The 112,645-nt window shown below is 62.3% G+C and carries 114 protein-coding genes, 3 tRNA genes and 1 pseudogene (2 of these 118 cut by a window edge); 61 read left to right on the top strand and 57 right to left on the bottom strand.

Going from position 1 to position 112,645, the window contains the following annotated elements:
* The 8 genes from AB0O87_RS03755 to AB0O87_RS03720 form a co-directional block, all read right to left on the bottom strand.
* On the bottom strand, positions 1–16 hold the start of the coding sequence (locus tag AB0O87_RS03755; protein ID WP_363511859.1) for an ABC transporter permease subunit. Its footprint begins 665 nt before the window's first position; the window shows 16 of its 681 coding nt (coding positions 1–16); its start codon is at positions 14–16; its stop codon lies beyond the left edge, outside the window.
* Positions 13–885, bottom strand: coding sequence for an ATP-binding cassette domain-containing protein (locus tag AB0O87_RS03750; protein ID WP_363511857.1), 873 nt, complete (start codon positions 883–885; stop codon positions 13–15). Before AB0O87_RS03750 ends, AB0O87_RS03755 begins: the two co-directional genes overlap by 4 nt.
* A 42-nt stretch (positions 886–927) precedes the next feature.
* Positions 928–1,230 (bottom strand): DUF427 domain-containing protein, encoded by a 303-nt coding sequence (locus AB0O87_RS03745; protein ID WP_363511855.1) that lies wholly within the window; start codon positions 1,228–1,230, stop codon positions 928–930.
* Positions 1,231–1,368: 138 nt separating this feature from the next.
* On the bottom strand, positions 1,369–2,814 hold the full coding sequence (locus AB0O87_RS03740; RefSeq protein ID WP_363511853.1) for an NAD(P)/FAD-dependent oxidoreductase: 1,446 nt from the start codon (positions 2,812–2,814) through the stop codon (positions 1,369–1,371).
* A 205-nt stretch (positions 2,815–3,019) separates the two neighbouring features.
* Complete coding sequence (locus tag AB0O87_RS03735) at positions 3,020–3,604, bottom strand: biotin transporter BioY (RefSeq protein WP_363511851.1); 585 nt, start codon at positions 3,602–3,604, stop codon at positions 3,020–3,022.
* 102 nt (positions 3,605–3,706) lie between these two features.
* Positions 3,707–4,813 (bottom strand): beta-propeller fold lactonase family protein, encoded by a 1,107-nt coding sequence (locus AB0O87_RS03730; RefSeq protein ID WP_363511849.1) that lies wholly within the window; start codon positions 4,811–4,813, stop codon positions 3,707–3,709.
* 11 nt (positions 4,814–4,824) lie between these two features.
* Complete coding sequence (locus AB0O87_RS03725; protein WP_363511847.1) at positions 4,825–6,111, bottom strand: adenylosuccinate synthase; 1,287 nt, start codon at positions 6,109–6,111, stop codon at positions 4,825–4,827.
* A 208-nt stretch (positions 6,112–6,319) separates the two neighbouring features.
* On the bottom strand, positions 6,320–7,465 hold the full coding sequence (locus tag AB0O87_RS03720) for a hypothetical protein (protein ID WP_363511845.1): 1,146 nt from the start codon (positions 7,463–7,465) through the stop codon (positions 6,320–6,322).
* Positions 7,466–7,600: 135 nt separating this feature from the next.
* Here AB0O87_RS03720 and AB0O87_RS03715 point away from each other — a divergent pair, with 135 nt between their 5' ends.
* On the top strand, positions 7,601–8,533 hold the full coding sequence (locus AB0O87_RS03715) for a DMT family transporter (protein WP_363511843.1): 933 nt from the start codon (positions 7,601–7,603) through the stop codon (positions 8,531–8,533).
* A 26-nt stretch (positions 8,534–8,559) separates the two neighbouring features.
* On the opposite strand, the gene AB0O87_RS03710 is transcribed toward AB0O87_RS03715, so the two are convergent.
* The gene (locus AB0O87_RS03710) at positions 8,560–9,930 is read right to left on the bottom strand and encodes an NAD(P)/FAD-dependent oxidoreductase (RefSeq protein WP_363511841.1); all 1,371 of its coding nucleotides are present in this window, start codon (positions 9,928–9,930) and stop codon (positions 8,560–8,562) included.
* A gap of 365 nt (positions 9,931–10,295) precedes the next feature.
* Between AB0O87_RS03710 and AB0O87_RS03705 the strand changes: the two genes are divergently transcribed.
* The 13 genes from AB0O87_RS03705 (at position 10,296) to AB0O87_RS03645 (ending at position 24,912) form a co-directional block, all read left to right on the top strand.
* The gene (locus tag AB0O87_RS03705; RefSeq protein ID WP_363512911.1) at positions 10,296–11,261 is read left to right on the top strand and encodes a MoxR family ATPase; all 966 of its coding nucleotides are present in this window, start codon (positions 10,296–10,298) and stop codon (positions 11,259–11,261) included.
* A gap of 116 nt (positions 11,262–11,377) precedes the next feature.
* A complete protein-coding gene (locus AB0O87_RS03700) occupies positions 11,378–12,265 on the top strand; it encodes a DUF58 domain-containing protein (RefSeq protein ID WP_363511839.1) in 888 nt (295 codons plus the stop codon).
* Positions 12,252–12,743, top strand: a complete 492-nt coding sequence (locus AB0O87_RS03695) for a hypothetical protein (RefSeq protein ID WP_363511837.1) — start codon at positions 12,252–12,254, stop codon at positions 12,741–12,743. Before AB0O87_RS03700 ends, AB0O87_RS03695 begins: the two co-directional genes overlap by 14 nt.
* On the top strand, positions 12,734–13,720 hold the full coding sequence (locus tag AB0O87_RS03690) for a VWA domain-containing protein (protein ID WP_363511835.1): 987 nt from the start codon (positions 12,734–12,736) through the stop codon (positions 13,718–13,720). Before AB0O87_RS03695 ends, AB0O87_RS03690 begins: the two co-directional genes overlap by 10 nt.
* A complete protein-coding gene (locus AB0O87_RS03685) occupies positions 13,717–14,733 on the top strand; it encodes a VWA domain-containing protein (RefSeq protein WP_363511833.1) in 1,017 nt (338 codons plus the stop codon). Before AB0O87_RS03690 ends, AB0O87_RS03685 begins: the two co-directional genes overlap by 4 nt.
* Complete coding sequence (locus tag AB0O87_RS03680; protein ID WP_363511831.1) at positions 14,730–15,473, top strand: hypothetical protein; 744 nt, start codon at positions 14,730–14,732, stop codon at positions 15,471–15,473. Before AB0O87_RS03685 ends, AB0O87_RS03680 begins: the two co-directional genes overlap by 4 nt.
* Complete coding sequence (locus AB0O87_RS03675) at positions 15,473–16,570, top strand: DUF4064 domain-containing protein (protein ID WP_363511829.1); 1,098 nt, start codon at positions 15,473–15,475, stop codon at positions 16,568–16,570. The genes AB0O87_RS03680 and AB0O87_RS03675 overlap by 1 nt, the downstream gene beginning before the upstream one ends.
* 132 nt (positions 16,571–16,702) lie before the next feature.
* Positions 16,703–18,136, top strand: a complete 1,434-nt coding sequence (gene argG / locus AB0O87_RS03670; RefSeq protein ID WP_363511827.1) for an argininosuccinate synthase — start codon at positions 16,703–16,705, stop codon at positions 18,134–18,136.
* 48 nt (positions 18,137–18,184) lie between these two features.
* Complete coding sequence (locus AB0O87_RS03665) at positions 18,185–18,805, top strand: TetR family transcriptional regulator (protein ID WP_363511825.1); 621 nt, start codon at positions 18,185–18,187, stop codon at positions 18,803–18,805.
* Entirely contained in the window at positions 18,802–19,467 is a 666-nt protein-coding gene (locus AB0O87_RS03660; protein WP_363511823.1) for a hypothetical protein, read from the top strand. The genes AB0O87_RS03665 and AB0O87_RS03660 overlap by 4 nt, the downstream gene beginning before the upstream one ends.
* Positions 19,464–21,299, top strand: a complete 1,836-nt coding sequence (locus AB0O87_RS03655) for a YhgE/Pip family protein (protein WP_363511821.1) — start codon at positions 19,464–19,466, stop codon at positions 21,297–21,299. The genes AB0O87_RS03660 and AB0O87_RS03655 overlap by 4 nt, the downstream gene beginning before the upstream one ends.
* Before the next feature lie 117 nt (positions 21,300–21,416).
* Positions 21,417–24,068 (top strand): penicillin acylase family protein, encoded by a 2,652-nt coding sequence (locus AB0O87_RS03650; RefSeq protein WP_363511819.1) that lies wholly within the window; start codon positions 21,417–21,419, stop codon positions 24,066–24,068.
* A gap of 64 nt (positions 24,069–24,132) precedes the next feature.
* On the top strand, positions 24,133–24,912 hold the full coding sequence (locus tag AB0O87_RS03645; RefSeq protein ID WP_363511817.1) for an alpha/beta hydrolase: 780 nt from the start codon (positions 24,133–24,135) through the stop codon (positions 24,910–24,912).
* Here AB0O87_RS03645 and AB0O87_RS03640 read toward each other — a convergent pair.
* From AB0O87_RS03640 to AB0O87_RS03610, 7 genes are all read right to left on the bottom strand, one after another.
* Positions 24,907–25,377 (bottom strand): DUF559 domain-containing protein, encoded by a 471-nt coding sequence (locus tag AB0O87_RS03640; protein ID WP_363511815.1) that lies wholly within the window; start codon positions 25,375–25,377, stop codon positions 24,907–24,909. The genes AB0O87_RS03645 and AB0O87_RS03640 overlap by 6 nt on opposite strands.
* Positions 25,378–26,077: 700 nt before the next feature.
* Complete coding sequence (gene mnhG / locus AB0O87_RS03635; protein ID WP_363511813.1) at positions 26,078–26,467, bottom strand: monovalent cation/H(+) antiporter subunit G; 390 nt, start codon at positions 26,465–26,467, stop codon at positions 26,078–26,080.
* Positions 26,464–26,733 carry a monovalent cation/H+ antiporter complex subunit F gene (locus AB0O87_RS03630; RefSeq protein WP_363511811.1) on the bottom strand — a complete coding sequence of 90 codons (270 nt, stop codon included), beginning with the start codon at positions 26,731–26,733 and terminating at the stop codon, positions 26,464–26,466. The genes mnhG and AB0O87_RS03630 overlap by 4 nt, the downstream gene beginning before the upstream one ends.
* The gene (locus tag AB0O87_RS03625; protein ID WP_363511809.1) at positions 26,730–27,323 is read right to left on the bottom strand and encodes a Na+/H+ antiporter subunit E; all 594 of its coding nucleotides are present in this window, start codon (positions 27,321–27,323) and stop codon (positions 26,730–26,732) included. Before AB0O87_RS03625 ends, AB0O87_RS03630 begins: the two co-directional genes overlap by 4 nt.
* Positions 27,320–28,873, bottom strand: a complete 1,554-nt coding sequence (locus AB0O87_RS03620; protein ID WP_363511807.1) for a Na+/H+ antiporter subunit D — start codon at positions 28,871–28,873, stop codon at positions 27,320–27,322. Before AB0O87_RS03620 ends, AB0O87_RS03625 begins: the two co-directional genes overlap by 4 nt.
* The gene (locus tag AB0O87_RS03615) at positions 28,870–29,427 is read right to left on the bottom strand and encodes a Na(+)/H(+) antiporter subunit C (protein ID WP_363511805.1); all 558 of its coding nucleotides are present in this window, start codon (positions 29,425–29,427) and stop codon (positions 28,870–28,872) included. The genes AB0O87_RS03620 and AB0O87_RS03615 overlap by 4 nt, the downstream gene beginning before the upstream one ends.
* Positions 29,427–32,396, bottom strand: a complete 2,970-nt coding sequence (locus AB0O87_RS03610) for a Na+/H+ antiporter subunit A (RefSeq protein WP_363511803.1) — start codon at positions 32,394–32,396, stop codon at positions 29,427–29,429. The genes AB0O87_RS03615 and AB0O87_RS03610 overlap by 1 nt, the downstream gene beginning before the upstream one ends.
* A 122-nt stretch (positions 32,397–32,518) precedes the next feature.
* Here AB0O87_RS03610 and AB0O87_RS03605 point away from each other — a divergent pair, with 122 nt between their 5' ends.
* A complete protein-coding gene (locus tag AB0O87_RS03605) occupies positions 32,519–34,018 on the top strand; it encodes a hypothetical protein (RefSeq protein WP_363511802.1) in 1,500 nt (499 codons plus the stop codon).
* A 14-nt stretch (positions 34,019–34,032) separates the two neighbouring features.
* Here the strand turns inward: AB0O87_RS03605 and AB0O87_RS03600 are convergent, their stop codons facing one another.
* Positions 34,033–35,094 carry a LacI family DNA-binding transcriptional regulator gene (locus AB0O87_RS03600; protein ID WP_363511800.1) on the bottom strand — a complete coding sequence of 354 codons (1,062 nt, stop codon included), beginning with the start codon at positions 35,092–35,094 and terminating at the stop codon, positions 34,033–34,035.
* Between the two features lie 60 nt (positions 35,095–35,154).
* Here AB0O87_RS03600 and AB0O87_RS03595 point away from each other — a divergent pair, with 60 nt between their 5' ends.
* Positions 35,155–36,393, top strand: a complete 1,239-nt coding sequence (locus AB0O87_RS03595) for an MFS transporter (RefSeq protein WP_363511798.1) — start codon at positions 35,155–35,157, stop codon at positions 36,391–36,393.
* A 3-nt stretch (positions 36,394–36,396) separates the two neighbouring features.
* Here the strand turns inward: AB0O87_RS03595 and AB0O87_RS03590 are convergent, their stop codons facing one another.
* Both AB0O87_RS03590 and AB0O87_RS03585 read right to left on the bottom strand, forming a co-directional pair.
* Positions 36,397–37,038 carry a response regulator transcription factor gene (locus AB0O87_RS03590; protein ID WP_363511796.1) on the bottom strand — a complete coding sequence of 214 codons (642 nt, stop codon included), beginning with the start codon at positions 37,036–37,038 and terminating at the stop codon, positions 36,397–36,399.
* Positions 37,035–38,231: a histidine kinase gene (locus AB0O87_RS03585; RefSeq protein ID WP_363511794.1), complete on the bottom strand. Its 1,197-nt coding sequence runs from the start codon at positions 38,229–38,231 to the stop codon at positions 37,035–37,037. Before AB0O87_RS03585 ends, AB0O87_RS03590 begins: the two co-directional genes overlap by 4 nt.
* A 115-nt stretch (positions 38,232–38,346) precedes the next feature.
* On the opposite strand from AB0O87_RS03585, the gene AB0O87_RS03580 reads away from it, so the two are divergent.
* Positions 38,347–39,123, top strand: coding sequence for a GAP family protein (locus AB0O87_RS03580; protein ID WP_363511792.1), 777 nt, complete (start codon positions 38,347–38,349; stop codon positions 39,121–39,123).
* A gap of 17 nt (positions 39,124–39,140) precedes the next feature.
* Positions 39,141–39,836: an endonuclease NucS gene (gene nucS / locus AB0O87_RS03575; protein ID WP_363511790.1), complete on the top strand. Its 696-nt coding sequence runs from the start codon at positions 39,141–39,143 to the stop codon at positions 39,834–39,836.
* A 12-nt stretch (positions 39,837–39,848) separates the two neighbouring features.
* On the opposite strand, the gene AB0O87_RS03570 is transcribed toward nucS, so the two are convergent.
* Positions 39,849–40,097: a response regulator gene (locus AB0O87_RS03570; RefSeq protein ID WP_363511788.1), complete on the bottom strand. Its 249-nt coding sequence runs from the start codon at positions 40,095–40,097 to the stop codon at positions 39,849–39,851.
* A 144-nt stretch (positions 40,098–40,241) separates the two neighbouring features.
* Between AB0O87_RS03570 and AB0O87_RS03565 the strand changes: the two genes are divergently transcribed.
* Positions 40,242–40,907, top strand: a complete 666-nt coding sequence (locus AB0O87_RS03565; RefSeq protein WP_363511786.1) for an HAD hydrolase-like protein — start codon at positions 40,242–40,244, stop codon at positions 40,905–40,907.
* An 86-nt stretch (positions 40,908–40,993) separates the two neighbouring features.
* On the opposite strand, the gene AB0O87_RS03560 is transcribed toward AB0O87_RS03565, so the two are convergent.
* Entirely contained in the window at positions 40,994–41,200 is a 207-nt protein-coding gene (locus AB0O87_RS03560; protein ID WP_363511784.1) for a cold-shock protein, read from the bottom strand.
* Between the two features lie 346 nt (positions 41,201–41,546).
* Between AB0O87_RS03560 and AB0O87_RS03555 the strand changes: the two genes are divergently transcribed.
* On the top strand, positions 41,547–42,371 hold the full coding sequence (locus AB0O87_RS03555; RefSeq protein ID WP_363511782.1) for a shikimate 5-dehydrogenase: 825 nt from the start codon (positions 41,547–41,549) through the stop codon (positions 42,369–42,371).
* Here the strand turns inward: AB0O87_RS03555 and AB0O87_RS03550 are convergent.
* On the bottom strand, positions 42,368–42,805 hold the full coding sequence (locus tag AB0O87_RS03550) for an SRPBCC family protein (protein ID WP_363511780.1): 438 nt from the start codon (positions 42,803–42,805) through the stop codon (positions 42,368–42,370). The two genes, AB0O87_RS03555 and AB0O87_RS03550, sit on opposite strands and share 4 nt — an antisense overlap.
* 159 nt (positions 42,806–42,964) lie before the next feature.
* Here AB0O87_RS03550 and AB0O87_RS03545 point away from each other — a divergent pair, with 159 nt between their 5' ends.
* The 5 genes from AB0O87_RS03545 (at position 42,965) to AB0O87_RS03525 (ending at position 47,472) form a co-directional block, all read left to right on the top strand.
* Entirely contained in the window at positions 42,965–44,146 is a 1,182-nt protein-coding gene (locus tag AB0O87_RS03545) for an alcohol dehydrogenase catalytic domain-containing protein (protein ID WP_363511778.1), read from the top strand.
* Positions 44,147–44,524: 378 nt separating this feature from the next.
* Entirely contained in the window at positions 44,525–44,767 is a 243-nt protein-coding gene (locus AB0O87_RS03540; RefSeq protein ID WP_363511776.1) for a hypothetical protein, read from the top strand.
* Positions 44,764–45,753 (top strand): Clp protease N-terminal domain-containing protein, encoded by a 990-nt coding sequence (locus tag AB0O87_RS03535; protein WP_363511775.1) that lies wholly within the window; start codon positions 44,764–44,766, stop codon positions 45,751–45,753. Before AB0O87_RS03540 ends, AB0O87_RS03535 begins: the two co-directional genes overlap by 4 nt.
* Positions 45,754–45,860: 107 nt before the next feature.
* Positions 45,861–47,015, top strand: coding sequence for a calcium:proton antiporter (locus AB0O87_RS03530; RefSeq protein WP_363511773.1), 1,155 nt, complete (start codon positions 45,861–45,863; stop codon positions 47,013–47,015).
* 91 nt (positions 47,016–47,106) lie between these two features.
* Positions 47,107–47,472, top strand: coding sequence for a hypothetical protein (locus AB0O87_RS03525; RefSeq protein WP_363511772.1), 366 nt, complete (start codon positions 47,107–47,109; stop codon positions 47,470–47,472).
* Here the strand turns inward: AB0O87_RS03525 and AB0O87_RS03520 are convergent.
* Positions 47,452–48,405 carry a helix-turn-helix domain-containing protein gene (locus AB0O87_RS03520; RefSeq protein ID WP_363511770.1) on the bottom strand — a complete coding sequence of 318 codons (954 nt, stop codon included), beginning with the start codon at positions 48,403–48,405 and terminating at the stop codon, positions 47,452–47,454. The genes AB0O87_RS03525 and AB0O87_RS03520 overlap by 21 nt on opposite strands.
* Positions 48,406–48,524: 119 nt before the next feature.
* Between AB0O87_RS03520 and AB0O87_RS03515 the strand changes: the two genes are divergently transcribed.
* From AB0O87_RS03515 to AB0O87_RS03505, 3 genes are all read left to right on the top strand, one after another.
* Positions 48,525–49,118: a cysteine hydrolase family protein gene (locus tag AB0O87_RS03515; protein WP_363511768.1), complete on the top strand. Its 594-nt coding sequence runs from the start codon at positions 48,525–48,527 to the stop codon at positions 49,116–49,118.
* Between the two features lie 129 nt (positions 49,119–49,247).
* Positions 49,248–49,517 (top strand): hypothetical protein, encoded by a 270-nt coding sequence (locus AB0O87_RS03510; protein ID WP_363511766.1) that lies wholly within the window; start codon positions 49,248–49,250, stop codon positions 49,515–49,517.
* Between the two features lie 28 nt (positions 49,518–49,545).
* Complete coding sequence (locus tag AB0O87_RS03505) at positions 49,546–49,968, top strand: hypothetical protein (protein WP_363511765.1); 423 nt, start codon at positions 49,546–49,548, stop codon at positions 49,966–49,968.
* A gap of 326 nt (positions 49,969–50,294) precedes the next feature.
* Here the strand turns inward: AB0O87_RS03505 and AB0O87_RS03500 are convergent.
* Positions 50,295–51,257: pseudogene (locus AB0O87_RS03500) on the bottom strand (transposase); the annotation flags it as partial.
* On the opposite strand from AB0O87_RS03500, the gene AB0O87_RS03495 reads away from it, so the two are divergent.
* Complete coding sequence (locus AB0O87_RS03495) at positions 51,162–51,413, top strand: hypothetical protein (RefSeq protein ID WP_363511763.1); 252 nt, start codon at positions 51,162–51,164, stop codon at positions 51,411–51,413. The pseudogene AB0O87_RS03500 and the gene AB0O87_RS03495 overlap by 96 nt on opposite strands.
* A 99-nt stretch (positions 51,414–51,512) precedes the next feature.
* Here AB0O87_RS03495 and AB0O87_RS03490 read toward each other — a convergent pair whose 3' ends face one another.
* Positions 51,513–52,043, bottom strand: a complete 531-nt coding sequence (locus tag AB0O87_RS03490; RefSeq protein ID WP_363511761.1) for a helix-turn-helix domain-containing protein — start codon at positions 52,041–52,043, stop codon at positions 51,513–51,515.
* Positions 52,044–52,310: 267 nt separating this feature from the next.
* On the opposite strand from AB0O87_RS03490, the gene AB0O87_RS03485 reads away from it, so the two are divergent.
* Together AB0O87_RS03485 and AB0O87_RS03480 are read left to right on the top strand one after the other, a co-directional pair.
* Positions 52,311–53,258, top strand: a complete 948-nt coding sequence (locus AB0O87_RS03485) for a hypothetical protein (RefSeq protein WP_363511759.1) — start codon at positions 52,311–52,313, stop codon at positions 53,256–53,258.
* Positions 53,259–54,019: 761 nt separating this feature from the next.
* Positions 54,020–54,301, top strand: coding sequence for a hypothetical protein (locus tag AB0O87_RS03480; RefSeq protein WP_363511757.1), 282 nt, complete (start codon positions 54,020–54,022; stop codon positions 54,299–54,301).
* A gap of 98 nt (positions 54,302–54,399) precedes the next feature.
* Here the strand turns inward: AB0O87_RS03480 and AB0O87_RS03475 are convergent, their stop codons facing one another.
* Genes AB0O87_RS03475 through AB0O87_RS03465 form a run of 3 tightly spaced genes read right to left on the bottom strand, consistent with a single transcriptional unit; the run spans position 54,400 to position 56,176 of the window.
* Positions 54,400–54,975 (bottom strand): hypothetical protein, encoded by a 576-nt coding sequence (locus AB0O87_RS03475; RefSeq protein WP_363511756.1) that lies wholly within the window; start codon positions 54,973–54,975, stop codon positions 54,400–54,402.
* A gap of 8 nt (positions 54,976–54,983) precedes the next feature.
* The gene (locus tag AB0O87_RS03470; protein WP_363511754.1) at positions 54,984–55,415 is read right to left on the bottom strand and encodes a hypothetical protein; all 432 of its coding nucleotides are present in this window, start codon (positions 55,413–55,415) and stop codon (positions 54,984–54,986) included.
* On the bottom strand, positions 55,412–56,176 hold the full coding sequence (locus AB0O87_RS03465) for a TIGR04255 family protein (RefSeq protein WP_363511752.1): 765 nt from the start codon (positions 56,174–56,176) through the stop codon (positions 55,412–55,414). Before AB0O87_RS03465 ends, AB0O87_RS03470 begins: the two co-directional genes overlap by 4 nt.
* A 162-nt stretch (positions 56,177–56,338) precedes the next feature.
* Here AB0O87_RS03465 and AB0O87_RS03460 point away from each other — a divergent pair, with 162 nt between their 5' ends.
* The 3 genes from AB0O87_RS03460 to AB0O87_RS03450 all read left to right on the top strand — a co-directional run bounded on the left by AB0O87_RS03460 (position 56,339) and on the right by AB0O87_RS03450 (position 58,149).
* Positions 56,339–56,791: a hypothetical protein gene (locus tag AB0O87_RS03460; protein ID WP_363511750.1), complete on the top strand. Its 453-nt coding sequence runs from the start codon at positions 56,339–56,341 to the stop codon at positions 56,789–56,791.
* Complete coding sequence (locus AB0O87_RS03455) at positions 56,788–57,012, top strand: hypothetical protein (RefSeq protein ID WP_363511748.1); 225 nt, start codon at positions 56,788–56,790, stop codon at positions 57,010–57,012. Before AB0O87_RS03460 ends, AB0O87_RS03455 begins: the two co-directional genes overlap by 4 nt.
* A 150-nt stretch (positions 57,013–57,162) precedes the next feature.
* Entirely contained in the window at positions 57,163–58,149 is a 987-nt protein-coding gene (locus AB0O87_RS03450; RefSeq protein WP_363511747.1) for a hypothetical protein, read from the top strand.
* A 3-nt stretch (positions 58,150–58,152) separates the two neighbouring features.
* On the opposite strand, the gene AB0O87_RS03445 is transcribed toward AB0O87_RS03450, so the two are convergent.
* Together AB0O87_RS03445 and AB0O87_RS03440 are read right to left on the bottom strand one after the other, a co-directional pair.
* Positions 58,153–59,304: an XRE family transcriptional regulator gene (locus AB0O87_RS03445; RefSeq protein ID WP_363511745.1), complete on the bottom strand. Its 1,152-nt coding sequence runs from the start codon at positions 59,302–59,304 to the stop codon at positions 58,153–58,155.
* Positions 59,297–60,046, bottom strand: coding sequence for a hypothetical protein (locus AB0O87_RS03440; protein WP_363511743.1), 750 nt, complete (start codon positions 60,044–60,046; stop codon positions 59,297–59,299). Before AB0O87_RS03440 ends, AB0O87_RS03445 begins: the two co-directional genes overlap by 8 nt.
* A 211-nt stretch (positions 60,047–60,257) precedes the next feature.
* On the opposite strand from AB0O87_RS03440, the gene AB0O87_RS03435 reads away from it, so the two are divergent.
* Positions 60,258–60,875 (top strand): hypothetical protein, encoded by a 618-nt coding sequence (locus tag AB0O87_RS03435; protein WP_363511742.1) that lies wholly within the window; start codon positions 60,258–60,260, stop codon positions 60,873–60,875.
* 36 nt (positions 60,876–60,911) lie between these two features.
* Positions 60,912–61,169, top strand: a complete 258-nt coding sequence (locus AB0O87_RS03430) for a hypothetical protein (protein ID WP_363511740.1) — start codon at positions 60,912–60,914, stop codon at positions 61,167–61,169.
* A 208-nt stretch (positions 61,170–61,377) separates the two neighbouring features.
* Here AB0O87_RS03430 and AB0O87_RS03425 read toward each other — a convergent pair.
* Positions 61,378–61,460, bottom strand: a tRNA-Leu gene (locus AB0O87_RS03425).
* A 143-nt stretch (positions 61,461–61,603) separates the two neighbouring features.
* On the opposite strand from AB0O87_RS03425, the gene AB0O87_RS03420 reads away from it, so the two are divergent.
* Genes AB0O87_RS03420 through pknB form a run of 7 tightly spaced genes read left to right on the top strand, consistent with a single transcriptional unit; the run spans position 61,604 to position 70,477 of the window.
* Entirely contained in the window at positions 61,604–62,329 is a 726-nt protein-coding gene (locus AB0O87_RS03420; RefSeq protein WP_363511738.1) for a DUF3662 and FHA domain-containing protein, read from the top strand.
* Entirely contained in the window at positions 62,326–62,841 is a 516-nt protein-coding gene (locus tag AB0O87_RS03415; protein WP_363511736.1) for an FHA domain-containing protein, read from the top strand. The genes AB0O87_RS03420 and AB0O87_RS03415 overlap by 4 nt, the downstream gene beginning before the upstream one ends.
* Positions 62,842–62,848: 7 nt before the next feature.
* Positions 62,849–64,177: a PP2C family serine/threonine-protein phosphatase gene (locus AB0O87_RS03410; RefSeq protein ID WP_363511734.1), complete on the top strand. Its 1,329-nt coding sequence runs from the start codon at positions 62,849–62,851 to the stop codon at positions 64,175–64,177.
* On the top strand, positions 64,174–65,559 hold the full coding sequence (locus AB0O87_RS03405; RefSeq protein WP_363511732.1) for an FtsW/RodA/SpoVE family cell cycle protein: 1,386 nt from the start codon (positions 64,174–64,176) through the stop codon (positions 65,557–65,559). Before AB0O87_RS03410 ends, AB0O87_RS03405 begins: the two co-directional genes overlap by 4 nt.
* A 1-nt stretch (position 65,560) precedes the next feature.
* Positions 65,561–67,015, top strand: a complete 1,455-nt coding sequence (locus AB0O87_RS03400; RefSeq protein WP_363511730.1) for a penicillin-binding transpeptidase domain-containing protein — start codon at positions 65,561–65,563, stop codon at positions 67,013–67,015.
* Entirely contained in the window at positions 67,012–68,745 is a 1,734-nt protein-coding gene (locus AB0O87_RS03395; protein WP_363511728.1) for a protein kinase, read from the top strand. Before AB0O87_RS03400 ends, AB0O87_RS03395 begins: the two co-directional genes overlap by 4 nt.
* Before the next feature lie 43 nt (positions 68,746–68,788).
* Entirely contained in the window at positions 68,789–70,477 is a 1,689-nt protein-coding gene (gene pknB, locus AB0O87_RS03390; protein ID WP_363511726.1) for a Stk1 family PASTA domain-containing Ser/Thr kinase, read from the top strand.
* 27 nt (positions 70,478–70,504) lie between these two features.
* Here the strand turns inward: pknB and AB0O87_RS03385 are convergent, their stop codons facing one another.
* The 3 genes from AB0O87_RS03385 to AB0O87_RS03375 are packed head-to-tail and all read right to left on the bottom strand — an operon-like array spanning position 70,505 to position 72,109.
* Entirely contained in the window at positions 70,505–71,134 is a 630-nt protein-coding gene (locus AB0O87_RS03385; protein WP_363511724.1) for a gamma-glutamyl-gamma-aminobutyrate hydrolase family protein, read from the bottom strand.
* A complete protein-coding gene (locus tag AB0O87_RS03380; protein ID WP_363511722.1) occupies positions 71,131–71,286 on the bottom strand; it encodes a hypothetical protein in 156 nt (51 codons plus the stop codon). The genes AB0O87_RS03385 and AB0O87_RS03380 overlap by 4 nt, the downstream gene beginning before the upstream one ends.
* Positions 71,287–71,314: 28 nt before the next feature.
* Complete coding sequence (locus AB0O87_RS03375) at positions 71,315–72,109, bottom strand: class E sortase (protein WP_363511720.1); 795 nt, start codon at positions 72,107–72,109, stop codon at positions 71,315–71,317.
* 103 nt (positions 72,110–72,212) lie between these two features.
* Between AB0O87_RS03375 and AB0O87_RS03370 the strand changes: the two genes are divergently transcribed.
* Complete coding sequence (locus AB0O87_RS03370) at positions 72,213–72,452, top strand: cell division protein CrgA (protein WP_363511718.1); 240 nt, start codon at positions 72,213–72,215, stop codon at positions 72,450–72,452.
* 167 nt (positions 72,453–72,619) lie between these two features.
* On the opposite strand, the gene AB0O87_RS03365 is transcribed toward AB0O87_RS03370, so the two are convergent.
* The gene (locus AB0O87_RS03365) at positions 72,620–73,513 is read right to left on the bottom strand and encodes a rhomboid family intramembrane serine protease (protein WP_363511716.1); all 894 of its coding nucleotides are present in this window, start codon (positions 73,511–73,513) and stop codon (positions 72,620–72,622) included.
* A 21-nt stretch (positions 73,514–73,534) separates the two neighbouring features.
* Positions 73,535–74,092 carry a peptidylprolyl isomerase gene (locus tag AB0O87_RS03360; protein ID WP_363511714.1) on the bottom strand — a complete coding sequence of 186 codons (558 nt, stop codon included), beginning with the start codon at positions 74,090–74,092 and terminating at the stop codon, positions 73,535–73,537.
* 147 nt (positions 74,093–74,239) lie between these two features.
* On the opposite strand from AB0O87_RS03360, the gene AB0O87_RS03355 reads away from it, so the two are divergent.
* Both AB0O87_RS03355 and AB0O87_RS03350 read left to right on the top strand, forming a co-directional pair.
* Entirely contained in the window at positions 74,240–74,737 is a 498-nt protein-coding gene (locus AB0O87_RS03355) for a DNA helicase (RefSeq protein WP_363511713.1), read from the top strand.
* Positions 74,738–74,793: 56 nt separating this feature from the next.
* Entirely contained in the window at positions 74,794–75,249 is a 456-nt protein-coding gene (locus tag AB0O87_RS03350) for a YbaK/EbsC family protein (protein WP_363512908.1), read from the top strand.
* Positions 75,250–75,433: 184 nt separating this feature from the next.
* Here the strand turns inward: AB0O87_RS03350 and AB0O87_RS03345 are convergent, their stop codons facing one another.
* The 5 genes from AB0O87_RS03345 to AB0O87_RS03325 form a co-directional block, all read right to left on the bottom strand.
* Complete coding sequence (locus AB0O87_RS03345) at positions 75,434–75,856, bottom strand: NUDIX hydrolase (protein ID WP_363511711.1); 423 nt, start codon at positions 75,854–75,856, stop codon at positions 75,434–75,436.
* A gap of 72 nt (positions 75,857–75,928) precedes the next feature.
* On the bottom strand, positions 75,929–77,353 hold the full coding sequence (locus tag AB0O87_RS03340) for an aldehyde dehydrogenase family protein (protein WP_363511710.1): 1,425 nt from the start codon (positions 77,351–77,353) through the stop codon (positions 75,929–75,931).
* 143 nt (positions 77,354–77,496) lie between these two features.
* Positions 77,497–78,675: an N-methyl-L-tryptophan oxidase gene (solA, locus tag AB0O87_RS03335; RefSeq protein WP_363511708.1), complete on the bottom strand. Its 1,179-nt coding sequence runs from the start codon at positions 78,673–78,675 to the stop codon at positions 77,497–77,499.
* A gap of 40 nt (positions 78,676–78,715) precedes the next feature.
* On the bottom strand, positions 78,716–79,852 hold the full coding sequence (locus tag AB0O87_RS03330) for a tyramine oxidase subunit B (protein ID WP_363511706.1): 1,137 nt from the start codon (positions 79,850–79,852) through the stop codon (positions 78,716–78,718).
* Between the two features lie 34 nt (positions 79,853–79,886).
* Positions 79,887–81,389, bottom strand: a complete 1,503-nt coding sequence (locus AB0O87_RS03325) for an APC family permease (protein ID WP_363511704.1) — start codon at positions 81,387–81,389, stop codon at positions 79,887–79,889.
* A 157-nt stretch (positions 81,390–81,546) separates the two neighbouring features.
* On the opposite strand from AB0O87_RS03325, the gene AB0O87_RS03320 reads away from it, so the two are divergent.
* Positions 81,547–82,458, top strand: a complete 912-nt coding sequence (locus AB0O87_RS03320) for a helix-turn-helix domain-containing protein (RefSeq protein ID WP_363511702.1) — start codon at positions 81,547–81,549, stop codon at positions 82,456–82,458.
* 38 nt (positions 82,459–82,496) lie between these two features.
* Positions 82,497–82,871 carry an HNH endonuclease signature motif containing protein gene (locus tag AB0O87_RS03315; protein WP_363511700.1) on the top strand — a complete coding sequence of 125 codons (375 nt, stop codon included), beginning with the start codon at positions 82,497–82,499 and terminating at the stop codon, positions 82,869–82,871.
* A gap of 80 nt (positions 82,872–82,951) precedes the next feature.
* Here AB0O87_RS03315 and AB0O87_RS03310 read toward each other — a convergent pair.
* The 12 genes from AB0O87_RS03310 to dnaA form a co-directional block, all read right to left on the bottom strand.
* Positions 82,952–83,024: transfer RNA gene (locus tag AB0O87_RS03310), tRNA-Ala, on the bottom strand.
* Positions 83,025–83,050: 26 nt separating this feature from the next.
* Positions 83,051–83,124 (bottom strand) — tRNA-Ile (locus AB0O87_RS03305).
* An 85-nt stretch (positions 83,125–83,209) separates the two neighbouring features.
* On the bottom strand, positions 83,210–84,142 hold the full coding sequence (locus tag AB0O87_RS03300) for a hypothetical protein (RefSeq protein WP_363511699.1): 933 nt from the start codon (positions 84,140–84,142) through the stop codon (positions 83,210–83,212).
* A complete protein-coding gene (locus AB0O87_RS03295; protein WP_363511697.1) occupies positions 84,139–84,828 on the bottom strand; it encodes a response regulator transcription factor in 690 nt (229 codons plus the stop codon). The genes AB0O87_RS03300 and AB0O87_RS03295 overlap by 4 nt, the downstream gene beginning before the upstream one ends.
* The gene (locus AB0O87_RS03290) at positions 84,816–86,096 is read right to left on the bottom strand and encodes a histidine kinase (protein ID WP_363511695.1); all 1,281 of its coding nucleotides are present in this window, start codon (positions 86,094–86,096) and stop codon (positions 84,816–84,818) included. The genes AB0O87_RS03295 and AB0O87_RS03290 overlap by 13 nt, the downstream gene beginning before the upstream one ends.
* A gap of 140 nt (positions 86,097–86,236) precedes the next feature.
* Positions 86,237–86,641 (bottom strand): DUF3566 domain-containing protein, encoded by a 405-nt coding sequence (locus tag AB0O87_RS03285; protein WP_363511693.1) that lies wholly within the window; start codon positions 86,639–86,641, stop codon positions 86,237–86,239.
* The gene (gene gyrA, locus AB0O87_RS03280) at positions 86,638–89,190 is read right to left on the bottom strand and encodes a DNA gyrase subunit A (protein WP_363511691.1); all 2,553 of its coding nucleotides are present in this window, start codon (positions 89,188–89,190) and stop codon (positions 86,638–86,640) included. Before gyrA ends, AB0O87_RS03285 begins: the two co-directional genes overlap by 4 nt.
* Positions 89,191–89,262: 72 nt before the next feature.
* Positions 89,263–91,323: a DNA topoisomerase (ATP-hydrolyzing) subunit B gene (gyrB, locus tag AB0O87_RS03275; RefSeq protein ID WP_363511689.1), complete on the bottom strand. Its 2,061-nt coding sequence runs from the start codon at positions 91,321–91,323 to the stop codon at positions 89,263–89,265.
* 118 nt (positions 91,324–91,441) lie between these two features.
* Positions 91,442–91,942 carry a DciA family protein gene (locus AB0O87_RS03270; protein ID WP_363511687.1) on the bottom strand — a complete coding sequence of 167 codons (501 nt, stop codon included), beginning with the start codon at positions 91,940–91,942 and terminating at the stop codon, positions 91,442–91,444.
* Positions 91,935–93,140: a DNA replication/repair protein RecF gene (gene recF, locus AB0O87_RS03265; protein WP_363511685.1), complete on the bottom strand. Its 1,206-nt coding sequence runs from the start codon at positions 93,138–93,140 to the stop codon at positions 91,935–91,937. The genes AB0O87_RS03270 and recF overlap by 8 nt, the downstream gene beginning before the upstream one ends.
* 55 nt (positions 93,141–93,195) lie before the next feature.
* Positions 93,196–94,338, bottom strand: a complete 1,143-nt coding sequence (gene dnaN, locus AB0O87_RS03260) for a DNA polymerase III subunit beta (RefSeq protein ID WP_363512905.1) — start codon at positions 94,336–94,338, stop codon at positions 93,196–93,198.
* A gap of 416 nt (positions 94,339–94,754) precedes the next feature.
* Complete coding sequence (dnaA, locus tag AB0O87_RS03255) at positions 94,755–96,146, bottom strand: chromosomal replication initiator protein DnaA (RefSeq protein WP_363511684.1); 1,392 nt, start codon at positions 96,144–96,146, stop codon at positions 94,755–94,757.
* Between the two features lie 316 nt (positions 96,147–96,462).
* Between dnaA and rpmH the strand changes: the two genes are divergently transcribed.
* From rpmH to AB0O87_RS03205, 10 genes are all read left to right on the top strand, one after another.
* Complete coding sequence (rpmH, locus tag AB0O87_RS03250) at positions 96,463–96,600, top strand: 50S ribosomal protein L34 (protein WP_013584598.1); 138 nt, start codon at positions 96,463–96,465, stop codon at positions 96,598–96,600.
* 6 nt (positions 96,601–96,606) lie between these two features.
* Complete coding sequence (gene rnpA, locus AB0O87_RS03245; RefSeq protein ID WP_363511682.1) at positions 96,607–96,963, top strand: ribonuclease P protein component; 357 nt, start codon at positions 96,607–96,609, stop codon at positions 96,961–96,963.
* Positions 96,960–97,310 carry a membrane protein insertion efficiency factor YidD gene (gene yidD, locus AB0O87_RS03240; RefSeq protein ID WP_363511680.1) on the top strand — a complete coding sequence of 117 codons (351 nt, stop codon included), beginning with the start codon at positions 96,960–96,962 and terminating at the stop codon, positions 97,308–97,310. The genes rnpA and yidD overlap by 4 nt, the downstream gene beginning before the upstream one ends.
* 3 nt (positions 97,311–97,313) lie before the next feature.
* The gene (gene yidC / locus AB0O87_RS03235; protein WP_363511679.1) at positions 97,314–98,384 is read left to right on the top strand and encodes a membrane protein insertase YidC; all 1,071 of its coding nucleotides are present in this window, start codon (positions 97,314–97,316) and stop codon (positions 98,382–98,384) included.
* Positions 98,381–98,872 (top strand): R3H domain-containing nucleic acid-binding protein, encoded by a 492-nt coding sequence (locus tag AB0O87_RS03230; protein WP_363511677.1) that lies wholly within the window; start codon positions 98,381–98,383, stop codon positions 98,870–98,872. Before yidC ends, AB0O87_RS03230 begins: the two co-directional genes overlap by 4 nt.
* Positions 98,873–98,909: 37 nt before the next feature.
* Complete coding sequence (rsmG, locus tag AB0O87_RS03225) at positions 98,910–99,533, top strand: 16S rRNA (guanine(527)-N(7))-methyltransferase RsmG (protein ID WP_363511675.1); 624 nt, start codon at positions 98,910–98,912, stop codon at positions 99,531–99,533.
* A gap of 942 nt (positions 99,534–100,475) precedes the next feature.
* Positions 100,476–101,399 carry a ParA family protein gene (locus AB0O87_RS03220; protein WP_363511673.1) on the top strand — a complete coding sequence of 308 codons (924 nt, stop codon included), beginning with the start codon at positions 100,476–100,478 and terminating at the stop codon, positions 101,397–101,399.
* Positions 101,399–102,370 carry a ParB/RepB/Spo0J family partition protein gene (locus AB0O87_RS03215; RefSeq protein ID WP_363511671.1) on the top strand — a complete coding sequence of 324 codons (972 nt, stop codon included), beginning with the start codon at positions 101,399–101,401 and terminating at the stop codon, positions 102,368–102,370. Before AB0O87_RS03220 ends, AB0O87_RS03215 begins: the two co-directional genes overlap by 1 nt.
* A 59-nt stretch (positions 102,371–102,429) precedes the next feature.
* Positions 102,430–103,878: a sugar porter family MFS transporter gene (locus AB0O87_RS03210; RefSeq protein WP_363511669.1), complete on the top strand. Its 1,449-nt coding sequence runs from the start codon at positions 102,430–102,432 to the stop codon at positions 103,876–103,878.
* 9 nt (positions 103,879–103,887) lie between these two features.
* Positions 103,888–104,223 carry a tryptophan synthase subunit alpha gene (locus AB0O87_RS03205; protein WP_363511667.1) on the top strand — a complete coding sequence of 112 codons (336 nt, stop codon included), beginning with the start codon at positions 103,888–103,890 and terminating at the stop codon, positions 104,221–104,223.
* Between the two features lie 60 nt (positions 104,224–104,283).
* Here AB0O87_RS03205 and trxA read toward each other — a convergent pair whose 3' ends face one another.
* The 4 genes from trxA to AB0O87_RS03185 form a co-directional block, all read right to left on the bottom strand.
* A complete protein-coding gene (trxA, locus tag AB0O87_RS03200) occupies positions 104,284–104,607 on the bottom strand; it encodes a thioredoxin (protein WP_363511665.1) in 324 nt (107 codons plus the stop codon).
* A 68-nt stretch (positions 104,608–104,675) separates the two neighbouring features.
* The gene (gene trxB / locus AB0O87_RS03195; RefSeq protein WP_363511663.1) at positions 104,676–105,650 is read right to left on the bottom strand and encodes a thioredoxin-disulfide reductase; all 975 of its coding nucleotides are present in this window, start codon (positions 105,648–105,650) and stop codon (positions 104,676–104,678) included.
* 118 nt (positions 105,651–105,768) lie between these two features.
* A complete protein-coding gene (gene murJ, locus AB0O87_RS03190; RefSeq protein ID WP_363511661.1) occupies positions 105,769–107,385 on the bottom strand; it encodes a murein biosynthesis integral membrane protein MurJ in 1,617 nt (538 codons plus the stop codon).
* Positions 107,378–109,519 (bottom strand): DUF6049 family protein, encoded by a 2,142-nt coding sequence (locus AB0O87_RS03185; protein WP_363511659.1) that lies wholly within the window; start codon positions 109,517–109,519, stop codon positions 107,378–107,380. The genes murJ and AB0O87_RS03185 overlap by 8 nt, the downstream gene beginning before the upstream one ends.
* Before the next feature lie 107 nt (positions 109,520–109,626).
* On the opposite strand from AB0O87_RS03185, the gene AB0O87_RS03180 reads away from it, so the two are divergent.
* The 3 genes in view from AB0O87_RS03180 to AB0O87_RS03170 are tightly spaced (at most 39 nt apart) and all read left to right on the top strand, a layout consistent with a single transcriptional unit that may run on beyond the window.
* Entirely contained in the window at positions 109,627–111,129 is a 1,503-nt protein-coding gene (locus tag AB0O87_RS03180; RefSeq protein ID WP_363511657.1) for a methyltransferase, read from the top strand.
* 28 nt (positions 111,130–111,157) lie between these two features.
* On the top strand, positions 111,158–112,213 hold the full coding sequence (locus AB0O87_RS03175) for an LLM class flavin-dependent oxidoreductase (protein WP_363511655.1): 1,056 nt from the start codon (positions 111,158–111,160) through the stop codon (positions 112,211–112,213).
* A 39-nt stretch (positions 112,214–112,252) separates the two neighbouring features.
* A protein-coding gene (locus tag AB0O87_RS03170; protein ID WP_363511653.1) for a GNAT family N-acetyltransferase crosses the window boundary here: on the top strand, positions 112,253–112,645 show its 5' portion. The gene runs 108 nt beyond the window's last position; the window shows 393 of its 501 coding nt (coding positions 1–393); the start codon lies at positions 112,253–112,255; its stop codon lies beyond the right edge, outside the window.

Below are 112,645 nucleotides of genomic sequence, written 5' to 3'. Positions count from 1 at the left end.
CGACGATCCAGTTCACGAAGTGCCCTTCGTCACGCTCTCCTCGCTCAGGAGCGCATCGGTGACGGAAGCAGGCACATCGACGACCGCACCCTGGGTGCGGCCCTCGGAGTCGACCACCACGGTGCCCCGCGGCGTCTGCTTGAGGTGCAGAGCTCTGCGACCTCGATCAGAGCCGATGAACGCCGCGACGAAGTCGTCTGCCGGGTTCTCGATAATCTCGCTCGGGCTCCCCACCTGCACGATGCGAGCACCCTTGTCGAGGATGACCACCTGATCTCCGAGCAGGAACGCCTCGTCAATGTCGTGCGTCACAAAGACGACCGTCTTGTCGAGTTCATGCTGCAGTCGCAACGTTTCTTGCTGAAGGTCGGCGCGAACGATCGGGTCGACCGCACCGAAAGGCTCATCCATCAGCAAGATGTTCGGGTCTGCTGCGAGCCCCCTCGCCACTCCGACGCGCTGCTGCTGCCCACCGGAGAGCTGACTCGGGTACCGCTCAGCGAGAGCGCGATCGAGCCCCACTGTGTCGAGCAGCTCGCGGGCGCGCTCGTGCGCTGCCGCTTTCTTGACCCCCGTCAAACGCAAAACTGTCGACACGTTGTCAATAACCGTGAAGTGCGGCATGAGACCAGAGTTCTGCATGACGTAACCGATGCGTCGCCGGAGGGCCACTGGGTCGCCGTCGTGCACGCTCTCGCCGTCGATCTCGACGGCGCCGGATGTCGGCTCAACCATGCGGTTGATCATGCGCAACAGGGTGGTCTTGCCGCAGCCGGATGAGCCGACAAAAACGGTGGTCTTATGTGAGGGCAACACGAGGCTGAAGTCTTCGACAGCAAGCGTGCCGTCGGGGAACCTCTTCGTGACGTTGCGGAACTCGATCATGGCTGGTCTCCAGTCGGGCGATCGATGTAAGGACGGAAGAGCCTACGGACCAACCTCGACGCGGCGATCGAAGGCGACGAAGCCGGAGAAGTCTTTTCCGACGCGATCGAAAGCAGACGGGAACGGGTTCGGGTACGCCCATGCGTAATCTTCGTGGAGCTCACCATCGACCTGTACTGAGTAGTACTGGGCGGCTCCCTTCCACGGGCACGTGTAGGCGGTCGGAGTCTCGACCAGCGCGCCTGGCGTGATCGATGCGGGCGGGAAGTACCAGTTCCCTTCGATGCGGGCGAGATCGCTCTCGTCTGCTTCGGCAATAACGGTTCCTGCGAGTACAGCCTTCATAGTTCTGTCTCCTCGGTTGTGGGTTCGAGCGTATAAGACGGGTGCGACATCGTGCAGACCCGTTGCGCGTGGGGCGCAGATGTGAGAAACAATCCGATTTGTTCGGCACGATCGCCCGAACGGATTGTGGAGGTGTGGCTAAGCGGAGTCGCGTCCGTAAGTTTCCAGGAGCCGCAGCCAAATCTCGCTGATGGTGGGATACGAGGGCACCGCGTGCCAGAGGCGCGCGATGGGAATCTCGCCGACAATCGCGATCGTGGCTGCGTGCACCAGCTCTGCAACCTCTGGCCCGACGAACGTCGCCCCGAGCACCACATCGCGGTCAGTGTCGATCACCAGGCGCGCTTGTCCGCTGAAGCCGTCTTCGTAAAGGCTTGCTCCTGCCACCCAGCCCAGGTTGTAATCGACAGCCTTCACCGACTTCCCTGCCTTGCGCGCCGCTTCTTCGGTCACCCCGACGGAGCCAGCCTCAGGAATCGAGAACGTCACCTGCGGCACAGCAGCGTGGTCGGCCGTCGCGACGTGGCGCCCCCATGGCGCGTCATCGACGTTCTCTCCCTTGGCGCGCGCGACGATCACATCGCCAGCTGCGCGGGCCTGATACTTGCCCTGGTGGGTGAGCAGCACTCGTCCGTTGACGTCGCCAACCGCGTAGAGCCACTCCGATCCGGGGATGCGGAGCGTGTCGTCCGTGTCGATCCAGCCGCCGGACTTGAGGCCAACCGTGTCGAGTCCGATGTTGTTACTGCGGGCCGATCGGCCGGTCGCTGCCAGCACCTCGGTGGCCACGATCTCTTCGCTGCCGTTGCCGCCGTCAAGGGTGAGGGTGACGCCGCTCTCTGCGCGGCGCACACTTGTCGTCTCGGTGTTGATGCGCACATCGACGCCCAACTCTTTCAGCCCCTTGGCGACATGCTCGCCTGCAAAAGGTTCCATTCCGCCGAGCAGGCCGCCTCGTGCGATCAGCGTCACCTTCGATCCGAGTGCGGCGTATGCAGTCGCCATTTCGACGCCGACGACTCCTCCGCCGATGACGGCGAGGCTCTCTGGCACCGAGTCTGCGCTTGTCGCTTCTTGGCTGGTCCACGGAGCCGCTTCGCGCAACCCGTCGATGGGGGGAATGACGGCGTCGGATCCTGTGCTGATGGCTACCGCGTGGCGCGCGCGCAAAACGCGCTCTGCGCCGTCGGCATCGCTCACCGTTACTTCGCGTTCGCCGGTGATGCGTCCGTGGCCGCGGGCCAGATCGATACCGGCCGACTTCAGCCAGCGCACCTGACCGGCATCCGACCAGTTGCTGGTGAATGAATCGCGCCGTTCGAAGACAGCGCGCACATCGAGCGTTCCCGTGACGGCCTCGGCCGCGCCAGGAACATGCTTCGCCGCGCGAAGCGCCTGTGCCGAACGCAGCAACGCCTTCGACGGCATGCATGCCCAGTAGGAGCACTCGCCGCCGACGAGTTCACTCTCGACAATGATCGCGGTGAGTCCGCCTTGCACGACGCGATCAGCGACGTTCTCGCCTACCGCTCCTCCGCCCAAGACAATCAGGTCGTATTCGTCGGTCTTCTCCGCAGCAGTCATGCGTCGCACCTTTCCGTCGCCTGGTTCGATCGCCAGTCTTACTGAGGGCAAACGTCACAACGTGTCGTTCTTGTTCCCACGCCGCACTTCCCGTTCCCTCAACGCACCCCAGATCACCGTCCACTTGTCGGATAAATCCCCGGATGCACGGCGAAAACCAGGGTTTTCTCCCTGCATCCGGACAATCGACCGACAAGTGCACCGGTTATGGGGCGACGGCCGTGGGCTGGGGAGTGGGCGGGGTGGGAAATGCGCGGGGGTAGGCCCGGCGGAGCGCGGTAGCCACCAGCGTTGCCGCCACCACTTTGATCAGATCGCCGGGGAGGAAGGCCAGGCTCGAAAGCGCGGTGAGCCCCAAAGGCACCCCCGTTACGAGCGCTTGGATGGGGATACCGGCGGCGTAGACGACCAGCACCCCGCCACTCAATGCGGCGATGGCCGCGCGCCACCACACGAAACGACCAGTGCGCATAATGAGCGCGATCACCGAAGTCCCGATCACCCATCCGATCAGATAGCCCACCGTTGGTCCGACGAAAACGCCGAGCCCTCCGCGACCGCCCGAGAGCACGGGAAGACCGACGGCTGCGAGAACGAGCACGAGGGCCACCGCGCACGGTGCGGCACGAGGCCCCAGCACGAGACCAGCGAGCATCACACCGAGAGTCTGCGCGGTGATCGGCACTCCGGTCGGCAGCGGAATCGCCACGGTTCCGAGCACGATGATGAGCGCAGCGAAGACGGCCACACGACCGATGAGCGCGCTTTTGTCTGGAAATTCAGAAACCATTTCGCATCCTTCTTGAACGGTGTTCACCTGAACACTGTTCAAGAAGGATACCGTTCACCAGAACACAACCGCGGCCCACCAGGGGGCAACTGCGCTTCGCGGCTAGCGCACCGGAAGAAAGTGCGAGGGCGTCGGAACCTGCGCCTCGTGGCGAACGCCCAGGGGTGCGCCGGTGCGCTCGTCAAGGTCGAGCAGCGTGATCGTGTCGGAGCGCTGGCCAGCGACGAGCATCTTGCCCTCGTAGATCAGGTGGTGGCGGGGCCAGTCCACACCGGAATCGGCGAGCGCCACCCCTTCCAGCGCCTCGCCTCCCCCACGCACCCGCAACGCCGCGATCGTGTTGCTGCCGCGCAATGCGGTGTAAAGGAACTGTCCGTCGCGCGAACGTGCGAGCTCGGCAGGAAAATCAGTGCCGACCTGTGCGATCGGACTCGCGAGGGTCGATGACACCACGCGCCACGTGCCGTCGGCGGATGAAGCGAGCGTGAACACCTCGCAGGAGTATTCGGTGACCACGTGCAGGTGGCCACTCGGATGCATAACCATGTGCCGTGGGCCGGTGCCGAGCGGGAGGACGACTTCTTGGTCGAGCACGAGCCCGTTGCCGCCCTGACGCCAGAAGCGCACGAGGTCAAACCCCAGGTCGGTCGACGCGATGCGTCCGTCGGGGAGAAAGACAGCCGCGTGGGCGTGTGAGCTCCGCTCACCTCCGGCGGCATATGGATCGACCGCCGCAATGCCGTCTCCTGGCGGAGTAGCAGCGGGGGCATCCGGATCTGGCTCACCGAAAAGCGCGGCACGGAGCGCCGCCGCGGCATCCGGCTTCGCCGGCAGAATGCGGCCTTCTGCATCGAGAGCGAAACGCACCACCCGACCGTCGCCATAGCAACTGGCTATCAGCGCGGAGCCGTTGGAGGCAACGGCGATATGACACACGTCTTGACCGACGGCGACCGGGGCACCCAAGGGCGCAAGCGCCGTCTCCCCCGAGCGGGCGAAGGCCTGCACGGCGGCATTACCTTCAAGCGCCGCGTACACGACATCGGCAGTGGGGTGCTGCGCGAGCCACGACGGCGATGGCACCCCAACGACCGCACCGCGGTACGCGAGCGTCGAGGCCTCGCGGCCCTCATCGCCGGCGAGCAGGCCGATGCCTTCAGCCGAACCTTCACGCGCGGCACTGTAGCCACCGAGCCAGAACCGCGTCATAGCGCTCCCGGTCAGTCGAGCAGGTCGTGGCGGACGATGACCTGGTCGCGCTCCGGGCCGACACCGATCACCGAGATACGTGTGTTGCTCATCTTTTCGAGCGCCAACACGTAGTCCTGAGCGTTCTGCGGCAGGTCTTCGAAGGTGCGTGCAACCGAGATATCTTCGGTCCAGCCGGGGAAGTACTCCAGGATCGGTTTCGCGTGGTGGAAGTCGGTTTGGTTGACGGGAACCTCGTCGAAGCGCTCTCCGTCAACGTCGTAGGCCACGCACACCGGCACGCGCTCAAGACCGGTGAGGATGTCGAGCTTGGTGAGCACCAGGTCAGTGATGCCGTTGATGCGCGTCGCGTAGCGCGTGATGGGGGCGTCGTACCAGCCCACCCGGCGCGGACGACCGGTGGTGGTGCCGAACTCGAAGCCCTGCTTGCGCAACCAGTCACCCTGCTCGTCGAAGAGCTCTGTCGGGAACGGCCCAGAGCCGACACGAGTTGTGTAGGCCTTGACGATGCCGACGATGCGGTCGAGGGCGCCGGGGCCCACACCCGCTCCGGTCGCAGCGCCGCCGGCGGTGGCCGACGACGAAGTCACGAACGGGTAGGTTCCGTGGTCGATGTCGAGCATGGTGGCCTGGCCACCCTCGAAGACAACGACCTCGTCGCGACCCAGGGCTTCGGCAATCAGGAAGCCGGTGTCAGCGACCATCGGGCGCAGGCGCTCGGCATACGAGAGCAGGTCTTCGACGATCTCGTCGGCGGTGATCGCGCGACGGTTGAAGATCTTCACCAGCAGGTGGTTCTTCTGGTCGAGAGCACCCTCGACCTTCTGGCGCAAGATGTTCTCGTCAAACAGGTCTTGCACCCGGATGCCGACGCGGTTGATCTTGTCGGCGTAAGCGGGTCCGATGCCGCGACCGGTCGTACCGATCATGCGCTTGCCGAGGAAGCGTTCGGTGACCTTGTCGAGCGTGCGGTGGTACTGCGTGATGATGTGCGCGTTGGCGCTGACCTTGAGACGCGAGACGTCGATGCCGCGAGCGGCGAGCGCTTCCAACTCGAAGAACAGCACCTCGAGGTCGACGACCACACCGTTGCCGATCACCGGGGTGACACCGGGAGAAAGGATGCCGGAGGGCAGCAAGTGCAGTGCGTACTTCTCGTTGCCGACGACGACGGTGTGCCCGGCGTTGTTGCCGCCGTTGAACTTCACCACCCAGTCGGTGCGCTCACCGAGAAGATCGGTGGCCTTGCCTTTTCCTTCGTCGCCCCACTGCACGCCGACGATAACGATTCCTGGCATGGGTATCCCCCTGGCTTTCGCCGGGTTTGCACCGGCCGATGAGCTGGCCCTCTTCGGGCGCTCCCATCCTACCGAAGGCTTCCCCCACCCCCTCTCTACGTGCTCCCCCCCAAGTTGCTCCCGTCGCACTTTCTGTCGCCAAATGCGCTCGAAAGCGACAGAAAGTGCGACGGGAGCAATCAGGTTGGGGCGGGGAGTCTCTCGTCAGCTATCTGAACAGCGATCCGAAGGACCGCCTTCGATGCCGGTGGGCTCCGGGGAGCGATTCAGGCACAACGCGCGCGGGGGTCGTCGCGATAGCTGGGTCCTCGGGATCCCGCTGCTTCGGGAGAAACTTCTCCGGGAGCCACGTTCTTCGAGCGACCATCGGCGCGATCTCGTCCGCTGACACTGGCGTCGCCGACCACCGGTGCACGATCCCCTCTGGGTACACCTGAATTCGCTCGTCCGCTAAGTAGGGGCGCACGAGCTCGTCATAGCCGGAAGAGAACCACGTTAGCCACTGCGGAACCCGCGGAAGCCCGGGCCACAAACCCACAAGACTCCGAGCGACCGAGGACCTGTATTCCCGTTCATTCAGCTCCACATGAGCGAAAAAGCTCCCAGTTTTGCGCGCAAAGGCTACGAAAAAATCTTCCAGCTCACGCATCTCCACTGGCGTCGAATCACCCAACGCAAATGTCAGCTTGACCGAAGGCCAGACAGGGTCTAACCATTCTGAAACACGACCCCGAATGAGTGGCGCTTTCCCCTTGATGATGAGATAACTATGGGCGCAGTGCTCCCGGTAGTAACGGTCGAACCCGTCATCGCCATCGCGTGGGAGTTTTCCAGAAAAGGGATCATGCGTTCCAAATCTCAACGGAACCGATTGCGGCAGCAACTCTCGTGCCATGCTCAGATACTTTGCAGCGAGAGTTTCATCCCCCGAGATGTAAAACCACCTGGCGTGAAGGAAACGGCGAGCCTTCGGTTTCTCGGGCGCATCGCCAGATGAAACCTCAACCGTCTGAAGATCGATTACCACTCCCCCGACGTGGACGGCGAGCATCTTCGCGAACTCCATCGCCGCAGGCACATCCTGACCCCGACTCCCCTCGACAGTGATCTGGTACAGCACCGTTGCACCAGACAGATCTAGCGCTTGCACCTCAGGGAGGTCCTCAGGCTCAACGCCGTACGCACCAGCGAAAGTGAAGACGTAATCTTGCGACCCCGCATGCCCCAGCTCCAAAACAGCCGGAGAACCTGCCCCCACATCTCGGCACGGAACAAACCCTTGAGCCAGCGCGAACTCGACCATTGCAGTCGTCGTCAATTCAACGCGTCCGTACACCTCAATGTCGTACGACATTCCAGCTCCCCTCCACTCACCAACATGAGCACTACCTTGTCGAACCTACTGGGCAGAAGCGGGGCGGCAGGAAAACGCTGGAGGATGGCGATTCGGGCGGTCGAGGGTGTCGGAGGTCGGTGCCAGGATCGAGGGATGCCAGAAGCCACGCCCGGCGAAACGGGAAATCGCACCACCATCACCACGCCGCAGCGACAGGGAGTGTTGGTACTCGCCGCGGCCGTCGTCACAGTGGTGCTGTGGGCTTCCGCTTTTATCGGGATCAGAGGCGCTGGTCCGCACTACGACCCTGGCGCGCTTGCACTGCTGCGAATGGCAGTCGGGACGGTCGTGCTGTCGATCATCGCCGTGCGGCACGGGATCCGACTTCCGGAACGGCGGCACTGGTTGCTCGTCGCCGCGTGGGGCGTCGGCTGGTTCTGCGTCTACAACTTGGCACTCAACAGCGCAGAGCTCACCCTAGACGCTGGCACAGCGGCGATGGTCGTGAATCTCGCTCCACTGATGGTCGTGGTCTTCAGCGGGCTGTTTCTGCGCGAGGGGTTCCCGCGCCCGCTCGTGATCGGAGCGCCCATCGCCTTCCTCGGAGTCGTTCTGATCGGGATGAACTCCTCGACCAGCACCGGCTCCGACCTCACCGGCCTCCTCCTCGCCCTTCTCGCCGCCGTAATGTACGCCGGTTGCACACTCGTGCAGAAGCGCCTTCTTAACGCAGGAGTCGATGCGACCACCCTCACCTGGCTCGGTGCCATTGTCGGCACAATCGCCCTGCTCCCCTGGATCGGCGGGGTCATCGACGCCCTTCAGACCGCTCCGATAGATGCGACTGTGTGGGTCGTCTACCTCGGCATCTTCCCCACTGCGATCGCCTTCACCACCTGGGCATATGTGCTGCAGCGCAGCACGGCAGGGCAGACCTCAGCCACCACCTACGTCGTCCCCGCAATCGCGATCTTGATGTCGTGGGCAATCCTCGGCGAAGTCCCCACTCCGCTGATGTTCCTCGGCGGCGCACTCTGCCTGCTCGGCGTGCTCATCACCCGGATGAGATGGCGCCAGCGCAGCTGACAACAATGCCCCCGTCCGAAGAGGGGTCAGACGGCGGTGAGAGCTTCGCGATTGTCGCCGAGGTAGCGCTCGAGCGAGTCGTCGAGTTCGTTGAGCCACGATGTGTGGTGGGCGACAGCGGTAGTCCCCGTCATCACGGACTCGTAGCTCCGGTCGCGGTACCCCATGATGTCGTTCTTCTTGTCGGTCTTCCAGGCGAGGAAGATCTCGACAACCCGATCGATATCGAACTCCGGGTAGTCCGTGAGCTGCAGCAGATCGCGAATGTAGTCCGCCTGGAAACGGATCTCTGTCGCCGCCGAATCGATCTGCGAAAAACGCGTGCGCCACTCGGTGATGGAGGCTGCGCGCCCTTCCTCATCGGGGAGCGCAATTCGCCCCAAAATGAGGTCGCGCACGTACCAAGCCTGCGCATCGAACATGTTGAACGTGAACCACTGGTCCTGCGCTCCGAGGTAGGTGAGACGCGGATTGCCCTGCCACACGACTCCGCGATAGAGCCCATCCGGGTAGACGTTGTTCGGCGAAGACAGCGCGAGGCTCTGGGGAAGGAAGGGGTATCTGTGCAGGTATCCGGTGCACATGATGACGGCGTCGACGTGCTTCGATGCACCATCGGCGAAGTGCGCGACGCTGCCCTCGAAGCGCTCAACCACCGGACGCTCTTCGATGCCATCTGGCCAGTCGTACCCCATGGGGGCGGTGCGGAAGCTGGCGGTGACCGAGCGTGCACCCATCTTGTATGCCTGGCTGCCGATGTCTTCCGCCGAGTAGCTCGAACCGATCACGAGGACGTCTTTGTCGGCAAACGCCTCGGCACCGCGGAAGTCGTGTGCGTGGCTGATGTAGCCAGGGAACGTTTCGATTCCAGCGAAGTCCGGCATGTTCGGGAAAGAGAAATGTCCGCTGGCGATGATCACCCTGTCGAACTCTTCGACAGCCGTCTCCCCGGTGGGCAGGTTTTCGCTGGTGAGTGTGAAGACCTCGCGCTCCTCGTCGAACTCAATCCACCGCACCACCGTCTGGAAGCGGATGAGGTCGCGGACGTTCGTCTTCTTCAGACGACCAGCGATGTAGTCCCACAGAACCGGACGTGGCGGGTACGAGGAGATGGGGCGACCGAAATGCTCGTCGAAGCTGTAGTCCGCGAACTCCAGAGCTTCTTTCGGACCGTTCGACCAGAGGTTGCGATACATGCTGGAGTGCACTGGTTCGCCGAACTCATCGAGTCCGGTGCGCCAAGTGAAGTTCCATTGCCCACCCCAGTCGGCCTGCTTTTCGAAGCACACCAGCTCGGGGATATCGGCACCTGCGCGGGCCGCGGACTCAAAGGCCCGCAGTTGTGCCATCCCCGAAGGTCCGGCGCCAATGATCGCTACTCGTTCTCTGCTCGTCACGTATATTCCTCATACTCTTCAGTCATGTATCGGGCGCAGCCGTATCCGAGCGGGAACAGTTCTGTCTTGGCGGGAGCGAAAAGCTCGACCTGCCCAGAAAGCGGCTGTTCTTCGACGTTAGCAGGGTCGGTCGTCGACGCACCGGGCAGGTGACCGAAGAGCAAACTGCGTGATTCGACCAAAAGCGCCGTCATTTCCGCTCAGGTCGGGCGACTACCCTAGCCCCGGGGGGAGAATCGCCGCGCTCCCCAGGAGGAGAGAGCATGCACGATCCGAACGCCGCATCCCCGCACCAGGTCGCGCCGCCGCCACCGCCCTCACCCGCGCCTGCGCCTGCCAGCACCAGCGCCCCCACGGACGGGGAGATGTCTAGAGCTGCGGAGGTGCTCCGCGTCATCTCGACCTCGTACTCCGCCAAGATGGTCGGCCAAGACCGGCTTCGCACGAGCCTGCTCATCGCGCTCATCGCCGGCGGGCACATCCTGCTCGAAAGCGTGCCAGGACTCGCTAAGACCACGGCAGCCAGCACACTCGCCGACACCGTGAAGGCGCAGTTCAAGCGCATCCAGTGCACGCCAGACCTGCTCCCCAGCGATATCACCGGCAACCAGATCTACGACGCGGCGACCGGATCCTTCCGCACAGTGCTCGGCCCTGTGCACGCAAACTTCGTACTGCTCGACGAAATCAACCGCTCCAGCGCGAAAACGCAGAGCGCCATGCTTGAGGCGATGCAGGAGCACCAGACCACCATCGGCGGCGAAGTGCACCACCTGCCGAAGCCGTTCCTCGTGATCGCGACACAAAACCCGATCGAGCAGGAGGGCACCTACGAGCTGCCAGAGGCACAGATGGACCGCTTCCTGCTCAAAGAGATCGTCGAATACCCGAGCCCCGCCGAAGAACTCGAAGTTCTCAGCCGCATCGACTCCGGTGTGCTCGATCCCGATCGGCACGTGTCCAGCGCCGTCAGCCTCGACGATGTGCACCTGCTGCAAGACGTCGCCAGCCGTATCTATGTTGACCCGGCGATCCGCAACTACATCGTCTCGATCGCCTACGTCACCCGAAACCCGGCGCCGTACATCGGCGAGGAGCGGGCGCGCTTCATCAAGTACGGTGCCAGTCCACGCGCGAGCATCGCGTTCTTGCAGGCGTCGCGGGCGCTCGCACTGCTGAAGGGGCGCTCGCACGTGCTTCCGGAAGACATCCGAGAACTGCGCCACCTGATCCTTCGGCACCGCGTGCTTCTGACCTTCGAGGCTGACGCCGAAGGGGTCCGTAGTGAAGAGATCATCGACCAGATATTCGCGTCGGTTCCCACGCCCTGACCCTTCGACGGGCTCAGGGACCTTCGACGGGCTCAGGGGGCTACGGGGCTACGGGCCCTTCGACAAGCTCAGGGACCTACGGGGCTCAGGGACCTAACGGGGAATAGAGAGAGGTTATGGCCAGCCTGATCACGCAGGTGAAGAGCAAGCTCTTCATTCATTCGAAGCGCAAGTCATTGCATGCGCTCGATGGCGCCTACGCGTCGCTGCTGCACGGGCGAAGCCTCGACTTCGAAGACCTGCGGGGCTACGAATACGGCGACCAGGTGCGCGATATCGACTGGCGGGCGACCGCACGACTGGGCACACCACTGGTCAAGCGCTCGCGTGCGACCCGCATGCACACCGTGATGTTCGTCGTCGACACCGGCCGCTCGATGTCGGCGCTGGCTGCCGATGAGAGATCGAAGAAAGAGCTCGCGATCCTCGCGACCGGTGTTCTGGGAACGCTCACTCTGCGCCACGGCGATGACTTCACCGCGGTCTACGGCGATGCGTCGAAGGTGCGCCGCCTGGCACCTGGACGCAGTGAGGGCGCACTCGAACACGCTTTGCGCACCATCGACAGGGCGATCGACGAGAGCGCTGCCCCCAGCGACCGCGATGCGCTGCTGTCGTTCGTTGCGCGCACCATCCCTCGGCGCATGATCGTGGTCGTGGTCACAGACGAAGCCCCCGTGACCACAGAAACGGAGCGACTGCTGCGGCGCCTGCGGGTGCAACACGACGTGCTCTGGCTCACTCTTCGTGATGCGGACCCCGTGCTGGATCACGCCACCGGCCGCACCCGCAGCGATGTGGATAGCCGGTGGCAGGTTCCCGACTTTGTGCAGGGCGACCGCAGCATCGTGCAGGAACTCACAGCGCAACGCGATGCAGACGCTGCGCACCTCGCCGACCTCCTCACTCGGATGGAGATCAGCCACTCGTCACTGAGCGGTCAAGATGACGCGGTCTCCCAACTGCTCAAGCTGCTGAACCGGAGGTCCCATGTCCGGTTCTGATGAGCTGTACCCGCCGGCGCAGTACGGCTGGGGATGGATGCTGCTTGCCGTCGGCATCCTCGCCCTCCTGGTGCTCGCGGCCTGGCTGCTGATCGTCTTGACGCGTCCGCGCCACTCTCTCCCCGGATCGAGCACGGATGCAACGCCATCGCCATTGACCGTCGACGTGCTCTCGCAGTTGCGCACCGAATACTTCGCGCGCATTCAGCAGATCGAGACCGACTACCTAGAGCGTCGGCTGTCGCCACGACAGGCCAACCTTGAGCTCAGCCGCGTCGTTCGCACCTTCGTCAACGAATACAGCGGCCTGGAGGCACCCGTCCTCTCGCTCGACGATTTGGTGGCACGCGGCGTGCACCCCGCTCTCATCGACGCGATGGGTCGTCACTACTATCCGAGCATCTTCCGTCAGGGGCCCTCGATCGATCCCGTTGCCGGTGCAGAAGCGGCCAGAGCGGTGGTGCGCACATGGCACTAGCGAATATTTGGATGCTGGTGGCCGCTGGCGTCATCGTTCTCCTCGCACTCACGGTCGGCCTCATCGTAGGTTTCCGTCGTGGCGGGCGCGCTCGCGGTGGCGAAACTGCTCGCATCGCTCGCGCCGAACGATTGCGCACGCTGCCCAGTTTCCGTAGCGCGCTTGCTCGACGCGCGGTCGCGCTCTCTGGCATTCTCGCGCTGGGGGCAGCCGCCACCATTGTGGCTGGCGTCGTGGCCGCACGACCGATGTCGGCGCAGACAATCCAACCCGAAAACTCCAGCAGAGACATCATGCTGTGCCTCGACGTCTCCGGTTCGATGACGGACGTCGACGTTGAAGTGCTGACCGTCTTTAACGAGCTTCTTGAGGGATTCGAGGGAGAGCGCATCGGCTTGACGATCTTCAACAGCTCCCCCGTGCAAATCTTCCCGTTGACCGATGACTACGACTTCATCCGCGAGCACCTGGAACGGTTGACGCGCAGTTTCGACTACGTCGACCAGATTCCGGAGCACTGGCTCGGCACCCTCAACGGTGACGGAGCTTCCCTGATCGGCGACGGCCTGGCTGCCTGCACGATGGGGTTCGATCGCCTCGACGACGAGCGCTCTCGCTCCGTCATCTTCGCCACAGACAACGAGGTAAACGGAGCCTCGATCGTGACGCTGGAAGAAGCAGCGGCCTACGCAGCCTCGAAAGATGTGCGCGTGTTCGCCGTGAATCCAGTGCAGGGCAAAGATGCCGAGGTCAGTGCCGAACTCAGCGCCGCAGCGGAGGCGACCGGTGGTGCAGCCTTCGGTCTGCGCGACACCACAACAGTCTCCGACATCGTCACCCAGGTGCAAGAGCAAGATGCGACAGCACTGCGGGGGGCGGCGCAGGTCGTGTGGACAGACACCCCGAACTTCTGGATCGTCGTGCTCTCGATCGGCCTCCTCGGCTTCGTCGTGGTGTTGTGGAGGGTGCGACTGTGATCTTCCAACCTGTCCTCAACCCCGTGCTGATCGCGCTGCTCTGCGCCCCCATCGTCGCCCTTGTCATCTGGGTGCTTGTGCGTCCATCGCAGACCGCGGGCTATAGAGCGCTGTGGGCGATGCGGCTGATCTTGGTTCTGGCGTGCTTCGCCATGCTGCTGCGACCTGGCATTCCCGGCGGCACGACACAGTCACTCGCGACCGATACCGACATCGTTCTCGTCGTCGACACCACCGCCAGCATCGTGGCAGAAGACTGGGGCGACGACGAACCGCGACTCGATGGTGTGCGCAGCGACGTACAGGCTCTCGTTGCGGAGTACCCAGGAGCCCGTTTCGCTCTGATCACCTCTGATGCGGCTGCCGAGTTGCGAATGCCGCTCACCACCGACACCACCGCACTGCTCGGTTCGATGGAAGTGCTGCGGCCCGAGGTCACCCGGCAGTCCCAGGGAAGTTCAATCGGCGTCGCCGCTGCGCTTCTCTCAGAAACGCTCGCCTCTGCCGCCGAATCATCTCCCGATCGTTCGCGGATGGTGTTCTATTTCGGCGACGGCGAGCAGACCGTCCAGGCAGAGCCAGAATCATTCAGCTCCAGCGCGAAGTACACCGACTCCGGCGCGGTCTTCGGATACGGCACTGCCGAAGGCGGGCCGATGCGCGTCACCTCCGGCGTGCTCGCCGACACCGGCAACGAGTACATCCAATACCAAGGCGCCGATGCGCTATCGGTCATCGACGAGACGAACCTCGAGACCATCGCCACCGAGCTCGGAGTGACCTATGAACGACGCACGGCCGAGTCAGCGCCTGCGTTCCCTGAGGCCCCCACCGTCACAACCAACTATGCCGAATCTGGCGAAGTCGGCAACGTGACGGAGCTGTATTGGGTTGCCGCGCTCGTCATCATGGGAATCCTCGGCATCGAACTCGCGCGCGCTGCCACGCTGGTCGCGCAGTTGCGACGCCTGCGCGCACCGCGCAATCCCTCCCGCAAAGGAGGTGTCGCGTGATCGCCACAAATGATGTTGCCGCCGCGCTACTGCGATCCAACCGGCGACGCCGCCGCGTTCGTCGATGGGTGACCATCGCACTGATGCCGTGCGCGCTCGTCGCGTTGCTGTTCGTGGGCAAGTTGTTGAGCATGTATGCGTTCGCCCATCAGTCCATCACGGCCTACGTGGTCGACGACTTCGCCGGATCGGAAGCATCGGCGCGCGGTCAAGACGTTTTCAACTGGTTCGAGCCCTACAAGGCTCCGTTCAACATCGGCACGGCGCTCGGCGCTGCCGAGCAGCTTCCGGAGGCCAGAGCGGAACTCGAAGAGGCACTCGACCTGGCGACAGGGCTGGAAGTGTGTGGCGTGCGAATCAACCTGGCACTTGTCATCGAGCGCATGGGAGATGCTGCGGGAACCGAAGGCGACGGCGCGACCGCGGCTGAGCTCTACGACGAGGCATTGACGATTACGGCGGAGACCCCGGCGGAGTGTCAAAGCGAAGAGGCACAGCAGCAATCCTCCGACCCGCAGCGTGACATGGCCGAGACTCTGGAAAGCGCAGGGGATCGACTGAAGCAAAAGCAGCAGGAGGAAGCGGAACAGCCACAACCGCAGCCCGGCGACGAAGACGAAGATCAGCCGTCAGACAGCAAACTGCAAGACCTTCAAGAAAAGCTGGAGCAGGGCACGCAGGAACGTGACCAGCAGCAGGGCGATGAGCCAGGTGGCACGGGAACGGAGAAGCCGTGGTGATGGATAACGAGAGGCAGCGAGCGCGCTACGTCTCGAACACCGAAGGCGCGCCGCCCGTTCCGCCCGCTGGTGGGTACCGCGGCGCGCGACGCGAGGCCTTCACCCCGCCACCGCCCGCCGCCACCGGTCTACCCGCATCAGCTGACTCCTCAGCGAAAAGCTCCAACACGCTCGGCTGGATAGCGCTGAGCGTCGCCATTCTGTTCGCCCTTATCTTGCTCGGCACTCTGGTCGCTGGCGGTACCGATCTGCTCTACGGCGTCACGATGCTCGCGGTACAACTTGTGGTGGTGGGCACAGTCGTTGCCGCCCTGTTCTCCGCGCGAGGGCGCAAGCTGGGAGCCATCGCCCTCATCATCACCGTACTGTTCAATGTCGCCACCGTCGGCGGTCTCAGCGCGCTGCAGACCTCGGCATCCGGCAACTACGACGGCGTGAAGACCGCCGAGCAGAAGCATGCGGAGGCCTACCCCGGCATCAAGGGGACGGATCCACAGCAGACGCTCGCGCAGCAGTCGCTGGAGGAGGTGCGTGAGCAGTCGAACAGCCTTTTTGCCGATATCCGCGAGCGGCTCACACAGGAGTTCGGTTACACGTGGACGCAGGTAGAAGACGAAGACCTGCGCCCAGAACGCAACGGCTACGGGGGCGAGTCGATGCTCGTCACCTACTCCTCTGCCCGTTGGGCCACTAACGAGCCGATCCAGGATTACGATCGCAAACTCGAAGTGATGGCGGCGGTCAACGAGGTCGTTGTCGAGCACGGACTCTGGGACCTTTACGCCTTCAACGACCCCTCGGAATCAGGCCTCGATCCAACGGTCGTTGCGAAGCTTTACGGCAGCGATGACCCCCGCACGCAGACCACGTGGGAGTACTACACCGAGAACTACCCGGAGCCGCTGCGGTTCTATGCGAACATCTACGACCTTTCCAACGACCAAGACGGCGGTTTTCTTGCGGAACGGGAAGCGCAGAACGCCCGTACGGGAGAGCCTCTCGAAGGGTTGCAGCTTTCCGTCCTCGGCCGAGAAGTTCTCAGCGAGGCCGATCGCGCAGAGTTCGAAACCAAGCTGCAGGAGTATCCGGGCTACTGATCTCCAAAACGGAGACCATGTTGGCGTGCGGGGTGTGTTCGCGCGCGGCGCGCCGCCCGCAACACACACGCTCTCTGTTTTGGTGAGGGGGGTTTGAAAAGCGACACGCCGACCGCCGATAGACTGGTGGACATGTCCAAGGTCCTCCAGTCTCTTCCCGTCGGCGAGCGCGTCGGCATCGCCTTCTCCGGAGGACTCGACACCTCCGTCGCCGTCGCCTGGATGCGCGAAAAGGGTGCAGTGCCCTTCACGTATACCGGCGACCTCGGTCAGTACGACGAAGACGACATTGAGTCGATTCCCGGCCGTGCGCTGGAGTATGGCGCCGAGGCTTCCCGTCTGATCGATTGCAAGTCTGCGCTTGTCGAAGAGGGTCTCGTTGCTCTCTCGTGTGGCGCCTTCCACATTCGCTCCGGTGGCAAGACGTACTTCAACACGACGCCTCTTGGTCGCGCCGTCACCGGCACCATGCTGGTGCGTGCAATGAAGGAAGACGGCGTCGACATTTGGGGCGACGGCTCCACCTACAAGGGCAACGACATCGAGCGGTTCTACCGCTATGGCTTGCTCGCCAACCCGCGTCTGCGCATCTACAAGCCGTGGCTTGACGCCGACTTCGTCACCGAGCTCGGCGGTCGCAAAGAGATGAGCGACTGGCTCATCGCCCGCGACTTCCCGTACCGCGACTCTGCAGAGAAGGCCTACTCGACCGACGCCAACATCTGGGGCGCGACCCATGAGGCAAAGACGCTCGAGCACTTGAACGTCTCTCTCGAAACCGTCGACCCGATCATGGGCGTGAAGTTCTGGGATCCGTCGGTCGCGATCGAGACCGAAGACGTCACCGTCACCTTCGAAGCTGGCCGCCCCGTCGCCATCAACGGCGTCGAGTACTCCGATCCCGTCGCGCTCGTGCAGGAGGCGAACACCATCGGTGGTCGTCACGGTCTCGGCATGAGCGACCAGATCGAAAACCGCATCATCGAGGCGAAGTCGCGCGGCATCTACGAGGCTCCGGCCATGTCGCTGCTGTTCATTGCCTACGAGCGCCTGGTCAACGGCATCCTGAACGAAGACACCCTCGCCACGTATCACGAGCAGGGCCGCCGCCTCGGCCGCCTGATGTACGAGGGACGCTGGCTTGACCCGCAGTCCCTGATGCTGCGCGAGTCGATCCAGCGTTGGGTCGGCCTGACGATCTCCGGAACCGTCACGATCCGCCTGCGCCGTGGTGACGACTGGAGCATCCTCGACACCGTTTCCTCCAACCTCTCTTACGGTCCGGAGAAGCTGTCGATGGAGCGCGTGGGCGACGCGGCGTTCGGCCCAGTCGACCGCATCGGCCAGCTGACCATGCGCAACCTCGACATCGCCGACTCGCGCGCACGTCTCGAGCAGTACGCCGGGCTCGGCCTCGTCGGTGGCGCGACCGGCGAGCTCGTCGGACGCGTGACCGCTGGTGAGGCTGGCGAGATCACCGGCGCAGTAGAAGACATCGATGAGACGCTGGCCAACGCCGTCGACTCCGCCTCCGAGGGCGCGGCATTCGACTCCGGCACCGACTGAACGTAGTTATCTTGCACACTCTTGTGCAAGATAACTACGATGGGGAGCATGACTACTCGTGCGCCCCGACGCGATGCTGCCGAAAACCGCGCAGGCATCCTGTCTGCCGCCCTCTCGGCGTTGGCAGAAGACCCGCGTGCATCCGTCGACGTCATCGCGCGCGGCGCCGGTCTCTCTCGACGCACGCTGTACGGTCACTTCGATGATCGCGATGTGCTGATTCGGGAGCTCATCTCGACCGGAGCGCAGCGCTTCAACGCCATCGCGACCTCTATCGATGATGCGGATGCCCGCCTAGCGCTCGCCCGGCTTGCCGCCCTGCTCTGGGACGAAGCCGCGCACGTGCAGGTCTCTGCCGCGCTCGCGCTCGACGCCGCCCACGTCGAGCACACCGCCATCGCACTCGCCCCCCTGCGACGCACCGTCGCCGCTCTCGTGAGACGCGGTCAGGAAGACGGCAGCTTCCGTACTGACCTCGCCGCCCCCACCCTGGCGCGGTTGATCGAAGAGGTGGCACGCACCGTCGTCTCTACCGCTGACGGCAGCAGCAGCGGCGCCGCAGACCTCGCCATTCGCACAGTGCTCAGTATCGCCGGGCTCTCGTGGCGCGAAACGGATGCGCTGCTTGCGGCCCACCCCGATATCCACGCCGAGGCAGGCCGGGCATGAGGATCGCGTTACACGAGGTGAGCAAAGGACGCGAAGCGCGGGCACTCCCCCCCACCTCGTTGGAATTTCACACAGGCGCTGTGCGGTTCGCTATCGCCGAGACCGAGCAGCGGCCCACCGTTCTGGGCCTCATCGCGAGCGGGCGAATGCGGCCGGACTCTGGGCGGGTGAGCATCGACGGCAATGCAGACACGAAAGCGTTGCGACAGCGAGTGGCGCTTGTCGATGCCCCGGATGTGAGCGATCCACATGCCGACATCGCGCTTTCCGGTGTCGTCGGTGAAGAACTGATGTTTGCCGGTGTGGGTGCCACGCCCTTGCACGCCAAACGGTGGCTTGCCCGCTTGGGATTCGCGGAACTGAGCGCTGTGCCCATCGGCAACATCGATCCCGCTGTGCGGGTGCGCATTCTGTGCGAGCTCGCTGTGCTGCGGGCGGGGGTCGATGGCATCGTTCTTGTCTCACCCGATCGGCACGGGGGAAGCCCCGATGGCTGGTGGCGCATCGCGGGCGAGTTCGCAGACCGCGGCTACGCGATGCTCGTCGTCGTGGGTGGCTCAGCCGCCGTTGCCCTCGAGCGCATGGGCGAATATGAAGCGATCAACGCCTCCGGGCCGGTCCAGCCACTGGTGCCAACAGATGACAACGGAGGGACGCGATGAAGGTACCGGCCATGATCGCCGCCGAGCTGCGTCGCCTCACAGCCAGCAAAATGGGCCTGCTTGCGTTGGTTGCGCTGATTTGCGTGCCCATTCTTTACGGCGGCCTGTACCTCTGGGCGAATCAAGACCCGTACGCCAAGTTCTCCGAAGTTCCGGTCGCCCTTGTCGTCACCGATGAGGGTGCGCCCGCTCCCGCGACGAACTCGGAGTCTTCGACCGGCGAACCCGTGAACTACGGGGAGGATGTGGCCGAGAACCTCATCGACGGCAACGCCTTCGACTGGCAACGGATGACCGCTGAGGGTGCTGCGCAGGCTCTTCGCCATGGCGACGTCGACTTCACCGTGACGATTCCGGCTGACTTCTCTTCCGCACTCACCTCGGCGGCGAGCGATGACCCACACCAGGCCCGCATCGAGCTGGAAACGAACGACGCGAACAACTACCTCGCCTCTTCGATGGGCACGCAAGCCGTCGAAAAGATCCGCAGCTCGGTCGCGGGGTTGGTCGGGGGCGAAGCGGCTGAGCGGCTGCTCACAGGACTCAGCGATGTGCGTGACAATCTGGTCACCGCTACAGACGGCGCCACGCAACTGGTCGAAGGAGCACAGACCGCAGCTTCCGGCAGTTCCACGCTCGCAGATGGCACCGCCTCGCTTGCCGACGGCACGGCGCAGCTCGCAAGCGGGGCAGAGACACTCGCAAGCGGCGCTCAGCAGGTGAGTGCAGGCAATCAGCAACTGGCAGAAGTTGCCGATCGAGCAGGATCCGCGGTGCAGCAGGCCGCGGACGCTCTTCCCCAGGTGCGCACAGATATTTCCGCCGTGCTGACGGAGCGCGGATTCACCCCCGAAGAGATCGACGAGGTGCTCGCCACCCTTGATCCGCTCGGCGCTCGATTGCAAGACGGAAACACCCGCGTGCAGAGCGCCGTCGACAAAGTTGACGAACTCGCAGCTGGCGCAGCATCCGTGGCGTCAGGAGCAGACGACCTCGCCACCGGCGCGGGAACGATTGCCACCGGCGCGGCGTCAGCCAACGACGGGGCGTCACAGCTTCGCGACGGACTCGCAACCCTCACCTCCGGCACCACCGAGCTGCGAGATGGGCTCTCTGACGGGGTCGACGCGATCCCTTCATCCACGCCGGATCTGCGATCGCTGCAGGCCGACACGATCGCAGATCCGGTTGCGGTGTCGAGCGACAAGGTCGCCTCTGCCGAGGACTACGGCGCAGGACTCGCACCGTTCTTCGCCGCGCTTTCCGCTTGGATCGGCATCTATGCCCTGTTCTTGATCGTGAAGCCCATTTCACGACGCGCCATCACGGCCCTGCACTCTCCCATTCGCATCACGCTTGCAGGCTGGCTCACCCCCGCGATGCTCGGGGCCGTGCAGATGATCGGGCTGATGGGGATTCTGGCGATCACTCTCGGCTTCACTTTCGACTACCCGCTGGGCACGCTGGGGGTGATGGTGTTCGCCTCAGCGACCTTCGCCGCGATCATCTTGGCCCTCAATGTCTGGCTCGGATCGGTCGGACAGTTCCTCGGACTCGTACTCATGGTTCTGCAACTGGTGACCGCCGGCGGCACCTTCCCCTGGCAAACGCTGCCCACACCGCTGGCTGCTCTGCACCATGTCTTGCCGCTGGGCTACGTCGTCGACGCAATGCGCCAGCTCATGTACGGCGGTGACTACGGCCGAGCCGGATGGGACCTCGCCGTGCTCGGCCTCTGGCTCGGAGGCGCGCTCGTACTCGCGATGATCGGGGTTACACGGATGACGCACCGTCGCACATTGCGAGACCTGCAACCGAGCCTGATTGGGTGACGCTTGTTGCCCAACGGACGACCCGAGATAAGATGCCAGAACGCGTACCCTGAAACGCGTACTGGGGCTCGGTGGGACTGAGTCTCACCTGCCTACCCGAAAGTGTTCTCGACGATGATGACCGATCCACAGGATTCCGACGTTTCTGCACGCCCTTCTCTGGGGGTCCGCATCGGAAGGATCAGCTTCCTCGTTGTCGCGGCCATCGTGGTGGTAGCCGTGGCTGCGGCGTTCTTCGTGACCTGGACGATTCAGCGGTCCTTCCCCCAGACCAGCGGTTCAATCGAGCTCAGCGGTTTGTCGTCTGAGGCGACGGTGCAGCGGGATGAACTCGGGATTCCAACCATCACCGCTGACACCACAGACGATCTGTTCTTCGCTCAAGGCTTTGTGCACGCGCAGGACCGCTTCTTCGAAATGGACTTCCGGCGGCACGTCACCGCGGGGCGCGTGGCGGAGATGTTCGGAGAATCTCAAGCCAGCACCGATGCATTCCTCCGCACGCTGGGGTGGCGCACAGTGGCCGAGGCCGAGGTCGAGGCGATGGACGAAGTCACTCGCAGTTACTACGAAGCATATGCAGATGGCGTCAATGCATACCTAGCGTCGCGGTCGGGCGCACAGCTCTCTTTGGAATATGCCGTGCTCGGCATGCAGAACGCTGACTACGCGCCCGAGCCATGGCAGCCGGCTGATTCTGTCGCATGGCTCAAGGCAATGGCGTGGGACCTCCGCACCAATATCGGCGATGAGACCGAGCGTTCCCTGCTCGCCGCCGACCTCGGTGTCGAGACGACAGATTCCGTCGGTACCAACGAAATCCTCGAGAAGCTATACCCCGAATACCCCTTCGATGAGAACCCGGTGATCGTGCCGAAGGTCTCTACCGTCGCCGCTGTCGGCACCGATGCCACCGCCGCTTCCTTCACTCCGGCAGAGCAGGACGCCGCTATTGAGCAAGCGATCACGACGGTTGAATGGGAGGAAGCTTCCAGCGTTGTCGAAGCAGCGAGCCTCCTGGTCGGAGATGTGGGAGAGGGCATCGGATCGAACTCCTGGGTTGTCTCTGGCGCACTGACCGAGTCGGGACTGCCGCTACTCGCGAACGATCCACACCTCGGCGCCTCCCTCCCCTCTGTCTGGTACCAGGTGCAGCTGAAGTGCTCGACAGTGGGAGAGGAATGCCCGTTCGATGTCGCCGGCTTCTCGTTCTCTGGGTTGCCCGGGGTCATCATTGGCCACAATCAGCAGATTGCGTGGGGCTTCACCAACCTCGGCGCCGACGTCACTGACCTGTATATCGAGCGCATCGAAGGCGATCAGTACTGGCGAGATGGCGCGCTCGTGCCGCTCGAAGAGCGCATGGAGACGATCAAGGTTGCCGGTGGCGACGACATCGACCTCACCATTCGCTCGACGGTGCACGGTCCGATCATCTCTGGCCTCACCAAAGACTTCACGGCAATAGCCGACGCCCCAGAACCAGGACTGGAGGCGGATTCCGCCGCAGCCGTCGCTGTTCCCGGCGCGGAAGACGAAGCCGAGTACGCCGTCAGTCTGCGCTGGACTGCACTTGATCCAGGCACCGCAGGCACGGCGATTTTCGCGCTGTCGACCGCGCAGAACTTCGACGAGTTCCGTTATGCCGCCTCACTGTTCGATGTGCCTGCGCAGAACCTGGTGTACGCAGACACCGAAGGAAACATCGGCTATCAGACGCCAGGCAGGCTCCCCGTTCGCGGTGCAGGCGATGGTTGGCTCCCGCAGCCGGGCTGGGACAGTAGCTACGACTGGACGGGCTACATTCCGTTCGAAGAGCTGCCCGTTTCCTACAACCCCGCCTCTGGGTACATCGTCACCGCGAACAACGCCGCTGTCACCGACGATTACGACTACTTGCTCACGCGCGACTGGGACTACGGCTACCGCGCTGAGCGGATCGCGAGCCTGATCGAACGCCGCTCAGCGATCGAGCCCCTCACCGCCGAGGATATGCGCGAGATTCAGATGGACAACGAGATGTGGGTCGGCACACCGCTCGCAACAGCCATGGCTGACATCGAGGTCACAGGGGCAGGCACTGCCGAGGCCGTCGCGTTGCTGGAGGCATGGGACGCGCAGAACTCGGCCTCCTCGCCCGCCGCCGCATATGCAAACGTGCTGTGGTCCAACCTCGCGCAGAACATCTTCGTGAAGCGCGAGGTTCCGCTCCCCGTCGCCGATCAGAGCCGCCTCTTCACCGTCGTCGCCGCAATGCTCGACGACCCGGCAGATCCGCTCTGGACCAACCCCCAGATCGACATCGACAGCATGGAGCAGATGCTCGCGCTCTCAGCCGAGCAGGCATACGACGAGCTTTCCGCGCTGCAAGGCACCACCGTTTCCCGCTGGAACTGGGGTGACCTGCACGCCATCACACTTACGAGCGAAACGTTCGGTTCCTCCGGTATCGCCCCCATCGAAGCGCTCTTCAACCGCGGGCCATACCCCGTCGGCGGTGGTGCCTCCGTCGTGAACGCTACGGGCTGGAGTCTCGGGGTTTCGTACGCCACCACCAGCGTGCCGTCGATGCGCATGGTGATCGACCTCAGTGACTTCGATGCCTCGACGTGGAACCACCTCACCGGCGCCTCCGGTCACGCGTTCCATGCCAACTACACAGATCAGACGAAGGACTGGGCCGCCGGCATCCAGACGCCGTGGGCATACTCGTCCGAGGCGGTGAAGGCGGCTACCGCCGACACCCTGATCCTGACCCCTGGAAGCTGATCGGAGCTTCTTTGAGTCCGCGACGGTGAGTCCGCGCCGCAGAAAGCTCAGCTAGCGTTGGTGGGTGCCATCTAGCTACCTCGCCCCGAAGGGCACCCCGGCGACTCTTCTCGAGTTCGAACACCAGGGTGCCGCCCTCATCGCCGAGACGTTCGGTGAGGGCTCGCGTACATTCCTGTTGCTGCATGGGATCGGAATGGGACGCAGTGTCTATCTCGACATCGCGCAACGACTCGAGGGCAAAGTGATTGCCCTCGATCTGCCCGGCTTCGGCGAGGCACCAGAGCCCAAGCGCACCTTCACCATGGAACGGCACGCCGACTTCGTTGCTGCCTATCTTCGGCATGTGGGGGCGGAGCCCGTGGTCATCATCGGCCATTCAATGGGAAGCCAGATCGGCGCGGAGCTCGCTGCCCGGCATCCGTCCCTTGTCCGCGGCGTTGTGCTCGCTGGGCCGACGGTGAACAAGGCGGCGCGCAACATCGGCGCACAGGCGAGCTACCTTCTGACAGATCTCGTCGGCGAACGGCCACTGGTGATCTGGCGTGGCGCACGAGAGTACCTGCGCGGCGGCCCCCATCTCCTTCGCAAGATGCGGGCGACAATTGTGCATCGACCGGAGCGTGCTTTTGCACGCATCGAGTGTCCGGTGCTCGTCCTGCGGGGCGAAGATGATCCACTCGCACCGATGAGCTGGTGCCAAGAGATCATCGACGCCATCCCCGGCGCCGACCTAGAGGTGATTCCCGATCACGGCCACGGCACACTCATCAGCGATTCCGAGCCCGCCGCGCGCCTCATCCACGATTTTGTAGCAGGCCTCCCTGCGCTCCCGCGTTCATAATTCAGGAACAGCGCGTGCCGCGCCCCAGATTCGGGGCCGTACCGGCGGTTTTGGCGGTGTTTTCCTGAGTTGTGAACGGGCGCCCGTGGTGAACTTCGGCCCCATCACAGCCAAAACCTCCCGCACGGCCTGCTGGACGGTGTCCGTGTGGTGCAGAATGTCGGTGGCGAGCGGGCGAATCGTCACGTAGCCGAGCCGCGCTGCCGCCAAATCTCGCCCGCGATCCTGCTTTTGTTTCGCCCATCCCTCGTGAAACTCCTTGCTGTCGCACTCGATGATGAGCCAACCATCGACGACAAAATCGACATATCCGGCTCCCTCAATGCGCACCTGCGTTTCAAAGCGCACACCCATGGCGCGGAGCATCAGCCTGACGAACGTCTCAGGTCCCGAGGCAGATGAGGCATCCACCAGCTGCAGGAGAGTGCGAAACCGGGCAGGGAGTTCCTCGAACAGCGACGCCAACTCCTCAACAGTGATCAGCCGGTGGTGCACGAGGCTGTCGAGTGTGGCCACACTAGCGCGGGGTGTTTGACAGCGCACAGAGTGTCCCACCGCCGCTCGGAGCGAGGTCGCGTGAAGAAACTCATGCTCCATCCGTTCCACCCAATGGACGCGCTGCGGACTCGACTGCGCAACTCCCAGACGGGACCCATTCCGCGACACCTGTATATGCAATTCGTCTGCCTGCAGCACAAAGATCCCGAGGACCTGCAGGAGCGAAAGACAGGTAAGCCTCCCACCCACGCGCGCGGCATCCGCGACTTTGGGCTCTATGCCGTGGTGGGCATACCTATTTCTTCGCAGCCGCACCATGCGCCCAGATCGGACGGATGCGGTGATCTGTCTCGGTGTCATCCCCGCATGACGGAGATCGTCTCGTGAAGACAGCATGGTGCAGAAGAGGGCGGCTGCACGTTCTTTCGGAGTTCGACTGGGCACCCAGCGATCGTGACGAAAACTCGGCCTCGATTGGGCTCTTCGCCCGCAATGTGGACGGTTATTCGCGGATCGCCGACCTGTGCAGACCAGCTCACCCGTTCACATTTCAGGAAAAACACCCCGGCACGCCGGGCAACACCCCTGGCTTCAGGTTTTGGTGTCGGTTTTCCTGAATTGTGAACGGAGGAGCGGGGGGGAGGACCGGGGGGAGGAACGGGGGAGGTCAGCCGGCGGCGGGGGGAGTCTGCTTGGACTCGGCCAACTCGTCAACGACGAGGCCGCGCTGCTCGATGGTGCCGTTGCGATAGGCCTGGCGCGCGACCATGTGGGCCGAGAGCGGGGCGGTGGCAAACTGCATCAGGATGATCGGAATGATGAGCACGAAACCCAGCAAGAGCCCACCGATAGAACGCTGAGACAGCGCGATCGCAATGCAGATGAGGACAAGTCCGAGCACCTGGGGCTTCGTCGCCGCGTGGAGCCGGGTCGGCACATCGCGGAAGTACAGCAGGCCAACCGCGGCCGAGAGGCACAGCAGCGCACCCAGCAGAATCAGCACCAGCACCGTCACATCAATGACGGCGTCAGGGATAACCACATCGAACACATTCATGGTGCCGTGTTGTCCCTTCTCGCAACGAACCGCGCGACGGAGATCGATCCGAAGACACCGACGGCGGCGATGATCAGCAGGACAGGAATGTTGCGAGTGTGACCGTTGATCGCCATCTCAGCACCGACCACACACATCACCTCCGTGAGAAGAACATCAGAGGCAACGGCGCGGTCAAGGATCGAAGGACCGCGCACGATGCGGATCATTGTGAGGATCGCGGCAACGCCGAACACCACCATGATCGCCAGGAGCAGCATGTTCACGAGACAGCTCCTTTCTTGGGTCCGCGTGGTCCCGAACGCTCGTCCGCCTTCAGTGCACGATATTGCGCGGGATCACCCAGCGCGCGAACTACCCGCCGCTCCCAGTGAAGTACGGCGTCGCGCTGCTTCTCCACGTCATTGAAGCTTCGCACCCCGATCACATGCAGGTAGATAATGCGTCGATCACGATCGGCTTCAACGACGAGGGAACCGGGGATCAGCGACGACACGACAGCGACGTGGGTCATGACGAGATCATCCGCATAGCGCAGCGGCACCGCAATGATCGCTGTGCCCGGCTGACGACGGAAGTTGAAAACCTGCACGGTAACGGAGAGCGCTCCGGCAAGCACCGCGAAGAGAAACTCGACAACGAAAAGCACGGCGTACCAGACGTTGATCCGTCCGGAGAGGCCTACGGTCGGAAGCCGGAAAACACGAGTGACAAAGATCGCCACGATGAGACCGGTCAAGAATGACAGCACGGTGAACTGTGCCCAAAGGAGCATCCAGAGCACGACCAGCCAGGCGAGGAACGGGAGCTGCACGCGCACGTCACGCCAGAGATGCCGTCTGGTGTCTCGTTTCATCCGCCCACCTCCTCCTCTAGCTGCACAAGGCTGACCGGCTCCAGCAGCGCAGCACCGATCCGGTCGCACAGGGCATAAAGGGGACCAGCGAAGATGGTGAGCGAGATGGTGACCGCGACCATGCCACCGGTGGCGAAGGTCATGATCTTCGGAATGCGGCGGCGTTCCTGCTGCTCATCGGCTGCCGGTGCGTTGCCGAGGTATGAGATGCGAATCTCGGTCTCAGCGGAGTCTTCTTCTTCGCGCCAGAACGCAAGGTTCCACGCGCGCATCAGGGCGTACAGCGTGAGCAACGAAGTGATAATGCCGCCGAAGATCAGCATCAGCATCAGCGGTGTGCCGACAGAGGCAGCGGCCTCAAACAGCGCGAACTTGCCGATGAATCCGGAGAAAGGTGGCAGGCCACCGAGGTTGATTGCCGGTACGAAGTAGAGAACGGCGATCACGGGCGCGACCTTCAGCAGCCCCTTGACGCGCAGAATCGACGTGCTGCCCGCTCGTCGCTCGACGAGGCCGACCGCAAGGAACAGCGTTGTCTGCACGATGATGTGGTGGACGATGTAGTACACCGTCGCGCCAATCGCCGCCGGCGTCGCGATCGCCAAACCGAAGATCATGTAGCCCACGTGGCTGACCAGCGTGAACGACAGGATGCGTTTGAGTTCGGCCTGCGCGACCGCGCCCAAGACCCCGACGATCATCGTCGCAAACGCGATGATCAGCAGCAGAGTATCGATGCTGTTCGATGCGAAGAGCTGCGTCTCCGTGCGAATCAGCGCATACACGCCCACCTTGGTCAACAGCCCCGCGAACACGGCGGTGACGGGGGCTGGAGCCGTGGGGTAAGAGTCGGGCAGCCAGAATGACACCGGGAAGATCGCCGCCTTGATACCAAAGGCAACGACGAGCATCAGGTGCAGTACGAGTTGCGTCTCTTGTGGGAGATCCGACATCCGCTCGGCGATCTGGGCCATGTTCACCGTGCCGAGCGCGCCGTAGATCATCGCGATCGAAGCCAAGAAGAGGATCGACGAGACCAACGAGACCACGATGTAGACGGCGCCGGTGCGGATTCGGGACTCGGTACTACCCAGCGTGATCAACACGTACGAGGCAACGAGCAAGATCTCGAAGCCCACATAGAGATTGAACAGGTCACCGGCGATGAACGCGTTGAAAACACCGGCGGCGAGGATCAGGTACGAGGGATTGAAGATCGAAATCGGCGTCTCTTCGATGCCGTCCGCGAAGCCCTGTCCCACCGAAAAGAGGAGCACGGCAAGGAGCACAATGCTCGAAACGAGCACGAGCAATGCGGCGAGGCGATCCACATAAAGGACGATGCCGAAGGGGACCGGCCACCCACCGACCGAGACTGCGAGTGGCTGACCTCCGTCGACGACCACCAAAAGCACCGCGGCTATTACCGAAACGGCGGCGAGCGTCGCCACCGTGACGACCATTTGCAGCCGCGCATTCCGGCCGAACACGAGCGTGATGGCGGCACCGAGAAGCGGAAGGGCAACGAGGAGAGGCACGAGCGCGGTCATGGGCGTTCCTCCTCATCCTCGTCCGAGGCAGCTGAGGACTCCGTGCCCCAACCTGTCGGTGCATCAAACGGGGCATCGTCGTGAATAGCGGGGTGATCCCGCATGTGCAGCACCGTGATCGGCGTTGTCTGCACACCGACGAAGTCTGTGGTCGCTTCGTCTTCGTCCGCCTCCGACTCATCGTCCATGACGTCTTCGTCGGCGTCCGTACGCGCACGAAGTGCCAGGTCGGCTTCGTCATCCTCGACAGTGTCGGCTTGACCGAGTTGCCAGGAGCGATAGATCAAAGCGAGCAGGAACGCAGACACCGCGAAGGTGATGACGATCGCCGTCAACGTCAGGGCCTGCGGGAGCGGGTCGCTCAACTCTCCTTCTGTGCCATAGAAGGGTGCGTTGCCTGGAACACCCATCACAATCAGCAGAAGCAGGTTGGTCGCGTTTCCCAGCAGGAGGAAGCCGATCAATACCCGCGTAAGACTACGCTCCAGCATCGCGTAAACGCCGCAGGCAAAGAGCACAGCCATAATCACGATCAGGGTGAGCGACACATCCATCAGCTACTCCTCCCCTCGCGCGATAGGAAGCCCTCTGGGCCCGGTGTTGTGCGAAGCGCGGCCTGCCGGTCGACCTCGGCGCCCAGGCTCCGCAACACGTCGAGCACGAGCCCGATCACGACGAGGTATACGCCCACGTCGAAGATCGTGGAGGTGACGAACTCCATGTGGCCGATCCCTGGGATCTCCCACTCCCAGAACGTGCTGGTCAACGGGGCCAGGCCGAAGAAGAGCGGCACAACCGCTGCTCCAACGGCAAGGATGAGGCCGGTGCCGAGGAGTCGGCCGGCATCGGTGGGTGCCGCTGCGCCAAGCTCCCATCGTCCGCCGGCGATATAGCGCATCACCAGCGCCATTCCCGCGACGAGGCCGCCAGCGAAGCCGCCGCCCGGTTGGTTGTGGCCGGAGAACAGCAAGAAGATCGACACCACGATGATGGTGTGGAAGAGAATCCGCACGATGACCTCGAGCAGGATCGACCTGTTCTCCGGTTTCATCTTCTGACCCCCGACGAGCCACGCCCGTGGGCTGGATTCATTCTCGGAGGTTTGGAAGCGGATGCCGTCCGTCGTCTCTACAAGTGGACGACTGCGCGCTGCTTTGCGGGTCGCGCGCGGCAGGTTCTTCGTCGAGGCCAGAAGGTCGGCGCGGTGGGTGACGAACACCAGCGATGCGACGCCCGTCGCTGCCAGCACGAGAACGGAAAGCTCCCCCATGGTGTCCCAACCACGCAGGTCAACGAGCGCCACATTGACGACGTTCTTTCCATGCCCAATGTCGTATGCGAGCTGTGGGAAGGCTTCGGAGATGGGGGCCGTGATGCGCGATTGCGTAGCAACGACGGCAATGAAGGCCATCGTCACGCCGACGCCGATCGCGAGGAGCGCTCGAGGAAGGCGTCCGACCGAGGCATTGTGCTGTCCCATTCGCGCGGGCAGTCGGCGCAGCACGAGGGCAAACGTGACCATGGTCACCGTCTCGACCAAGATCTGCGTCAACGCGAGGTCGGGTGCTCCGCTCGTCGCAAACAACACGACCATGCCAAGACCCGTCACCGAGACCAGCACAACGCCGGTGTAGCGCTTCTGGGCTCGCACGGCGAACACCCCGGCGGCCGCCATGATCGGAGCAACGACGATCTGTGCGGGTGTGTGCCAGGCCGACAGGTTGTAGCGATCGATATCTGAGGCGATAAGGGCAGTCGCCTCGGCTGCGACGAAGACGACAAAGATGGTTCCGACGTAGACCGGCAACGAGCCTCGTTGGGTCAGGGTCGTGCTGAGAACGGAAAGGCGGTCGACCCCGCGCATCACCCAGTAGTAGGCATCGGAAGCGGTGAACCGCAGCATTCGTGGTTTGCGGTCCCAGCCGGTGCGACGGGTGAGAAGGAAGAGCCCGATGCCCAGGAGAATCGAGAGCACCGATATGCCCAGCGCAGGCTCGAATCCGTGCCAAAGCGCGAGGTGCCCTGGTCCTTCTGCCGCTATCCCTTCGCTGTCGAGGCCAGGGGTAGCAGTCCTCGCGTACCCCTGAAGCGCGACATCGAGCACCGGCGCCCCGATGCCAGCGGCCAGCGTGACTCCGGCAAGGATGATCGGCGCGGAGAGAAAGCCCACCGGCGGATCCGGCCATGCCGTGTCTCGTACCCGCTGACCCTCACTGTCGCGCTTCTTCCAGAACGCACCCCAGAGGAACCTGGCACCATATGCCGCAGTAAGCATGGATCCTAGGACGATGCCGATCAGAGCGACCAATCCCCACACCGATCCGCCCTGAGCATCGTCAAGGAATGCGGTGAGCGTTGACTCTTTCGCCACGAAACCGATGGTGGGAGCGATGCCCGCCATCGAAGCGATCGAGATGAATGCTGCCGTCGCCATCACGGGAGCTTGTCGGCCAACGCCGGAAAGTTCGTTTATGTCGCGAGTCGAAAGCTGACGGTCGATCACGCCGACGATCAGGAAGAGCGCTGACTTGAACAGGGCGTGCCCGATCACCAGCGCGAGGCCAGCAAGCGCAGCGGCCTGGGTGCCGTAGCCGATCACGGTCGCGATGAAACCGAGCTGGCTTACCGTCCCGAAGGCGAGAATGCGCTTGAGGTCGGTTTCACGCAGTGCCTGAATGCCGCCGAGCAGCATTGTCAGCACGCCGAGCGTGATGACTATCGGGCGCCAGGTGGGGCTGAACGCGAAGATTGGCGCAAAGCGAGCGATCAGGTAGATGCCCGCTTTCACCATGGCTGCCGCATGCAGGTAGGCGCTCACCGGAGTAGGCGCAGCCATCGCGCCAGGAAGCCAGAAGTGGAAGGGGAACAGTGCCGACTTGCTGATGGCCCCGATGAGAAGCATCACAATCGCCGCATTTACGACGGGTCCCGTCGGTGCCTCTTCGAGAATCACGCGAATGCTTGAGGTTCCGGTGTCAACGACAAGCAGCACCACTCCGACGAACATCACAAGGCCACCGAGCGTGGTGACAAGCAAGGCCTGCAGGGCCGCACGACGACTGGCGGCACGGCGTCGGTAGTGACCGATCAAGAGGTACGAGAGAATGCTCGTCACCTCCCAGAACATCACGAGGATCACGAGGTCGTCTGTCAGCACGAGGCCGTACATCGCGCCGGCGAAACCGAGGAGCACGCCAGCGAACTGGCCGACCCCGGCAGAATCCTCGTAGAAGTACCAGCGGCAATAGAGCAAGACCAAGGCGCCAACGCCAGTGACGATCAGCGTGAGTACCCAGCCGAGAACATCCATGTTCATCGACAGGTTCAAGCCCAGCTGGGGGATCCACTCCACCGATTCAAACGGCACAGGCCCATCGAGCACCTGTGGCGTCATCACAAGCGCCTGCACGAAGGCTGCCGCGGGCACGAGAGCGGCGATAGCAAACGCTTGAGCTCCGAGCCAGCGCACCAAAACAGGCATCAAGAGTGATACCAGGAGGAACACAGCGAGGAGCATCAGCATATACGCGGCTCCCTCAGGGCTCGTCGGCCGTTTTCGGCTCAGGCGGGCTGGTGTGACTCCAGTTTACCTTTCTCATGGCCACCCAAGGTTCATATGCACGAGGGACATGCCAGAGTGGGCACATGCAGCGGGTGTGGGTGCGGGAGCTTGCCGGCTGGTGTGGCGCGCTCGCGGTGGCCCTGATTGCGGTGGCCCAGGTGGCATCATCTCCTCGTGCTGAACTGCTCTTTCGCGACGCAGATTCTCTTGTAGTCGCTCTGTTCTCACAGTCTGTTGCCTCTGGCGAACCTCTGGACTGGGCAATGTCGAGTGTTTTGTTCGTTCCCGAGTCGGCACTGTTCATCGTGCTGGCTGCGGTGTTTCCGTTCGAGCTCAACGGCCTTCTCGTGCTCAGCGCCATCGTCAACCTGCTCATGCTCTACGGCGCGGTCAGAGTCGCCGCTGGTCGACAACGCACAGACATGGCTCCAGTGGCATGGTCGCTTATCGCCGTGGCCACGTTTGGTGTGCTTGCCATGACCGACGTCTCTGAATCGCGCGACGCATTTGATCTCGCGTCGCTGTACCTGACGACCACCTACTACTCGGCCACGGTTGTCGCGACGGTGCTTACCGTGGGCATTGCTCGACGAGTGATTGATCGTCCGGCAGGAGGCAGCGCTCTGCTGGTCGCTCTGGGAATCACGGCAATCGTGTCTACGCTGTCGAATCCCCTCTATGCGGCATGGGCCACAGCTCCCCTCTCGCTTGTCTTGGGCATCCTGATCATCGGATCACGCGACAGAATCCGGGTGGCCATGCTCATCATGGTGCTTTTGGCAGGAACGGTCTTCGGGCTTCTTGCACGCATTCCTTTTCAGGCATGGATTGCCAACACTGGCGTGGGCTACCCCGAGCCATCGCAGTGGATGCAGTCGCTGGAGTACTACGGCGGCCTCGTGCTTGCACGGCTTTCGACGCCTGCCGGGGTAGTCGGCGGCCTCCTCGCGCTCGTTCTTCTCAGCCTTGCGATCCTCATGGCTGCTCGCACGCGGGATGCAGGCTCACGATTCATCGCTCAGGTTGCGTGGATAATCCCTGTTCTGGTGATGATCGGAGCGATTGCCCTCGGAACCCATGCGGCTAGGTACCTGCAACCCCTCCTCTTCGCACCGATGCTCGCGCTCGTGGCGATGCCGCGCGCGTGGCCGATGCCGTCCCGCGTCCGCTCGACAATTGTGGGCGGGGCCGCCGTACTGCTGACGGTACTCGGGGGCCTGAGCGTGCCAAGACTGATCACAGCCGCAGAGTCCCCCGACCCTGACCTCGCGTGCGTGACGGAGTGGGTCGACGCGTCAGATCGCACCGGCGCTGGCCAGTTTTGGAGCGTACGGCTGCCGAAGCTGCACAGTGGAGACGCGGCCCGTTTGGTGCAGGTCGATCATGAGCTCAACGGATACGCCTGGCTCGTTAACCGCCACGACTTCGACGTCGGCGAGGTGTCGTTCCTCATCGAAGACGCCCAGACCGTCCCGTGGTCGCTTCCGGTACCCATCACCCCTGAAGAGGTGGTGACCTGCGGCCGCTACCGCATTCTCGACTTCGGTGATGCATCGCTCCCCCTCGGCCCTGCACGCAGCTGAGCCGCGGCCCTCGATTAGCGAGGCGCGCGTGCGGTGGTGGTCCCTGCACGGAACACGCAGGTGAGGTGTTGCGTCACCGCTGGCTCACCCCGAAGCATGCGTGCGATCTGCTCGCCCGCTGCCCGCCCTTTCTCGACAGCGGGCTGCACGCTGGTCGTCAGAGTGAGGTCGCTAAGCCCATCGACCGCAATCCCATCGAAGCCTGCCACCGAGAGGTCTTCTGGCACGCGCAAGCCGAGTTCTTCTGCCGCGCGGATGACGCCGACGGCGAGAAGGTCGCTCTGCGCGATGATTGCCGTCGGCCGCTTTTCGGCATCTGCCAGGAGCATTCGTCCCACCAAGACCCCCTCGTCGATCAAGCTGCCTGACGCGGAGATCGCCGGGGCATCCGGAAACACCTGACGCGTGCCGGAAAGCCGGTGCACGGCGACGTCGATCGTGGCGTTCGCAACCCGCTCCGGGGTAACCGGCAGGCGTTCGCGCTCACTGTCGAGCGGAAGAGTGACCAGGGCCACGTCTTGGTGACCAAGATCGCGCACATGCCGCGCAACCTGTGCCGCAGCCTCGGTGTTGTCCAGGGTGATGCGAGGAACGGTCTCGCCTGCGTCCCCTTCGATGACAACGACGGGAAGCCCGCGCCCCAGGACAACTTCGAGTGAAGCCTTCGTGCGCCCAGAGCAACCAATAAGTACGAACGCGTCAACCGGCGCATCGGCGATCGCCGGCCCCTCCTCCCCCGACTCATCGCGCATCAGCAGAATGCCAGCGCTGAGATCGGCGAGGCCATCGGTGAGCCCATCCATCATGGCGGTGGTCACCGGGTCGAGGAACGCCGCACGAAGGTGCCCCTCAAGCACCACAGCCACAATCCCGCTGCGTCCTCGCCGTAATGAGGCAGCTCGAGGATCAGGTCCGGCGTAGCCGAGTTCTGCCGCGGCTTTCAGCACCCGCTCCCGCGTGGCTGTTGCGACGTTAGCCTTGCCGCTGAACACGACAGAGGCTGTGGAAGTGGCCACGCCAGCCTGGCGTGCGACGTCAGCGATCGTGGGTCGACGCGGCGTCTCCTGACTGCTCATACTTCGAGGATAGCTCCCTTTGGCACTCGCGGGTCGAAACGATTCGATAGGCTGTCCCGCATGGAAGCCCCTTTGACCCGCTCGCAGTTCGTCCGTTGGCGAGCGGCGATCTTCGCCATCTTCCTCGCGAGCGGTCTCTCTATCGCCACCTGGGCTTCGCGAGTGCCCAGCATCAAGCAAGCGCTTGGCCTCGATAACGCGCAGCTCGGCCTCATCCTTCTGGGCATGGGAGTGGCATCGATCATTGGCATCTCGACCGGTCCGGCGGTGATGGCGCGCACCGGCGCCAGGCGTGGAATGTTGATCACAATGCTGACCCTCGCTCTCGGGATTGTTCTCGTCGGGCTAGGCGCCAATGTCTTTGGCTCCGCGACGGTGGTCCTCGTCGGCATGGCACTCTTCGGCTTTGGCAACGGTTCGGTCGACGTGATGATGAACGTCGAAGCAACGGCGATCGAGCAACAGATGGGCCGCACGATCCTGCCGGTCTTCCACGCATTCTTCAGCTTCGGCACCGTACTGGGTGCCGGTATCGGGGCGCTCGCGGCTCAGCTCTCGATCGATGTCGCCACGCATGCGTCGATCATGGGTGTTGCCATCGCCGTGATCGCGATCGTGTGCTTCATGCACGTGCCAGCGCGCGAAGCAGCACTCGATCCGACGGCGCACGAAAAGCCGCCGTTCCGGGTGCGCATGCACGCCGCGCTCGAAGCATGGCGTGAACCACGCACTTACCTGATCGGCGTCGTCATGCTCGGCATGTCGTTCGCAGAGGGTGGCGCCAACGACTGGATCGCCCTCGGCACCGAGCAGGGTCACGGCTTTAGCGAAGGAACAGGGGCGATTTCTCTCGCCGTATTCTCTATCGGCATGACAGTGGTCCGACTGTGCGGAGGCCCGCTCGTCGACCGCTTCGGTCGTGTTTTGGTCCTGCGCATTCTGGCCGCAGCTGCGGCCTCGGGGATTCTGCTGTTCATCCTCGCGCCGACCTTCCCGCTCGTGCTCGTCGGCGCAGCGCTCTGGGGAATCGGTGCATCGCTCGGCTTCCCCCTGGGCATGTCCGCCGCCGCAGACGACCCTGTCAAGGCAGCGGCGCGGGTGAGCGCCGCGGCCACCATCGGCTACATTGCCTTCCTCGGAGGCCCCCCAGTGCTCGGGCTGATCAGCGAGCACATCGGGCTCCTGAACACGCTGTTCATTCTGGTCGCTCTCGTGGTCATGTCTGGGCTGTTCTCTGGTGCGGCACGTCCGTTGCGCGACGATGAGAAAACTCCGGTCGTTCGCACGGCGCACCAATAGCTGTCAGTCCGCTCGGCTCCTGACAAGCGCAGCCGCGTGAGAGCGGCTGCGCGCTCCCAGCTTGGCCAGCACGTTCGAGACATGGGTCTTGACCGTGGGGACAGAGATGCGCAGGTCCATCGCGAGTTGCGCATTTGAAGAACCCTGCAAGATGCCATCGAGCACCTGTTGTTCGCGGATGGTCAGCTGTGGATGCTCGTCCAGACTCTGCATGGGGGCCGTCAGAGCTTCCGACACCGCGGCGAGCGCACGACGAGTCACCCGCGGGTCCAGCGCGCCTTCTCCCGCAGCAACAGAGCGCACTGCGCGGACGAGGGTTGGCGCATCAGCCGTCTTGAGAAGAAAACCGACAGCGCCCGCACGGATCGCTCCCCATACGAGCTCGTCCTCGTCAAAACTCGTCAGCACCAACACGTCCCCAAGGCCCCGCTTCACGATCTCCGCAGTCGCAGAGATGCCATCGCGACCGGGCATTCGTAGATCCATCAGCACGACGTCTGGCCGGAGAGCTGCCGCGTTGCGCACAGCGACATCGCCGTCGGCGGCCTCACCCACCACAGTGATGCCCTGCGCCTCGAGCATGATGCGCAGACCAACCCTGATGGCGCCATGGTCGTCTGCCAGCAGCACAGTGGGCTCGCTCATACCCGCGCCTCGATGGGGAGTGCGCTTTCGACAAGCCATCCCTCTGCAACTTCTTCGGCCGAGAAGGTGCCGCCCAGAGCGTCCACGCGTTCGCGAAGCATCTGCAAGCCCCACCCTTCCCCATCGTGTGTGGTCGCGTTGTGGGCAACGCCCCCGCGGGAGCGCACATGAACCCGCACCTCGGCATCTGCGCTTGTGATCGCCACTTCTACTTCCGCACCAGCGGCGTGCCGAATGCAGTTCGTCAGCGCTTCCCTCACGATGCGCACGACGGCCTGCTCCGGCCCGACGCCAAGGTCGGGAACATCGTCGACTGCGAGCCGAACGTGAAGCCCCAGCTGCTGTGCTTCGCGGACAATTCCCTCCAGATCTACCCAGCGTGGTGTCGGTGCGATCGTTCCGTCGCCGCGTCGCAGAACCGAGATCATCGATCGCAATGCGGCGTGAGCATCGAGGCCGGTGTCACGCACTGCCCGCAATGCGTCGCGATCCTTACCGCGGTCGGCTTCTGTCGAGAGCGCAGCTTCCGCGCGTATGGCCATCGCCATCACGTGTCCTGCGACGACGTCGTGCAACTCTCTCGCCATCGTTTCTCTCTCTGTTCGAACGGCCGCTGCCCGATCTCGCTCCGCGACAGCGGCGGCATCTTCTGCGCGCTGACGGTGGAGTTCCGCAAGTTCATGCGCCTGAGAGACGGCGACGGCCCACCAGTAGTCCGCACCGAAGATCGCTCCGAACTGCACTGCGGCAAGGAAGGCGACAGATAGCGGCGCGGCAGCAACGACCAGCGCTGCCACGAACAGCGCGAGCGTCGATGCGCCCAGCACAATGAGCAGTACCAGCCGTCCGCGCGCACTGGCACGGAACGACGCGGTCCACAGCACATCCAATAGAACGATGAGTGTTCCGATGCCTCCGACCGTGAGCACGTCGATCACGAAAAGTACGGCGACGAGCGCGAGCACCGTCATCGGCATTCGCTGTTTGACGAGCGCAAGTACACACGCGAGGAGCGCAGGAACGAGAGCCCACAGCGGAGATACTGGCGACTCGAGCATCGAGAACGAGCCAGGAGGGCCGCGGAAACCAAGCACAACCGTCGCCGTGGCAAGGATCGCCATCCCGAGCGGATCTACCCACCATCGGTGTCGGCGATTCCAGTCGCCGACACCACTATCGACCTGCTCGTGCATGGCCTCATGCAACCACGGCCAGCGCAACGACGCATCCAACCAAGGGATGAGTCGCGCGGAGAGGACGCGACTTTCGCCCGATCCGCTGTGCCTCCGGGTCAGCGAGCGTGTTGCTATGGAACTCTTCGGCGGGCTGTCGCTCCCCCTCGTTCTCGTGGTGCTCGCGTTGATCGACGGGCTGAGTGTCGGCACTCTCCTCATCCCCCTGTTTTTGCTTTTGCGGCCAGGGCGCGTGCCGGCGGGGCGCATGTTGCTTTACCTCGGCACCATCGCCACGTTTTACTTGCTCGTCGGACTCCTTTTTCTCTGGGGTCTTGTGAACCTGGTGGACGTCGCTGGGGAGTTTCTCGCGTCGCCCAGCGGGCTGATTGCGCGACTCCTGGTGGGCACAGCGCTGTTGATCACATCATTCGCGATACCCACAAGCGAGAAGGCGCCAGCGAAAGGGGCGCCGCAGGAAGAAGCCACTGAAATCGTGCGCACGCCCAGCCGCATCTCTCGATGGCGTGATCAACTACTCGATCCGCGCACACGCAGAACAGCGATCATGGCTGTGGCGATTGTTGCCGGCCTTGTCGAAGTGGCGACGATGTTGCCATACATCGTCGCCATGACAATGCTGGTGGACGCGGAGATCGACGCTCCCCTGCGCGTACTCTCGCTTGTCGCCTACTGTGCGCTCATGATCCTGCCCGCACTCTCACTGCTCTTGGTTCGTGTGGTCGCCGCATCTCTCGTCGAACGCCCGCTCGCGCGTTTCTCCGCCTGGCTGGAACGTACAGGAGGAGAAACCACCGCCTGGGTCATTGGCATCATCGGATTCCTCATCGCTCGCTCGGCTGCTACCGAGCTGGGTTTGTTCGAATTCATCGGCGCGTTTTTCGGTGGGTGACCAACTAGGCTCAACGGGTGCGTCTCGTCATTGCCCGCTGTTCGGTCGACTACACCGGTCGGCTCAACGCCCATCTTCCGCTCGCCACTCGTCTGCTCGTGCACAAAGCCGATGGCAGCGTGCTCGTGCACTCCGATTCGCTTAGCTATAAGCCGCTGAACTGGATGAGTCCTCCCTGCACTCTGGCAAGCGAAGAGCCGGGCGAGGAAGAGTCAAGCGTCGGCGTTGTAGAGGTCTGGCGCGTCACTCATAAGAAGACGGGCGACGCTCTGCGAGTGCAGATTTACGAAATCATGCACGACAGCGCGCACGATCTCGGCGTCGATCCAGGCCTACAGAAGCACGGAGTCGAGGCCGACCTGCAACGGTTGCTCGCCGAGCAGGTAGACCGCATCTCTGAGGGTGCGACTCTGGTGCGCCGCGAGTACCCCACGGCGATCGGCCCTGTCGATCTGCTGGTGCGCGACGCCGAGGGTGCCGCCATCGCCGTCGAGATCAAACGACGCGGAGACATCGATGGCGTTGAACAGCTGACCCGCTATCTTGAGCTGCTCGGCCGTGACCCGCACCTATCTCCCGTGCAAGGCGTATTCGCCGCCCAGGAGATAAAGCCGCAGGCTCGTGTGCTCGCCGAGGATCGGGGCATCCGTTGCCTCGTCCTCGATTACGACGACATGAAGGGCATCGAGTCAGGCATTCCCCGGTTGTTCTGACTCAGCCGCCGGTCACCGAACCTGCATCAGCCGAGGCGTAGGGCCTTCTAGGCGTGCGATCGCGATCTTGACATCGCCGACCTCGTGCTCCACTCGGTCGAGTCGATCTTCAATCCGGTCGAAGCGCACGTCGAACTTCGCTTCCGTGGCAGCAGAATGTGTGTCCATCCGGTTGATCATCCACCCGAAGCCGCAGACGATTGCCACGAGAATGGTCGCCGACGTCGCCAGCATGGTGATGACCTCAATCGACACGTACATACCCCCATTGTCACGTGGGACGGTGTCCCGGTCACGACCCTAAGCTCCATCCCTGCACTGCGACGGGCGGTGTGTGAAACCCGAAAGACTGCACACCTGTGCAGGGGGAGAGATCGTACGATCTCCGGCCCATAAGCTGGAGCCATGTCTCACTCCCCTTACTCCTGCGTGCTGTGGGATGTCGATGGCACAATCGTCGATGCATCTGTCGGAATCCTCCGACGGTTGAACACGGCGCTGACTCACTTCAACAAGCCAGCGCCCACCCGCGACGATCTCGTGCACTGGATCGGACCGCCCATGTTCCAGTCTTTCCAGGATCAGGCCGGCATGACGCCAGAGGAGTCTGCGGAAGCGGTCGCCTTCTACCGCACACTCGGCAAGGCAGACGGATACACCACAGACGCCGCCACTTACCCGGGGGTCACCGACCTTATCCAGGAGCTACACGCCGCTGGAGTGCCGCAGGCGACGGCGAGCTCGAAGCCAGAGAACCAGGTCGACGCCCTTGTTGACCACTTCGGGCTCCGCCCCGCTTTTTTGGCCACTGTCGGGGCGACGCCGGATGAATCTACCCTCGCGTCGAAAACCGATATCGTCGCCGAAGCTCTGCGACGGCTGCGCGAGCGCGGCGCCGACACGTCACGCCCTGTGCTGATCGGCGATCGCCATCACGACGTCGAGGGCGGCAACGCAAACGATGTCCCTGTGATCTTCGTTGAATGGGGCTTCAGCGACTCTCATGAGGGCGACGATGCCGCGTTCCGTGTCGCCTCCGTTGACGCGCTGCGCGCCCTTCTGCAGGGATAGCTACCGACCTTTAAAGCACAAAACTCCCCGCCGGATGACACATCAACGATGCGATCCGGTCGGGGAGTTCTGCGTCCCGCCTCGTCTCAGACGGGCGTGATGTTCTCTGCCTGCAGGCCCTTGGGGCCCTGCGCCACATCGAACTCGACTCGCTGGTTCTCTTCGAGAGACCGGTAGCCGGATGACTGGATGGCGGAGTAGTGCGCGAAGACGTCAGCGCCTCCGTCGTCGGGGGAGATGAAGCCGAAGCCCTTCTCCGAGTTGAACCACTTAACCGTGCCCTGGGTGCTCATGTACTGCCTGTTCTGCTGGTTAAAAAGCCGACGCAGGGGTGCCCCGACACCGCTAACGCTAGTGGAGGAGGGCCGCAACGGAATAGCCCTTTGCAGAAGGTAATCCAAATGTTGCACGAGCGGAATCTGCACGTTATACCGGGCCACGACGCCAACGGGTATCTAAATATGAGCCGCTAAAAATAGTGTGGCCCTCACCGCGGGGGGAGCGATGAGGGCCGAAGACGACCGGAGGGTGCGTCAGGAATAGCCTAGCCCCTTTTTCATCTCCTTGTCCCCCTTTTGGGGGACAAGACCCAACTTTTGGCGAACTCATATGAACTTTTGTCACGAGTAGCCTGGTGGAGTGACGCTGCTCAACAAAGACATGACGCTGTGCATCTCGCTTTCTGCTCGGCCGAGCAACAACGGGACCCGCTTTCATAACCACCTGTACGAGGCACTGGGCCTGAACTGGATCTACAAAGCCTTCGCTCCCACCGACCTCGCTCAGGCCATCGCCGGCGTTCGCGGCCTCGGAATCAGGGGCTGCGCGATCTCCATGCCGTACAAGGAGGATGTGATCGCACTTATTGACCGGATGGACCCTTCGGCGAGCGCAATCGACTCCGTCAACACCATCGTCAACGACGGGGGTGTACTCACCGCGCACAACACCGACTACTCCGCCATTGCGCAGCTGATTTCCCGCAACCACCTCGACCCTGCCGCATCTGTTCTACTGCGTGGTTCAGGGGGAATGGCTAAGGCGACGGCCGCAGCCTTCCGCGATGCTGGCTTCTCCCGCGTGACCGTCGTAGCCAGGAATGAAGCGAACGGACGCGCCCTTGCCGACCTCTACGGGTTTGAGTGGAGCGCAGACACCGCTCACGCGACTGCTGACATTTTGGTCAACGTGACTCCGCTTGGAATGGCGGGCGGTGCCGACGAACAGACGCTCTCTTTCCCCCTCGAGCTCGTTTCCGCGGCGTCGGTCGTCTTCGATGTGGTCGCTCTGCCTGCAGAGACTCCGCTTGTTACCGCGGGGCGTTCCGCCGGAAAAGTCGTGATCACCGGGGCAGAGGTTGCCACCCTGCAAGCGCTGGAGCAGTTCGTGCTCTACACGGGCATCCGGCCATCCGCAGATCAGGTACAGGCGGCCGAAGACTTTATGCGCGCTGCACCGCGCTAGCCTGCGCCGCCTTCCGCAAGGTAGGCCAAGCGGTTGAGGGTCTCGGCGTTGCGCCACCGCAGCATGGGCGTGGTGAGAAAGCGAGGAATCAGCGCGGCTGGCCCGCTGACTGGCTCCTCGTCGATACGCACCTCGCACCCCGTAGGCGTCGTGCGCACCCGCACCGAGACTTCCGCTTCCCCCATCGGCCAACCGCTTGCTCGCAACACCATCCTGTGGGTTGGCGTCCACTCCCGAACCTGCGTGGTGTCGTTGAGCAACGCGGGCCACACTCCGACGGAGTGGTGCAGGGTCGAGCCCACCTCGGGCCATCCCGCGTCGACGTTGCGCATCCGCGACGCGCCGACCACCCATCCGGGATAAAGCCAACCATCGGCGAGCACCCGAAAAACATCTTCGGGTGTGCATGACATCGCGCGAGTATTTGTCGCCATCATTCCTCCGTTCCACAGCATCATGGATGCGCCGCAGTCATCTTGGCGAGGTACTTGACAACGCGCGATTAGCACAATCGGAGCACGATCGCGCCCCCCTTGGACGATTCACTCTCTCTTGAGACGCTCGACCTCTCGCCCACAAGGACTGGAGGAATCATGAAGGCATTGACCTGGCAAGGTAAGCGAACGGTGGCTGTCGAAGAGGTCGCCGACCCGGTAATCCAGAAGCCGGAAGATGCGATCATCCGCGTCACCTCTTCCGCTATCTGCGGTTCGGATTTGCACCTGTATGAGCTTCTTGGGCCGTTCCTTGACCGCGGAGACATTCTCGGCCACGAACCGATGGGCGTTGTCGTCGAGGTGGGCGCTGGCGTCACCAAGCTTTCGGTGGGTGATCGCGTGGTCATACCCTTCAACATCTCCTGCGGCGAGTGCTTCTTCTGCCAGCGCGGATTGCAGTCGCAGTGCGAAACGACCCAGGTGCGCGAATACGGCAGCGGTGCGGCCCTGCTCGGTTACACGAAACTGTACGGCCAGGTTCCTGGCGGGCAAGCGGAGTATCTGCGAGTGCCGATGGCGGACTACAACCACATTCCCGTCGCGCAAGACGCTCCAGACGAGCGTTACCTGTTCCTGAGCGACATCCTTCCCACGGCCTGGCAGGGGGTGGAGTACGCCCAGGTCCCCGATGGCGGAACGCTTGCGGTGATGGGCCTCGGACCCGTCGGTCAGTTCGTGTCACGCATCGGGCGTCATCGTGGCTACCGAGTCCTCGCGGTCGACCCTGTTCCCGAACGGCGGGCGATGGCCGAGCGTCACGGAATCGAAACCTTCGATCTGACCGACACTGTGGTGGATGAGTTGCGCGACCTCACCGACGGGCGAGGTGCCGACTCGGTTGTCGATGCTGTCGGCCTCGAAGCACACGGCAATACCGGCGTGGAGTTCGTGCAGAAGGCGGTCGGACTGTTGCCAGATGCGGCAGCCAGGCAGATGCTCGACAAGGCGGGCGTTGATCGGCTGGCCGCACTGTACGCGTCGATAGACACTGTTCGCCGTGGCGGAACGGTCTCACTCAGCGGCGTCTATGCAGGGGATGCCGACCTGATGCCGATGAAGACACTTTTCGACAAGCAGATCAGCCTGCGTATGGGCCAGTGCAACGTCAAGAACTGGATCGACGACCTGCTTCCGCTTGTCGAAGACACAGCTGATCCACTCGGCATCATGGATCTCACCACCCATCATGCGCCGCTCAGCGATGCCCCCGACCTCTACCGCACCTTCCAAGAGAAGTCGGACGGTTGCATCAAGGTCGTTCTGCATCCCACGACCTGATCCGGTGCACAGTCGGAGGTCGACGCCATACATCGGGCGTCGACCTCCGGCTTTTTCCGTTACCCGTTTGCACCCTTGCGAGGCTTCAGGAAATCGGCTGGTGCGCTCTTCTCGCGCTTCGCAGCTCGTTTTTCCTTGAGTGAGAGTTGTGGCGCCTTTTTGCTGGCGCGCCCCTGAACGGACTTGTTAGACATTGGTTTTCGCTTCCCCTTCTCTGGCTGGCGTAACCTCTGACCATAGCGAGTACCTGTGCGAAGTCAAATTTCCTGCTGACCGGGAAATTTTTCCTGACACTACCCCGCAGATGCGAGGACAGTCGGTGACATCGCGCAGCAACCATGGTTGACAAATTCGGGGAGAGCAACTTAGGTTGACACCATGGAATCCCTCGATGTAGCTCGAATCGCCTCAGACACCACCGACCCTCGGGCGGGGTTGCGAGCAGTGTCATCGCTCCGCACTCTCACGGACGCGCTCGAGCTTCGTCAAGTAGAGGCGGGGCTTCGGTCAGGAATGAACTGGCAGGCAGTCGCAGATGCGCTCGGCGTCAGCAGGCAGGCCGTCCACAAGAAATACGCGAAGCGAATCAACTCTCGCCCTGCAGTGCGGGGAAACTCATGAGCCGCTTCACCCGCGCCGCGGCGACGATGCACACGCTCTCCCTCGCATCGATGGAGGAAGCTTCTCGGTTCGGCGTGCGTGATGCCGACATTGACCACCTACTACTTGCAATAGCGATCGATCCCGATATTGGCGGTCAGGTCCTTCGCGAGATGGGGGTGGGCCTCGACGCAGCGCGAACTGCAGTGTCTGAGCAGCACGCGGCTCAGCTTCAGCTGTTGGGTCTGGCATCTGGAGACTCGGGGCCGGGTCGCATTATCTTTCAGGAAACGTCGGGGTACGAGTGGACCGATCGCGCACTCACCGTGCTCAAGAAAGCCTCTAGTGGTCGCCAACGTGGCGACTCTGCAGCCGTATTGCGCGCGCTCGTCGATGAGCCGAGCGGTTTGATCGAAGCGATTCTGCGAAGGCTCAATGTCGACCCAGCCCTAGTGAGATCCCGGCTGGACGAGGTTCAGCGACTACTTCCCCCTACCTCCTCCACTGCACACGAAGAGATGAACTTGTCTGGACCCCGCTCAATCTTCGTACCGGCGTCACCCCCTGCCGTCTGGGAACTCCTCTCGTCGCCGGCCAGGATTCCGGAGTGGGATCAGAGCATCGCACGAGTTGATTCCGCAAACCCCGCCGCAGATTCATGGACTGCCGAGACGTTGACAATGGCGCCTAATGGAAAACCGATACGCGTCAAGCAGGACTTCCGTCGGCAACGCGTCGAGCTTGTCGAACAGGAACAGCACTCGCGCATCACGTGGCGTTTTAGCCACCCGGATTCGTCACGCTCCAACCCGCGCGTTATCGCCTTTGTCATCGAACATGCAGCGGGTGGCACGCAGTTGCAAGTGACGATCACGTTCGACACGTCCAGGCGCAGGCGCACACTCGCTCGACGCGTCCTGCGCATCCCGATGAGACCGCTCTACCGTTTCGCCTTCTTCATCCAACTGGCGCAGCTGGAAAGCAGCATCGGCCGCGTCTTCCGTTGACCACCATCACCTACGATCGAGGTAAGCGCGCTGAAGTAGCGTCGCGTCTGGGACGACCCTGACGTGATCATCAGTCGGGGACGGCCCCACCTCGAAGGAGTCCGGCGATGCCGCGCACCGAGCTGAAACAACTGGTCAACCGCACCGACATCGTGCGCATCGTTCTGGGATGGGTTGCCTTCGCGGCGCTGCTGGCGGCGCGTCCTTTTCTGGTCGCGCCCACGCCGTGGCCGATTCTTATCGTCGCGCTCTGCGCGATCATTGCCGTGATTCTGATCTGTGCGTTTGGTGTCGTCAAACAAGCAGAGGCCCTCGCCCACCGACTCGGCGACCCGTATGGCTCCCTCGTGCTCACACTGTCCATCGTGCTCATTGAAGTGATCTTGATATCGGCAGTCATGCTCGGGCCCGGAGAGCACGCCACCATCGCTCGCGACTCGGTGATGGCTGTGGCGATGATCATCCTGAACCTGGTTATCGGGCTCGCGCTTCTCCTCGGCGGGATGCGTCACGGCGGGATGGCGCACAACCGCACCGGCACATCGGCCTACCTGGCCATGCTGGTGGTGCTGGTGGGCGTGGCGTTCGCGATCCCTGCACTCATTGGCATTGATGGCGCGTACACAACAGGCCAAGCGATCCCGATCATCGCCGTGACACTCGGGCTCTACGCCTTCTTTCTCTATCGACAGATGGGCGCGCAGGCGAGCGACTTCACCGAGGTTGATCCACGCCTTCATCGCGCTGCACCGTCCGCAGAGAAGACCGCAGCGCAGGGCGACGGTGTCCGCCAGATTCTCGCCGAGCATCGCGCCGAAGTGTGGGTGCGCCTTGGGCTGTTGGTTTTGACTGTCCTTCCGATTGTGCTGTTGTCGCACGACATGGCCGCACTTCTTGATGACGGGCTAGGGCGCCTTGGTGCACCTGTGGCGCTGGCCGGGGTGCTCATCGCCGCTATCGTCTTTCTCCCCGAGTCGATCACCGCGATACGCGCGGCGCTCGGCGGCGAAGCTCAGCGCGTCAGCAACCTGTGTCACGGCGCCTTAGTCTCGACGGTCGGTCTCACCATCCCTGCCGTTCTGATCATCGGAATGGTCACCGACCAGAAGGTACTCCTCGCCGAAACCCCGGCAAACTTGCTACTCCTGGGCGCATCACTTCTTCTTTCTGTCACGACCTTTGCGGCGAAACGAGTGACCGCGACGCACGGCGCGGCACACCTGGCGCTGTTCGCTGTCTACGTCGTGGTGCTGTTCAGCTGAGCACCCAGCTAACGTCTTATTTTGAATGACTCAAAATAAGGTGCTACGGTCTGAAGTGAAGCCGCTATGGCGACGAGAAAGAAGACACCTAATGACCAGCACCCCCCTTGCTCCTACGCGTAGAGGAAGCCGTCCGGACGAGACCGCCCGAACTTCAATCCACACACTCCGTCTCCGTCCTGAAGACGTGCTCCGCACCCCACCCACATCCGTCGACGACTCACAATTCGTCGCCGAGTTGCGCTCAACCCACCTCGGATCCCCGTCGTACGCAGTGGGCGATCGAGGAGCCCTCGCGCCCGAGTTCATTGCCCTGCAATACTCCGAAGAGGACTACGAGCGGGTATGGCGACTCGCCTACCAACGACTCGGCGAACGGCTCATGTACACCCTCGTGTCAGACGGCTCATCGAGCGGATACATCACCGCCACCACGTCACGACCCTCGGAAGGCTGAGCGGTACTGGCTCGGCGTTGCACCAAACGTCGAGCCAAAGTGCTGGCGAAACAGCGCGGATCCCCCGAAACCGGTCGTCGCGGCAATTGCATCAATCGGCATCGCTGTGGTCTCCAACAGCTCCCGCGCCGCTGCCAGCCTCTGCGTGAGCACCCACTTCGCGACGGTTGCACCGGTGCGGGCACGAAACGCACGCGTGAACGAGCTACGGCTGAGATGAGCCTTGGCGGCAAGAATGTCGATCGTCAGTTCTGCATAGAGGTTCCGCACTGCCCAGTGCATCGCTTCTGCGACGGGGTCTCCCCCGCGCTCCGGAATCGGCTGTTCGATGAATTGCGCCTGGCCCCCAGCCCGGTGCGGCGGGGTAACGATTCGGCGCGCCACCCGGTTCGCGACGTGCTGCCCCTCCTTGCGCGCGAGCAGGTACAAGCAGGCATCGATTCCGGCCGTCGCACCCGCTCCCGTAATGATCGAGCCTTCGTCGACGTACAACTCATCCGGCTCCAGCGCCACCAGCGGAAAGCGTTGCCGAAAGACCTCGGCCCACTTCCAGTGCGTGGTGGCAGATCGACCATCGAGCACCCCACTGTCGGCGAGCGGAAACGCACCGAGGCAGAGCCCGACAAGTTCCGCTCCCTCATCCCGGGCTTCGCGCAGAGCCAGCGACATCTCCTCAGGTGCGGCACACCCCGGATCACCCCACCAGGGGACGACCACCACGTCTGCTCCGCGCACGGCTTCGAGACCGTGACGCACCTCAATATCAAAATCAGAAGAGGTGCGTAGCGTGCCGGGGCGCAGTGCAGCAACGCGGATCGGCCACGGTTCGATCTCGCCTGCTGGCGTCTCGCCACCCCACACCAGGGAAGGCACGGAAAGGTGAAACGGGCTGATGCCGTCGACGGCAATCACGGTCACACGAGGAGCGGCCATACGCCCTCCTCTTCTCTCGCTCAGTCGGAGCCAATCTCGGCGATGCCTGACCCGAAACTAGCTGTTCAGATGGGTTCGGGTCAACGAAACTACAAACAACCCCGTGAAAGGACTTCGCCATGACTACCTCCGCCACCCTTCGCTCACTCAGCGGCATCGCTGACAAGCCCGCTTCCCTCGCCTCCTCGACCGTTGTGCTCATCGACTTTCAGAACACCTACACCCGCGGCGAAATGGAACTGGAGGGGTGGGATGTGGCGCTCGATGCCGCCGCCGATCTGCTCGCGAAGGCTCGAACCGCGGGGGCGACCGTGATTCACGTGCAGCATGACGGCGGGCCAGGCTCGGCGTACGACATCCGCGAAGACATCGGTGCGATCCACGAACGCGTCGCCCCGATCGATGGTGAGGCTGTCGTGGTCAAACAAGCACCGAACTCGTTCGTCGGCACCAACCTCGGAGAGCTCGTCGATGCGGCAGGACAAGAGGATGTGGTCATCGCCGGTTTTATGACACACATGTGCGTCAACTACACGACAGAAGGTGCGTTCCTCCGCGGCAACCGCCCGACCGTCGTCGCCGCGGCCACCGCGACCCGCAGCCTGCCATCCGTCGCCGGCGACGTGTCAGCCGAACAACTGCATCGCGCCGCATTGGCAGGCATGGCCGACCTCTACGCCACCGTCGTACCAACAGTGGGCGACCTCGACTGAAGACGCAAAACGGACGCTCTCCCGCTGCGCGCGGCCGAAGAGATCACCAGCGCCGAGGCCGACGGCAAGTTCGCTCAGGCGTATCGACGTTTCCTCCAGCTCGGTGACGATCTCGCATCCGCCGACCCTGTGACACGGGTACTCCTTGCTGCCGAGAGGCCAGACGATTCCCCCTCCCGTTGGCTAGACGCTATCGCCGCTCTCCTGGAAGTGCGCCTGAATGAAGCATCCGCTCCGAACCCTGCATGGGTGACCGAACGCGCTGGCCACCCAGACGCCGTGTGGGAGCCGCAGCGTAGCTCGCGCACAGTGCCACTATCCGCAGACCGCGAAGAAGTCCCCCCGGAGTTCCTTCGACGAGGCATCGCCATCGAGCGCGGCGAGTTAATCAGCGCCTAGTTTTCCCGTCCCCCAGCAAGGAAGGGTTATGACTGCCATCCTCACTCGCAACGACATCATCAGCGGCATCCACGAGGTCATCACCCGTCTCAGAGATGCCGGGAGCGCCGCGACGATTCAGATCGTCGGGGGTGCGGCCATCGCTCTCACCATCGACGAAGACCGTCCGGCTACCGTCGACGTGGACGGACCCAGCACAGATGGGCTGGGTCGCAGTAGACGCTTCCCACAAGCCGTCGGTGAAGGCGAGCTTGATCAAAGTGCCTCACATGGCTCGCGGAACGCACACTACGACCGCACCTGGTCCGAGCTCCTCACGACGCAGCCTGTGGCCGTGCTCGCGCCTTCCGACAGGGCAACGTCCACCTCCCGGGGGACGCTGATGTATCGCGGATCGTCTATCTCGCCAGCGAGGCGTCTCCATCACTCAGCCGGACACACCTGTCGATGAAGCGGAAGTCACGATGACCTCTCGTCTTTTCGGAGCCGAACCGAGGAACAAGTTCCGAGATGGTTCCGGCAAGGCCGGTCATGTTCAAGCTCGTCAGACGCTCGGAACCAGCACTTGGCAGGTCCGAATGAACGACCCTGCTTTCCGGCTCACGTAGAACGCCGGAAAACGAAGAGCCGGTGAGAATTGCTTCTGACCGGCTCTTTCAATTTACGAACAGATTGCCCTGAATAAACGAACAGGGCCCGCTTGTGGGGTGGTTCAGCTTTTTCCGGATCCCAGTCAGGAGTAGGGCTCGCAGAAGGAGGTTCTCAGCGCTTTCCACGCTAATCACTCCGATTTTCCACGACCCCCCGAGAACCCTTGAGTTTCCGGGGACCTGAACTTGCCTGCACGCGCTGGCGAGCGGCACGCTTCCGTCTGCGAGGGACAGCCTCGGATCGGTGGCTTCCTGCTTCATCCGGAACGGCTCCAGCAAGCTGGAGTCTCACGTCCCGTCCACAGGCGTAGACCGCGGGCCCCGCGGCAAGGATGTCGGTCGCGGCGTTGTAGTCGCGATCCAGGGTGACGCCACAAGTGCATTGCCAGGTACGGATGCTCAGCGGCTTCTTGCCACCGCTCTCTCCGCAGATCGAGCAGACCTGTGTGGAGGCATAGAACCTTGGCGCCTTGCTGAGGTCGACTCCCTTGCGGGTGCATGCCTCCTCGAGGAATCGAAGGAACTGGCCCCAGCCGGCATCGTTGATGCGCTTGGCCATTTTCGTTTGCGCCATGCCGCCAATGTTCAGTGTCTCGATGACGACCGTTTGGTTCTCACGGCTGAGTTTCGAGGCGAGCTGACGGGCATGGTCCTCACGAAGGTGCGCTAAGCGACGATGTGCGCGGGCTCGCGCTCGCTTCGCCTTCGCGTAGTTGTTGCTCCCGGGGGTCTTCCGAGAGAGGTTCTTGTCCGCGCGGCCGAGACGTTGTTCGGCCTGGCGGTAGTGGCGGGGGTTCGCGATCTTCTCGCGGGTGCCGTCGGAGTACGAGATCGCAGCGTAGTCGTGCAGGCCGACGTCGATGCCGGCCGCCCGGGCCCGGCGGGTCGGCTGCTTCAAGGCTTGGACGGGAACACGGACAATGAACGAGACCCAAAACTTCCCATCGGGATCCTCTCGCACGGTCACGGCGCTCGGATACCCGGGAAGCGGGCGATGCCAGTTGACGTGGGTGTCCTGGTCGATCTTCGCGAGGCGAATCGGGCCACCGCCACGCTGCGTGTTCTGCCAGCCGCCTCGGATCGTGAACGAGTCCTCGGCGTACCGAGCGGACTTGCGCGCGGTGCGGCGCGATTTGAACCGTGGGCGCCCGACGCGTCAGCCCTTGATGTTGCCGGCGGCGGAGTCGAAGAAGCGCTGGTGCGCGTCCGCGGCGTCATGAACACTTGCCGACAGCGCAGCGTGTGACACCCCGGCGAGCCAGGCGGTGTCCGGGTTCTTCCTTGCTTCGGTGACGAGCGTCTTCGCCGCGTCGTAGCCGGTCGGGTGCTTTCCGCCTGCGTCGTATCAATCCCGGGCGAGCGCGATGTACGAGTTGTAGACGAACCGGCACGATCCGAAGACGCGCCGGAGAGTGTCGACAGCCTTCGGCTCGGGGTAGATCCGGTAGTTATACCGACGAACGTCGACCGGGCCGTCGTGTTCGGCGCGCTTCCGGGCGCGTGCGTCAGCACGCATCTCCGGCCCGGCGGCGCGGCAGGAAGCGCAGGGGCAGTTCCAGTGGTTGTGGCCGCGGCGTGTGCCGTGCTCTTCGTCGGGCATGATGCTGAGGTCAGGCTTCACCCGCGGTGCGCGAGTGCGGGTCTTCGACCGCGCTCGGGAGACCTTGTTGCAGCGCTTGCAGCGGCAACTCCAGAACGTGTACCCGCTCGGTGTCCCATGCGCCTTCTCGGGCATGCCCTCGGCGAGCCGCGCAGCACGACGCGCGGCGGCGGCAGCGCTGTTCGCGGCTCTGCACGCATCGCACGCAGGACGGCAGTGAGGGTAGGCACGGGTGGTGCCATGCTCATAGCCGTCGGGCAGGTCGGGGCAAGTCACCGCTCCTCTATGCGCGGTCTCGCTGGCCATCATGACCATGTACGCGGCGCAAGGGACTTTTCGGGAATCCTGCGGCGACAACGTCGACGAACCGATGCCTGGACTGCGTCCTGAGCGGGCTACGGGCGAACCTGGCTAACTTTCACCGTGAATCAGTATCGACTCTGTCTCAACACCGTAATGCTCTATCAATATTGTGCCGCGAAGAGCGAATCGGCGGATGGCGAAACCCCGGGCTGGTCAAAACGTGAGGTCTAGGTTTGACCCATGACCAAGACGAACCCTACCTTCACGTCTCCTGATTCCGACCTCTTCCCCGAGGACGCGCCCGCCGCGGACCCTACCTCGACGCGACAGACGTATCTTAAGCGTAGCCGGAGTGGCTACACCAAGATCCGATCCGCCTTCGTGCAGGTCCCACCGTCGACGGCGCGAGCCGGGAGCAAGCCGGCGATGCTGCCGGCATTCGCCCGCAATCATCGCGCCGCCGTGTTGTACCTGGCCGTACTTCGCAACTGGACCTGGTTGGTACGCAGCGACGAAGCCCTGCCTGCGGACGCCTGGATCCGCTTCCTGAAGTCTGACAAGGCGAATGCTCTGACGTGGACGACCCAGTCGCTTTCTCATGCCTGGAAGGTACTCGAGGACAACAAGCTCGTCACTCGCAAGCTGGAGAATCGCCTCAAGAAGGTCACCCCCCTTCAGGAGTCCGGCTCCGGATCCAGCTACGCGAGCCCTGACGGCAGCCGTAGCAGCGTTTACTTCGTTCTGCCGGATGAGTTCTGGACGCAGGAACTGCACGCGACCCTCAGCTGGCCCGAGCTTGCTGTCCTGCTCATCCTGCTCAAGGAGTCAAGCGGACGCCCATGGGCCGAGCTCTCGGTAGACCGCGCGCAGAAGTACTACGGGATCTCTCGATCCACCGCAGAGGACGGCCTCAGGGGGCTGCGCGACAAGGGTTTCCTGACAAGCAGGGACCGCTTCGTTACTGACCCCGACGCCGCTGAAGGTCGTCGCCTCACTTCTCTCCACGTGCTCGCCGCGCCCTTCTCCACGAGTTACCGGCAGGATCTCCAAGAAGCGGCTCGCGAGCGCCGCGACGCCAGCAGTGCGGCGGCCTCGCCGAGCAACCCTGGAAAGCAGAAGAAGTCCAAGAAGCCAAAGAAGCCGAGAGAGGTGGTGGATGATGAGCGAGCGAAAGAAGCGAAAGCCTGAACCTCGCCCGGGCATGTGGTCGATGTTGGGTGCCGTCGTTCACTCTGGCTGGGGACCCACGGTGAGACTTCTCAGCATCATCGCGGTCGCTGGCATCGTATTTGGCGGCCACCTCAGCGGCGCTGTCGATTTCCTGTCATCCTCCCGCGATCTGCTTCCCCATGAGTGACCCGCAGATGCTCCAGACGTTGCCGCGGCCCGAGTTCCAACCTAGACACAAAGTCGGTACAAGTTCGTCGGCCCTTCCTGGTCACCCAGGGGGTCGATTCCTAAGGATCATCGAAAGCACTTTGCGGGCAGTCCTCCCCTGAGGACCCGTATTGAGGGCGGCCACCCACGCGATGGGAACAATCACGGTGAGCGTCGCAAGCAAGGAAGCACTAGTGGCGGTGAGGAACGGGGCGATGTCAAGCATCGCGTCTCCCAACTGGTGCGGAGCCCAGGACAAGGCACCGATGGTTGACGTTACTGCGGACCGGAATTCTCGTGCGTGGCGTATGAGGACGTTCGAAGTCGGAGGCCGCGTTCAGTCTCCTGGGGTGCGCGGTAACCATCTTGGGCGTTCTCGCCATCTCGCATCCAGCGCACCTGGCGCTTTCAGCGATGCCGATCCGGGTCCTGCCCAGTATCGGCATCATTCCCACCACCCGGGCGTCGCGCCACGTGTCATGGTCTGCGGGCATCGCGCCCACATCCGCATCGGCCTCTAGCCTCCGCGTAACCGCTCCCAGCCTCCAGCCGGGTGGACGGAGGTCGAGGTCATGGCCGCCGGGAGCGATCTCCGCCTGCTCATGCTGCACACCGACGACGACGTCGACCTGTTCCCGTCGTTCCAACTCAGGGACGGAAAGATCGTCGAAGGGCTGCAGGAGGTCCTCCGCGTCCTGCACGCCGGCGTGAACGACCCCTGGACCTGGGCGCAGTGGTTGAACGTCGCATTGCCCGACGAGGACCCGCCCCGCAACATCATGCTGCTCTGCGACGGGCGCCTCGAGGAGGCGCTGCGTGATGCCCGCCACGACGCTTGGGCGTGGAGCTGTTGAGGACGACGGCTAGACAGTCAGTGCCGGCGCCCGGCGAACAATGACCCCGTTGCTCTTCCACTGGGCGAGTGAACACCTCTGGGAGAAGCGGTCCGCTGTCAGTCAGGGGCTGCCGGCGTCGCATGCGTGCAGGTCGGCTCGCATCCCTCTTCGGTGCATGGTTCTTCGAGGTCGGCGCCAGACCAGGACTCTGGTGACGGGGTGTCCTCGAAGAAGCACAGCATGTTGGCGATTGTGCGGTAGTGCTTTATCGCGGCTCGATACTCACTTGACGACGGGACTGGGGATCCGGGGGGCGGCTGGGGATCTGCAGGCGGGCGCGGAAATCCGTGCTCCAGATCGGCGTGGCCATAGTAGTGATGCCGCGAGTCGACAATGTCGGGAGCGTGCTCTCTGAAGGTCTCGGCCAGCGCGCGTCCAAAGCCGCAGTACTTGTTGTGTTTGATCTCGAGCGCCTGTTCTTTGGCCTTTTCCGCGCCCATGAGCCGCAGTCGTATCACCGAAGCCGACTCTTCTGTCGCCCGCGGTGCGACTGCCTGCCAGCGCACACGCTTCGCACCATTTACATCGTCGGAGCTCAGAGCCCGAAGGATGTACTCGTCATCGTCGACCATCAGGTCCGTCGGCGAGTCGACGTCGACTACCTCCGGCGAGGGCGTGGGCTGCTCAGACACGGCGCTGGTCAGGAGTGTGTACGGATGAGTGACGCAATCAGGGCGCGATCCTTAAGCGACCCGCCCTCACCGTAGGAATCCCGCTGGGAGCTATCGTCCGCGATGAACGAGAAGGCAAACTCGGTGTGGCCAATCTCCAGAGAAGAAAACCCATCACTGGTTTCCCACTCGATGTATGTGGTGTCGTTATCGCTGGGGCTCACGTCCACGAACTGGTCGCGCGAGAAGAGGGCAGTGATCTCCGGGACCGTCATGTGCGTGTGGGCCAATGCCGTCGGCGCATCCGTCTCTACTGCGAATGGAGTCCACTTTGACAAAATGTCGAGACTGTCCCAGAACGGCGAGAAGGGGATCGTGACATAGTGCGCACTAAAAGGTGCGTTCGTGTGAACGCGCGAGTCCCGAGTTCTCTCGGACGGGCTCAGAGATGCAATTGTCATTCCGATGCTCCCCTCATCCGAGTGCGGCAGCCGTCAGTCACAGCGCCTTCGAACAGCTCGTTCTTAACGGAACGTAGCACAGTGAGAATGTCTTCCAGCCCATTGAGGCTTCGTGGAGAGAACTGCTTACTCACCTCGATATCGAGCACGAGAACCGCTCTCCTCTCTCGCGCCCCGGCAAACACAGTGCTTCGAGTGTCAACAAAGCCTGTGTCTTCTCTGTCGAATGGAATATCCACCTGCGTGAACATCCGGCTCACGCCCTGCGGCAACTCATTGGGAACGTCCACGCCGAGGTGCACCCACTCGCTGATCTCGTACTTGCCGCTCTCTGGGATCGGAAGTTCGTTGACGAATCGTGCCTGGGCGCCAACGACGAGGTTGTCGGGATTGTCTGAGAAAAGCGGCGCCAGATGCCCCATCGCATCGGCGATGAAGTCGCTCCAGTCCGTGTAGAGATTCTTCCGGTAAGTGCGAACGTATCGGATCTCGTCCTCAATGAACTGCAACTTCTCTTTGCCACGAGAGCGCTGGAACCCCACCAGCTTGCGGTCATCACCGAGGGTGCTTTCTTGTCCTACCTCAACCGGCACGTACGTGCCCGAGACATCGAAAATCCCGTGCGCCTCCCACTCCGGCGAGCGCGCGTCGAAGCGTCGCGACAGAGCGTCAACATCAAAGACGGTCTGCTCAGCGAACGCGAACGAGAGACCCGCCTCCACGATGGGGGCGCTAGGGTACGGGCCTTCGACGTGACTCATACGAGCCGATCCAGAGGGAGCACACATTCACTCTATCCCCGCGACGTTGGAAAACCTTGAGTGGGTCCGAAGGTCATGAACAGAGCACCGCGATTCTCGCCGTGCGCACCCGGCGGCTTCCTGCTCGCCGTACGTGGCGTCTCGCACCGATAGGGTTCGACCATGCGTGTGCTCTCGTTCTCGACTGGCCTTGCATTGGTCGGACTCGGCGCGACGATCCTGTTCGGCACACCCCAGGATGTTGTGTCCGGATTCCACTACTGGCCGGAAGCAGGAGTAGCTCTCCTCCTCCTCGGTATCGTGCTGATGCTTGCCGCTGGCATCGCGTGGCTCCGGCATCGAAAGTCCGTTGCCGCGCGGGACGCAGCGTCAGATAGCGTCACCCGCGCTGAGGTTGACGCGACCATCGCAGGCATCCTCTCAGAGGTCCAGAAGCATGAGCAGTGGAGAGTGAATGCTGCGAACTACGGTGATGACACACGCGCACACGCGCTCGAGGCGGAGCTCGCCACCCTCCGCGCTCAGCTCGCCGACGCGAACAGGCGCCTCGAGACGCTGCCAGAAGGATCCCGCACCGGACTGCGCTCACTGTCGCGCAGACGCAGGATCGGTTGACGTTCACTAATGACACGGGCCTGAACTTCGGCGTCAGCGAGGTCACGGGTGAAGGTGGCCTGAACATCTCCGGACACCACGCCCCTCCTTTCGTGCTCCCTGCGGGCGGAACGTTCTTCGTCAACCTCCACCGAGTCATGGGGAACACTGAAAGCCCGATGGTGGTCGTCTCTTTGACTGACGCCCGCGGCGACCGGCACGTACAACGCATCGGAGTCTGACACCTGCCAGCACAGGAGGCGAGATCGGGTTCGGCAAGCACGACCTGGCAGAACCGTCGCCCGCCAACCAATCTGCGTCTCCTCATTCGTAGGAGTTGGCCACTTCTATCAACTCCCTCAATAGGCTGAGTGCGGAACGAAAGGGCCCTGTTGAACGAAGTATGGGAGGCCATCGCAGCGATGGCCACCGTTGGCGCTGTCATCACGTCGGTGGCGTTCGGCGTGTTCGAAGGCTTCCGAGCCCGTCGAGATCGTCGTGAGCTCATCTCTCTTCGAGCGTCGACGGAGGCAGCCGCGGCCGCAGCGGCCGAGGCAGAGCGTGTCGCTGTGGCCAGCCTGGTCACGGCGTGGGTAGCGGACACCTACGCCTATGACACCGCAGCCTCCTCATACGTGCGGACGGTCACGCTGCACATCGCCAATGAGTCCAATGAACCCGTCGTGAACGTGGCTGTCGGTGTTTACCTAGGCGATGAAGCACGGCTGATTGGGCCGCTCTCGACCCCAGCACTCATCCCCGTCATCCCACCTCGACGGGAGTTCAAGTGGGATATCACCACTGGTGTCCGCGCGTATGACGACAACGCCGATCCTCGAGTTGCCATCTCGTTCACTGACTCTCGACAGAAGCGGTGGCGCCGATTGCTCGACGGAACACTTGCTGACCCGGACGAACAAGACACGTTCCGTTCCGCTCTGGACGAGCCTGAACTGGCGATTGCGCAGACTGGGGCAGTTGACAGATATCGCAATCCGATGGCGGTGGCCTACGCGTTTGCGGAGGAACTGTGGGCGGATCCCGCGTCCTTTGACCTGCAGAGCTTTCGAACGCTGCTCGACCCACTCGCGGAAGGCTGGAGAGGAAGCTGGGACAACGCTCGCATCGACCAGTTGCGTGAGCTCCTTCAGGACTTCAGCAATCTGGCGGCGCTCACTTGGTACTCGTCTCCCCGAGTGGCCTACGCCAGGCTGCTTTCAGATGAATCGCTCCGTCAGCTAACAGGACGCACGGGCGGCGCCGCTGTTCAGGTGTACTTCATCACGCTCGTGTATCGCAGCGACCATGGTTGGACCGTTTTCGGGGTTGGCCCGAAACACCTCCCTGACCAGATTCCCTTCCCGGCGGAAGGCTATTGACGCCTAATCGACTGGCGGAAGAATCCGCAAATGAGGACGCTCGTCGACCTCGCCGAGCACCTCCCGCACGCGTGCGGGCTTCCATCTGAGCTCCCGGGCCAAGTGCGTGATGGAGTACCCGCTTTCGTCGGCGAGCGTCGCCGCGTGCCTGAGCATGCTCGGCATCTCCCCGGGGAAGTTCGAGACGGGCTCCGCTGGATCGCCACCTGCCGCTCGGAGCTGGTTCAGGCGTTGATAGCCTCGGCGCACCGATACCTCGGACACCGTTCCCGTCTCCTTCATCCGAATCAGAAGAGAGTCGACGGACACACCCCAGTGCTGGGAGAGAGCGGCGAGCTTCGGCAAGTTGACGGTGCGCGGCAGCATGTTGGTGATCTGCGCGCGGGGGGTCAGTAGCTCAGCGGCGAACTGGTCTGCCTCACGTTCTTGTTGTGGGTCGCCCGGCGCCGCGTCGCGGTGCAGGATCAGGTGCCCGAGTTCGTGTGCGACGGTGAACCGATGCACATACACGGACATCGCGCGCTCCGGTGTGACGATGACCACCGGACGCGGTAGGTGCGAGGTGGAGAAGGCGCCGACTCGCGCGACGTCGGCGCTCGCCAGCGACAGGATCGACACGATGAGTCCGCGGGTCTCCAGCTGAGCGACCAGGTGCTTGATGGGCTTTGCCCCGAACCCCCACCGCGCCCGCAGGTCCTGCGCGGCAGCGGCAGGGCTGGTGGTGTCGAGGTCGAGCGGCAAGGCGAGGCCGGGAAGCCGCACACGCCTCTCCAACGCGTTCGCGAGCTCCCACACTTGTTCGATGAATGCCAGCGCCTTCTGACGGTCTCGAGTGGTAGTCGAGCGCAGGCTCCGGAAGTGCGCCTTCATCCCGTCCACGCGGGTGAGCGGCCGCCCGACGGTGAGCGTGAAGAAGTCCACAGGAACGTCGAGCACGTCGCTGAGCGATGCCAGGACGTCCGGCCTCGGGCTCATCTGCCGCGACTCGTACTGTCCGATGGCAGCGGGGGTCACTCCGATCTGCTCCGCCAGCTTCGCTTTGGACAGGCCCGCGGCATAGCGGGCCTGCGTCAGGCGCTCCGCGTCGAAGGTTCCGCCGGCGATGGCGGGTTCGATGGAGGAGAAGAGTGAGAGTGGTGGCTCCCAGTCAGTCATCGGACCCTCCCTGTGCTGCCTTCACCTCCAGGATGGCGGTGGGCACGTCTCCGCTGTCGAAGCTCTCCCCGGCGTTCACGTCGACGAGCGCGGCCGAGGCGAGTTCCATCAGCGATTCGCTGGTAGAGAAGACCAGGAAGCCGTCCTGACCGAGCTTCGCCTCACCCCACATGACATTGTGAAGGCCGGAGGAGTTACTCGCGTACCCGACGACCACGACCCGCGAGTACTGACGCATAACTGCGTCCAGCGCCTCGTGCTGCTGCTTGTCGACGAGTTCCATCTCTTCGGCGGTCAGCTCCGGGCGCTCGAACCCCAGATCGAGCTGCTGCCCACGCTTGTCATTGGCCGTACGGAAGAGGGAGACGCGTGCGTCGGACACGGCGAACTTCCGAGAGCCGACCTCGACGCCAGCGTCGCGGGAGTACCGCCACGGGAACAGGACGACGTCGCCGAACGCGACAACGGAGTATCCAGCGCCGGGCACCGGGACACGCTCCGCCGAGGGCAGGCGGCCCAGCTGCGACGCGAACTCTCTCAAGCATCGGTGCCAGATGTTGCCGTAGACACCCTGGTGCTCCATGTCGGCTTCGACCTGGGCGTTGGCGAGCTTGTCGTGGCATTCACGGACGATGGCCGGAGCCAAGGTCCGGACCTGCACACCATCGGCTCCGAACGCCTCAACGGCCCACAAGCGGCCTTCGTTGTCTTCCATCGCATCCCCTTCACTTTTCATCCCCACGCGAACACTATAACTTCATGTTCGTACAGAAAACGAACACTACTCGCGGTGTGTCGCGCTGATCCGCGGATCGCTTCACTTTAGTGGGCACCGCCGACAACGGGTGTCGACGGCGCCCGTGGAGGTGGCGTTAGCGGCTCTCGCGGGCGCAATGAGAGGCCTTCGTGGCGCCCACTGTGTGCGGCACGAGCTGCACGGTGGGGGCGCCTCGGTGGTGGCAGTCGGCCGATGGTTCACTCTCCTCCAAGATGACCTTGTAGACGAAGTGTCAGCGCCCGTGGAACTGGCGGTGCACGGAGCGGTTGCCACCGCGCACGGACTACTCGTAGGCGCGACGCGAGTCCGAGAGGGCGTTGCGGCGTGCCACCGCACGGCGGTTGACAGCGAGCGACCCGCAGTCGTGACGCTGCCCGACGCCCGCCTTCCGGGGCATCAGGGCGGGGTCACGCAGCGCGAAGTACGCGCAGTCAGCGGTGGTCGTCGGCTGCAGCACATCACCTACTGGTTCCACAAGGGCGAGCCTGACCCCGAGACCGGCGAACTCGTCACGGAACGCGAGATGCGCGACGCCATCGAAGCACGCAGGCCGTACGCCATGAAGCGCAAGGGCGATATCGGCATGACACGCAAAGGCGTAGAACCCAAGGAGGCCGGCCGAGGGAAGCAGCGATTCACCTACCCGGATCCGAGAACATACATGGCCTTCGACCCGGCCACGAACAAGAAGGTCCCTCACACGAAGGACGAGCTTCGCGGTTCCGTCCTTGTGAACCCGTATGCCGAGGTCGTCCGCCACCTGCAACGCTACCCGTGGGGTTCCCCGGAATAGCGGACGGCCTACGGTCAGCGCAACCAGGTCGAGTCAGTGAACAAGTCCATCAAGCACACGCGGTTCACCGACCTCGAGTCGGCTGCCAAGCGGCCTGGCCGCGGCGAGGCCTACCAGAGCATCGCGACCGCGTTGATGGCCGTGGCATACAACGTCCGGGTTCTCGTGCGCGCTCTCGTCAAGGAGTGCGCACCGAAGAAGAATCGGAAGCGTGCTCCAAGGTCGAACTTCGACCCGCGTTCGGTCAAGAACGCACGACCGGTCGCCAACGGCGCGCTTGCTCCACCGGCCTAAGCCACAACCCCGTTAGCAATCGAACAGAAGCGAATAGCCCCACGAGGGGCTATTCGTCGTGCACGGAAGTTGCTCCGGATGCGGATCAAGGAGAAAGAAGCCAGTCGATGGGGCAAAAGAGGCGGCGGCCGGTCTCGAATTCCTCGAAACCGGCCGCCGCCTATCAATAAAATGAACTGATCTGGATCATTCCATGATTCAGCCGCTGTGCGCGAGGGGGGACTTGAACCCCCACGTCCATAAGGACACTGGCACCTGAAGCCAGCGCGTCTACCATTCCGCCACTCGCGCGAGCGTCTTGTTCCGAAGAACTCAACTTCCCAAAGATATCACCGATTTTCGTCTCTTTGCACACGCCAGATCGAGGTTGGGCGGCGTTCCCCCAGCGCACCTGGTTACGATGGGCCTACCGGTCGCCATGCCAGAGGAGCCCAGTGGGACTACTTGACAGCTTTGAGAAGGGTCTCGAGCGCGCCGTAAATGGTGCGTTTGCGAAGACCTTCCGCAGCGGCATTCAGCCAGTGGAGATCGCTTCAGCGCTCCGGCGGGAAGCCGACATTAAGGCCGCGGTCGTCAGCCGTGACCGCATCATCGCGCCAAACAGCTACGTGGTGCGCCTCAGCGCCGACGATGCGGAGCGGATGCAGAGTGTCGGCAGCGCACTTACCGACGAGCTGCATGCGTTGCTCACCAAGCATGCCAAGTCGCAGGGGTATAGCTTCGCTGGTCCTCTGTCGATCAATCTCGAGGCAGATGAGAAAGTCGCCACCGGCACCGTTGTCGTAAATTCCGGCACTGCCGAGGGGCGCGTCAGTTGGCAAGCTGTTGTCGATGTCGATGGGCGTCGTCACACGATTACGAGCGGTCGCACGGTAATCGGACGCGGTTCTGATGCCGACATCACGATCGCCGATGCCGGCTCGAGCCGTAAGCACGTCGAGGTCTTGTGGGATGGCGAGCGCGCCATGATGCACGACCTCGGCTCGACCAACGGCACGAAGGTCAACGGGCAGAAGCTGCGTGAAGCGGCATTGCCCACTGACACCACCATCACGATCGGACGGACCGACCTCGTGTTTCGCATTGTTCCCGTCGCAGCGCCCACGCGCCCCGCATCCCGTGGCGACGACGCCACCAGAGCGTTCGGAGCCCTCGGATGAGTGAACTGATTCTTCTTCTGCTCCGCATCGGGTTCTTGGTCCTGATGTGGTTCTTCGTGTTCGGTGTCGTGTACTCGCTGCGCGCCGACCTGTTCGGTGTGCGGGTGCGCAAGCTCCCAGCCGAGGCGACGGCTGGTGCTCCGGCGCCTGCGCCGGCGGCGGCCCCCGCCGCGAAGCCTGCATCTGCGCGTCCTTCGACCGGCCCCGCGACCGTTGCCACAGCGAAGCGTCTCGTCATCACTTCTGGCCCCAAGGCAGGTCTTGAACTTCCCCTCGGCGCAGATTCCCTCACGATTGGTCGCTCCAGTGAGTCCGCTCTGGTGATCCGCGACGACTACACCTCAAGCCATCACGCCAGGCTGATGCTGCGTGGCGACAGCTGGGCGATCCAAGACCTCGACTCCACCAACGGCACGTTCGTTGCAGGTCAGCGCGTCTCCGGTTCCCCCGTCGCTTTGTCGCTCGGCACCCCCATCAAGGTGGGCGCCACCACCTTCGAGTTGCGAGCCTGACGCCGGCATGGTCTTCGAAGGGTCGAGCGTCGCGATCTCCCATACCGGGAAGGTCCGCTCCAACAACCAAGATTCCGGCTACTCCGGAGCGAACCTCTTTGTCGTCGCTGACGGCATGGGAGGCCACGCTGGTGGTGACGTTGCTTCGAGCATCGCCATCCAGCGGCTCGAACCACTCGACCAGCCGTACGCTTCGACGGAAGATGCCGAAGCGTCGCTTCAAGCGGCGGTCACGACAGCGGCGGGCGACCTCATCCGGGCCGCGAAAGATCGTCCTGAACTCGCCGGGCTTGGCACCACCGTCAGCGCGATCATCATGGTCAACGAATACGCGGTCATCGGCCACATCGGTGACTCGCGCATCTACCTCTACCGCGACGACGCCCTGACGCAAATCACCGCAGACCACACCTTTGTGCAGCGCCTGGTCGACTCTGGCCGCATCACCCCGGAAGAGGCGCGCTATCACCCCCGCCGCTCCGTGCTCATGCGCGTGCTGAGCGACATGGACTCCGATCCAGAGCTCGACATGTTCGTGATGCACACCCAGCCGGGCGACCGCTGGCTGCTGTGCTCAGACGGGCTCTCTGGAGTAGTCGACGAGCCTCACATTCTGAAAGTGATGCAGCTGGGTCTCGCACCAGGCCGCACTGCCGACAACCTCCTCAAGCAGGCGCTCGATGGTGGCGCGCCAGACAACGTCACGATCGTGCTCGTCGACGTGGGCGGGCAGCATCCGATTCACTCCGGCACGCCGACCATCGTTGGCTCTGCGTCAAACCCCGACGGCGTCTACGTCCCGCCTGTGCGCCCTGCACGCAGCAGCTGGCTGCACCCCGTGCGTCAGGCAGCAAACGAGCCCAGTCACTTCGAGCCAGCTCCCGAGTACCTCGAAGAGCTCATCGAAGAGGATCGTCGCCGCGCCAAACGTCGCCGGCTCGGCTGGATTGCTGGCGTGCTCGTCTTCATCGCCATGCTCGGCGTCGCCGCCTTTGCTGCCTACAGCTGGACCCAGACGCGCTACTTCATCGGCGCAGACGAAGACAGTGTTGTGATCTTCCAGGGCGTGCAGCAGAACATTGGCCCGATCACGTTGTCGACCCCCGTCGAAGACACCGACATTTTGCTGGCGAACCTGCCGCCGTATCAACGCGCCTCCGTCGAGCGCACCATCACCGCGCGATCCCTCGCCGATGCGATGGCGATCGTTGACCGACTTCGCGCCGGCGCAGACGCGAATGCCATCGAGCACACTCCGCTGCCCACCCCCATGCCGACACAGATGCCAACGCCGGCCCCTAGCCCGAGTGAGACTCCGGCAGGAGGTGCCGGATGAGTGCCGACGTATCGGCCGACACCAGTGTGATCACGGCCCTCAAACGCATTCGGATGCCGCAGACGCAGCGAAACCGCGAATTCTGGCTCCTGCTTTTCGCCTGTGTGATCAGCGGTGCTGCTTTGACGCTTGTGCAGTTGGGCGCGCTCGGTGTGATCGACCCAATGATCCTCGCGATTGGCGGGGGCCTTGCTGTCCTCGCATTCGCGCTGCACGTCGTGCTGCGGTTCGTGGCCTCAGACGCCGACCCGTTCGTCGTCCCCATCGCGACCCTGCTCACAGGGCTCGGCATCGCGATGATCTACCGGATCGACATTGCCTTCGGTAACACCGGGTGGAACGCGTACTCCACCAAGCAGCTCGCCTGGACCGCGATCTCGCTCGCTGGTGCCATCGCCGTCGTTATTCTGCTGCGCAACTACCGCGTGCTCTTCCGCTACACCTACATCTTCGGCCTCGTCGGAATCCTGCTGTTGCTGTTGCCGTTTGTGCCAGGCCTTCGTATCCCCGACGCCAACGCGGCGGTCTGGGTCTCGTTGGGCGGGGTGTTCGCTTTCCAGCCGGGCGAGCTTGCCAAGATCTGCCTCGCGATCTTCTTCGCCGGCTACCTGGTGCGCACCCGCGAGAGCCTGACCTCGGTCGGCAAGCGCGTCATGGGCATCACCTGGCCGCGAATGCGCGAACTTGGCCCGGTACTTGTCGTCTGGATCATCTCGCTCGGCATCATCGTCTTCCAGCGCGACCTCGGTACCGGAACGCTAATCTTCGGAATGTTCGTCGCCATGCTCTACGTGGCAACAGGCAAGACCAGCTGGGTGCTCATCGGCCTCACCCTGGTCGTCGCTGGTGTCGTGCTCGCGACTCAGATCCTCACCTACGTGCAAGAGCGTTTCGTGAACTGGCTGTTCCTCTTCGATCCCAGCAAGGTCGATCCAGACGGCGCCGGATACCAACCCATGCAGGGGCTCTTCGGCCTTGCCAGTGGTGGCCTCATCGGCACCGGCTGGGGACAGGGGCGACCGGAGGTCACCCCGCTCGCCCACAGTGACTACATCATCACCAGCCTGGGCGAAGAACTCGGCCTGATCGGGCTTTTTGCAATCCTTTGCCTGTACATGGTGTTCGTGAGTCGCGGCCTGCGCATCGGCCTGGCCGGTCAAGACGACTTCGGCAAGCTGCTCGCGACTGGCCTCTCGTTCACGATTGGCCTGCAGGTGTTCATCATGGTCGGCGGTGTCACCAGAGTGATCCCCCTGACCGGACTCACCACCCCGTTCCTTGCCGCCGGAGGTTCCTCCCTCGTCGCCAACTGGCTCATCGTCGCGCTGCTGTTGCGCATTTCCGACGGTGTCCGTCGCCAGCCCAGGGTCGTGATCGGTTGACATGACAAAAGAACTCCGCCGCCTCAGCATCATCTTGCTGTTCATGTTCCTCTCCCTGTTCGCTGCGAGCAGCTGGATTCAGGTTGTTGAAGCCGACAGCCTGGCGCAGGACAGCAACAACACCCGCACCCGTCTCGACAGCTACGAGATTCAGCGGGGATCGATCATCGTCGATGGCGTCAGCATCGCAAGCTCCGTACCCAGCGATGACCGCTATCAGTTCCAGCGCGTCTACACCGATGCGGTCATGTGGGAACCAGTCACCGGGTACTTCAATCCGGGGCTCGGCTCACGAACAGGCATCGAGGAGGCAATGAACGCCGACCTCTCCGGCACGGGTTCCAGCGCGTTCCTCGGTGAGGTCGAGCGCATTCTCTCCGGACAGCCGCAGCGCGGTTACAGCGTCGAACTCTCGCTCGACACCGCCGCGCAACAGGCCGCGTATGAGGGTCTGGAAGGACTCAAGGGCGCCGTCGTCGCGATCAACCCGCAAACCGGGCGCATCCTGGCGATGGCTTCAACCCCAGGTTTCGACACCAACCTGATGGCGACTCACAACTCAGACGCCGCCAACGCCACCTACGAGAAGCTCGTCGCAGACCCAGACAATCCGCTGTACAACCGGGCGATCGCTGGTGACCTGAATCCTCCTGGCTCTACGTTCAAGGTGGTCGTCGCGGCCGCCGCCTACGCCACCGGAGAGTGGACACCAGATTCCACCCTCCCCAACCCCGTTTCGTACACACTTCCTGGGTCATCCAGCCGTGTCTCGAACGCGTGGGGCGGCACCTGTGGCAGCGGTTCGACAGTGACCATCGCTGAAGCGATCAGACTCAGCTGCAACATTCCCATGGCCGAGCTTGCAGTCGAGCTTGGCGACGACGTGATTCGTGAAATGGCGGAGAAGATGGGCTTCAACCAATCGTTCGAAACACCCCTCGTATCGACCCCCTCTAGCTATCCTGGAGCGCTCGACGACGCGCAGACCGCCCTCACCGGCTTTGGCCAGGGACAGGTCACCGCGACCCCGTTGCAAATGGCGATGGTCTCTGCGGCGATTGCGAACGACGGCATCGTCATGAACCCGCAAATGGTGGATGCGGTTATCGGCAACGACCTCTCTGTGATTCGAGCGTTCGAAGACAGCGAGTTTGGCCGCGCGATGGAACCGGATGTCGCCAACGATGTGACTGCCGCCATGGTGGCCAGCGTCGCTACGGGGGCGGCGCAGGGTGCAAGAATAGATGGGATCAACGTGGCCGGTAAAACAGGCACCGCTGAGAACGGAGATAAGCCGCATACATTGTGGTTCACCGGGTTTGCACCGGCGGACGACCCTGCGGTCGCAGTAGCTGTCGTTATCGAAGATGGCGGCGGACAAGGACAATCAGGGAGCGGCGATACCATCGCTTCTCCGATCGCGAAGAAGGTCATAGAGGCGGTGCTGGGCAGATGAGGCCGACGCAGGGTGTGTCGTTCGGTAGTCGTTACGAACTGCAGTCGCGTATCGCGATCGGCGGTATGGGCGAGGTATGGGAAGCAACGGATCACGTCATCGGACGTACCGTCGCTATCAAGATCCTCAAAGATGAGTACATGGGGGATCCAGGGTTCCTCGAGCGGTTCCGCGCGGAAGCGCGGCATGCTGCCCTCGTCAACCATGAGGGCATCGCCAGCGTGTTCGACTATGGCGAGGAAAACGGCAGTGCCTACCTCGTCATGGAGCTCGTGCCTGGCGAAGCGCTCTCGACCGTGCTCGAACGCGATGGCGCGCTCAGCGCAGACAAAACGCTCGACATCGTGGCACAGACAGCCTCCGCGCTGCAGGCAGCGCATGCCGCTGGCCTCGTGCACCGCGATATCAAGCCGGGAAACCTGCTGATCACACCAGACGGTCGGGTCAAGATCACCGACTTCGGTATCGCCAGAATCGCCGACCAGGTGCCTCTCACTGCCACCGGGCAGGTTATGGGCACTGTGCAGTACCTGTCGCCAGAGCAGGCATCAGGGCACCCCGCCTCCCCCGCGACCGACACCTACTCGCTCGGCATCGTGGCGTACGAATGTCTCGCAGCCAAGCGTCCGTTCACCGGTGAGTCGCAGGTCGCCATCGCAATGGCACAGATCAACGAGCAGCCTCCGCCGCTGCCGCCGACCGTGCCGATTCCCGTGCAGAACCTGGTCATGGCAATGATCGCCAAGAAGCCAAGCGATCGCCCGTCCTCGTCCGCAACAGTGGCGCGTGCGGCACAGGCCCTACGTCGTGGTGACCTGAACTCGGCGGCGATCGCCGTTCCGGCCATCGCGACCGGCGGTGTCGCTGACGACGCGACGCGCATGATGACCACGTCGGGTGACGACGGCACCACACGCATCCTTCCCACCACCGCTCAGCTTCCTACCGAGGGCGCTGAGGAGGAAGAGGAGAAGAAGAAGCGCAGCCCGTGGACCTGGCCCCTGATCGCGCTCATCACACTGCTCGTCATTGTTCTCGGCGGCACGGTGTGGGCGATGGTCTTCAATCAGGGCAACGACGCAGAACCCACTCCGACACCGACTGCCACACAGACGCAGACGCAAACGCCGACTCCAACTCCGACGCCAACGCCAGAAGTGACCCGCGTTGATGTCACAGCACTGGGCCTCGAGGGCATGGATTGCGGTGCAGCCACATCGACGTTGAAGGATGCCGGCTTTGACAGCGACATCACATGCGCCGAGGGCGACGCCGCTCGCGCCGATGGTGATGTCGGCAAGGTGTACCGAGTTGCGCCTGCTGGCAACGTCGAGACGTCGCAGGCAATTACGCTGACGATCTACGCGGCACGAGCTGGCATCCCCACCCCGACAGAAGCCCCCACGATCGAGGGCGACCCGATCGCCGGATCGACCGTCAAGATCGCCTGGGGTGGTGGCTTCGCTTGCCCGACCGGCACAACGCTCTCTAGCTACGTCGTTTCGCTGCAGAACGGCACATTCGTGTCAGGTGGCCCCAACTTCCCGCCCACTCAGCGCAATGCTGATGTGAAGGTTGCAGATGCTGCCGGTCAACAGCTCATCGTCACCTACCAGGGCGTCTGCTCTGGCGGAGACGAGCGCACGTCGGCTGCTTCACCTCCCCTTTCCGTCGCGATCGTCGCCGCGCCCGACCCGGGCGATGGTGATGGTGGCGGCACAGACGGCTAACCTTTAGTCCAACGAGTTTTTTGTCACCAACAGGGGGTCGGACGTGTCCACAGAGCCACAAGTCATCGCGGGTCGATACCGCGTCGACGAGCTCATCGGGCATGGCGGCATGGCGAAGGTCTATCGCGGATCTGACCTCACCCTCGGGCGTGATGTTGCCATCAAGATTCTTGACCCCGATCTGGCACGCGACAACGCCTTCCGCAACCGTTTTCGTCTAGAAGCGCAGGCGGCCTCGCGAATGTCGCACCCCTCGATCGTGCGAGTGTTCGACGCGGGCGACCCTTCCGTCAACGATGCGAACACGACAGAGCCGCCTTACATCGTGATGGAGCTCGTCAAGGGCACGCTGCTAAAAGACATCATCGCGGCTGGTCCTGTGCCAGTGGCAGATGCGGTGCGCTACGCAGACGGCATCCTAGAAGCCCTGGACTACTCGCATCGTGCCGGTGTCGTGCACCGCGACATCAAACCGGGCAACGTCATGGTCACCGACAAGGGCCAGGTCAAGGTGATGGACTTCGGCATCGCCCGGGCTGTCTCTGACTCCTCCTCCACGGTCGCCGAGACCACGCAGATCATCGGCACCGCCGCCTATTTCTCTCCGGAGCAGGCCAAGGGCGAGCCTGTGGATGCCAGAGCCGACCTCTATTCGGCAGGAGTAGTTCTCTACGAGATGCTCACCGGTCGTCAGCCGTTCCGGGGAGAATCCCCGGTGGCCGTCGCCTACCAGCACGTCAGCGAGACGCCCCTCCCGCCAACGGAGGTAAACGAAGACGCTCCGCGAGCGCTCGACCCCATCGTGCTGCGCGCTCTTGCGAAAGACCCGTATCAGCGGTATCCGGACGCGGCGAATTTCCGCGCAGCACTCGATGCCGCGGCAAATGGTGATGCGCCCAGTCGCAAAGAAGTAGGGGCGCTCACGAGCGAGCTCTACGGACCGAGTCCTCGTCAGGCACAAGAGACCGCACGGTCATTGCGCCAGCTCAGCACCGACACCACCATGACGCGCACCCAGTCGGGCCCGCCGGTCGCATGGCTGTGGGCGGGAGTCGCGCTTCTCGCGGTCCTGCTGGTTTCTGTTCTGTTCTGGGTGGTGACGATCAGCATGCGTCCGCCGGACGTTTCCAGCAGCTCTCGGATCGTCCCGAACCTCGTGAATGTTTCATCTGAGCGCGCTCAAGATGATCTCGCAGAGCTCGACCTCACCGCGAAGATCGTGGTGGAGCCGAGTTCGGAGATCGCCGAGGGCAACGTCATCAGCACCGATCCGGAAGAGGGCACGTCAGTAGAAGAGGGCGCGACAGTCACCCTGTTGGTGTCATCCGGTCAAGAAACGGTGGTCATGCCGAAGATTGAAGGCATGGCGCTGGCCGACGCGACCAAAGCGTTGACCTCGGCTGGCCTTCAGCTCGGAACCGTCATTCAGCGCAACGATAAAGCGCTGGCACTGAACACTGTGCTCTCGGCAAGCGAAGAGGCCGAGTCCGAAGTTGAACCAGGCACGGTCGTCAACCTTGTCGTGGCGAGCGGTGAGGTGACTCTCACCGATCTGGTCGGCTGGAGTATCGATGCGGCGACCACAAACCTCAAAGACCTCGGGCTCAATCCCACCACGGCAGAGACCGCGGAGTGCCCCGCTACCGATCCGCCAACCGTGTACTCGATGTCGGTGGCCCCAGGAGATGTACCGATCGCCTCCACGGTCGAGCTACGTTACTGCACCGGATAGCTGCGGTTGAGCCGGTTACTCATTGCTTTAGCTCAGCGGGTGCAGGCTCCTTGAACGAGCCACAGCGTGCGGATCCCCGCACATCTCAAGCCAGTTCGCGAGCAGCCGGTATCCACCCTCTGTAAGCACGCTCTCCGGGTGGAACTGCACACCGACGATCGGAAGATCGCGGTGCGACAACGCCATCACTGTGCCGCTCTCGCTCCACGCCGTGACGCGCGCCTCCGGCGGCAGTTTCTCGGCAGCCAACGCCAGAGAGTGGTAGCGGCCGGCGCTGAACGGAGAAGGGATGCCCGCAAACAGCGCAGAGTCATCATGGCGCACCGCAGAAACCATGCCGTGCATCAGCTCTGGGGCCGACGACACCTGAGTCCCCCACATCGCCCCGATCACCTGGTGCCCGAGACACACGCCCAACGTGGGGATTCGTCGTCGAGCGGCGATACGCACCGCGTCCAGTGAGGCTCCGGCATCCGCAGGGGTTCCTGGACCGGGCGAGAGCAGAAGTCCATCGAAAGTCGGCAGCGACCGCTCCAGCTGCGCAGCGTCGGTCGCATCTGATTCCACCATCAATGCATCGGCGCCCAGCTCGCGCAGGTAGCCCACGAGTGTATGCACGAAGCTGTCGTGGTTGTCGACCACGAGAACCCGCGTCATTCGACGTCGATCTCCCCCGGGGCGACGATCGGGCTCAGCCACGGAAATACGTACCAGAAAAGCCCATAAAGCACGGCCGCTACGAGCACGATCAGAATGACAGCACGCAACCACCACGGGCCGGGCAGCAAGCGCCAGAGTGCGGCGTACATCAGTCTTCTTCCTTACAGCGGTCCATGGTCACAGTGAGGGTGATGCCGGCGGCGGCGGGGTGTCGGTTAGCGCCGACGGAGGGCCTTCGGCTCGGGGTTGAAAACTATCAAACACTCCGTACGCGATGATCCGCTCATCGAGAGAGTACAGCGGAGAGCAGGCTGTGAGGGTGATGAACTGCTCGCCAGTCTGCTGGTCTGGCATTTGCGGCACATCGGCCAGAACTTCTGTCTGGCTGGGCGTGACGTACTCGAGGGTCCTGAAGCGGTAGGTGTACCAACCATCAGGAGTCTCAACAACGATCGCGTCGTTAATTTGCAGCTTGTCGAGCTGGTTGAAGGGCTTACCCCAAGTGGTGCGGTGTCCGGCCAACGAGAAGTTGCCGACCTCGCCGGGCATCTTGGAATTGGAGTAGACCCCGATCCCCTTCTCGTCCAGCGTGCGAGCCCTACTGGTTCCGCCATAGATTCCGAAGTTGTAGTCCTCGCCGAAGCGGGGAATCTGCATCTGCCCAAACCACTCTGCGTCTTCTGGCGAAGTGGGTACTGGCGGCACAAAGGCAGTCCCTCCGTCGTCCGTTTCTACGAGCGGCGGAAGCTCGGGCGCCTCCCCTTCGGCAAGCATCTGGGAGATAGCAGCGCCCTCGCTGTTTTTCTGGGCACTGATGATGATGTCGCCGATCCACATCTGCCAAGCGACAAAGAGCATCACAAGCGCACCAGCCGTAAGCAGCAGTTCGCCCAGCACGCTCGCGAAGGTCGCGCGGGAGCGAGGTCGCTTTCGCTGCTGTCGTCGCCCCCCAGGCGCAGCGGATGCAGTCATGCCGCGATCTTATCCGGCATCGCTGTGTGCAAGCCTCAGTTACCGGCCGCTCACTGGTGCTGCCGCCTCGTCAGAAGATAGCTGCCATGGGTACAATGTGGGAATGGCACGTGACCGAAAGACTGAAGAACCCGCCGAAGTGCGCGCCGAAGGCGACGCCGCTCCGAACGCCGTCTGGTTCAAGCCGGTGATGGTCGGCTTCATGCTTTTGGGCCTCGTCTGGATCCTTGTGTTCTACATTTCCGGCACGCAGTACCCGATCCCGGGTCTCGGCAACTGGAACCTCGGTATCGGCCTAGGCATCGCTCTTATTGGCTTCTTGATGACCACGCGCTGGCGCTAATCGCCACGATCTTCATAAGGCCCCTCGCACTGCGGGGGGCCTTTTTTGCGCTCGCAACACCGGACTGAACGACTACTCAGAAAGTTATCCACAGATCTCTCCACAGCCTGGGGAGAATTACACCAGTGTTATTCACAGGGGTTAACAACCCTGTTAACAACTCCGGATCAGGACAAAAGGATCAGAGGCGGGACGAACGCGACGAGCACAATCAGCACCACGACCACGGCCGAGAGCAGCAAAATCTGCCACTTGCGCTGATTCGGCCGCTTCGTTCGCGTGTAAATGAACGCCACGAGGGCGCCAATGATCGCGCCACCAAGGTGCGCTTGCCACGCAATATTGCCGATGAAGAAGCCAAACGCGAAGTTGATTCCCAAGATCACGAGAAGCCCGGTGACGTTAGCGCCGATGTGGCGCCCGACGATCAGCAAGGCGGCGAGAAGACCGAAGATCGCTCCAGAGGCACCGACAGTCGAGGTCAAGGGCGCAAGGCAGGCGACCATGACAGATCCGCCGAACCCGCTGATCAGATAAATCGCAAGGAACCGCCCGCGTCCCAGCATCGGCTCAAGGCTTTGACCCAACATCCACAGCGCGAGCATGTTCAACGCAAGGTGAATGAAGCCACCGTGCACGAACATCGCGGTAACCAAACGCCACGGTTCGAACGGGAGCGCAAAGAGGTTCGGATACAGATACGGGGCCGCGAACAGCAGCTGACTGGTGATCTGGTCACCGATACCCGGTATTAGTTGCAGGAGACCAATGAAGGACGTCACTGCGAGCAGTGCATATGTGACGACGGGCTTGCCCCCGCGGGCCATCGCCATGGTGCCGCCACTGCGGGCACCCCACCGACGAGCAGCCTTCTTTTGCGCCGGCGTGCGGTTCTTACGCTCGGCTTCCATACATTCGGGGCAGATGACGCCCACCGGTGCCTGGGTCTGGCACTCAGGGCAGATGGTGCGCATGCACCGCTGACAGAGCACGAAGCTCTGCCGATCCGGATGGCGATAGCAGAAGTTGTCTCGATTACTCGTGAACTCAGGCGTGGTCATCCGGATCGGCCGTAGCTTTCGTTAGGCCGCGACGATGTCGATCGACTGCAGCACAACCGGCTCAATGGGACGGTCACCCGCACCGGTCGGGACTGCGCCGAGCGCGTCAACAACAGCCTTGGACGCATCGTCTGCGACCTCGCCGAAGATCGTGTGCTTTCCCTGCAACCACGGGGTGGGGTCGGTGGTGATGAAGAACTGGGAGCCGTTGGTGCCCTCTGGCTTTCCGGTGATGGAGTTGCGGCGGAGGCCGGCGTTCGCCATCGCGAGAATGTACGGAGCGTTGAAGTTCAGCTCCATGTTGATCTCGTCATCGAAGTTGTAGCCGGGGCCGCCGATGCCCTGTCCGAGCGGGTCGCCGCCCTGGATCATGAAGTTCGGGATGATGCGGTGAAAGACGACATCTTTGTAGAGCGGGCCCTCGCCCGGCTTGCCAGTTGCGGGGTCAGTCCACTCCTGGGTGCCGTCGGCAAGGCCAACAAAGTTCTTGACCGTCTTAGGGGCATGGTCCCCGAAGAGGTTGATGACGATGTCACCGTGGTTAGTGTGCAAAGTTGCGACATGAGAAGCGGTAGCCATGCATTTATTCTCGCAGAGCTTCCGATGAGTTCGCCCTGTTAACTACATCCGATCGGTCGATGACGCAAGGCCCGGGCGATTCCTCCCCGGCTTTCAGCCACTCGTGGCAAGATAGGGATCTCGTACTCCAACGGACAGGAGAGCATCGTGAGCCTCAGCCGCAAGCGGAAGAAGGAACTGCGTCGTCTTCAGAACGACGCGAACCAGCTCTGGGAGAATCAGCAGGCGCTCGTCGGGCATGCCGCTGACGTAGCCCGCGAAGCCGGGCGTCAGCTCGGAAGCTTGAATCGTGAGCAGATTGTGCCTGTCGTTCAGGACACATACAACCGTCGAGTCGCCCCGGTCGTTGACCGTGGCGTCAAGATGAGCAAGCACGTCGTTGACGACAAGTTCGTCCCGATGGTGGGCGGAGTCGTCGGTTCGGCGCTCAGCGCCTGGGACGTCGCCAACGCCAAGCGTCACGGCGTCGCGGTGAAGGCCCGTAAGGCTGTTCCCGAGAAGTCGGGTCCTGGTCTGGGTTCGGTTATCGCGATCATCCTTGGTGCAGCTGCTGCTGTCGGTGTGCTCTACGCCGCCTGGCAGACGCTGCGTGCCGATGATGAGCTTTGGGTAGCAGACGACCCGCTGGCAGCACCGGACGCGTGAACCTGTCTGATCTCGCCTCCGTCACCTCTGGTGGCGGAGGCGATCAGCATGCCCGGGTGCTCTCCGCGGCCAGCGCACGAGGGCTTGAAGTAGAGATTCTCGAACGGCCCACTGCTGGCAACCTTTTCGAGGCAGCAGAGCTACTCGGGATTCCCGCATCGAGCATTGTGAAAACACTCGTCGTCAAGCGGGCCGATGACACGTACCTGTTTGCGCTCGTGCCGGGAGGACGTTCCATCTCTTGGCCGAAGCTGCGCACTGTCGTCGGCGTGAACAGGTTGCGCATGCCAGATGCCGATCTTGCGCTGGCAGCCACCGGGTACGAGCGTGGCACCATCGTGCCGATCGGCAGCACCACCGACTGGCCGATCTACGCGGATGAATCCATCGTGGGTAAGCGCATCGCCATGGGAGCGGGCAGCCACGGCTACAGCCTGTTTGTGGATGCGGACGCGCTGATCTCTGCCTACGGAGCGACTGTCGCTGATATCTCGGTGCCGGAAGGTCGCTGACCCTTCGACAGGCTCAGGGACCACCCTTCGACAGGCTCAGGGACCACCCACGACAGGCTCAGGGACCACGGCTGGGCCGCTGAGCTTGTCGAAGCGTCCCCGCCCCTTCGACAGGCTCAGGGACCACCCTTCGACAGGCTCAGGGACCACCCACGACAGGCTCAGGGACCTAAGGCTCAGGGAGCTAGAGGAGGTCGGCCATGCGCATCGCGATGTCCACCAACTTCACCCGTTGCAATGAGGCGACGCTTGCCAGAGGAAACCATTCGGCCATGTCTGTCGATCCGTCTTCCTCGAAGGTGAGCTTGCCGCCCACCACCTCGGCGCGGTAGACGATCCGCAGGGTGTGGAGCGGCTCATCGGCCTTGTGCACTCGCCGCCCCGCAGGGATGACTCGGGAGTGAATCCCGAGGAGTTCTCCCACCTTGACGGTGTAACCCGTCTCTTCACGGAGCTCGCGACGCACCGCGTCCTCCGGGGACTCCCCTGCTTCGAGGCCGCCGCCAGGCATCGTCCACGCCACTCGCCGCCCCTGGATCCAGCGAGCGAGTAACAGTCGTCCGTCTGTGTCAGTGACGACCGCATATGCCGCCACACGCAGGTCCATGATTCACACACTATCCGTCTGACCAGGCGGTGGCCCCCTTCGCACGCGATGTGGGGGCCACACACCCACTATTCAGCCGTTGATAATCTGGGGCACAGCCACCGACTTCAGCCCCTCCACTCCGAACTCGAGACCGTAACCAGAAGACTTGTGCCCGCCGAACGGGATCATCGGATGAACGCCGCCGTGTGAGTTGATCCACACGGTCCCCGCCTCGATCCGCGCCGCAACTTTTCGCGCTTCCTCGCGTTCGCCCCACACCGAGGCACCGAGACCGACGTCGAGACCGTTGGCGCTCGCCACCGCATCATCGACATCGTTGTACCGGATAATCGGCAGAGCGGGGCCGAACTGCTCTTCGTCGACCAGGCCCACGCCGTCACCCACATCGGCAACGAGAGTCACGGGGTAGAAGAGCTCTCCGAGATCTGTGGCAGGCGCACCACCAGTAACGATCCGACCACCGTGGCGCACAGCATCATCCACGAGATCACGAACAATTTCGAACTGCGCATGGTTCTGTAGCGGGCCGAGCACATTCTGCTCATCGAGGCCGTTACCCATCGGAGTCTGGCGGACAACCGCTGCAAGCGCCTCCACCACCTCCTCATATACCGAATCGTGTACATAGAGTCGCTTGAGTGCCGCGCAGGTCTGACCTGTGTTTATGAACGCGCCCCAGAATAGGTCTTGGGCGATCGCGGTTGCGTCCACGCCTGGCAACACGATTCCGGCGTCGTTACCGCCGAGTTCGAGGGTGAGACGGGCAAGGTTCTTCGCCGAGCTCTCAACAATGCTGCGCCCCGTAGCGGTCGACCCGGTGAACATCACTTTTCCGATATCGGGGTGCGAGGCGATCCGTGCGCCAACCTCACGGTCGCCAGCCACACCGATCAGCACGTCTTCCGGGAGAACCTGGTTCATAACCGCGATGAGCGCCAGCACACTCAACGTCGTATAGCCACTCGGCTTCACGACGACTGTGTTTCCCATTCGAAGTGCGGGGGCGATCTGCCAGATGCCAATCATCAGCGGCCAGTTCCACGGTCCAATGGCCCCGACCACGCCGATCGCCCTGTAGTGCAGCTCAGCGTGCGTCTCGCCGTCATCCACGACGACCTCCGGCTCGAGTGGAGTGGATGCTGCCGTGCGCAACCAGGCGGAGCAGGCCCCGACCTCGAACCGCGCATTGGGGCCATTGAGAGGCTTGCCCTGCTCTCGTGAGAGCAGCCGAGCGAGTGGCTCTGCGTTCGCGTCGATCGCGTCGGCAACACGCATCATCAGCGCACTTCGTTCAGCATGGCCCAGCGCATCCCATCCGGGCTGGGCAGCCTTCGCCCGAGCAACGGCCGCGTCAAGCTCTTCCACGGTGTGCACAGGCGCGCGGCCGATAGGTTCGCGAGTCGCCGCATCGACAACCTCGCGTCCTTCTCCGGCCGGTGCGCTGACGCGCTCCAACAGAGCGACCTCGTCTAGAACCGTAGCGATTTCCGACATCCTTGTCTCCTCACGATGGGGTGCACGACACCTTTCGTCGTACAGTTCGAGTTTGCGCTCGATGCCGGAGAGTCATTTGACTCCCCGTGCGACGCCTTTGCCGGTCCGCGAGCGAACCCACCAAACGTCGCTGCGGGGATTGCTTAGTGCCCACCGCCGCGGTAGGCCCCGCGATGCTCCAGACGAGCGAGATGGGCATCGATTGTGAAGTGTGGATCAACGGCAGAACCGTGGGGCTGCGTGGCAAGTTGAGCAGCCCATTCTCCGAGTATCGGAGCGAACTTGAAGCCGTGTCCCGAGAGACCGGTCACCGTGACCACTCGTTCACTCTCGCTGACATCAACGATGGGGGTGCGATCCGGTGTGTAGGCACAGTGATGCACGCTTGATCGCACGGGCTCCGGGTTCAGCGATGGGAAGAACTCCGCAGCCTGCTGTCCGATTTTCACGAGCTCCTGTCTGGTGTAGGCCCGAGGCACCTCATCGACATCGCGCACCACAGGCCAGGTCGGGTTACTGCTCGCCTTGATGGAGTATCCGTCGAAGGACGGAGCTCCGAAGAAATGAACCGGCCCTACATCGCGCAAGAACGCGGGGAATCGCTCGGGAACAAAGGCCGCAATATCTTTGGGCATGAACCACGTAAGGCCCAGCACTTGCAGTCGCAGCAGCTCCCGTAGACGTCCATCCAGTCGTGTCGACCACGACCCGGAGGCAAGTACCACAGCATCTGCTCGAATTGCCTCACCAGGCGTGCGCACCACCACCCCGGCTGGCTCCTCTTCAATCGCGAGGACCGGGGTGTTGAACCTCAGCTGAGCGCCAGCGGCTTCGGCGAGGTCAAGGGCGGACAGAAGCGATACCTCCGGACGGATACCTCCACCGTGGTGGTCGAGGACGCCGACATCTCCGTCGTGCACGTTGTGCTGTGGGTGCGCGCTGCGCAGTTCCTCTGTGTCGTAGAAAGTGTGCGGCAGATCGAATTCGCGCACAGTATCAAGAGTCGTCTGCATCTCTACGCGGTCCGGCTGCGCGATAGACAGTGCCCCCACCTCGAGGTAGAGCGAGCGCGCAGACGCATCCTCCAGTTCCCGCCAGAGACGACGGGACTCCTGCAGCATCGGAACGTAGAGCCCACCCTCGTGATAGGCCGTGCGGAAAACCCGCGACTCTCCGGCATATGAGCCGCGATCGTGCACTTTGCCGTATTGCTCTACGCCGATGATCTCGACGTTTTCACGCTGTGACAGTCGCCACGCGGCGAGCGCACCCACTGCGCCCAGTCCGACAATGACAATGCGCTTCTTCACCTGCGTGCCCATGTTGACTCCTGACGGATGCTTATCGATTGCTGAGTGAAGGTCATGCCAGCGCCGGGGTGTCCCAAAGCAGCAGCTCCGTGCCGATGTTCTCAGCCACGGCCTCGCGGTAGACGACCGTGCCCCACGCGACGTCTTCCACCGGCATGCCCCCGACGGAATATAGAACAATCTCGTCGTCGTGGCGACGACCCTCTGCCTCTCCGCTCATGATCGCCGGAAGGTTCTCCAAGGCAGTGTCCCGCACCTCGCCAGCGCGAATGCGATCAAGCAGATACATCCCGTGGAGCCCGATGTGTTCGTGTGCAGGGTGTGGGACTTCTTCGCTCCACGCCTCGTAGAGCCCACGGAAGTCAGCCACGTGCCGCGCGCCGAGCAGCAGTTGCTCATCGAGCATGATGTCGGCCGGCAGGCTGACAAACGCTCCTGGTTTGAGCCACTTCTTCTCGATCCGCACATAGTTGGCAGAGCCGGCAGGTGTCGTGGGGGCGATCGTGACCAGGTCGCTGTCGTGCAATGCGTCTTCGACGCTGTCGACGACCGTGACGCTGGTGAACTGAGGGTACTCCCGGCGTACCCAGTCGACGAAAGAGTCGATGCTTGCCTGACTGCGTCCGGCTACCTTGAGGGTGTCGACCTTCGGGCACACCGCCACGAAGGCCTCCAGCGTGGTCTTGTTCATCACCCCAGGGGCGACGATTCCGATGCTGCGCGCCTCAGGATGCGCGAGGTGCCTGGCACCCACGCCCGGAACGGCACCGGTCCGATACGCGCTCAAGAGGTTGGCCGACATATGAGCGAGAGGAGCGCCGGTGTCTTTATCGCTCAGTGTGAGCATCAGGATTGATCGGGGAAGCCCGTTCTCCCGGTTGGCCATGTTTGATCCGTACCACTTACACCCAGCGGTCTGGAATGTACCTCCGAGATACGCAGGCATTGCCATCATCCGACGGTGCGGTCCATCCAACGGCATCCCATCATGGTCTGACTGCGCGGGGAAAGTGACCATAGATCCGTGGGAGTTCCCGTCTGGGCCACCCATTCGGTAGTCACCTGCATCGACCAGGCGAAGAGTCTCTTCCATTACATCGACGCAGCGGCCCATGTCGGTGACCCCTGCGGAGATCATGTCTGGCTCAGACAGGTAACGAAACGTCAGTCTGGTGTCGGTGGTACTCACGTCATTCTCCTTATGGCGGCCGATTCAGTCGTCATCACAGGTGTGCCTTTTGGGCAATCTCGGCACCGTGCCCGATCTGTTGGTACACCTCAGGGCGTGCGCGCCGCAGCCAGAGCGCCCACAGGACCGCCAGGGCAGAAGGAACGAGCAGAACGGCAGGGAGGATGAACGTCGTGGGAGTGGATTCGGCTTGACCGAGCAGCACATCCCAGTTGATCAAGATGAGCACCCACACCGTCGCCAACGCAATGAAGGCGATGATCGGTGCGATGAGCCTGCTGCCAGCGCCGACGCCGCGCTTGTCTCGACGGAAGAAGCCGATTACCGCGATGGAGACCAGCAGAAGCAGCAGCACCAGGCCGAAGGCGCCGAGGTTAGTGAGCCAGGTGAACAGGGTGATCACGGGGTATGGGCCGTTTTCGGGATTCCACCCCTGCTCGCCGATCGCGAATGCGACGATGACGATGACGGCGATTGCTGACTGCAAAAGCGAACCTGCCCACGGGGCGCCGCTCTTGACGCGCACTGTGCCAAGCACTCGAGGCAGCACACCCTCGCGACCGAGCGAGAATGCGTAGCGAGCGACCGCATTGTGAAAGCTCACCAACGCGGCGAACAGGCTGGTGATGAAAAGGATCGACATCAGGTCAACCCAGATCAAACCGAGGTGTTGAGCGATGAAGTTGAAGAACAGCGGCGGTCCTGCCTCTTCAGCAGAGATGCCAGTCGGGTCGGTGATCTTGCTGGGTCCGACAGCAAGAGCAAGTGCCCAGGAAGACAGCGCGTAGAAGATGCCAGACACACACACGGCGAGAAAGGTCGCGCGCGGGATCGTCCGCTTCGGATCCTTGGACTCTTCACCGTAGATCGCTGCTGACTCGAATCCCATGAAAGCGGCGATGCCGAACGCCAGCACGGCGCCAACACCAGGAACGAAGAGCGCGGCAGGACTAATCGGGTCGGCCGTGAACCCCTCAGCGGGGTTGCCGAATGCGATGACGTCGAAGATGATCACCGCGACGAACTCCAGCGCGACAAGCACTGCCAGCACCTTCGCCGACAGATCGACCCTGTTCACCCCGAGGAAGCCGACAAGCACGATCGTCAGCAGCACCCACACCCACCACGGAGTGACCCAGCCCGTCTTGGATTCGAGGAACGAACTGATCTGGAATCCGAGCATCCCGTAAATGCCGATCTGCATGGCGTTATACGAGAGGAAGGCGAGAACGGACGCTCCTACACCGGTCGGGCGGCCGATGCCCTGAGCAACGTAGGCGTAGAACGCGCCTGCGTTCGTGACAAACCGACTCATCGCGGCGTAGCCGATAGCGAAGATTCCGAGGGCGATCGCCAAGACGATGTAGCCGAAGGGGATACCGTCTACGTGCGTCACCGAGTAAGCGCTGGTCACTCCCCCGGCGAGCACGGTCAGCGGCGCTGAGGCCGCGATGATCATAAATGCGACCGCGAACACGCCGAGGCGGCGGTGTTCTGCTGTTCTTGTTGTCGACGTTGTAGGGGGGGACGTCATCATGGCGGCAGCTCCTTCGATGCTCGGGTATCTCCTCATACTCGCGAGCCTCTGCTGCGATCGATTGACCGCGAGAGCAGAAGACTTGTCTACCCGGGCACGGCGGGCAAATGCTAAAATGGCGCATCGTATATGATCGGCCACAGTGAGGTGAGCCCGAATGCAGAGCCTGTCGTTTCTCGACTACCGCCATGCCGTATCGCGCGCCGTCGTCGCGCTCGATGTGACAGCACCAGAGCAAGACCGCTTCAGCGGAGCTATCGACGCGACTGTCGCTGGCGATATCCATGTCTTTGCGATCCACGCGGATCGTCACGGAGTACACCGCACCCCCGGTCTTATCTCGCGCGCCCCGCAGCAGTACTTCAAGTTCTCGCGGATCGAACGCGGCAGCGGAATGATCGTCCAAGATGGCCGCGAGACCGCGCTCCGCAGCGGCGACATGGCGCTGTACGACACGGATCGCCCCTACTCACTCCTGTTTGATGACACCGTGCAGATGTCGGTGGTCATGTTCCCGAAGGTGTTGCTCGACATTCCTGCAGAAGACACCAGCCGAGTGACAGCCACCCGGCTGAACGCCAGCGGAGCGCTGGGAGAAATGGTTGGCCCCTACCTTGACTCCCTGGCCGGCGGAGCACACCACCTCGACAGTCGCATCGCTCGGCGAATGTTGCGAACAGCCGTCGACATGTTGAGCACGGTGTTGGAGGCGAACCTGGCCGCCACCACCGGTCCGGTGAGCGCGCACTCCACCACGCTGTCGCACATCCTCACCTTTATCGACGTCCATCTTTCAGACAGCGCCCTCTCCCCCTCACACATCGCCGCAGCGCACTACATCTCCGTGCGACACCTACATGCGATGTTCAGCGAGCAAGGATCGACAGTCTCCACCGTCATCCGCGAACGACGTCTTCAGCGTTGCTACGACGCACTCACCGATCCGTATCAAGCGCATCGCTCGATCGCCGAGATCGCGATCGCCGCCGGCTTTGTCGACCCTGCGCACTTCAGCAGAGTCTTCCGCGCACACTACGGAGTCCCTCCGCGCGCTGTTCGAGCGAGCTGAGGCGGCAAACCGACCGCACTCCGCGATAACATCGCCCCATGCGACGCCCCCGCAAGGTCTCCTCCGCCTCGGCGTCGCCCGCGACCCGTGCGCGGTATGCCAAGCGGCGGAAGAACCGACTTGCCCGCGTCGACAACGACCTCACCGACCTCGAATGGTACGAACTGATGGACGCGTGGGGCGGATGCGCTTACTGCGGCGGTGATGGCGCCGCTCTGCAACGTGACTGCATTCAACCCATCTCCCGGGGTGGTCGGTACACGTTCGAGAACGTCGTTCCGGCATGTGCGTCCTGCAATGCCAGCAAGCACAACAGTGAAGTCACTGGATGGTTGCGTCGTAAGAAGCTCGACGAGCGCACTTTTCTCGTGCGCCATGCGACCATCCTCCGCACCTTACGCCCTGCGGAATGAGCTACGCCCTGCCGGAGTGGACAGCAAAAAGCCCTCGGATTCGCGCGGTTTCGTGCGTTAATCCGAGGGCTTCTCTTCTGTGGAGCCTAGGAGATTCGAACTCCTGACATCCTGCTTGCAAAGCAGGCGCTCTACCAACTGAGCTAAGGCCCCGTAAGGGAAATATTAACTTATCAGAGTGGGGCTACCTGGACTTGAACCAGGGACCTCTTCATTATCAGTGAAGCGCTCTAACCGCCTGAGCTATAGCCCCGTCAACCTCCAAGACTTTACCGGAGATTCTCGGAAAATCCGAATCGAGGGAGAGAGCCACAGAGCGGCTTCTCCCTCGATTCATTCTAGCGGTCGGGAAGGATGATCACCGTACCGGCAGAGAGAGTGACGTCGATCGTCCTGCGGGCACGTGAGGACTCATCGATCTCGGCGTTCAGCGTGCCGGCGCTCACTTCTTGACTCACCTCGTACTCCACATCGGGGAGTGTCAGCTCAACCTTGCCTGCGCTCACGTCGACTGCGGTCTGGTTCGGGGGAGTGCCGGTGAGTTGCACCACAAGGTTTCCCGCCGATAGGCCCAGGTCTGCTGCGGAAACATCGTCGAGAACGACATCAGCGCGGCCAGCACTCATCTGCACATCGACGTTCGTTGCCGAGCCTTCAACATTGAGTGTGCCTGCGCTCACACGGAGATCAAGAACGCCAAAGTCTCCGCGCACGTCGAGGCTACCCGCATTCAGGGTCAGATCCGCGTCCACTTCCTCGCTGCTAAGACTGTTTGGCAGCGTCAGCACGGCAAGTTCATCTTCCATCGACCAGCTTCCTGGCCACCAAGAGAGCCATCCACCAAAGGCACCAGACGGGCTTTGCACGACCAGCTCGTCGCCCTCCCGCTCAAACGTCCAGTCTGCGCCGCGTCCATTTGTGATCGACAGCTCCGCCTCATCCACGTCATCGAAACGCACGCGCATATTGCTCGCGTCTGCTTCAACAGCGATCGCTTCGATACCGTCAGCACTTACTGTGCGGTTGGAGTCGGTGCCTGACGACGAAAATATACTCACCGTCGCGGCCGCTGCTGCCGTGCCTCCGGTTGCGAGCAGCGCGATGCCGCCGAGAACCGCGGTCAACACCAAGATCGCTGTGGCGCCGGAAGACCTGTCTCGGCCAGCAGCGGAAGGCGATACCGCTGGCGATTCGGTCTCAGGAAGAGGTGAGGGAGGCGGAGGAGTGAACGACGTGTGTTCGTGCGATTCGGCATTGTTCTCGGTGGTCATCGTGCCACTCCTGTCTGGCCGTTCGGCGGGGTATGACCGCCGTTGTTTTCGATATGTGCGAGGGCAGCAAGCACACGACGGTTTCCTGATTCGTCGGGATCAAACCCGAGTTTTTGAAAGATGGCGGTGATGTTCTTCTCCACGCTCGCCTCCGAGAGAAAGAGCAGCCCGGCAATCGCACCGTTCGATTTCCCCTCAGCGATCAGCGAAAGCACCGTGCGCTCCCGCTCTGTCAACCGCATCATGCGGTCATCCCGGTTGCGTCTCATCAACAACTGAGCGACAACCTCAGGATCAAGGACCGTCGCTCCCTCCGCGATGCTCTGCACCGAGCCAAGGAACTCGGCGACGTCAGCGACACGATCTTTGAGCAGGTACCCCAGCGGGCCACCCTGCGCAGAGATGAGTTCCGAGGCGTAGCGCTCTTCGACATATTGGGAGAGCACGAGTATGGCGAGCGCGGAATTCGACGCCCGCAGTGCGAGCGCGGCCCGAATACCTTCGTCTGTGTATGTCGGAGGAAGCCGCACGTCCAAGATGCAGAGGTCAGGTGCGGTCCTTGCGACAGCAGCTTCGAGGCCATCGGTGTCGGCAAGAGCGGCGACAACCTCGTGACCTGCATCTTCGAGCAGACGCACGAGACCTTCCCGCAGCAGAACCGAGTCTTCACAGATCAGGATGCGCATGGCACGCTCACCTCCAGGCTGGTCGGACCGCCGTGCGGACTCTCGAGTCGGAAAGTGCCTTGCGCGGCGAGGATGCGGTTAGAGATCCCGTCGAGGCCGCCTCCTGGCTGAATCTGTGCGCCACCGATGCCGTTGTCTTCTACACGAGCCCAGAGCGTGTTTCCTTCGCGCATGCGCACAGTCACCCTCGCTTCGCTTGCACGAGAGTGTTTCGCGGCGTTGGTCAATGATTCGGCGATACAGAAGTACACGGCGGCTTCCGCCTCACGACTGCACCGTTCATCGATACGTACATCGAGCTGCACGGGAATGTGCGAACGACTAACGAGCGCTGAAAGTGCGGCGTCGAGGCCTCGATCATCGAGCACCGACGCATGGATCCCCCTCGCCAGCTGCCGCAGTTCTGTAATGGCCGCCTTGGTGGAGGTGTGTGCCTCATCGATCAGCTTCTTCGCGGCGGCCGGGTCGTTGTCAATCTTCGTCTGAGCGAGGCCGAGCGTCATACCGACCGAGACCAAGCGTGGCTGAACACCATCGTGAAGGTCACGCTCGATGCGTGTGCGCTCCACGTCAGCTGCGCGCACAGCACCCTCGCGCTGCGCCGTTGAGGTGCGCACACGCTCGGTGAGCTCCGTCTCTCTGCTGCGAACCACGATCGCGAGCGAAAGAGTCCGGTGCAGAAGTGCCAATCCGATCATTCCGGCGACGCAGAAAAGAGCGATGAGCACCGCTGTCACTGGCGACCAGACCGCTGCTAGACCGGGAATGCCGAACGGCTCAAATGCTCCTTGTGGGGCGATGGCGGGGGAGAAGGACAGCACTACGGACCAGACCAACGCCCAGAACAGTCTCAGCACGATGAACCCCAATACGGCGGTGATCGTGAAGTTTGCGATGGCGCGCCACATGCGTCCATCGATCGACTGCCGGCCGAGGCTCCGGAGCCAGCCCATAAGCCCTGGCGCGTTGCGACGCTGGGGGCTGAGCGGTGCAAGCGGCGTGCGGTACAGCGCACTGACGCGTGCCACTTCGAACCAACCGAGTCCGTACATGGCGTAAACCAGTCCGACCAAGAAGACTGCGCCAATGCCCGCAACGAGAAGCAGTCCCAACCCGGTGGCAAGAAGACCGGTGAGCGTACCGAAAACGATTCCACCCACCACGCCAATTGCTGCGAGGTGCAGGATCGTGAGAAAGATTCGCAACGGGGGCTTCCGCGCCGGGGCGAGAGCCGGCGCGGAAGCCGGCGACACTGTCTGAATCGTCATGTTTCCAAGGTAGAGCGGGGTAACGCAGCTCAACACCGAGTCACCCAGACACTCCCGTTCGGGTTTTCCGTAATAACGATGATCGGACGACAAAGGGCGGATGCCGCAGCATCCGCCCTTTGTGAAACATTCCGCGATGGTCAGTTAGACATGAACCCTACAAGCAGTCCGCCAGTGACCTTCACCGCAAGGTTGTAGATTCCGGCGATCACAGCGCCGAGCACAGTGAAGACGATCAGATTGAGGATCGCAACGACCGCGGCGAATGCCATCACCTGCGGCAGGCCGACGACGTCGGAAAGCACGAAGGTGTTATCTGTCACACCGATCAAGAACTTCTCCGTTGTGACGAGCACGTCCGTTGCCTGCAAGACCAAAAAGATCAGAAAGAACGAAACCACGGTAACGACGGCAAGCGCGACTGCCCCCAGGAATGAGAGCTTCACGGCAGACCAGAAGTCGACGTAGACAAGCCTCAGCCGTACCTGCTTGCCGCTGGTCTTTCTGGTCGACTTCTTCGCCAGTTTGTCAGCCACTGTGCTCATGCGTCTGTGTCCTCGGGGGTATCTACGGTCTCGGCGACCTCGGTATCAGCATCCGCATCTGCCTCATCTTCGGTAAGGCCGCGTTCACCGTTGCGGGCGATTGCGAGGATGCGGTCGGCCTCCGTGGTTCGTGCAAACAGCACTCCCATGGTGTCGCGACCCTTAGCAGGCACCTCGGCCACGGCAGAGCGTACCACCTTGCCGCTGGAGAGAACCACCAAGACCTCGTCGTCCTCAGCGACGATCAAACCGCCCGCAAGCGTGCCTCGATCGTCGTTCAACTTGGCGACCTTGATGCCGGTTCCACCTCGGCCCTGTACGCGATAATCCTCGATCGCTGTGCGCTTGGCATAGCCGCCGTCGGTGACGACAAAGACAAACTTTCCTGGTGCCGCAACCGAAGCGGAGAGCAGGCAATCCTCGTCGATCTTGAACTTCATACCGCGCACACCGGCGGTTGCACGCCCCATCGGCCGCAATGCCTCGTCGGTTGCCTCAAAGCGCACCGACATTCCTCGACGGCTGATCAGAAGAATGTCATCTTCCGCGTTCACGAGAAGTGCGCTGACGAGCTCATCTTCATCGTTCAGACGGATCGCAATGACGCCACCCTGACGGTTGGTGTCGTATGTATCCAGGCGCGTCTTTTTGACGAGGCCATTTCGCGTGGCCAGCGCCAGGTAGTCAGCGACCTGGTAGTCCCGAATGTCGAGCACCTGGGCGATGCTCTCGTCTGGCTGCAGCGCAAGAAGGTTAGCGACGTGCATGCCCTTGGCATCACGCCCCGCCTCTGGCACCTCATAGGTCTTCGCGCGGTAGACACGACCCTTGTCGGTGAAGAACAGCAGCCAGTGATGTGTCGTCGTCACGAAGAAGTGTTCGACGATGTCATTGGCCCGCAGCTGCGCGCCCTTCACACCCTTGCCGCCGCGATGCTGCGAACGATAGTTGTCGCTGCGCGTGCGCTTGATGTAGCCCTCGCGAGTGACGGTGACAACCATTTCTTCTTCGGCGATGAGGTCTTCCATCGACACATCGCCGTCGAAACCGTGCAGGATGTGAGTCCGACGCTCGTCACCGAAACGGTCGACGATGCCAGTCAGCTCTTCGCGGATGATCGTGCGCTGACGACCCTCGTCCGCGAGGATTTCCTTGTAATCGGTGATCTGCGCCTCAAGCTCGTTGGCCTGATCAATGATGCGCTGGCGTTCGAGAGCAGCCAAACGACGCAACTGCATCTGCAGAATGGCGTCGGCCTGCACGTCATCGATGTCGAGGAGTTTTTGCAGTCCTTCGTTCGCATCCTGAGTCGTCTGCGAACGGCGGATGAGCGCAATAACCTCATCCAGCGCGTCGAGCGCCTTGAGGTAACCGCGCAGAATGTGCATGCGCTTCTCGGCCTCGCGGAGTCGGTATTCTGTGCGGCGCACGATCACATTGATCTGGTGCGAGATCCAGTGAGTGATGAAGCCGTCGATCGCAAGCGTGCGCGGAACCCCATCGACGATCGCAAGCATGTTCGCGCCGAAGTTCTCTTGCAGCTGCGTGTGCTTGTACAGGTTATTCAGCACAACCTTCGCCACCGCGTCACGCTTGAGAACGACGACGAGACGCTGGCCGGTGCGGTCAGAAGATTCGTCACGAATGTCAGCAATGCCGGTGATCTTGCCATCGCGGGCCAGATCACCGATCTTCACCGCGACATTGTCTGGGTTGACCTGGTACGGCAGCTCGGTGATCACCAAGCACGTGCGCCCCTGGATCTCCTCGACGTTGACAACCGCGCGCATCGTGATCGATCCGCGACCCGTGCGGTATGCCTCGTGGATGCCCTTAGTACCGAGGATCTGGGCTCCGGTCGGGAAGTCAGGACCGGGAACGCGCTGAATGAGGCCATCCAACAACTCATCGCGGCTGACACCGGGGTTATCCAGGGCCCACAGCGCTGCATCAGCAACCTCGCGAAGGTTGTGCGGCGGGATGTTGGTCGCCATTCCGACTGCGATACCCACTGATCCATTGACGAGCAGGTTCGGGAACCGGGCAGGCAGAACCGTCGGTTCCTGCGTCTGGCCATCGTAGTTGTCGGCGAAGTCGACGGTGTCTTCTTCGATGTCCCGCACCATCTCCAGCGCGAGTTGAGCCATCTTGGTCTCGGTGTATCGCGGCGCAGCAGCGCCCATGTTGCCGGGGGAGCCGAAGTTTCCCTGTCCGATAGCGAGCGGATACCGCAGCGACCACGGCTGCACCAGACGAACAAGCGCATCGTAGATCGCCGAGTCACCATGGGGGTGGTACTGCCCCATGACCTCACCGACGACACGGGCGCACTTCGAGAACGACTTGTCCGGACGGAACCCGCCGTCGTACATGCCGTAGATCACGCGACGGTGCACTGGCTTGAGACCATCGCGCACATCGGGGAGCGCGCGCCCGACAATCACGGCCATGGCGTAGTCGAGATAGCTGCGCTGCATCTCCGACTGGAGGTCGACCTGGTCGATCTTGCCGTGGTCGTGGGTAGGCTCTGGGCGTTCTTCGTCAGTCATAAGTTCTCTTCAGTTTCCGGTCATTCGGTTCTGGTTCGTTTTCCTGCGCATGCGAAGGGAGCCAGAAACGGGTCAGATGTCGAGGAAGCGGACGTCCTTGGCGTTGCGCTGAATGAAGCTGCGGCGGGATTCCACGTCTTCGCCCATCAGTACGCTGAAGATCTCGTCGGCCGCGGCGGCATCCTCGATCGTGATCTGCTGCAGTGTGCGCGTGGTGTGGTCCATCGTGGTTTCCCACAGTTCTTTCGGATTCATCTCACCGAGACCCTTGTAACGCTGGATACCAGCGTCTTTCGGGATGCGCTTGCCGTTGGAGAGACCATCGCGCAGGAGCGCATCGCGCTCCGCGTCGCTGAACACGTATTCGTGTGCCGAGTTTGTCCACTTCAACCGGTAGAGCGGCGGCATGGCGAGGTACACGAAGCCAGCTTCGATAAGCCCGCGCATGTAGCGGAAAAGCAGGGTGAGCATCAGCGTGGTGATGTGTTGACCATCGACATCAGCATCGGCCATCAAGACGATCTTGTGGTACCGAGCCTTTTCGATATCGAACTCTTCACCAATCCCGGTACCGAAAGCCTGGATCATCGCCTGAACTTCTTTATTGCCGAGCGCCTTGTCCAAACGCGCACGCTCCACGTTGAGGATCTTGCCTCGCAGGGCAAGAATCGCCTGCGTGTGCGGGTCGCGCCCCTGCACCGCTGAGCCACCGGCGGAGTCACCCTCCACCAGGAAGATCTCGCTGATCGAGGGGTCTTTGCTGGTGCAGTCCTTGAGTTTGTCCGGCATTGCCGCTGACTCAAAGACGCTCTTGCGACGTGCCGTTTCGCGCGCCTTGCGAGCGGCAAGGCGCGCGGTAGCAGCATCGATGGCTTTGCGAATAACGTTCTTGGCTTGAGCTGGATTTCGTTCAAACCAGGCACCGAGCTGATCGCCGACAACCTTCTGAACGAACGCCTTCGCTTCGGTGTTTCCGAGCTTGGTCTTCGTCTGACCCTCAAACTGTGGCTCGCCCAGCTTGATCGAGATGACGGCAGTCAATCCCTCGCGCACGTCATCGCCCGAAAGGTTGTCGTCTTTCTCTTTGAGAAGGTTGTTTGCCCGCGCGTACTTGTTGACCAACGTGGTCAACGCCGCGCGGAATCCCTCTTCGTGGGTGCCACCCTCGTGGGTGTTGATGGTGTTCGCGTAGGTAAACACGTTCTCGGTGTACGAGGTGGTCCACTGCATCGCAACTTCGAGCGAGATCTTCCGTGCGGTGTCTTCGGACTCGAACGCGATGATCTCGTCGTTGACAACTTCAGCGCGGCGCACCTTGTTGAGGTACTCGACGTAATCGACGAGGCCACGCTCGTAGAAGAAGACATCACCGGGCTGCTTCGTTACCGGAGCACCTTCTTCTTCGACCTCGTATGCCGAAGACTCACGCTCGTCGCGCAACTCGATGCGCAGTCCCTTGTTGAGGAACGCCATCTGCTGAAAACGGGTGCGCAAAGTGTCGTAGTCGAACTCGGTGGTCTCGGTGAAGATCCCTGCGTCCGGCCAGAACGTGATGCTGGTTCCGGTTTCGTCTGTCTCTTCACCCTTTTCCAGCTTCTGCTGCGGGATGCCGCCATCGGCAAAACGGTGCCGCCAGACGAAGCCTTTCTGCTTCACCTCGACATCGAAGCGTGTAGAAAGCGCGTTTACCACCGACGATCCGACACCGTGCAGGCCACCAGAAACCGCATATGCTCCGCCGCCGAACTTGCCGCCGGCGTGCAGGATGGTCAAAACCACCTCGACGGTCGACTTGTTCGGGTCAGAGGAGTGCGGATCAACCGGAATTCCTCGACCGTTGTCTACAACGCGTACGCCGCCATCGGCGAGCATGGTCACGAAAATAGAGTCGGCGTGACCAGCCAGCGCTTCGTCAACCGAGTTATCGACGATCTCGTAAACCAGGTGGTGCAGACCGCGCGGACCCGTCGATCCGATGTACATGCCTGGCCGCTTACGGACAGCCTCAAGACCCTCAAGAATCTGGATCGAGTCGGCACCGTACTCGCCGGGCTGCTTCACCTTGGGGGAAATTGTCGAGGACTCGGTCTCCGACGAAGATTCCGTCTCGTCAGCAGGGGATTCAGGCGTCATCAGAGGGCATTCTCCACATCGGTATCGCGAACTCCCATTCTAGCGGAGTTTCTTCGCAAGATACGGCTAGAAGCCCCCGTGTGGCCCTCTGAGCGTTCCGGACCCCTTGCGTGGTGTCCTACCCGTAGGTATCGCGCGGACCCCGCCCTGGAACCGCTCTGGGACCCCATTTCCAGGAGGGTACGTCTGGCCCAATGAATCGGAGGTTCTCGACGCCGGCCTCCGGATAGCGTCTCCCAATCTCGGTGAGAATCGTCGCCCGCATGAACTGAAGGTTTTTCGCCCAGGCGGTGGAGTCACACTTCACCGTGAGCAGACCGCGCTCCAGCGACACCGGTTCCGAGTGCTTTGCCGTGTCTGCCCCGGCGAGATCCGCCCACTGACGCACAAGATCTTCACGCGCAAGCGTGATCTGCCATCCAGAGTCACGACTCAAGCGATCAAGAACTTCCCCCAGCGAGCCGGGGTCGCGTCCAGGGGTAAACGGCGCATTTTCATCGTCGCTCGTAATGCGACGCTTACGTTTCCAGCTCTGAGAACTCGGTTTCAGCCCGCGCAATCGCAGGTAAGTCGCCACCGTTTCGGGAACCTCAGCGGCGGGAGTCGGCGCGTCACTCATGTTTGCCTTGCTCCTGAACGGTTCGCTCGTCGCTAATCGTTCCGTCATTGATCCGCACCACATGCGCGTGCAGCACCTCGGGAATGTCTTCTTCGACGGCCGCCGTGACGAGGACTTGCTCGTACCCGGCGGTGAGTGAAGCGAGTCGCTGGCGGCGCTCGGCGTCGAGCTCGGCAAAGACGTCATCAAGGATGAGAACAGGGTCACCCGCCGGGGACTCGCTCCTCAGTAACTCGGCCGAAGCGAGACGCAGTGCGAGCGCGACTGACCACGATTCCCCATGCGAGGCGTAGCCCTTCACTGGCAGGTCGCGTACCCGAAGAACCAAATCATCACGGTGCGGCCCGGTAAGCGTGAGACCTCTTTCGAGCTCTTTCGAGCGCTTTGCGGCAAGTGAAGCGCGAAACAGCTCTGCAATTCGCTGCGGATCGGTCAGCTTTTCGGCGGAAGATGTTGCCGTTTCGCTCTCTGCGTCATCGTCGCCGTCTTCCGGATCACCGCCACCGACCGACAGAGCCCATTGCAGTTGCGGACGATGATCGGCGCCAGCAATCGCTTCATAGGCGTCGGCCACTGGCTGCTGGAGGTCGGTCGCCAGACGCTGACGCGCCGTGATGATCTCAGAGCCAAGTGCAACGAGCTTGTCGTCCCACACTTCGAGCGTGCTGAGCCCCTCGCCGCGTACTCCGCGCGCTCGCGCCGACTTCAGCAGTGCATTGCGCTGTTTGAGCACGCGATCGTAGTCCGCAAGAACCGCAGCAAGTCGAGGGGTGCGCTGAATAAGCAGTTGGTCAGTAAAGCGCCGACGGGCCGAGGGATCTCCGCGTACGATCTGCAGATCTTCCGGTGCGAAAAGCACGACGTGCACGTAACGGGGGAGTTCGTTGGGCTTCGAGGGCGAGCCGTTGATGCGCGCCTTGTTCGAACCCTGTCGGTTGACCTGAACTTCGGTGAGTACCCGACGCTCTCCGTGCGAAAGTCGCGCACGGATCACCGCGAATTCTTGTCCGTCACGAACCATCGGAGCATCCGAAGACACACGGTGCGACCCAAGCGTCGCAAGAAAAACGACAGCCTCGGCAAGGTTAGTTTTTCCCTGTCCGTTGCGTCCAACGAGCACGTTGGGCCCACGGTGGAGCGTGAGTTCGGCGGTCGCGTAGTTGCGAAAATCAACCAGGCTCAGGTGCTCCACAATCACGGAGTCAGCCTACCTTCGGCCACTGACAACGAGACCGTGCGTGCGTAATCGCCAATCAGCGCAGCAGCAGGTTCGGCTGAAGCAGGTACTTGAACGAGTCGAGCCCAGCCTGTTCCACAGACGTCTGACTGGTAATCAGCACAGGGCTGAGCTTGTTGGCGTTGTCACTCGAGGTGAAAGTGACGCGGACAAACTCGCTCTTCACCGCTCCGAGCGACTCGATCAGATACTGCGGGTTGAGCCCCAGCGTGACTTCTTCGCCACCGGAGAGAATCGCGTCGACCGACTCCGAAGCACGCGCGTGGTCTCCGCCGGATGCGTCCATGGTCACGCTGTCGTGAGAGAACGTAAACCGCAGCGGTGCCGCGCGATCGAGGACGAGCGAGACTCGTCGCACTGCTTCGACAAGGTCGGCGGTGTTGACGACCGCGTAGTGGTCGGTCTGCTCAGGGAACAAGCGTCGAACCGGCGGGAAGTTGCCCTTGATCAGCAAAGAAGTGACGGTTTTGTTCCCTGCGGTGAAGGCGATGATCTCGCGGTCGCCTGCGCCAGAGAACGCAATCTGGATGGTGCCTGCCTGACCGAAGGTTTTACCCACTTCGAGGAGAGTACGTGCCGGCACGAGCGCGGTCGCCTCGACGGCTTCGCCATCCCACGGCACGTCACGAAGCGAGACGCGGTAACGGTCCGTTGCCACCATGCTCAGGCTTTGACCTGAAACTTCAAGCTGCACACCTGTGAGCACAGGGGTCACATCATCTCGTGATGCGGCGAAGCCCACCTGAGCAATCGCGGTGCCGAAATCGTCTGCAGGAACGACTCCAGACGATCCGTTCACCTCAGGGATGGAGGGATATTCCTCTACCGGCATGGCTGCGAGCGTGAATCGTGCGGATCCACAGGTAACGGCGATGCTGCCGTCGTCTTCCACAGCGATTTCGATTGGTGCGTTCGGAAGACGGTTGGCAATGTCAGAGAGCAGACGGCCGTGAACAAGGATCGTGCCCGGCGTCTCCACCGTTGCTTCGATGGTGGTTCTTGCCGATGCTTCGTAGTCGAAAGCAGAAAGCGTGAGCCCTGAATCGCCCGCTTCGATCAGCACGCCGGCCAGAATCGGCTGCGGATTTCGTTGCGGAAGTAACTTGACGACGAACGAGACAGCCTCGCTGAAGACATCGCGGTTGACCTGAAACCTCACTGGTGCTCCCTTGTCATCGATCTGTGACACGTTGTCGTCGTCCCTGCCGGTGCAGGGATTCCCATGCTAGCCCCAGAGCGCGGTGTATCCCTACGCCGGGCTTTTGAGGATTCGTCGAGCAGTTCTCCCCATCGTCTGGTGATGGGATCTCGCCCTTAATGACTTAACTCCTTAACAGTGTTAACAGCTGTGGATACTGTGGATAACTCGGTGGATATCAATCGCGAGTAGGGAACTACACGGTTGTCAGTTGTGGAATGCCTGGGGAATCCGCGGGTTTTCGACCTTTGGGGCGAAGGGGACTTCGTCGAAGTTATCCACAGGTTTCGACGTTTCGCACACGTTCGTCCCGATTTTGGAGCTCTAATTCCACAAGTTATCCACATGTGCATAGAGGCATCTATCGGGCGATCGGATTATCGACGCCCGAGCTGTGTGGTGATCTCGGTGACCTGGTTGTAGATCGAGCGGCGCTCTTTCATGAGCTCACTGATCTTCTTGTAGGCGTACATGACGGTCGTGTGATCCCGATTTCCGAAGAGCTGCCCGATCTTGGGAAGAGAGAGACTGGTGCGCTCTCGGCACAGATACATCGCGATCTGCCGTGCAGTAGCGATCTGTTGCGAACGACTTGATCCGTAGAGATCATCGACGGTCAGCTTGAAGTACTGAGCGGTGGCCGTGATGATGTCGGTCGGGGAGATGATGTTGTCTTCTGCGGTGTCGATGATGTCGCGAAGCACCGTCTGTGCGAGCGAGATGTCGAGTGCGGAGCGGTTGAGGCTGGCAAATGCCGATACCCGGATAAGTGCGCCCTCGAGCTCACGGATGTTGGACGACACCACTGTTGCGATGTACTCCAACACCTCATCGGGGATGTGGAGGGCCTCGCTCTGTGCCTTCTTGCGGAGGATCGCGATGCGTGTCTCGAGGTCTGGTGCCTGAACGTCGGTGATCAAGCCCCACTCGAACCGGCTGCGCATGCGGTCTTCGAACCCAGTCAGGTGCTTTGGAGCGACATCACTTGTGATCACGACCTGCTTGTTGTGATCGTGCAGGGTGTTGAACGTGTGGAAGAAGGCTTCCTGTGTCTCGGCGCGCCCCTGAAGGAACTGGATGTCATCGATCAAAAGGATGTCGACATCGCGGTAGCGAGCTTGGAAGGCTGCTCCTCGGTTGTTGGCGATGGAATTGATGAAGTCGTTCGTGAACTCTTCGCTCGAAACGTAGCGAACCTTTACTCCGGCATAGAGCGACTGCGCGTAATCACCGATCGCGTGCAATAGGTGTGTCTTGCCCAGACCAGAGTCGCCGTAGATGAAGAGCGGGTTGTAGGCCTTGGCCGGTGCCTCGGCGACAGCTACGGCTGCGGCATGGGCGAAGCGGTTCGACTGACCGATCACGAAGTTATCGAACGTGTACTTCGGGTTCAGCCGGGACTCGTGACGGAGCTGGGTGGGCTGCTCCATCGGAGATTCAACGCGGATTTGCTCGTGGCGTCCGAAGTCGCTGACGGCCATCGGAGCCGCGGCCTGTTCTGCGAGCTCATGGTTGACAACCACGCGGTACGACGTCACTTCTTCGCCGATATGGGCGAGCGCCTCCATGATGGGCAGGCGCAGCCGCTTATTGATCTGCGCTGCAGTGAGGTCGTTCGGGACCTCGAGGTACAGCGTGGCCGACATCACCCCTGCAGGAACAGCGAGGCTAAGGAAGCCCTGGAGCTGGGGAGTGACGCGGTCATCATCGACCAGCAACTCCTGCACCGTGGTCCAGATGGGAACGTCGGGCTGGGCTGGTGATGACATGACGCTCCGAACGAGGAAACGGGGCGGGACCGCTGGGCTGTGGTCCCTGTGGATAACTTCGTTTGCCACGGTAGTCACCCGGGGTGTGAACGGCAACCTGCCCACGGAAAGACGCGCGCGTGTTGCGCCCGGGGATCGCGCAGAGGTTGTGGATAATTACCTAGAGTTGGTTCCTTCGGCTACCGGGGCGAGCGTCCAGATTTGCTCTGTGCGCCGGTAAGACGTACCCTAAGTCGGTTGACTTATGCCATTTTTGGCAGTTCCCCAATGTCTCCGGTCGAAGTGAATCCGGTGGCAGTATTCCCGGAGTGATTCCATGAGCAAGCGTACTTTCCAGCCCAACAACCGCCGTCGCGCCAAGAAGCACGGATTCCGCGCCCGCATGCGTACGCGTGCCGGCCGTGGCATCCTCGCTGCACGCCGCGCGAAGGGCCGCACCGAGCTCTCTGCGTAGTCTGCTGTGCTCGCCCGCCCGTATCGATTGACCCGCGGGAGCGACTATCGCCTCGTCGTTCGTCGTGGTTCCCGCTGTGGCGGGGCCAGGGTCATTACGTCGATGTTGGTTACGGGCGAGAACAGATCCGCACGGTTCGGATTCATCATTAGCAAGCAGGTAGGTACCGCGGTGGTACGAAACACTGTGCGTCGTCGGCTTAAGGCCGTCTGCGCTGAGGCACTGCCGCGTGTGCCACAGGGCACGGATGTTGTCATCCGTGCCCTTCCTGCGTCTGCGAGCGCGTCTTTTGCCGATCTCGAAGCTGATGTCAGTCGTTGTCTTAGTAAATTGACGGCTTCAGCGAGTGCGAGCTCCGCATGAGTGCTCTTCCCGCATCCTCTATAGGTGGCGCGAAGTTGCAGCCGAGCGATGCGATTCGTAGCGTTCCGTTGATACCTCGCAACCTCGTTCTGGGGTTTCTCGCTGGGTACCGCAAGGTGATCTCTCCGATGTATGGAGATGTCTGTGCCTATTACCCCAGCTGTTCCGCTTACGCTGTAGGTGCGGTGCAGCAACACGGTGCGGCAAAGGGAGCGGTGCTCTCTGCGTGGCGCATTCTCCGCTGCAATCCTTGGACTAGCGGTGGCGTCGACGACGTTCGGCCGCATGACCACTTCCGTTACGACTTAACCGCTCACGGTTTTGTTGTCCCTTCCCGAAAGGACTGATCGGTGGGTCTTGACCTTCTGCTCGCCAGTGCGACGCCCAGCCCCGAACCTGCGGAGGGTGGCTTTGACCTGATCAGCACCATCCTTTGGCCACTGAAGTGGATGGTCGAGCTGATCCTCGTCGCGTGGCATTCGCTCCTCACGACTGTGGGAATGCCAGCCGCTTCAGGTCTGACCTGGGTTCTTTCAATCGTCGGCCTCGTTATTGTCGTCCGCGCCGCTCTTATTCCGCTTTTCGTGAAGCAGATCAAGAGTCAGCGAAAGATGATGGAAATCGCCCCTGAACTGCGAAAAGTTCAGGAAAAGTACCGCGGTAAGAAGGATCAGCTTTCGCGGGAGGCCATGAGCCGCGAAACGATGGCGCTGTACAAGAAGCACGGCACGACGCCGATGTCGAGTTGTCTTCCGCTCTTGGTGCAGATGCCTATTTTCTTCTCGCTGTTCAGTGTGCTGAGCGATGTGAGGAAACATGCCGAGCAGGGTCTCGGCGGGGTTGGTCTTCTGAGCCCGGAACTTACGCAAGAGTTCTATGACGCAAAGCTGTTTGGCGTTGCTTCGCTTCACGAGACTCTTGGTGACGCGGTTGATGCGCAGAACACCACCGCGATTGTCATTCTGGTTACTCTCGTCGTCCTGATGATCGGCTCGCAGTTCTTTACCCAGCTGCAGATCATTTCGAAGAACCTTTCCCCTGAGGCCAAGACCGGCCAGGCGTACCAGATGCAGAAGATCATGCTCTACGTACTGCCGCTGGGATTCATCTTCTCCGGAATCTTCTTCCCGCTCGGCGTCGTCGTGTACTGGTTCATCTCGAACCTCTGGACCATGGGACAGCAGTTCCTCGTTATCCGCGAGATGCCCACACCAGGCTCAGAGGCCGCAAAGGCACGTGAAGAGCGTCTTGCACGTAAGGGCAAGGCGATCGACTCCTCGGGCAAGGTTGTTCCGATGTCTGTATACGAAGCAGAGCAGCAGCGCTTGCTGGAAGAGGCCGAGAAGGTCAAGGCAGAGGCACCGAAGCGCCAGCAGCCTGTGGGCAAAAAGCGCGCCAAGAAGAAGGGGAGCGGTTCATGAGCGAGGTAATTACCGAGAACGTTGAGCCGACGACGGCGCAGCTGGAGAACGAGGGCGACATCGCCGCGGACTACCTCGAGGAGCTGCTGGATATTGCAGACATCGATGGGGACCTGAACCTCGATGTTCGGCAGGGACGTGCGTACGTCTCCGTCGAGGCTGAGGGGGAGGGGCTTTCTGCACTCTCTGCGCCCGAAACCGTCCAGGCCCTACAGGAACTCACGCGTCTCGCAGTTCAGAACAAGACCGGGTCGTTCTCGCGTTTGATTCTGGACATCGCCGGCTCCCGCGACATCCGCCGTCGCCAGCTTGAGACCTTGGTACTCGCCGCTGCGAGCAAGCTTGATGAAGGTTCTTCGCAGGCCTCGTTGCCGTCGATGTCTAGTTATGAGCGAAAGCTCGTCCATGACATCGCAGCAGAACATGGTCTGGTCTCCGAGTCGTACGGCGAGGGTGCTGACCGACACACGGTCCTTCGTCGTCGTTGATGTTTCACGTGAAACATCGCTTTTCGGGAATCTCGATATGACTGATGTCGAAAGTGAACCTACGGGCGCCGAGGAACTTTTCGGGGATCGTATCGAGGTAGCGCGAGCCTTTACGGCTGCACTCGCCCAACACGGGGAAGAGCGCGGGCTCATCGGCCCTTTGGAGTTGCCGCGCTTGTGGAGTCGTCACGTACTGAACAGCGTCATTGCGGCACCCCTGTTCTCTGGTTCGGTTGCTGACATTGGGTCGGGAGCTGGGCTCCCTGGTTTGGTCTTGGCGATCGCACGCCCTGATGTGACGTGGACCCTGGTTGAGCCCATGGAGCGTCGCGTTGTGTGGCTGAACGAGCAGGTCGATGCGCTCGGCCTCGAGAACGTGACGGTTCTTCGAGCGAGGGCGGAGGATGTGCGCCCTCACAGCAGCTTCGATGTGGTGACCGCTCGTGCAGTGAGTGCCCTACGCACGCTCATTCCGATTACTGCTCCGTTGGTGCGTGACGGTGGTGAACTCATCCTGCTCAAGGGCGCGCGAGCGTCGGATGAGATCGATGCAGCACAGAAGCAGATAAAGAAGTTCAGACTCAGTGATGTGCGAGTAGAGATCCTCGGGGAGGATGTGCTCTCCGAAGCCACTCGGGTTGTCCGAGCCAAGGTCAGATAGATACTCGTGCTTTTCCTCGTCGATGTTTCACGTGAAACATCGATTGGGACAGGCCTTGCGACGTCGTGGCAGCATGAGATCGCGGCGGTTACTTCTAGACCGAGGTTTGTTCCACGTGAAACATCTCTGATGTCGCACAACGTGGTGTGTTGCAAAGTCAGACCCGTGTGCCTGTCGCGGTTCTACGACATTTTTTGATGCGCGGCCCATCGGGTTTGGCTTCAGCTCGTGCCTGATGCCTGCGTTGCTTAGCGGTCCGGCGACACTGGCGTAGTGGGGGTAATGTCGGTGTGCGCGTTGTGAGCAAGAGGTACGTTTCACGTGAAACACATTGTGTCTACGGATGTCGATCGTCCCGACTCACGCGAAACAGCAGCAGTGTCGGTCAGCGGTGGCCAGTACCCCTGCCTACTCGGGGGAACGCGCACTCACGCATCAAAGCAGAGTACGCGTTTATCCGACCACACCCGTGGCTAGCCTGCGTGATGTGGTTGAGAGTACGGAGACATGCCGCCGTTGACGGCCGGCAGAATCCGGGTTGCGTCATGCCACACCATCGATATCACTGGGTGTGGTGTGTCCTGCGGCTGGGTAGGTCAACGGCGCGGGATCGAGCGAGTAGAAGCAATGTCTCACGTGAAACCTCGACGATTCTCGGTGCTAGCCGGGTCAAGGCAGCTACATGCTGATGGACTTCACGTGCGGAGCTCCAGCTTTACCTGTCCCGCACGATGGAGACCGCGCACTGCGAGTAGTTGCCGCGTTGTGTGCGTGACTGTTTCACGTGAAACAGTGCCGGACTTCCGTCAATTGCCCCGGGTTGCCCCCAAGTATCCGCCGGCGTCGCCTGAATCTGCGGGTTAGAACGATCCTCATGTGTCACCGACGTGCTCGGACGTCGGTGGATGCGATTAGAGTGGAACGCGGCCCCGAAAGGAGTGGATGTTTCACGTGAAACAATCCGAAAAAACATCAGCGAACGAGTCGTTCGGGATTGATACGCCGCTTGCGCGGGAGCTCGCTGACCTCTCTGCTCGGAAGCGGGCTCTCGAAGCTGCCTCTGTGGAGTTCGGCGGCGACACGCGCGTACTGACGGTCTCAAACCAGAAGGGCGGCGTAGGCAAAACAACGACAGCCGTCAACACAGCCGCGGCGCTGGCAGCTATCGGTGCCAAAGTTTTGGTGATCGATCTCGATCCTCAGGGCAATGCGTCTACCGCTCTCGGTGTTCCGCATAGCGCGGACGTTCCGAGTGTGTACGACGTCCTCATCGATGAGGTCCCTCTGGCGGACATTGTGCAGGAGAGCCCAGAGGACCCCAATCTGTTCTGCGCCCCGAGCACGATCCACCTTGCTGGCGCCGAGATCGAACTCGTCGCACAGGTTGCACGTGAACACCGCTTGCGGCGCGCTCTTGAGGTGTATCTCGTCGACAGTCCGATGAATTTCGTGATCATTGACTGTCCGCCATCGCTTGGGCTCCTGACGATCAACGCTTTCACGGCGGCGACCGAAGTGTTCATTCCTATTCAGTGCGAGTACTACGCCCTTGAGGGACTCAGCCAGCTATTGGGCAGCATTCAGATGATCCAGAAGCACCTCAATCCGGTGCTTCACCTATCGACAATTCTGCTGACAATGTTCGATGGGCGCACACGTCTCGCGCAGCAGGTCGCAGAGGAAGTGCGCACGCACTTCCCTGATCAGGTACTCGAGACCGTCATACCGCGCTCGGTGAGGGTTTCTGAAGCGCCAAGTTTTGGCCAAACGGTGATTGCCTACGATGGTCAATCCGCTGGCGCAATCGCCTACCGTGAGGCCGCAGTCGAGATCGCGTCGCGCACGACGCATAACAAGGAGAAATGATGGCGAAGCGCACTGGGTTGGGCCGCGGTATCGGTGCCCTTATCCCCACGACTGATCAGGCAGAGCGTCCCGTCGACGTCTTTTTCCCCGGAGCGAGCTTGCGGCAGGCTGCCGCCGACGCCGCAGCAGAGCCACAAGCCGCGGCTCCTGACCTGGAAACCGTGCCAGGGATCCACCTGATTCAGGTTGACCCCAACGACATCGTGGCTAACCCTCGTCAGCCACGAACGCACTTTAACCCCGATGATCTTGCCGAGCTCGTCCACAGCGTGCGCGAGTTCGGCGTGCTCCAGCCGGTTGTCGTGCGCAAGAACAGTGACAACGAGTACGAACTGGTCATGGGGGAGCGGCGTACGCGCGCCGCCCGCGAAGCTGGCCTAGATGTGATCCCTGCGATCGTCCGGGACACTGCCGATGAAGATCTTCTACGCGATGCCCTTCTCGAAAACCTCCACCGCTCGGAGCTGAACCCACTGGAAGAGGCCTCGGCCTATCAGCAGCTTCTCGACGACTTTGGAATCACGCAAGAAGAGCTGGCTACACGCATCGGCCGGTCGCGCCCGCAGATCAGCAACACCATCCGACTGCTGAAGCTTCCGGTACCGGTCCAGCAACGTGTTGCTGCCGGGGTGCTCACTGCTGGGCACGCCCGCGCAATCCTTAGCCTCGACGATGCAGCCGCGATGCAGCGCCTTGCCGACAAGGTCGTGAATGAAGACCTCTCGGTGCGCGCTACGGAGGAGGCTGCGAAGTCGCAACCGAGCGCTGCAAAGTCGGCCAAGCCGACTCCTGGTGCACGCCGCGCCTATCTCGATGAGGTCGCAGGCAAGCTCGGCGACCGACTCAACACGCGCGTTAAGATTGCGCTCGGTGCTCGAAAGGGCCAGGTCACTATCGATTTCGCATCGATTCAGGACCTGAACCGTATCCTCGAGGAGATCGGTGAAGGCGGATACGGTAGCGAGAAGTAGCCTCCTGACTATCGAACGTTCCTCTAGACTCTCGTCATCTCGATGATCAGGGGGATGAAATGTCGAAAGTCACAGGTCCGGCAGGGATACAGCGACGCGTCATAGCGGTGAGCATCGCCGCAGCGCTCGGCGGGTTCCTATTCGGGTTCGATACGGCGGTAATCAACGGCGCCGTTGACGCGCTCGCTGGCGACGTTTCCGGATTCGACCTGAGTACGGGGCTCAAGGGATTCGCTGTTTCATCAGCGCTGATCGGCTGTGCCATCGGAGCATGGTTCGCTGGCCCGGTTTCGAACAAGTACGGCCGAATACCAGTGATGGTCACCGCCGCGGCTTTGTTCTTCGCCTCTGCTATCGGCTCAGGACTCGCCTTCGGTGTGATCGACCTCATCGTCTGGCGCGTGATCGGTGGGTTCGGTGTCGGTGCGGCATCGGTCATCGCTCCTGCATATATCGCAGAGATATCGCCCGCGGCCATCCGAGGACGTCTCGGCTCGCTCCAGCAGCTGGCGATCGTGACCGGTATCTTCACCGCATTGCTTTCTGACGCCCTCCTGGCCGGACTCGCCGGGGCGGCTGACCAGCCTCTCTGGGGTCTCACCGCCTGGCGATGGATGCTGATGGCGGAAGCTATCCCCGCTGTGGTCTACGGCATTATGTCGCTACGTCTCCCCGAATCGCCACGCTATCTCGTGCGCAAGGGGGAGCTTAAGCGTGCTGCTGAGGTGCTCACGACGGTCACCGGGACAGTCAACGTCGACAGCAAGATCAAAGAGATCACCGGAACGATCAATACGGAGCGCTCGGAGTCCCTGCGGGACCTACGGGGGAGCAGGCTGGGTCTGAAGCCCATCGTCTGGATCGGCATCCTGTTGTCAGTGTTCCAACAGTTCGTCGGCATCAACGTCATTTTCTACTACTCCACGACCCTCTGGCAGTCGGTGGGCTTTGACGAGTCCAGCGCATTGCTCACCTCGGTCTTTACATCGGTGACAAACATCGTGGTCACGATCATCGCGATCATGCTCGTCGACAAAATCGGCCGTCGCATCATGTTGTTGGTCGGGTCGGTCGGTATGACGGTGACGCTGGGGCTCATGGCTCTCGCGTTCTCGTTCGGAGAACTCGATGCGTCAGGAACGGCTGTGTTGCCTGACCCATGGGCGACCGTAGCCTTGATCTGCGCGAACGGGTTTGTCGTATTCTTCGGCGCTACCTGGGGACCGCTGGTCTGGGTTTTGCTGGGGGAGATCTTCCCCAACTCCATACGTGCGGGAGCTCTTGCTGTCGCGGCCGCGGCGCAGTGGACAGCCAACTTCTTCATCTCCACAACGTTCCCGACCTTCGCAGAAATTGGCCTGACCTTCGCTTACGGCTTCTACGCGTTCTTCGCGTTCTTGTCGTTCTTCTTCGTGTACTTCAAGGTGCCGGAGACGAAGGGCAAGGAGCTCGAAGAGATGACAGAAGACATGAAGGTGACGCGCCGGACGGGCCGCCGATCGACGTAGGCTTGTTGTATGACCGAGTCTGTAAATCGTCGCGCCAGCCTAGAGTTGCTGCGGGCAGAAGCGGCTGACGAGCTTGCGGTCCTCATCCAGGAGCGACTTCTCGGGGGAGAAGACCCGTGGGAGTTCATGGAGGAGCTTCCGAGTGTTGATGAGCTGGTTGTCTATCTTTTGCGAGCCGACAACATCACAGCAAACGACGGTGTGCGTCCTAATGCGGCGCGGCACTATCGCGTACTGCGGCAGATAGCACTGGAGTACCCCGAACTCACGCCCGCGGTGTGGGGCCTTCTCGACGAGAAAGAGCGCCACCGCCGTTGGGATCCGACAGTCGCTGACGCTTCCTGAGCTGGCACCGAGAAAGGGCCGCACCTCCGGAGAGGTGCGGCCCTTTCTCTGAGAAAAGGATCAGCCGATGAATGCGGCCAGGTCCTGCTCCAGAGCGAACTTCGGCTTGGCGCCGATGATGGTCGTCTTGACCTCACCGCCATCGAACACCTTCATCGCCGGGATCGAGGTGATCTGGTACTTCATCGCCAGCTCGGGGTTCTCATCAACGTTGAGCTTGAGGATGGTGATCTTGTCGGGGTTGTCAGCCTGGATCTCATCCAGTACCGGCGCGACCATGCGACACGGACCACACCACTCGGCCCAGAAGTCGACCAGAACGGGACCGTCTGCCTGCAGAACGTCCTGATCCCAGGTTGCCTGGCTCGTAGCTTTTGCACTCATCACAGTTCTCCTTGGTTCGAGGTTCGCCTGCTACAACAGCCGGCGAGGGGAAAGTGTTCCCGCCGCCCTCAGGCGACGATGATTTCGGCGGCTTCAGCGGCCGGCACCTCAACGGAGGCGTCTTCGAGGTCGGCGAGGAAGTGTTCCGCGTCGAGGGCTGCAACCGTTCCGGTGCCGGAAGCCGTGATGGCCTGGCGGTAAGTCGGGTCGATCACGTCTCCGGCAGCGAAAACGCCGGGAACGGAAGTGCGAGACGAGCGTCCGTCGACCCAGATCGTTCCCTCTGCTGTGAGTTCCAGCTTGTCGTGCACGAGGTGGGTGCGCGGGTCGTTTCCGATCGCGATGAACAGGCCGTCGAGAGCGAGCTCGCTGAGTGTGCCGTCGGCTGTGGAGCGCAACTGCACACCAGAGACGGCGTCAGCACCGAGAACCTCGGCGATCTCGCTGTTCCAGATGAACTCGATCTTCTCGTTAGCGAAGGCGCGCTCCTGCATGATCTTCGAGGCCCGCAGCGAGTCTTTGCGGTGGATGACGTAGACCTTCTTGGCGAAGCGAGTGAGGAACGTTGCCTCCTCCATCGCGGAGTCGCCGCCGCCCACAACAGCGATCGTCTTCTCACGGAAGAAGAATCCGTCGCAGGTGGCGCACCAGGAGACACCGTAGCCGGAGAGACGCTCTTCGCCTTCTACTCCAAGCTTGCGGTACGCCGAGCCGGTGGCATAGATAAGCGTCTGCGCTTCGTGCACAGCGCCCGACCCGAGGGTGACCTTCTTGACGGGGCCATCCACTTCGAGTTCTGTGACGTCGTCGTACAGCACCTCGGTGCCGAACTTCTCTGCCTGCTCTTGGAACTTCGCCATGAGCTCTGGACCCTGGATGCCCTCGGGGAAGCCTGGGTAGTTCTCGACCTCGGTGGTGTTCATCAGCTCTCCGCCGACTTCGACCGAGCTCGCGATGAGCAGCGGCTTGAGGTTCGCCCTGGCTGCATAGATCGCAGCCGTGAATCCGGCGGGGCCGGAGCCGATGATGATGACCTGACGCATGTGCTCTCCGTCTTAGAAAAATGTGGTCGGTTGACCTTCGCCTGCTTCAACCCATGCTAACCGCGGGACATTCCCTCACAACATCGATGAGGTGTCGAAGGGGTAGCTACCGCGTGAATCAGCGACCAGGCAGGAAGCGGCGAACGAGCGTGCCGGCGACCTTGAGTTCTGGGGCCCGCATCACCGCCAGGAGGGCAATGTAAACGATGATTACGGTGAGGCCGACCAACGCTGTTGCGAATGTGGCGGCGATGACACCGGACGTCGCCCAGCCGGTGGTGCCGCCCAGCAGCAAGAACATGCCCCATCCTGCAAAGCCGGCGGGGATAGCCGCGACCGAGAAGCGGGCGATGGCAGACATCCAGGAACCCACCTGGAGTCCGCCGAGCTTGCGGTTGAGTAACCACGTAGCGAGGATCGTCTGCAAGATGCTGGCAATCGACTGCCCGAGCGCTACCGCGGCGGCAAGTTGCACCAGGGGGAGCACGCCAGCTGCCAGGAGCGCGGCGGCGGTGAGCGCTGTCACCACGATCAGAACGCACTGGAAGATCGTGAACCAGAAGGGTGTGCGGGTGTCGTCGTAGGCGTAAAAAGTCCGCTGCACGATGAAGAGAATCGTGAGGGGAATGAGGCTGACGAGGTAACAGAGCAACACGAGGGCTGCGCCCTGCGCATCAGAAGGATTCTCGGTGAAAACCCGCGATGCAGGGATCGCTGCTGCAGCCACCGCGGCGACCGCAGCGACAATGAAAAACAGCAGCGTTTTGATGCTGCGGGAGACGTCGGAGAGAACATCGGCGCGACGTCCGGCCGCAGCATGTTCGCTGATCTGGGTGAAGTACGGCGTCCCGATCGAGAGCACGATCACGGAGTAAGGCAGCATGAAAATAAGCCAGGCATTACCCGTGACGGCGAGTGAGGCACCGCTTCCGGAGGCCTCGCTGATGATGCGACCCTGAACGATCCCCGCAGTGAGCGACGCGAGAGCCATCAAGAAGGTCCAGCCAGCCAGCTTGCCGACGCCACCGAGCCCAACGCCGCGCCATTGGAAGTCGGGGCGAAGCGAAAGACCGGTGCGCCGCCAGAAGAGCAGGAGTACGAGCGCCTGGATAGCGATCCCGAGGGTGGCTGTGCCACCGAGCATGGCGATCATCTCAGGAGTCCAGTCCTCGGACTGCCGGGAGACGGGGGAGAATACCCACCCCAGCAAGAGAAAACCGATGATCGAGACGATGTTGTTGATCACCGGAGCCCAGGTGAACGGGCCGAAAATGCGGCGGGCGTTGAGGGCTTCTCCGAGGAGGGCGTATAGGCCGTAGAAGAGCACCTGGGGGAGACACCAGTACGCCAGAGCGGTTGCCAGAGCCTGAGTAGATGGGGGAACTCCGCCGGCGACGAGCTGAACTAGCCACGGGGCTGAAATCGTCGCGATGGCGGTAACGACGACGAGAACGACCGTGCCGAGCGTGAACAGTTTGGAGATGAACGCGTTGCCACCGTCGGCGTTCGCTGCCGCCTTGACGATCTGCGGGACGATGACCGCAGTGAGGATTCCCACGGAGATGAGCGAGAAGACGCTGTTGGGAAGAGTGTTGGCCGCCGCAAACGCGTCGGCTGGCCCGGAGTTGTACGAGCCGATAACTCCGACGAGCACGATGCTGCGGAGCAGACCGGTGAGGCGAGACACCAGAGTGCCAGCGCCGATAATGGCGCTCGCGCGTCCGAGACTACTCATTCGGGTCCTTTGCTGGGGCGGTGCTCGCCGGGTCTTCGATCGCAACTTCTTCTGCTGACTCGCGGCGCTTGCGACGGATGGTGCGGAAGACGCCCAGTCCGATCAGCAACACAACGAGACCACCGAAGACGAAGAGGCCGATGGCTTCCCACTCTGCGCGCACAGCGACGCGCACAATCTGTTCGTCTTGGATCTGTACTCCAGTGGGACTGTAGAGACTCAATCGCAAGTCGAGCTCACCGCTGCCGACACGCGCTGAAACCGGCACCTTGACGCGCGTGGTGGAGTTGGCCTGTACGACGGCTTCCACGAAGGGCTGGACGTCAAGACGGGGATCGCTGGGCGAGGCGAACAGTTGCACAGTGACGGGCCACGGCAGATCATTGCGCACCGCGATCGGCAGATCGGCGTTCGCCGTGAGCAGCTGAATGGTGCTCGACGGCGGGATGCTCACGGCTGCAAGGGTGCCTGTGGTTCTGGCCTGATGAGCTTGCACGCGCTCGGAGAATTCTGCCGCCGATGCGCCAACGGCGAGGGTGCGCATGATGCGCATGCGCTCAGGGCTCAGGAGCACCTGAGAGTCAGTGAGGATGGATGAAAAAGCGGAAAGCGTCCCCTCATCAGAGAGCAGATTGATGACAGCGGCGGCCCTGGCCGGATCCGCCTCTGCGGTCACAGTGGCCGCTGCAAGAGGAGTGTCACGCAGGGCCGACAGCGTGAAACCAATGGAGTCGGCAGCCGAGACGGCATCGCGCAGTGCGTCGGCCGATCGATCCTCGTCGCGATCAAGGCCGACGAGCAGTGGTGCTCCTGGTGCGCGTTTCTCTGCCATGACCAGCAGTGCAGCAGACTCAGCAAGCAAACGCTGGCGTCTCACCTGGTCTGTCTCTGCCGCGACCTCAGATAGGGCGTCAGAGGCGGCAGTATCGGTAACGAGGAGCTCTTCGCCTTCGACGACGGCATGTGCGGCGTTCTGGCCGCCCACCGTTGAGGACGAGAGGATTGTCGCTGTTCCTTCACCGAGATACGAGCTGAAGGCGACGACATCGTTCTGAGTAAGGGCGCCGTCTGGCCAGACGATCTGCGGCATCGCACCAGCGACCGCGAGAAGCTCTTCTTCGCTGGGGACGGCCGATATCTCAGTGGGAGTCGGCGTCGGTTCCGCGCTGGTGGTCGTGCTGGGGGAGGCGGTCGGCGCGACGGTTGCCGGCGCCTGTGGGAAGTTTGCGGGATCGATGAACGGCGAGAGCGTGGTGGGCTCCAACAGTGTGGGCAGCGAAGCCTGTGCTTGGGCTGCCACGTCGGCATCCCCGAACTGCAATGCGAATCTCTCGTTAGGGAGGCTCTCGAAACGAGCCAGCCAATCTTGTGCTGTGTCGGGAGCGGAGGAGCCGAGCACTCGGATCGACGTGAGAATAGCGGGGTCGATACCCAAGACCGCCGTGGTGCCCGCGACGCCGTCGAGCTGTGCCGTGAGAGTGCCGTCGGTCGCCGTGAGGGTCGAGAGTTCGTCGCCGCTAAGCAGCGCACCACCCGCGGGGGTCGCGGTGATAGGTACCAGGACACCAATCTGGGTGCTCTGCGACTCCGCGACGACCAAGACGCTTGTCGCTTTGGTCGCGACAATGTCTGACGTGTCCTGTTGTGACGCTCCTGTGAGCTCGGCACGAAGGGGATATGTTCCGGGCTCAAGATCTTGCAGCGTGTCTTCGGGGACAAAGACGGTCGTGGTCTCCGCAGCACCCGCATCGATGGCCCCAGTTTCGTCGGCCCCGATGACCTCGAAATCGCCGGCGGCTTCACTGTCGTCCAGCCAGCTAGAGAGCGCTGCCTCATCGGCGAGAGGGGTTTTGTTGATCTCGACCTGGACCTGACCAGCCGACAACCCAGAATTGGTGTCGTTCTCGACCGTGAGGATGGCGGTGGTCGAAGAACCCGGCGCCGTGACGCCGCGCAGACCGGCGGAGACGTGCAAACTCACGCTCTGCTCATCGTCAGATGGCTGATTCGCTGCGCTCGCCGCCGCTGGTGCAACCAACGAGCAACCGGCCAGCACGATCGCGAGAACAGCGGTCCTGCCGGAGAGCCTTTTCAGGCGCGCACGGAGGCCGTGTTCGTTAGTGATCGCGGTCATGAAGGTCTTCCTCGAACGCCCGGGAGACGGGCTGATCGTGAGTACTGACCTAGTGATTCTATGAGGAGAGGGGAATGAGAACCCTGAAGACGCGTAGAGTGACGGCCGTGTCTGACGCCCCCGCCCCCGTTCCCCGCCCCGCTCTCAGTGCCGCGCTCGCCGCGGATCTCGATGCTGTGGACCTTCGTTCCGAGCCCCTGAGGCGCCTGTGGGGATCGGAGGCAGACGATGCGCTTGCACGCGGAATGCGGGAGCCCATCCTGCGCGCTCTCGAGGGGGATTCGGGCGGTCTCGCGACTCTCGGGCGGCTTTTTGTGCTCGGAATGTCACAGCTTCGAGCGGCGGTAGCCGGCGCATTGCCACGAGTGGGCGTAGATGGCCTCGTGTCGCTGGGGCTCGCAACCATCGACGGCGACACGGTGATTCCGACGGCGCTGTTGCGCCCACAGGCGTTTGTCGACGCCGATGGGGTGGGCGAGTGGTGGATCGCTAGCGATCTCGATGAGGTTGCACTGGAGACGGCACTGCCAGATGACCATGTGCTCGGGGTGGGCCGAGCGTCACGAACTCTTGCGGACACTGTTGTTCCTGTAGATGTAGGACGCGCCCTCGACCTCGGCACAGGGTGCGGGATTCAGGCCCTTCTCGTCTCGCGGCGAGCAGATTCCGTGGTGGCGACCGACATCTCCGCCCGAGCCCTGGCGTTCGCCGAGCTCAATGCGCAGCTCAACGCCATAACGAACATCGAGTTTCGCCTGGGCAGCATGTTCGAACCCGTCGAAGGGGAGACGTTCGACCTGATCGTCTCCAACCCACCTTTCGTCATCACGCCGCGCGTCGATGGCGTCCCGGCGTACGAGTATCGCGACGGCGGGTTGGTGGGCGATGCGCTCGTGGAGCAATTTGTGCTCAGCGCGCCAGACTTTCTGTCACAGAACGGCATCGCGCAGCTACTTGGCAATTGGGAATCTCGAGCCGGAGTTTCGGGCCTCGCCCGGTTGGAGGCGTGGGTACCGAGAGAACTCGATCTGTGGGTTATTCAACGCGAAGAGTTGTCGCCGCTTGGGTACGCAGAGTTGTGGATTCGCGATGGTGGAACAACCCCAAGAGATCCCGCTTTTGTCTCGTTGCTCGCCGCGTGGCTCGACGACTTCGATGCGAGAGGGGTGACATCGATCGGTTTCGGTTATGTGTTGATGCGCAAAGGTGGCGGGGAAGAGCCGCTGCGACGCACAGAGCGCGTTGCTCAGCAGGTCTCACACGTCGGAGCAGCACTGGGCGCCGGCCTCGCGGCCCACGATGCGCTGTCGGAAGGAATGCCCGCAACACTTGTTGTCGCGGCAGACGTCACTGAAGCGCGTCACTTCCTGCCAGGAAACGACGACCCGAGCGTTATCGAACTGCGCCAGGGCGGCGGATTCGGGCGAACCGTGAACGTTGATCCGGCGCTCGCCGGATTTGTTGGTGCCTGCGACGGCGAACTTACCGTGGCGCAGATTGTGGCGGCGTTGGCTGATCTCTTCGAAGTGCCGTTGGCAGACCTGTGGGAAGACCTGGGTCCCCGCATTCGCACGCTGGTTCTTCACGGAATGTTGCTGCCGCAGGAATAGGCTTGAAATCTATGCGTTGGAATAGATCATGAAGGCTTTTGGATTCCTGTCATTCGGGCACTACGCGGACGTTCACGGCTCGGCGACCCGCACGGCCGGTGACATGCTGAAGCAAACGATCGAGATCGCCGAAGGTGCAGACGAGCTAGGCGTGAACGGTGCCTCCGTGCGCGTGCATCACTGGGCGCGGCAGGCGGCGTCGCCGATGCCCCTGCTGGCTGCCATGGCGGCGCGCACGAAGCGGATTGAGGTCGGCACCGGCGTCATCGATATGCGCTACGAGAATCCCTTCCAATTCGCAGAAGAAGCCGCTGCTCTCGACCTGATTGCCGACGGACGAATCGCGCTGGGCGTGAGTCGGGGGTCACCCGAGACGGCACTGCGCGGCTACGAAACGTTCGGCTACGTCGACGAAGAAGACCCAGAGCGAGGCAGTGTGCTCGCCAGGGAGAAATTCGAGCTGTTCTTGCGCGCTATTGATGGCGAAGGAATCGCTCCAGGGGATCCTCGCATGGTGGGGGCGGGACGCTACCTGGCGATTGAGCCGCAGTCCCCGACCCTTCGCGACCACATTTGGTGGGGTTCGGGGTCGCGCCCAACCGCGGTCGAAACCGGACGCAGGGGGCTCAACATGATGAGTTCTACCCTCGTTACCGAGGCCACGGGTCAACCGTTTCACGAACTGCAGCGCGAGCAGATCGATCTTTTCCGCTCGGCTTACAAAGATGCGGGGCACACCGGAACTCCGCGAGTTTCCGTGAGCCGGAGCGTTTTCCCTCTGGTGTCTGACATGGATCGGGCGTACTTCGGGTTGCGTAGCGAAGAGAACGGCGATCAGGTCGGGGTGATCGATGGATTCCGTTCCACGTTCGGCAAGACGTATGCGGCTGAGCCCGATGTGCTCATCGAGCAACTGCGCCGCGACGAGGCGGTGATGGCCGCTGACACTCTGATGTTGACGATCCCGAATCAATTGGGAGTTGCTTATTGTGTACATATCTTGGAGTCGTTCGCGAAGTATGTAGCGCCTGAGCTGGGCTGGAAGCCGAATACCGCTGGCCCCGTCGAGGGATACGCGATCTGAGACCAGCGTCCTTCTGGGTCTAGATAGTCTGACGACACTATGAGTACAACTCCACAACACCCCAGCATCCGCCCATATCAGGCTGACGACGCTATCAGCACACTGAGGATTTTCACGACGGCGATCACAAGGACCGCTGCGGCTGACTACTCGCCAGAGCAAGTCCAGGCCTGGGCCCAACCGGGCCAGCGCGATGCCGCGGGGTGGCACCTCGCCATGCGCAAGCGGAATAGTTTTGTCGCCACTGCGAACGGTGAGGTCGTTGGGTTTTCCGATGTCGATGAGCATGGATACATCGACATGATGTTTGTAGACCCCCAACACCAGAGACAAGGAGTTGCGCGCGCTCTTCTAGAGGAGGCGGAAAGGCAAGCAAGAGAACTCCACGCGACGAGCCTCACTGCCAATGTCAGCATCACTGCTCGACCTTTC

It is taken from the genome of Microbacterium sp. NPDC076768, from assembly GCF_040687205.1.
GTDB lineage: Bacteria > Actinomycetota > Actinomycetes > Actinomycetales > Microbacteriaceae > Microbacterium.
Note: the sequence above shows the minus strand (reverse complement) of the source record. Positions and strands in the feature narration are given on the sequence as shown.

Coding starts and splice junctions, on each gene's coding strand:
- AB0O87_RS03750 (WP_363511857.1), bottom strand. CDS start 885: ATGATCGAGTTCCGCAACGTCACGAAGAGGTTCCCCGACGGCACGCTT.
- AB0O87_RS03745 (WP_363511855.1), bottom strand. CDS start 1,230: ATGAAGGCTGTACTCGCAGGAACCGTTATTGCCGAAGCAGACGAGAGC.
- AB0O87_RS03740 (WP_363511853.1), bottom strand. CDS start 2,814: ATGACTGCTGCGGAGAAGACCGACGAATACGACCTGATTGTCTTGGGC.
- AB0O87_RS03735 (WP_363511851.1), bottom strand. CDS start 3,604: ATGGTTTCTGAATTTCCAGACAAAAGCGCGCTCATCGGTCGTGTGGCC.
- AB0O87_RS03730 (WP_363511849.1), bottom strand. CDS start 4,813: ATGACGCGGTTCTGGCTCGGTGGCTACAGTGCCGCGCGTGAAGGTTCG.
- AB0O87_RS03725 (WP_363511847.1), bottom strand. CDS start 6,111: ATGCCAGGAATCGTTATCGTCGGCGTGCAGTGGGGCGACGAAGGAAAA.
- AB0O87_RS03720 (WP_363511845.1), bottom strand. CDS start 7,465: ATGTCGTACGACATTGAGGTGTACGGACGCGTTGAATTGACGACGACT.
- AB0O87_RS03715 (WP_363511843.1), top strand. CDS start 7,601: ATGCCAGAAGCCACGCCCGGCGAAACGGGAAATCGCACCACCATCACC.
- AB0O87_RS03705 (WP_363512911.1), top strand. CDS start 10,296: ATGTCTAGAGCTGCGGAGGTGCTCCGCGTCATCTCGACCTCGTACTCC.
- AB0O87_RS03700 (WP_363511839.1), top strand. CDS start 11,378: ATGGCCAGCCTGATCACGCAGGTGAAGAGCAAGCTCTTCATTCATTCG.
- AB0O87_RS03695 (WP_363511837.1), top strand. CDS start 12,252: ATGTCCGGTTCTGATGAGCTGTACCCGCCGGCGCAGTACGGCTGGGGA.
- AB0O87_RS03690 (WP_363511835.1), top strand. CDS start 12,734: ATGGCACTAGCGAATATTTGGATGCTGGTGGCCGCTGGCGTCATCGTT.
- AB0O87_RS03675 (WP_363511829.1), top strand. CDS start 15,473: ATGGATAACGAGAGGCAGCGAGCGCGCTACGTCTCGAACACCGAAGGC.
- argG (WP_363511827.1), top strand. CDS start 16,703: ATGTCCAAGGTCCTCCAGTCTCTTCCCGTCGGCGAGCGCGTCGGCATC.
- AB0O87_RS03665 (WP_363511825.1), top strand. CDS start 18,185: ATGACTACTCGTGCGCCCCGACGCGATGCTGCCGAAAACCGCGCAGGC.
- AB0O87_RS03660 (WP_363511823.1), top strand. CDS start 18,802: ATGAGGATCGCGTTACACGAGGTGAGCAAAGGACGCGAAGCGCGGGCA.
- AB0O87_RS03655 (WP_363511821.1), top strand. CDS start 19,464: ATGAAGGTACCGGCCATGATCGCCGCCGAGCTGCGTCGCCTCACAGCC.
- AB0O87_RS03650 (WP_363511819.1), top strand. CDS start 21,417: ATGACCGATCCACAGGATTCCGACGTTTCTGCACGCCCTTCTCTGGGG.
- mnhG (WP_363511813.1), bottom strand. CDS start 26,467: ATGAATGTGTTCGATGTGGTTATCCCTGACGCCGTCATTGATGTGACG.
- AB0O87_RS03625 (WP_363511809.1), bottom strand. CDS start 27,323: ATGAAACGAGACACCAGACGGCATCTCTGGCGTGACGTGCGCGTGCAG.
- AB0O87_RS03620 (WP_363511807.1), bottom strand. CDS start 28,873: ATGACCGCGCTCGTGCCTCTCCTCGTTGCCCTTCCGCTTCTCGGTGCC.
- AB0O87_RS03615 (WP_363511805.1), bottom strand. CDS start 29,427: ATGGATGTGTCGCTCACCCTGATCGTGATTATGGCTGTGCTCTTTGCC.
- AB0O87_RS03610 (WP_363511803.1), bottom strand. CDS start 32,396: ATGCTGATGCTCCTCGCTGTGTTCCTCCTGGTATCACTCTTGATGCCT.
- AB0O87_RS03605 (WP_363511802.1), top strand. CDS start 32,519: ATGCAGCGGGTGTGGGTGCGGGAGCTTGCCGGCTGGTGTGGCGCGCTC.
- AB0O87_RS03600 (WP_363511800.1), bottom strand. CDS start 35,094: ATGAGCAGTCAGGAGACGCCGCGTCGACCCACGATCGCTGACGTCGCA.
- AB0O87_RS03595 (WP_363511798.1), top strand. CDS start 35,155: ATGGAAGCCCCTTTGACCCGCTCGCAGTTCGTCCGTTGGCGAGCGGCG.
- AB0O87_RS03590 (WP_363511796.1), bottom strand. CDS start 37,038: ATGAGCGAGCCCACTGTGCTGCTGGCAGACGACCATGGCGCCATCAGG.
- AB0O87_RS03585 (WP_363511794.1), bottom strand. CDS start 38,231: ATGCACGAGCAGGTCGATAGTGGTGTCGGCGACTGGAATCGCCGACAC.
- AB0O87_RS03580 (WP_363511792.1), top strand. CDS start 38,347: ATGGAACTCTTCGGCGGGCTGTCGCTCCCCCTCGTTCTCGTGGTGCTC.
- AB0O87_RS03570 (WP_363511788.1), bottom strand. CDS start 40,097: ATGTACGTGTCGATTGAGGTCATCACCATGCTGGCGACGTCGGCGACC.
- AB0O87_RS03565 (WP_363511786.1), top strand. CDS start 40,242: ATGTCTCACTCCCCTTACTCCTGCGTGCTGTGGGATGTCGATGGCACA.
- AB0O87_RS03560 (WP_363511784.1), bottom strand. CDS start 41,200: ATGAGCACCCAGGGCACGGTTAAGTGGTTCAACTCGGAGAAGGGCTTC.
- AB0O87_RS03550 (WP_363511780.1), bottom strand. CDS start 42,805: ATGGCGACAAATACTCGCGCGATGTCATGCACACCCGAAGATGTTTTT.
- AB0O87_RS03545 (WP_363511778.1), top strand. CDS start 42,965: ATGAAGGCATTGACCTGGCAAGGTAAGCGAACGGTGGCTGTCGAAGAG.
- AB0O87_RS03540 (WP_363511776.1), top strand. CDS start 44,525: ATGGAATCCCTCGATGTAGCTCGAATCGCCTCAGACACCACCGACCCT.
- AB0O87_RS03535 (WP_363511775.1), top strand. CDS start 44,764: ATGAGCCGCTTCACCCGCGCCGCGGCGACGATGCACACGCTCTCCCTC.
- AB0O87_RS03530 (WP_363511773.1), top strand. CDS start 45,861: ATGCCGCGCACCGAGCTGAAACAACTGGTCAACCGCACCGACATCGTG.
- AB0O87_RS03525 (WP_363511772.1), top strand. CDS start 47,107: ATGACCAGCACCCCCCTTGCTCCTACGCGTAGAGGAAGCCGTCCGGAC.
- AB0O87_RS03520 (WP_363511770.1), bottom strand. CDS start 48,405: ATGGCCGCTCCTCGTGTGACCGTGATTGCCGTCGACGGCATCAGCCCG.
- AB0O87_RS03515 (WP_363511768.1), top strand. CDS start 48,525: ATGACTACCTCCGCCACCCTTCGCTCACTCAGCGGCATCGCTGACAAG.
- AB0O87_RS03505 (WP_363511765.1), top strand. CDS start 49,546: ATGACTGCCATCCTCACTCGCAACGACATCATCAGCGGCATCCACGAG.
- AB0O87_RS03495 (WP_363511763.1), top strand. CDS start 51,162: ATGCCAGTTGACGTGGGTGTCCTGGTCGATCTTCGCGAGGCGAATCGG.
- AB0O87_RS03485 (WP_363511759.1), top strand. CDS start 52,311: ATGACCAAGACGAACCCTACCTTCACGTCTCCTGATTCCGACCTCTTC.
- AB0O87_RS03480 (WP_363511757.1), top strand. CDS start 54,020: ATGGCCGCCGGGAGCGATCTCCGCCTGCTCATGCTGCACACCGACGAC.
- AB0O87_RS03470 (WP_363511754.1), bottom strand. CDS start 55,415: ATGACAATTGCATCTCTGAGCCCGTCCGAGAGAACTCGGGACTCGCGC.
- AB0O87_RS03465 (WP_363511752.1), bottom strand. CDS start 56,176: ATGAGTCACGTCGAAGGCCCGTACCCTAGCGCCCCCATCGTGGAGGCG.
- AB0O87_RS03460 (WP_363511750.1), top strand. CDS start 56,339: ATGCGTGTGCTCTCGTTCTCGACTGGCCTTGCATTGGTCGGACTCGGC.
- AB0O87_RS03445 (WP_363511745.1), bottom strand. CDS start 59,304: ATGACTGACTGGGAGCCACCACTCTCACTCTTCTCCTCCATCGAACCC.
- AB0O87_RS03415 (WP_363511736.1), top strand. CDS start 62,326: ATGAGTGAACTGATTCTTCTTCTGCTCCGCATCGGGTTCTTGGTCCTG.
- AB0O87_RS03410 (WP_363511734.1), top strand. CDS start 62,849: ATGGTCTTCGAAGGGTCGAGCGTCGCGATCTCCCATACCGGGAAGGTC.
- AB0O87_RS03405 (WP_363511732.1), top strand. CDS start 64,174: ATGAGTGCCGACGTATCGGCCGACACCAGTGTGATCACGGCCCTCAAA.
- AB0O87_RS03400 (WP_363511730.1), top strand. CDS start 65,561: ATGACAAAAGAACTCCGCCGCCTCAGCATCATCTTGCTGTTCATGTTC.
- AB0O87_RS03395 (WP_363511728.1), top strand. CDS start 67,012: ATGAGGCCGACGCAGGGTGTGTCGTTCGGTAGTCGTTACGAACTGCAG.
- AB0O87_RS03385 (WP_363511724.1), bottom strand. CDS start 71,134: ATGACGCGGGTTCTCGTGGTCGACAACCACGACAGCTTCGTGCATACA.
- AB0O87_RS03380 (WP_363511722.1), bottom strand. CDS start 71,286: ATGTACGCCGCACTCTGGCGCTTGCTGCCCGGCCCGTGGTGGTTGCGT.
- AB0O87_RS03375 (WP_363511720.1), bottom strand. CDS start 72,109: ATGACTGCATCCGCTGCGCCTGGGGGGCGACGACAGCAGCGAAAGCGA.
- AB0O87_RS03370 (WP_363511718.1), top strand. CDS start 72,213: ATGGCACGTGACCGAAAGACTGAAGAACCCGCCGAAGTGCGCGCCGAA.
- AB0O87_RS03365 (WP_363511716.1), bottom strand. CDS start 73,513: ATGACCACGCCTGAGTTCACGAGTAATCGAGACAACTTCTGCTATCGC.
- AB0O87_RS03360 (WP_363511714.1), bottom strand. CDS start 74,092: ATGGCTACCGCTTCTCATGTCGCAACTTTGCACACTAACCACGGTGAC.
- AB0O87_RS03345 (WP_363511711.1), bottom strand. CDS start 75,856: ATGGACCTGCGTGTGGCGGCATATGCGGTCGTCACTGACACAGACGGA.
- AB0O87_RS03340 (WP_363511710.1), bottom strand. CDS start 77,353: ATGTCGGAAATCGCTACGGTTCTAGACGAGGTCGCTCTGTTGGAGCGC.
- solA (WP_363511708.1), bottom strand. CDS start 78,675: ATGGGCACGCAGGTGAAGAAGCGCATTGTCATTGTCGGACTGGGCGCA.
- AB0O87_RS03325 (WP_363511704.1), bottom strand. CDS start 81,389: ATGATGACGTCCCCCCCTACAACGTCGACAACAAGAACAGCAGAACAC.
- AB0O87_RS03320 (WP_363511702.1), top strand. CDS start 81,547: ATGCAGAGCCTGTCGTTTCTCGACTACCGCCATGCCGTATCGCGCGCC.
- AB0O87_RS03315 (WP_363511700.1), top strand. CDS start 82,497: ATGCGACGCCCCCGCAAGGTCTCCTCCGCCTCGGCGTCGCCCGCGACC.
- AB0O87_RS03300 (WP_363511699.1), bottom strand. CDS start 84,142: ATGACCACCGAGAACAATGCCGAATCGCACGAACACACGTCGTTCACT.
- AB0O87_RS03295 (WP_363511697.1), bottom strand. CDS start 84,828: ATGCGCATCCTGATCTGTGAAGACTCGGTTCTGCTGCGGGAAGGTCTC.
- AB0O87_RS03290 (WP_363511695.1), bottom strand. CDS start 86,096: ATGACGATTCAGACAGTGTCGCCGGCTTCCGCGCCGGCTCTCGCCCCG.
- AB0O87_RS03285 (WP_363511693.1), bottom strand. CDS start 86,641: ATGAGCACAGTGGCTGACAAACTGGCGAAGAAGTCGACCAGAAAGACC.
- gyrA (WP_363511691.1), bottom strand. CDS start 89,190: ATGACTGACGAAGAACGCCCAGAGCCTACCCACGACCACGGCAAGATC.
- gyrB (WP_363511689.1), bottom strand. CDS start 91,323: ATGACGCCTGAATCCCCTGCTGACGAGACGGAATCTTCGTCGGAGACC.
- AB0O87_RS03270 (WP_363511687.1), bottom strand. CDS start 91,942: ATGAGTGACGCGCCGACTCCCGCCGCTGAGGTTCCCGAAACGGTGGCG.
- dnaA (WP_363511684.1), bottom strand. CDS start 96,146: ATGTCATCACCAGCCCAGCCCGACGTTCCCATCTGGACCACGGTGCAG.
- rpmH (WP_013584598.1), top strand. CDS start 96,463: ATGAGCAAGCGTACTTTCCAGCCCAACAACCGCCGTCGCGCCAAGAAG.
- yidD (WP_363511680.1), top strand. CDS start 96,960: ATGAGTGCTCTTCCCGCATCCTCTATAGGTGGCGCGAAGTTGCAGCCG.
- AB0O87_RS03230 (WP_363511677.1), top strand. CDS start 98,381: ATGAGCGAGGTAATTACCGAGAACGTTGAGCCGACGACGGCGCAGCTG.
- rsmG (WP_363511675.1), top strand. CDS start 98,910: ATGACTGATGTCGAAAGTGAACCTACGGGCGCCGAGGAACTTTTCGGG.
- AB0O87_RS03220 (WP_363511673.1), top strand. CDS start 100,476: ATGTTTCACGTGAAACAATCCGAAAAAACATCAGCGAACGAGTCGTTC.
- AB0O87_RS03215 (WP_363511671.1), top strand. CDS start 101,399: ATGGCGAAGCGCACTGGGTTGGGCCGCGGTATCGGTGCCCTTATCCCC.
- AB0O87_RS03210 (WP_363511669.1), top strand. CDS start 102,430: ATGTCGAAAGTCACAGGTCCGGCAGGGATACAGCGACGCGTCATAGCG.
- AB0O87_RS03205 (WP_363511667.1), top strand. CDS start 103,888: ATGACCGAGTCTGTAAATCGTCGCGCCAGCCTAGAGTTGCTGCGGGCA.
- trxA (WP_363511665.1), bottom strand. CDS start 104,607: ATGAGTGCAAAAGCTACGAGCCAGGCAACCTGGGATCAGGACGTTCTG.
- trxB (WP_363511663.1), bottom strand. CDS start 105,650: ATGCGTCAGGTCATCATCATCGGCTCCGGCCCCGCCGGATTCACGGCT.
- murJ (WP_363511661.1), bottom strand. CDS start 107,385: ATGAGTAGTCTCGGACGCGCGAGCGCCATTATCGGCGCTGGCACTCTG.
- AB0O87_RS03185 (WP_363511659.1), bottom strand. CDS start 109,519: ATGACCGCGATCACTAACGAACACGGCCTCCGTGCGCGCCTGAAAAGG.
- AB0O87_RS03175 (WP_363511655.1), top strand. CDS start 111,158: ATGAAGGCTTTTGGATTCCTGTCATTCGGGCACTACGCGGACGTTCAC.